Genomic DNA, 113,438 nt, shown 5'->3' with positions numbered 1-113,438 from the left:
CGGTCGAACGCGCCGCCGGACGCCTTGGCGAGCGCGGCGATCTTGGCCGCCGACTGCATGCCCGGCATGGGCTGATCACGCGGCAGCGGCTCCTCACCCCAGGCGTCGAGCCACCCCTTGAGCTCGCGGACCTGGGCGTCCCGGGTCTCGGCCAGGCGGCTCGCCAGGTCGCGGACCCACTGGTCGCCGGCGTTGGTCCGCGCGAGGGACGCCATGTCGAGGGCCTGCAGGTGATGGGGGATCATCTTCCGGGCGAAGGAGACGTCCGCGGCGTTGGGCCCGGCGGCGGCGTCCGCGGGGGCGGAGGCCGCCGGATCCGCCCCCGGCGAGCCCTGGCCGTCGGCGGTCGCCGTACCCACGGCGGCCGGTTCCGAAGGGGACGCGGCAGCCGACGCCGGGGCGGAGACAGGGGCGGATGCGGCCGCCGAGGCGGGGGCCGCGCCGTTCCGGTCAGCCGTCCCGCCGCACCCGGTGAGCAGGGCCATCGCGATCACGCCGGTTAACGTGCCCGTCACAACGGGCGAGGGGGTCCGGCGGAAGATGGTCGTCACTTTCTTTAACCTTTCGGTTCTCGGCTCGGTGCGGAAGACCGTCGGCACCGCCCGTTCCGGGGAACCGGGCGCGGCCGGACCGGCTCGCGGGGCGGGCGGACCCGGCCTGGGGCCACCTGCCATACGCGACGGGGACCCAGGTAGGAGGGGGTGAAGCCGGTGACGGGTCCGGAGGTCTCCGCGAGATCTCCTCCGCAGGACCCTACCCTCGCCGGGCCGCCGAGGGGGCGCGATCCAAACGTCAAACCACTGCATAAGCGCACAATCTCCCCTGGCCAATAATTTCGGACATAGGGGATTAATGTCGCCCATTTCCCTGCGGGAGTTCCGACCGTTCACTCAGTGCCCTAGCCTCACACCATGCGCTACCGCCATGGAACTCAACGAAAGGTTTCACACCGAGGAAACCTCTGTTGACACGAGCGAAACAGTGATACTTTCGCTTGGGAGCGCTCCCAAGCCGTGTGAACCTTCGGGCCGAGGAGACCGGATGGCCGATCTTCCCACCCTCGCAGAGGTAGCCGCCGCAGCCGGCGTCTCCCCGGCAACAGCGTCCCGGGTCCTGACCGGCTCGGTACGGGTGACGACGTCGACCCGCCAACAGGTCCATGACGCGATGTCGCGCCTGGGCTATGTCCGCAGGCGAGCCCCCAGGGGTTCGGCGGGCAGGCGGGCCGAGCAGATCATCGCCGCCGTTGTCTGCGAGCACAGTCCACGTCTGTTCAGTGAGCCCTTCTACGCCCGGCTGCTTTCGGCCTGCGAGGAGGTGCTCGCCAGTCACGGGGTCCCCCTGGTCCTGATGACAGCGACCCCCGCCACCGCCTCCATCGCCGCGCCACCCCTGGTCGCCGGCGCCGCGGACGCGGTCCTCCTGGTCGGGGCGCGCGCCCGGCATCCCCTCGCGGTCACGCTGGCGGCATCCGGTATCCCGGTCCGCTGCGCGGGCCGGCCGCCGGACGGCATCGACCTGCCGTTCGTCGACATGGACAACATCGACGGGGGACGCCAGGCGGCGGAGCACCTGCTGCTCACCAACCGCCGGGCGATCGCCACCATCGCGGGCCCGCCCACCCTGCCGGCCGCCCGCGACCGGTTGGAGGGCTTCCGCCAGACCCTGCGCGACGCCGGCGTCGTCGACATCCCGGTGGCGTACGGCGACTTCACGCACGCCTCCGGGGCCCACGCGATGCAGTGGCTGCTGCAGCGGGCGCCCCACCTCGACGCGGTCTTCGCGGCCTCCGACGTGATGGCCGCGGGGGCCATGCAGACCCTGCGGCGGGCCGGGCGCAAGGTGCCCGACGACGTCGCGGTCGTCGGCTACGACGACGCGCCGGTGGCCCGCCACACCTCACCGTCGCTTACCACGGTCCGCCAACCCGTGGAGGAGATGGCCACCCTCGCCGCCCGGCTCCTGCTCATGGCGCTGAGCTCGGAGGACAAACCCAAGGGCAATCCCGTGCTGCCCACGGAACTGGTGGTTCGTGAATCGGCCTGAGCTCAAGGAGGGCGACGTCCTGACCCGTCGCTATCAGCTCACCGAGCGGATCGCGACAGGCGGGATGGCCGTCATCTGGCGCGCCTTCGACCAGGCGCTCCAGCGGGTGGTCGCCATCAAGGTGCTGGACGGCACCCTTGACGGCGACCATCCCGGCCGCGAACTCATGCGCAGGGAGGCACGGGCGACGGCGCGGCTCATCCATCCCGACGCCACCGAGGTCTACGACTACGGAGAGACCGTCACGAACGGCGGCAGGCTTGCCGCCTACGTGGTGATGCGCCTGATGGAGGGCCGGCCGCTGTCGGACCGGATCGCCGAGGGGCCGCTGCCCTGGGCGGAGGCGGCCGCCGTCGCCTCCGCCGTGGCCCGCGTGCTCGCCGAGGCGCACGACCGGGGCATCGTCCACCGCGACGTGACCCCGGAGAACGTACTGCTCGCCCCCGACGGGCCGAAACTGCTCGATTTCGGGATCGCCGCCTTCATCGGCGAGTCGGACGACCAGCTGGTCGCGGACTTCGGCACCCCGCCGTACGTGGCCCCGGAACGGCTCCGCGGGGCCACGGCCGACCCGGCCGTCGACGTCTACGCCCTCGGTGTCCTGCTGTTCGAGATGCTCACCGGCCGGCCGCCCTATCCGGAGACCACCTGGGAGGCCGTCGAGGCGGCCTGCCGGGAGGGTCCGGCGCCTCGCCCGTCCGGAACCGGCCTGCCGCCTGAGGTCGCGGACGTCTGCCAGCGCTGCCTGTCGAGTTGCCCCGAAGACCGGCCCAGCGCGCGGGCGGTCGCCGACGCGCTGGACGCGGCGGTGAAGAAGCGGCCCGCCCCGCGTGGAGGCGGACCAGGGTGGGGCGCCGCCGTGGCCGGCGCCGCCGCCCTCGGCGTGGCCCTGGTGTTCTCCCAGATGCTCCCCCTGCGGGGCGGCGCCTCGACCGGGGCCCCGCTCACCCCGCCGGCCCCCCGGCAGACGCCGTCGGCCGCCGCGACGGTGGACGGGCCCACGATCGAGCAGGTCAACGTCCCGGTATCCACAACGGCGCCGCCGCAGCACCACGCCCTGCGGGTGTCCCCGACCTCAGGTCACCGGACCGCCGGGGATCCCGGCTCCCTGGCCGCGAATCAAGAGGTCTCCACCCTGCCGCTGGCCACCACGGCCGCTCCGCTCCGCGTGGCCGGCGCCGTACGGGCGTTCGGCGACCTCGTCGACGCCGCCGAGGCGAGCCACGAGATCGACCCCGACGTCGCGCTCGACCTCAAGCAGGTGCTGCGCAACGAGATCGACAGCGGCCACGGGACCGAGGTCGTCCAGGAGAAGCTGGCCGTCCGCGCCCGCGAGGGGCGGCTGCCCGACGAGGTCCGGCAGGATCTGGAAAGAGCCCTGGTGAAGATAGAAAGCGCTCGGGCGCAGGCGAGTGGCACCTAAAGTGGGAGCGCTCCCAACGGGTAAATGGAAACATTGTTACGCGTGACGTCCTGACCTTGGGTCCCGCTCCGCACCACGCCCGGGCGGCCTCCCCGCGACAAGATCGCGGAGGCCGCCCTCATTCATGTCAAGTGACTGCGACGCGGAAGCAAACATGGTAAGGCGTTGCCCCATGAGCGGATTCAAGAAATTCCTGATGCGCGGCAACCTGGTCGAGCTCGCCGTGGCGGTGGTCGTCGGCGCCCTGTTCAGCCAGCTGATCCAGGCGTTGGTCACCGACTTGGTCACACCTCTCGTCGCCGCCGTCACCGGGGGCCATCAGCCCGACTTCTCGGACTACTCCTTCACCCTGAACGGCGCGCACTTCCCGTACGGCGACTTCGTCAACCACCTGCTGTCGTTCCTGATCGTGGCGGCCGTGGTCTACTGGCTGGTCGTGCTCCCGATGGCCCGGTTCCTCAGCCTCTTCGAGACCAAGAAGAAGGCGTCCGAGAAGAAGTGCCCCGAGTGCCTGAGCGACATCCCGATCGCCGCCCGCCGTTGCGCCTTCTGCACGGCCGAGCTGCCCACCGTCCCCGTACAGGGGACTCCTCCGGCGTGATCTCCCCCACCCCGGTCAGGGACGGCCGCCGGACGACTGCTCGGGGCGCCGCACCGGCGGCTCCAGCAGGTTGACGCGGCCCGTCCCGTCGCACTCGCCGCACGGCTTCCCGGCGTTCCCGCGCCCGGTCGCCGTGCAGAGCCGGCAGGCGATCAGGGCGTTGAACCGCCGATCCCGATAGTTGTGGACGTACCACTGCCGGCTGATCTGCCACCGCTGGACCCAGGCGAAGGTGTCGACCTCCGCGAACGCCGCCTCGCCCAGCTTCCACATGAGAGTTATCGCGCGTGTCCGTAATCCGGCGGCGGGTAGATTACGGACACCGATGTCGTCGAACTGCATGAGTCATCCCTCACTGAGGAGCAGGTCGGATGGGGATTCGCCGACCGGGCAGGGCCGGAATTCCGGGCCGGTAACACATCGCCTCCTTTCGGAACCGGCCGGACAAGCCGCCACGTTGAGGCTTATGTCGCGTTCCTACCCCGGCCTTTGCCTCAGGCAACCTACATTTGGCAATTGCCATTGGACATTGCGTGCGATGGTGATCCACCCGGTGCTACGCTGCCCTTTCTGGAGCTCCATGTCGTGTACACCGAGGTGGTCACCCTGATGGCCGGGACGAACCTGACGCTCCGGCGACGCCAGCTGGCAGGCCGCCTCCGGCAGATGCGCCGTGCCAGCGGCATGACGGTCGAGCAGGTGGCCCAGCGACTGCTGTGCAGCCCGGCGAAGATCAGCCGGATGGAGACCGGCCAGCGCGGCGTCAGCCTGCGGGATGTACGCGATCTGTGCCAGATCTACGGCGTGCCGGACGAGAGAGTCGTCGCCGAGCTCATGACGCTGGCGCGCGAGTCACGGCAGCCGGGGCTGAAGCAGGAGTGGGGCGAGCTGAACGACGCCCTCTACACCTACGTCGACCTTGAGGCGGCGGCCGTCTCGGTCGTCGAGTTCCAGACGGCGTACGTGCCGGCCCTGCTGCAGACCGCCGACTACGCCCGGGCCCTCGTCCGCGGCATGCTTCCCCGGATCCGGCCCGAGGTCCTCGACCAGCGGGTGGACATCCGCATCCAACGGCAGCTCCGCCTCACCGAGCCCGAGCCCCTGCGCTACTGGGCCTTCATCGACGAGGCCGCCCTGCGCCGCCGGGTGGGCAGCGTGAAGATCATGAAAGCGCAGCTCGACCACCTCCTCGAGGTCGCCGACCTGCCCAACGTCACCGTGCAGGTCGTCCCCTTCGACGTGGGCGCCTACATGTCCTCGGACAACCCCTTCGTCTTCTTCACGATCGGCGATCCCACGATGCCCGAAGTGGTCTATCTGGAGTCGCTGGAGCGGGCCGAATATCTGGAGAAGGAGTCGGAACTGGCGAGCTATCGGGAGGCCGTGGACCGGATCCGGGCCGCCGCGCTGCATCCCGAGGCGTCGCTGGAACTCGTCCAGGAGGTCAACCAGGAATACGCGCTGTAACGGCGACCCGCAATAAATCAGGATCAACCAGACAGAAACCACGTGAAACACATCAGACCCGCAGAGCGCGCCACACGCACTGGTCGGAGTATTTCGCAACAGGACCAGGAGGCGCAATGGAATCACCGCAAGGCCTGACCACTTCGACGTTGAAGTGGCGCAGATCCTCCCGTTGCACGGGAGGCAACTGCGTACAGGTTGCCTTTGCGTCTGATGTCGTCGCCCTCCGGGACTCCAAGAATCCCGAGGCCGGGGTTCTGGTATACACCCGGGAGCAGTGGAGAGAGTTCGTCGAATCCGTGAAGGCGGGAGCTCACTCAGGCGGCGAATAGAAAGACGGGGGGCCGGACGCCGATGTCCCGCCCCCCGTTCTCCGCCGGAAGATTCCGCCGGAAAACGTCGTCCACTAAAATCGTTCCGGGCGATACACGCATCACCACGAGCTCATTCCCGGGAGAGCCGATGACGGATCGACCATTGTTCGCCGACGCTCACTGGCGAGCCGCGTGCAACGGCGGCGCCTGCGTCGAGGTCGCGTTCCACGGCGGCTGGGTCGGTCTCCGCGACGGCAAACAGGGAGACCTGGGGCCGGTGCTGACCTTCACCGCCGACGAGTGGGACGCCTTCGTCCGCGGGATCAAGGACGGCCGTTTCGAGACGCCCTGATCCCCGGCCCCGCGTTCGGGCCCCCGCTCGCGGCGAGGTCAGACGCGCGGGGCGAGCCAGACGGCGGTGTCGGAGGGGAGCCGCCCCTCCACGAGCGGACCGCTGGCCAGCAGGACGGCGTCATGCGCCGGCAGGACGACGGGCGCCGCGCCGAGGTTGACCACGCAGACGAGCCCGGAGTCGCGGGTGAAGGCCAGGACGTCGTCGCGGGAGGGCAGCCAGGACAGTGTGCCGTCCCCGAGCAGCTCGCGGCGGATCCGCAGCGCGTCCCGGTAGAGGCGGAGCATGGAGTCCGGGTCGCCGCGCTGCGCCTCCACGGTGAGGTCGCGCCACGCAGTGGGCTGGGGCAGCCAGGGAGTGCCGGCGCTGTAGCCGAACGGCGGCTGCGCACCCGACCAGGGCAGCGGCACCCGGCAGCCGTCCCGGCCGCGGACGGTGTGGGCCGACCGCTCCCACATGGGGTCGTCGAGCAGTTCCTCCGGGATGTCCTCCACCTCGTTCAGGCCGAGCTCCTCCCCCTGGTAGACGTACACGCTGCCGGGGAGCGCCATCGCGAGCAGCGCGGCGGCCCGGGCGCGACGGCGGCCGAGCTCCAGGTCGGAGGGAGCGCCGTCCCTGCGCTCGGCGTTGCTCCAGGAGGTGTCGGCCCGGCCGTAGCGGGTGACCGGACGGGCCACGTCGTGGTTGGACAGCACCCAGGTCGCGGGCGCGCCGAGCGGCACATGGGTGGCGAGGGTGAGGTCGATGCTCGCGCGCAGCGCGGCCGGCTCCCAGGCGCTGGACAGGAAGTCGAAGTTGAAGGCGGTGTGCAGCTCGTCGGGGCGCAGGTATTTCGCGAACCGCTCCTGGTCGGGCAGCCACACCTCGCCGATCAGGATCCGCCCGCCGTAGGAGTCGGCCACGCGCCGCCACTCGCGGTAGACGTCGTGGACGCCGTCGTGATCGGTGTACGACTCCTCGGCGCTGGCCAGGTCCTTCACGATCACGGCCGCCGAGTCGATGCGCACGCCGTCCACTCCGCGGTCGAACCAGAACCGCAGGACCTCCAGGAACTCCTCGCGGACGGCGGGGTCGTTCCAGTTGAAGTCGGGCTGCTCGGGGGCGAACAGGTGCAGGTACCACTCTCCGTCGGGGACCCGCGTCCAGGCGGGCCCACCGAAGATGGAGTGCCAGCCGTTCGGCGGCCCGTCGCCGTCGCCGGGACGGAACCAGAACCGCTCCCTGGCCTCCGAACCGGGACCGGCCGCCAGCGCCTCCCTGAACCAGGCGTGCTGGTCGGAGGCGTGGTTGGGGACGACGTCGATGATCGTGCGGATGCCGAGGTCGTGGGCCTCCTCGATCAGCTTCTCGGCCTCGGCCAGGGTGCCGAAGACCGGCTCGATGCTGCGGTAGTCGGCCACGTCGTAGCCGCCGTCGGCCATGGGCGAGGGATACCAGGGGTTCAGCCAGATGGCGTCGGCGCCGAGCTCGGCCAGGTACGGCAGGCGCGACCGCAGGCCCGCCAGGTCTCCCGTGCCGTCGCCGTTCCCGTCCGCGAAGCTGCGCAGGTAGACCTGGTAGATCGCGGCGCTTCGCCACCATGCTGGGTCCGGGGACGTCCCCGGGGGCGTGCTGCCGGGCATGCGGAATGCAACTCCTTACGAGGTGGAGGCGTCAGCCCTTGAGGCTTCCGGCGGTGAGTCCCGCCATGATGTGCCGCTGGAACAGGAAGAACACGATGATGGTCGGGAGGCTCGCGATCACCAGGGCCGCGGTGAGCGCGTTCTGCGGCATCGTCTGCGACAGGGAGTTGATGGCGACGCTCACCGTCATCTTCTCGGTGTCCGGCAGCACCAGCAGCGGCCAGACGAAGTCGCGCCAGACGTTGATCACCGTGAAGATGGAGACCACGCCCAGGATCGGCCGGGAGATCGGCAGGACGATCGACCACAGGACGCGCACCGGGGAGGCCCCGTCCATCTCCGCCGCCTCGAGCAGCTCCCGGGGGATGGAGTCGAAGAACCGCTTCAGCAGGAAGATGTTGAACCCGTTGGCGGCGGCGGGCAGCCAGATCGCCCACGGGGTGTTCAGCAGGTTCACGTGCAGGATCGGCAGGTCGAGCACGGTGACGTACGTCGGGAGCAGCAGCACCATCGGCGGGATCATCAGCGTGGCGAGCATCCCGCCGAGGATCGCCCCGCCGAACACCGGCCGCAGCTTCGACAGCGCGTACGCCGCCGTGACGTCGACGGCCATGGTGAACAGCCAGGCGCCCACGGCGTACAGGACGGTGTTCTTGAGCAGGGTGCCGAGGTCGAGCAGATCCCACGCCTCCGCGTACGCGTCCCAGTTGAACCCGCCGGTGGGGAAGGGCGTCGGCGGGATCTGGGACAGCTCCTCGGGGGACTTCAGTGCGCCCGTGACCATCCAGTACAGCGGGAACACGAAGACCAGGGTGAACGTGACCAGCATGAACACCAGGACCGACCAGTAGACGATCCGGCCGCGGCGGCTGTTCAGCCGGTGTGGCGACACCAGGGTGCGGACCCGGGGGGCGTTCTGCATCAGCGGGGGTCCTCCCTGGCGACGCGCAGGTACGCGACCGAGAACACCATCAGGACGATCATGAGCATCAGGCCGAGGGCCCCGCCGCCGCCGAAGTTCCCGAAGTTGAACGCGTACTGGTACATGAGGTAGGCCACGGTGACCGTGGCGTTCTCCGGCCCGCCGCCGGTCAGCATGAACGGCTCGATGAAGACCTGCATGGTCGCGATGATCTGCAGCAGCAGCATCACGAAGAGGATCAGCTTCGTCTGTGGGATCGTCACGTGCCGGAGCCGTTTGACGATCCCCGCTCCGTCCAGCTCGGCGGCCTCGTACAGCTCGCCCGGGATGGTCTGCAGGGCGGCGAGATAGATGAGCGTGCCGCTGCCCAGGTTCATCCAGGTCGAAACGATCACCAGCGAGACGAGCGCCGTGCTCCCACTGTCCAGCCAGCTCAGCGCGGGAAGGTGGAAGAACGCGAGGATCTGGTTGAACAGGCCCTGCCCCGGGTCGTAGAACCACTTGAAGAGCAGCACCGACACCGCCGGCGGCAGCATGACGGGCAGGTAGACGACGAACCGGAGATACGCCCTGGCGTGCCGCAACTCGTTCAGGACGACCGCCGAGGCGAACGGCACGACGTAACCGATGACCAGCGCCAGCAGGGTGAACTCGGCGGTGTTGATCCAGGCCGGCCAGAACGCCGAGTCGGCGAAGACGGCCCGGAAGTTGTCGAAACCCACCCACTTCGGAGCGCTGACGAAGTTGTTCTTCTGGAAGCTGAGGAAGACCTCGCGGATCATCGGGTACCACGAGAAGAACGCGAAGCAGATCAGCGCTCCGCACAGGAACCCGTAGGCGGTCAGGTTCCGCCGTACGAACCGCCCGCGGGCGGTCGGCGCCCGCCGCCGGCCCGCCCCGATGGCCACGACGTTCATCGCTTGTGTCTCTCCCGGTTCTGGTCTCGTCGGTTGGCCGAGGGCGCCGGAGCCGGCCGGCGGGTCACGCCGCCCGGCGTCCGTCCGGCGGGATCACCCCGACCTGGCGAGCAGGTCGTCGACCTTCTTCTCCGCGTCGGCGAGCAGGCTGTCGACATCGGCGTCCTGCCGGGTCAGCACCGCGGACATCGGGGTGTCGAGGATCTGGTAGAGCTGCTGGGTGTTCGGCGGCTCCAGCTTGAGCGGGAGCGCGGCCGACCCGTCCTCATACGCCTTGTAGTTCTGCGCGGGAAGCGTGGAGAACTGCGTCCGCAGCTGGACGAGCTTCTGCCCGGACGCGCTGCCGCCCCACGGGTTGTTGTCGGGCAGGCCGACCGCGCGGCCCTTGGCCTTCTGGCGCTCGTAGTTGAACTGCCCCTGGCCGGGGGTGAGGTTGTAGTAGCTCAGCCAGGCGATGCCGGCCCTGATCTGCTCCGGGGTGTCCTTGACGTTGAACAGGTAGCCGTCGCCGCCGCCCAGCGTCGCCGTCGCCTCGGGGAAGGCGCCGAGGCCGAAGTCCTCATACTTTGCGTGGCGGTTGTCGTGCAGCTCGGTGATGACGTCGGGCGCGCCGAGGATCATGCCCATCTTGCCGGCGCCCATCAGCCGCATGAGGTCGTCCCACTGGTAGAGCTGCTTGGTGCCCATGCTGTTGTCGGTCCAGCGCATGTCCTTGAGGTTCTGCAGGACCGCCTTGCCCTCGGCGCTGTTGAAGGTCGCCTTCTTGCCGTCGTCGGAGACGATCGAGCCGCCGCGGCCGTAGATCTCCTGGGTGAAGTGCCAGCCGCCGGTGTTGCCCGCGCTGTACTCGCCGTAACCGATGTAGCCGGGGCCGAGGCCGCTGATCTTCTTGGCGGCCTCGCGGAGCTCCGCCCATGTCTTCGGCGGGTTGTCGGGGTCGAGCCCAGCCTGGGTGAACAGCTTGCGGTTGTAGACCAGGCCGACCTTGTACGTCGTCCTGGGCAGGCCGTAGATCCTGCCGTTGACCGTGAAGGCGGCCATGACGCTGGGGTCGAGGTCGGCGAACGTCGCGACGTCCTTCACGTAGTCGGTGATGTCGGCGGCCTGACCAGCCTTGATCGCCGTCTGGACGTCACCCACGTAGCCGTAGAAGACGTTCTCCATCTGGCCGCCGGCCAGCTTCGCGTCGTACGTCTTGACGTCGTGACAGGGGAACCCGTCCTTGCTGTCGATCGTGATGTCCGGGTGAAGCTTCTGGAAGGCCGCGACGTCCTCGTTCCATTCGTCGCGCTGGACGGGATTGGTCTTCGGGGGCTGACAGCCCACCGTGATGGTCACCTTGGCCCCCGCGCCGGGGGCCGCCGCCTTGTCGCCGCCGCTACCGCCGTCCCCGGAACCGCACGCGGCCGCGGCCGTCAGCGCGAGCCCCGAGACCAGCAGTATCGAGAGGTTGTGGGGTTTCATCATCGTTCCCTTCTGGAACCGCGCACCACGACCCGTCTGGAGCACGCGTCCGGGGCCGGCTGGAGCGCCCCGATCCGCTCGGTTGCGAGAAACATACAGAGGCATGCAGGCCGTAGCAATACTCCGGCACGCACTCTGCAAAAAGGCGACAGTTACGAGTGTGTAACCGACATGGGGCTCAACCGCCCTGGGGAGCCGGCATCAGGCAGCCGTCCGGGCCACCGCCCAGGCCACGTTTACCCAGCCGCGCGGGGCGCGGGCGCGGTCAGGCCGCGGTCCTGGGCGCGGGCGCGGTGGAGGCCCGGACGACGAGCTCGGGCTCGAACAGCAGCTCGTCTCCCGGAACGGCGGCGGCCTCGATCTGCGCCACCAGCAGCTCGACCGCGGCCCGTCCCATGGCGTCGATCGGCTGGCGGACAGTCGTCAGCGGCGGGTCGGTGCAGTTCATCAGGGCGGAGTCGTCGTATCCGATGACCGAGACGTCCCCCGGCACCGACAGCCCGGCCCGGCGGGCCGCCCGGATCGCCCCGAGCGCGAGCACGTCGCTCGCGCAGATGATGCCCGTGATCCCGTGCCGGACCATCCGGGCGGCGGCGGCATGCCCTCCTTCCAGCGAGAACATCGTGTGCTCGACGTGCTCGGCGGGCAGTTCCACCCCGCGCGCGGCGGCGTGTGCGCGGAACGCGGCGAGCTTCCGGCGCGACGGCACGTGGTCGGGCGGCCCGAGCAGCATGGCGACCCGGGTGTGCCCGAGGGCGAGCAGGTGGGCCAGCGCTATCTCGGCCGCGGCCACGTCGTCGCACGACACCTGGGGGAAGCCGAGCCGCTCCACCGCAGCGTTGACGAGCACGATCGGCAGCTTGCGCTCACGCACCCGCTCGTAGTGGGCGTGCGAGGCGTCGGCCTGGGCGTACAGGCCGCCCGCGAAGACCATGCCGGAGACGTGCTGCTGCAGGAGCAGGTCGACGTAGTCGGCCTCGGAGACCCCTCCGACGGTGCGGGTGCAGAGCACGGAGGTGAACCCCTGCTGGGCCAGCGCGCCCCCGACGACCTCGGCGAACGCGGGGAAGATGGGATTTTGCAGCTCGGGCAGCACCAGGCCGACCAGCCGGCCGCGGTCGCCGCGCAGCTGGGTGGGCCGCTCGTATCCCAGCACGTCGAGCGCGGTCAGGACGGCCTCGCGGGTGGCGTCGGAGACGCCCGGCTTGCCGTTCAGGACGCGGCTCACCGTCGCCTCACTCACGCCCACTTTCCTGGCTACTTCCGCAAGCCGTCGTGTCATGGCCGCAACTATACGACAATTAATGCAAGAGATTTCGTTCGCTTGCACAAGTTCAGTCGGGGCGAGAGCGCGCGGCGCCGTCGGCGCGCACGCGCCGACGACCGTCCCAGTACGGGCATCATGGGGTCTGCCTTGGTTGCCGGCGTTCGCGGTTATCCGTGCGCGGCTATTCGTGCGCGGCGACCGCGTACGGGACCCCCGGACGGGCGGTGGACGACCGGACGACGAGCTCGGGCTCGAAGAGCAGCTCGTCCGTGGCGACGGCGGCGCCCTCCATCTGGCCGACCAGCACCTCGACCACGGCTCGGCCCATCGCCTCGATGGGCTGACGAACCGTGGTCAGCGGCGGGTCGACGCACGTCATCAGCGCGGAGTCGTCGTATCCCACCACCGACACGTCGTCGGGGACCCGCAGCCCGGCCCGCCGGGCGGCCCGGATCACGCCGAGCGCGAGCGGGTCGCTGCCGCAGACGATGCCGGTCACGTCCTGCCGGACGAGTCTCAGCGCCGCCGCGTGGCCGCCCTCCAGGGAGTGCATGGTGTGCTCGACCAGTTCGCCGCCGGCCGCCCGGAACGCCTCCAGCTTGCGGACGGACGGCATGTGATCCTGCGGGCCGACGATCAACCCGATCCGCCGGTGCCCGAGCGCCCGCAGGTGGCCGAGGGCCTGCTCCACCGCGATCTTGTCGTCGCAGGAGACCCGGGGGAAGTCCCAATGGCCGGCGGCGGCGTTCACCAGCACGGTCGGCAGGCGGCGCTCCACCAGTCTCAGGTAGTGCTCGTGGACGACCCCTGCCTGGGTGTACAGCCCGCCCGCGAACACCACGCCCGACACCTGCTGCTGCAGCAGCAGGTCGACGTAGTCGGCCTCCGAGATGCCGCCGACGGTCCGGGTGCAGAGCACCGGCGTGAACCCCTGCTGGGCCAGCGCGCCCCCGACGACCTCGGCGAACGCGGGGAAGATGGGGTTTTGCAGCTCGGGCAGCACGAGGCCCACCAGGCGGGCCCGCTCGCCCCGCAGCTGGGTGGGCCGCTCGTATCCCAGCACGTCGAGCGCGGTCAGGACGGCCTCGCGGGTCGCCTCGGAGACCCCCGCCTTGCCGTTCAGGACGCGACTGACAGTGGCCTCGCTGACCCCGACCTTCTTCGCAACCTCGGCGAGCCGTCGCGTCATGGCCGCAAGCATACGACGGCGCGCGGGCCGGACACCGGCGCTTGATCGACAGTGCTCGCGACCGGGCGCGTCATGCCGATGTGGGCCGTGTAAGCGCGATGTAAGTGATCCGCAAGCGAAGATCCCTAGTCTTGGCCCTGTCAGAAATCACCAGGAAGGCATCATGAACATCCTCAAGAACACCCTCGCCGTCGCCGCCGTGGCCGCCATTCTTCCCCTGACCGCGTGCGGAGGCTCCGACCAGGCGTCGGTGTGCCAGGAGGCGACCAAGGCGTTCACCGACTACAGCACCAAGGCGGGCGCCTCGGCGGGGAACATCGACGGCATCAACTCCGCGACCGCCGATCTCGCGGCCACGCTCAAGGACCTGTCGGGCAAGGCCGACGGCGACCTCAAGACCGCGCTGACCGGTATGGCCGACTCGTGGGCGGCCTTCAAGATCGATGTCTCGGACCCCGCCGCGGCCGGCAAGCTCACCGAGTTCGCCACGAAGGCGACCGAGGCCACCCGGCAGCTCGCCTCCGCCTGCTCGTAGCCTTCGTCGGCTTCCCCGGGTTCCTCAGCTTTCTTCCGCACCCCTCCACCCGGCCGGCCGCCTCTGCCCCTGAGGCGGCCGGCCGCGGCCGTCCCGGACCGCGTGCTCCCGCCCTCAGGCGTTGCGCAGCCTCGCCCCCTCACGCAGGCGACCCGGGTCGACCTGCCGGTCGGGGAAGCGCTTGAGATACTCCCCCTCAAGCTCCTGGGTCCGCGACGTGTGCCGCTCCAGCGCGTCGTCCGACCCGTGGAAGAGGGTCTCGGTCCGGGTGTCGTGCAGCCGGCGCAGCTCCCGGATCAGGTCCTCGTCGCCCAGCTCGGCAGGGTCGACTCCCATCGTCATCGCGTCCTCCTCACGCGTCGGTCGGGTTGTCCCATCGCTCGTCCGGGTTGCCGTCGTCCGGTCGCGCGTTCGGCGGATCCGTCGCCGAGGGAGCGTGCTCGTCGGCGAAATCCGGTTCGTCCTCGGTGTCGATATAACGACCGTCTTCTTCCCTCCGCATACGGTTCCCTCTGCCCGCTGACGGACCGGGCATTCATCGGCCCACGGGCGGAGGTACGGCCCGCACCCCGGTGTGCGGGCCGTACCGGCACGTGACGTCAGGTCAGGTCGAACTCACCGCCCTTGACGCCGTCGATGAAGGCCTCCCACTCCGTGGGAGTGAACAGCAGTCGCGGGCCTTCCGGGTCCTTCGAGTCGCGTACGGCGACACCCCCGTGGAGCAGGGCGACCTCGACGCACTGGTTGCCGACCGTGTTGGAGCGCGCCGCCTTGCGCCACACGGCTCCAGGCAGGGCGGCCGTCGTTCCGGTTCCCCTCATCGTCCTGACATCTCCTTCTCGACCGAATCGATCTTCTCCAGGGATTTCTCCGGGCCGAGCGCGGCGGCACGAAGGTGATCGAAGACCTGGACGTACGCGTTGACCTCGTCAGGGGCCTCCAGGTAGAGCTCGCCGCCCATGTTCTCCAGGAACACGACGTCCGGATCCCGCGCGTCGGGGAAGGCGAGGATGGCGAGCGGCGTGCCCATGCCCAGGTAGGCGCCGGAGTCGAACGGAAGCACCTGGAGGGTGACGTTCGGCTGGACGGCCGCCTCCCGCAGCCTGCGCAACTGCTCCGCCATGACGGGCGGGCCGCCGACGGGCCGCCGGAGCGCGGCCTCGTCGAGGACGACCCAGAGCTCAAGGGCGTCCGGGCCGGTGAGGCGGCGCTGCCGCTCCATCCGGACCGCGATCCGCCGCTCGACCTCCGCGGGGTCGTTGACCAGAGCGGCGCCGACGACGGCGCGGGCGTAGGACTCGGTCTCCAGGAGTCCCGGCACGAGCAACGGCTCGTAGTTCCGGACCGAGGCGGCCTCCGCCTCCAGTCCGACGTACGGCCCGGGGAGCACATCCCCGTAGGCGTGCCACCAGCCCCGTCTTCCGGCCTCGCGGGCGAGCCCCAGCAGGGCCTCCCGCTCCGACCCGTCCACTTCGTAGAGGTCCAGTAGGTCGCGCATGGTCCGGCCCTGTGGCCGGGCTTGTCCGGTCTCGATCCGATACACGGTGGAAGCCGCCATTCGCAGGCGCTGCGCAACGTCCTCCCGGGTATATCCGGCCTCACGTCGCAGGCGGGTCAACTCAGCGGAAAGCCGCCTGAGCCGGACGGTCGGTCCCCCACCCGTACGCATGAGACGATATCCCTCCTATCAAAAGGAACTACGCATTCGTGCATTCGCCGTATTGCGTGGCGGAATTCCAAAGTGCAGGATGAACGCAGTCTGGCACGGACCTCGACTCGGCATCTTCAGGCGGGTGCACAGGGAGTTATCGCAGGATGACAATTCTCAACCTCTCGGGGAGAATCGCGATCTCACGGCCCTTCTCCGGGGACCCGTCGCAGGCGCGCGCGGCCCGCCGGTTCGTGGCCGCCCACCTGGGCAAGGACCATCCCTGCCTCGACGACGCGGTCCAGCTCACCGGCGAGCTGGTGGCCGAGTCTCTGCGCCACGCGGCCACGTGCGGGAGCCGCCCCGACTACACCGTGGCCGTCACCTCCACCCCGGCCTCGGCCCGGGTGACCCTGTCCACGCGGGCCTGCGGATGCTGGACGTCACCCCAGCTCACCCCGGGCCGGGGGGTGCACCTGGTGCACCTGTTCACGCACCATTGGGGCGTGTCCGCCAGCAGGACCGGCGTCTGCGTGTGGTTCGAGCTGGGACTCGAGACGGCGCAGGCCGGCCCCGGCGAGGACGCCGTCGCCGGGCCGCTCCTGGAGAAGGAGTGCCAGGGCGATCCACACGACGCGGTGAACGCCCGATCGGGCGGCCCGCATTTTCCCGGCCAGACGGGGTAGTTCGGGCGGCATATCTTCCGAGAAGGGAACGATATGCCGCAAATCAGCACGGATATTCCCGCACGGCTGGACCGGCTTCCGTGGGCCCGCTGGCACTGGATGGTGCTCGTCGGCCTCGGCACCGTCTGGATCCTCGACGGTCTCGAGGTGACCATCGTGGGGGTCATCGGCCCCCGCATCACCGACAGCGGCAGCGGGCTCGGGCTGACGGACAGCGAGGTGGGGATCGCCGCCGGCGTCTACGTCGCCGGCGCGTGTCTCGGCGCCCTCTTCTTCGGTCACCTGACCGACAGATTCGGCCGCAAGAAGCTGTTCATCGCCACCCTCGCGCTCTATCTGGCCGCCACCGTGGCCACCGCGTTCTCGCACGACGCCTGGTACTTCTTCCTGTGCCGGTTCTTCACCGGCTCCGGCATCGGCGGTGAGTACGCGGCCATCAACTCCGCCATCGACGAGCTGATCCCGGCCCGGGTGCGGGGCACGGTCGACCTGGTCGTGAACGGCTCCTTCTGGCTCGGCACGGCGCTGGGCGCCCTGGTGGCGATCCCGGCGCTCAACACGGCCCTGTTCCCGGCCGACCTCGGGTGGCGGCTGCTGTTCGGCCTCGGCGCCGTGCTGGGCGTCGGCATCCTGCTGGTCAGACGACTGGTGCCGGAGAGTCCGCGCTGGCTGTTCATCCACGGCCGGGACCGCGAGGCCGAGGACATCGTCTCGGGCATCGAGCGCCTGGTCCGGGAGGAGAGCGGCCGCGACCTCGGCCCGGCCCGAGGATCGATCACGATCAAGCAGCGGGAGCACACCCCGCTCACCGAGGTGGCGGCGACCCTGCTGCGCCGCTACCCCAAGCGGACCACGGTCGGTCTCGCGCTGTTCGTGGGCCAGGCGTTCCTCTACAACTCGATCTTCTTCACGTACGCGCTGGTGCTGTCGACGTTCTTTAAGGTCCCCGACAGCGGCACGGCCTGGTACCTGATCCCGATCGCGGTCGGCAACTTCCTCGGCCCGGTGCTGCTCGGCAGGTTCTTCGACACGGTCGGGCGGCGCGTCATGATCGGCGGGACATACGTCCTGGCGGGCCTGCTGCTGATCGGCACCGCCCTGCTGTTCGACGCCCACGTCCTGAGCCCGGTGACGCTCACGGCCTGCTGGATGGCCGTCTTCTTCTTCGCGTCCGCGGGCGCCAGCTCCGCGTACCTGACGGTCTCCGAGATCTTCCCGATGGAGACGCGGGCGCTGGCCATCGCGCTGTTCTACGCGGTGGGCACGGGGCTGGGCGGCATCATCGGGCCGGTGTTGTTCGGCCGCCTGGTGGAGAGCCAGAACGTCGGCAACGTCGTATTGGGGTACGTGGTCGGCGCCGTGCTGATGATCGCCGCCGGGCTCGTCGAGTGGTTCATGGGGGTCGAGGCGGCGCGCCGTTCCCTGGAGGACATCGCGCAACCGCTGAGCGCGCAGGAACCGCAGCCGGCCTGAGGCGGGCGCCGGCATCCACCGGTGCGGAGTAGCGCCGACCGGCCCGCCCGTACCGGACAGTGATAACCAATACCACTGAACGGGTATCAACCCCCGCAGATGCGCACGTAGAGCGCATCTTCCTACAAACGGGGGAAATCATGGCTGAGGATCAGAAGAAGAAGCCGGTGAAATCCACCGGCAAGGCGAAGCGGACGGCCATCAAGGAAGCCAGGAGCGCCAAGCAGGCCAAGAAGGCCGGGCGCGATTCCGACCCGAGCGGCACCCCCGCCACACCCTGATCGACCTGGCCGTGCGCGGCGCGGGTGCGCCGCCGTGGCGGCCGTGATCTGACGGCCGGGCCCGCCTCGCCGCCCCGGGCCCGGCCCGCCGCCCGCCACCCGCCGTCCGGCAACTCCCCGCATCTGTATGACGAGTCATATGACATTCGTCCCACCAGAATCAGGATGGCCAACACTGCGACATATCAGCCTGGTCGGGCAGAGTTGAGATGTGGACAGCATGACCCTTCGCCCCCCGAGTCACCGCGTGAGCCGCGCCGCCATCCGCTACTGGGCGACGCGCGCCGCCGTCGGCTGGCTGATCATTCTCGCCGCCCAGATCGCCTGGATGTCGATGGCCGACGGTGACCGCCCCCTCCGGATCGCCGGCATCGTCGCGACCGTCGTCCTGGGCGCGGCGCATGCCACGATCATGCCGCAGTGGCGCTACCGGGTGCACCGATGGGAGATCTCCCCGGCGGCCGTCTACACCCAGTCGGGCTGGTTCAAACAGGAGTGGCGGATCGCCCCGATCTCCCGCATCCAGACGGTCGACAGCCAGCGGGGGCCGCTCGAACAGCTCTTCCGGCTGGCCAACGTCACCGTCACGACGGCCTCGGCGGCAGGTCCGATCAAGGTCGAGGGCCTCGACCGCGACACCGCCCGGCATCTGGTCGGCGAGCTGACCGCCTCGGCACAGGCCACCGCCGGAGACGCCACATGAGCGTCCCCGAAGAGGCGGGCTGGCGGCGGCTCAGCGCCCGCATGCTGGTGATCCACCCGTTCCAGGAGGTCGTGCGGGCCGCCCCCGCCCTGATCGGCCTGCTGTTCGCCGGGTCGAGCGGCGGCGGAGGGGGCCACTTGTGGAGCCTCGGCGCGGTCGCCGTCGTCGTGCTGCTGGGCATGCTGAGGTGGTTCACGACGACCTATCGCGTGACCCCGGAACACGTTCAGGTCCGCAAGGGGCTGCTCCACCGGAAGGTGGTGACCGTGCCTCGCGACCGGGTCCGCACGGTCGACGTCACCTCCAACATCCTCCACCGCGTGTTCGGCCTGGCCCGGGTCGAGGTGGGGACCGGCAGGTCCGACCGCAAGCGGGGCGGCGAGCTGCGGCTCGACGCGCTCACCGCGGCGGAGGCGGCCGGCCTGCGGGTCGAGCTGCTGCACCGGCGGGACGCCGGCGCCACCGCCTCGCCGGTCCTCTCCTCCGCGTCCCCCGGGGCCGCCGAGTTCCCCGGGGCCGCCGCCGCGGTCGGGACGGGCGGGGAGGAGACCGAGCTGGCCGTGCTGCGGCCCAGCTGGATCGCGTTCGGCCCGTTCACCCTGTCGGGGCTGGTGGCCGTCGGCGTCATCGCGGGCTTCGTCTCCCGCCTCGCGTCGGAGGGCAACGTCGACCTGCGGAAGCTGGGGCCGGTCCGCCACAGCTGGGACTGGCTCGGCGCGCAGTCTCCGGCGCTGGCCGTCGCGACGGTCGTCGTCGTGCTCGCGCTCTTCGTCGGCCTCGCCTCGACCATCGGCTATCTGCTCGCCTTCTGGGGCTTCCGGCTGACCCGGCACACCGGCGGCACCCTGCACGTGACCCGCGGGCTGGTCACCACGAGGGCGACCACCATCGAGGAACGGCGCATGCGCGGCGTCGAGCTGAGCGAGCCCCTGCTGCTGCGCGCGGTACGCGGCGCCCGGGTGATCGCGATAACCACCGGCCTGCGGGTCGGCCAGGGGGCCCAGCGCGGCGGATCGATGCTGCTGCCGCCGGCGCCCCGGGCCGCCGCGGAGGCGGTCGCCCGCACGGTGCTGCGCGGCGCCCCCGAGCCGTCGCCGGTGACCGCCCCGCTCCGGTCGCACGGGCGGGCGGCCCTGCGCCGGCGGTTCACCCGGGCGCTCGGCGTGCACGCCCTCATCGTCGCGATCTTCTTCATCCCGTGGGAGTGGTCCGATCTGGCGGCGTGGCCCTGGCTGACCGCCGTCGCCGTGCTGCCCCTGACCGCGGTGATCGCCGCCGACCGGTACCGAGGCCTCGGTCACGCGATCGCCTCCGGTCACCTGGTGTCCCGGTGGGGCTCCCTGGTCCGGCGGCGGGTGGCGCTGGAGTGCGACGGCGTCATCGGCTGGACGGTCGAGCGGTCGTTCTTCCAGCGGCGGGCGGGCCTGGTCACGCTCACCGCGACCACCGCCGCCGGCCGCCAGGGTTACGCCGTCCAGGACGTCGAGCTGCCCGAGGCGCTGCGGCTCGCCACGCAGGGCTCGCCGGGGCTCCTCGACCCCTTCCTCGTTCCCGCTCCCGGCACGGCTCCCGGCGCCGTCTCCGCCGGGCCGGCGCCTGCCGCCCCTCTGGGGCAGGGATGACGGATACGGACCACGGATACGAACCGGGGACCCACGGATAAAGCCGGATAGAGCCGGATCGGGGACGGATGGGGGACGGTCAGGCGGCGGGCACCGCGACGGGGCGGGTGGCGGAGATCCCGACCTGGGCGAACCACGCCCGCAGACCGGCCACCGCCGGCGGGTCGGCCACCAGCCGCGCCGTGTAGTCGCCGAGGTCGACCTCGGCACCGGTGGTGAGGTCGAGCAGCCGGGCGGGACCCGCCCAGGACAGCGTCCAGCGGGCCCTGCCCTGTGTGATCAGCACGCCCTGGATCGCGCGGGCGACGACACTGGGCAGCAGATCGGGCGCCGGCTGCCAGCCGAGCCGGAGCAGCTCGTCGTGGAGGGCCGGGGCCTGCCCGCGGGCGAGCGCCTCCAGTGCGGCGTCGACGCTCGGCCCGGGGCCGCCGACGACCCGGTGACCGGCGACCGCCAGGTCACACATGGCCTCCTCGTTGACGCTCGCGAAGAGTCCCCGGGCCACCAGCTCGTCCCAGGGCAGCGGACGCAGCCGGAGCGCGTCCTCCGTCCAGAAGCTCCGCTCGACCGCGCCGGCGGCGACCGCCGGGTCGCGCAGCAGCGCCAGTCCCGGCCTCGGGTCGTACCCGTGCGCGGCCTCCGGCAGGGCCGCGATCGCGGCCAGCCGCTCCCCCAGGCTCGGATGGGAGTCGTACGGCCCGGCCTCCTCGTCGCCGTCCGCCTGGACGATCTCGCCGCGGTGGACGCCGGCGAGCGCGTGGAAGCCGCCGAACAGATCGGCCGGGCGGCCGCCCGCCATGCCGGTCATGGCGACGTACCGGTCCAGGAAGAGCCGCCAGACCGTGGCGGTGCCGTGCACCTTCCGCAGGGCGGTCCCGGCGGCCTCGCGGCTCGTGATGGCCACCGCGAACCGGTCGGCCTCCAGTTCCTGCCTGCGGGAGACGGCCAGCGAGACGCGGAGGAAGAGCTTCGCGTAGTAGTAGAAGATCCGCTGCACGAAGGCGTGGTTGCCGAGGGAGCGGACCGCCGCGATCACCGCCACCCGCCCCCGGTAGACCGGCGCGCCGAGGCGCGTGTGCGCGCCGCTGTAGTGGCCGAGCTCGTGACCGAGCACCGCGCGCGTCTCGTCGACGGTCAGCGTCATCAGCAGCGGCATGCCGATGTACATCCGCCGGCGGCCGGCTCGCAGCCCCAGCCAGCTCGTGTCCTCGCCCACCGCCGCGTTCACCTCGGCGACCAGGCGGATCTCGTCCGGCGGGCGGGTGCCCACCCGGGCGGCCAGCTCCTCGACGGTCTGCCAGAGGAGAGGCTCGTGCTCGCGTCCCACCGCGACGCCCGTCTCCTCCTCCTCACGCCGCCGGTTGACCAGGACGAGCCCGCGCAGCAGCGCCAGCGCGGCCAGGGTGAGCACGACCGCGTCACGCAGGGGGCCGGCGCCGTGGTTCCGTACGGCGACGACGTCGACGAGCACGGTGGCCCCGAGCAACGCGGCCACCAGTACGTAAAACCCGGCCAGCAGGCCGAACGCCAGAGCCGCGCGGATCGCCGTGGTCATGCCAAGCTCCATCGAGGAGGGATCAGGACGGTTGAAATTAATGGATTTGACGGCCTATGTCATTAGATTTCGACAAACACGCAGAACGAGACGCGAGCGCCAGGTCCGGAGGCCGAAGCGCGCCTCGCCTGCACTTCTTCTGCACTTCTTCTGTGCTTCTTCCGCACTTCCCACTCGCCTCGTACGAGATGGGCACGTTCCAGGAAACATCCGATCCGGTTGATTTAGACCGAGCCGGTGCACCAAACTACTGGCGTGATCGGCCACCGGCTGATCACGGTGCCGCGCGTCCTCCAGCCCCCGGGCGCGTCCTTTCACGAACTCGGCGGCCACGCCGTGCTCTCCCTGTCTGAAAGCTAGGTCGGCGATGGGTTTCCCGTTTGGACTGCTCGGCCGGGACCTCGCGGTGGATCTCGGTACGGCGAACACGCTGGTCTACGCGCGCGGCAGGGGCGTCGTCCTGGACGAGCCGTCCGTGGTGGCGGTCAACATGCACACCGACCGCGTCATGGCGGTCGGGACGGCCGCCAAGGAGATGATCGGGCGGACACCGCCGCACATCGTCACGATGCGGCCGCTGAAGGACGGAGTGATCGCCGACCTCGACGCGGCCGAGCGGATGCTGCGGCACTTCATCCAGCGCGCCCACCCCAACCGCTTCCTCGCCCGGCCCCGCGTCGTCGTCGCCGTGCCGAGCGGCACCACGGGCGTCGAGCAGCGCGCGGTCCGCGAGGCGGCGTACGAGGCGGGCGCCCGGCGGGTGCACATCATCGAGGAGCCGATGGCGGCGGCGATCGGCGCGGGCCTGAACGTCGGCGACACCAGCGGCAACATGGTCGTCGACATCGGCGGCGGCACGACGGAGGTGGCGATCGTCTCCCTGGGCGGGGTCGTCGTGGCCAAGTCGGTCCGGGTCGGCGGCGACGAGCTCGACGAGGCCGTCGTCGCCTACGTGAAGAAGGAGCACGGGCTCCTCCTGGGCGAGCGCACCGCCGAGCACATCAAGATCACGCTAGGGGCCGCCCGGCCGGGCGGCGACGAGAGGGCGTCGACGCCGATCCGGGGACGCGACCTTGTGACGGGGCTGCCCAAGACCGCGACCATCACCCGCGGCGAGGTCAGGGAGGCGATCGAGGACCAGGTGCAGACCATCGTCGACGCCGTCCAGACCACGCTCGACCAGTGCCCCGCCGAGCTGGCGGGCGACCTGCTCGACAACGGCATCGTGCTCACCGGAGGCGGCGCGCTCCTCGACGGCCTGGCGGAACGGCTCGGCCGCGCGATCGGCATGCCGATCCACCTCGTGGACGAGCCCCTCCGGTCGGTCGTCCTCGGCGCGGGCCGGTGCGTGGAGCGCATCGACGAGATGCGGGACGTGTTCCTCCCGGACAACCGCCGATGAGGAGCGCCGGCCGCCGGGTTCCGGTGCTGCTGGTCCTGCTGTCCCTCCTGCTCGTCGCGGCCGACCGGTGGTGGCCGCTGACTCCGCTGCGGTCGTTCGGGTCGGTCGTGTACGGCCCGATCGAGGACGCGTCGTCGGCCGTCGCCCGCTGGGCCTCGGGCGGCGGCGCGCGGGAGCGCCTCGAAGCGGAGAACGCCCGGCTGAGGGGGGAGCTGCTGGCCGCCCGCCGGAACGCCGCAGCCCCAGTGACAGGCCCAGCGACAGGCACAGCGACGGGACCGGGGCCCACAGCGGGCCTGGCCGGCTACCGGGTGGTGGCGGCGCACGCGATCGGCTTCGGCTCCGACCAGACGGTCACCCTCGACGTGGGGACGGGTGCCGGGGTGGCCGGGGACATGACCGTCGTGGACCGCGACGGCCTGGTGGGCCGGGTGGTCCGCGCCGGGCCCACGACGTCGACGGTGCGGCTGCCCACCGCGGCGTCCGCCTCGGTCGGCGCCCGGCTGGAGGGGTCGCGCGAGGTCGGGCTGGTGACCGGTGTGCCCGAGAAGGGTCTGCTACGGCTCAGCCTGCTCAACTCCGACGCCGCCGTGCGGGCCGGCGACCGGGTCGTCACGCTGGGGTCGCAGGGGATGCGGCCCTACGTCCCGGACGTGCCCGTCGGCGTGGTGATCAAGGTCGAGGGCACGCCGGGCGCGCTGACGCGGACCGCCCTCGTCCGGCCGTTCGCTCGCTTCACCGCGCTCGACCTGGTCACGGTCGTGCTCTCCGGGCCCGATCCGCTCCCCGGCGGCGAGGAGGGGCCCGGGTGAGAGCCGCCCTGCTCACGGTGGCGGTCGTCGTCCTGGCGCCCGTGTTCCAGGTCATGGTGGTGAACGGCCTCGGCCTGCCCGGCGGCGGCCCCGACGTCGTGCTCGTCGCGGTGGTGGCCCTGGCGTCGCGACCGCGGCCGCCGGTGGCCGCCCTGCTCGGGTTCGCCGCCGGGCTCGCCGCCGACGTCGCTCCCCCGGCCGACCACACGATCGGGCGTACGGCCCTCGTCCTGTGCCTGGCCGCGTGGGCCTGCGCGCGGATTCCGGCTCGGTCCCCCAGCCGGTTGAACGGCCGGTTGGACGGCCGGTCCCCCGAGGAGACCACACGGCTGGCCGCGGGGACCGCGGCGGCGGTCGCGGCGGTCGCGACACCGCTGCAGGCCGCGCTCGCGCTCGTCCTGGGGGACGCCTCGTGGGACGCCGTCCTGCACCGGACGCCCGGCGTCCTCTGCTGGACCGTCCCCGCCGCCGCCCTGGTCGCGTACGCGGCCGCCCGCCTGCCCCGCGCGCGGGGACGCCGGCAGGGGTACGGACGAAGGTACGGCCGGGGCTACGACCGGACGCTACGGCGGCACCGGCCGTGGAGGTACGGTGCGTAGACGCCCGTCCCTGGGACGGATCGCGGTGCTGTACGTGACCGTGACGGCGCTGATGCTGACGCTGCTCGGCCGCCTGTGGTACCTGCAGGTGACGACCGGGCCCGACTACGCCAGGGCCGCCACCCAGTCGCGGGTGCGCACGGTCGCCCTGCCGCCGGTCCGCGGGCGGATCCTCGACGTGCACGGCGAGCCGCTGGTCGCCAACCAGACCCGGCCGCAGGTCTCGGTCGACTACATGGCCCTCATCCATCAGCCGGACGGCGGCCGTGCCGTGCTGGAACGGCTCGCCGGGGCGCTCGGCCGGCCGTACCGGGAGATCGCGGACCGGGCGCGGCTGTGCGCCGCGGACGTCCCCCGCCCGTGCTGGCCGGGCTCGCCGTACCAGCCGATCACGGTGGCCGACGACGTGGACGTGCGGACCGCCCTGTGGATCGCCGAGCGGCAGGACGAGTTCCCCGGGGTGAGCACGGCGCTGCGGCCGGTCAGGACCTACCCGCTCGGCGCGGCGGCGGCCCATCTGCTGGGGTATCTCCAGCCGCCGTCGCCGGACGACCCGCCGGGCGGTCCCGAGCTGGTGGGGCGCGACGGCCTCGAGTCGGAGTACGACCGGGAGCTGGCGGGACGCAGCGGCGTGCGGCAGATGGCGGTCGACAGCACGGGCAAGGTCACCGGGTTGATCCGCGAGGAGGATCCCCGGCCGGGCGACTCCCTGGTGACGAGCATCGACGCCCGGATCCAGCGGATCGCGCACAGGGCGCTGACCAGGGCCGTCGAGGGGGCCAGGAAGCGCGGCGAGCCCGCGGACGCCGGCGCCGCGGTCGTGCTGGAGGCGGCGACCGGCCGGGTCACGGCGCTGGCCGACTACCCGAGCTACGATCCCGAGGTGTGGACCGGCGGCGTCTCGCAGCACGACTACGAGACCCTGCCGCTGGTCTCCGGGGCCGTGCTGGGCCAGTGGGCCCCCGGCTCGACGTGGAAGGTGACGTCGGCGGCGGCCGCGGCGACGGCCGGGTACGCGCTGCGCGACACCTACGACTGCCCGGGGGCGTACACCGTCGGCGGCCGGGCGTTCCACAACTTCGACGGCATCGCGCTCGGCCGCATGGACATGCGCCGGGCGCTGGTCGTCTCCTGCGACACGATCTTCTACCGGCTGGCGGACAAGATGTGGCGGCACGACGGCGGGCTCAAGCCGGTCCGGCGGCCGAGGGACCCGATGCAGGCCATGGCCGGGCAGTTCGGCTTCGGCGTCCCGACCGGGGTGGACCTGCCCCACGAGGCGGCCGGCCGGGTGCCCGACCGGGCCTGGAAGAAGGCGAGCTGGGCGGCGACGCGCACCGCGAACTGCCGCCGGGCCCGCACGGGCTACCCGGACGTGCCCGACCGGGCGCGGGCCGCCTACCTCAAGAGACTCGCGGACGAGAACTGCCGGAGCGGCGGCGTCTGGCGGGCCGGCGACGCGGCCAACTTCGCCATCGGCCAGGGCGACGTCCTGGTGACCCCCCTCCAGCTCGCCCGGGGCTACGCCGCGCTCGCCAACGGCGGCACGGTCTTCAGCCCGCGGATCGGCAAGGCCGTCGTCGGGCCCGGCGGAAAGGTCGTCAGGACCGTCACGCCGCCCGTCGTGGGCCGGATCGACGTGCCCCGCAAGACCCTGCGGTACATCCGCGACTCGCTGAAGGGGGTGCCCCGCGAGGGCACGGCCGCCGCCGCGTTCAAGGGCTTCCCGTTCAAACGGCTCTCCGTCGCCGGGAAGACCGGTACGGCCGAGGCGTACGGCCGGCATGACACCTCCTGGTTCGCGTCCTTCGCCCCGGCCGCCCACCCCAAGTACGTGGTGGTCGTGGTGGTGTCGCAGGGCGGCACCGGCGCGACGGCGGCCGCGCCCGCGGCGCGCGAGATCTGGGAGGGCGTCTACGACCTCCACCCGGCCAAGAAGAAGAAGGACGCGGGGAAGAAAAAGACCGGGAAGAAGTCCGGCGAGAAGCACAAGAGGGCGCGATGACCGCGTTCCCGCCCGCGCGTCCGCCGGGAGCGCGGTCCACGTCGCGGTCCACGTCGCGGGCGGGGGCGCGAGCGGGCGGCTTCCCGTGGGGCGTGGCGCTGCCCGCCGCCGCCCTGTCGGGCATCGGGCTGCTGCTCGTGTGGTCGGCCACCCGCAACGACCCCGGCTCGACCCTGCCGGAACGGCAGACGCTGAGCGTGCTCGTCGGCTTCGCCCTGATGTGGCTGCTGTCGCGGTGCGACGCGCGGGTGCTGCGGGCGTACGTGCCGGTCGTCTATCTCGGCGGGCTGGCCGGGCTCGTGGCGGTGCTCACTCCGCTGGGCCGTACGGTGAACGGCTCGCACGCGTGGATCGTGCTCGGCCCCGGGCTGCAGTTCCAGCCGTCGGAGTTCGCCAAGGTGGGGACCGTCCTCGCGGTCGCGGCGGCGCTCGGCGAGCTCAGAGACGGGGAGCGCCGCCCGCCCGCGGGGGCGGTGCTGCTCGCGCTGGGGCTGGCCGCCGTCCCGATCGGGCTGATCATGCTGGAGCCCGACTACGGCACGATGCTCGTCTTCGCCACGATCGTGGCCGGGATGCTCCTGGCCGGCGGGGCGCCGAAGCGCTGGTTCGCCGGGCTCGCGGGGATCGCCGCGCTGGCGCTGCTGCTGGTGTGGCGGCTCGACCTGATCCGCCCCTACCAGCTTCAGCGGGTGATGGTGCTGGCCGACCCGGACGCCGACCCGCTGGGCGTCGGCTACAACGCGACCCAGGCGCGGATCGCCATCGGCTCCGGCGGGTTGCTGGGCAAGGGCCTCTTCCACGGGGAGCAGACGGCCGGTCACTTCGTGCCGGAACAGCACACCGACTTCATCTTCACCGTCGCCGGAGAGGAGCTGGGGTTCGCCGGCGCGGCCTGCGTGATCGTGCTCATGCTGGTGCTGCTCTGGCGGGGGCTGCGGATCGCGGCGACCGCACCCTCGCCGTTCGGGACGGTGCTGGCGGGCGGGGTCGTGTGCTGGCTGGCGTTCCAGACGTTCGTCAACGCGGGCATGACGATGGGCCTGCTGCCGATCGCCGGACTGCCGCTCCCCTTCGTCTCGTACGGCGGCTCGGCGACGATCTCCGTCTTCGCGGCCGTGGGGCTGCTCGCGGCGGCCGGGCGGCGGAGCACGCTCCGATAGGGCAGTCTTGGGGGAATGCACAGCAAGCTCGGCGGCCGGGTGGCCCAGTCGGCGGAGATCGCCCTGGCGGCCCGCGGATACGTGACCGCGATCGACGTCCTCACCGGCCTGCGGTGGCTGCACTCCCGTCACGTTGAGACCTGGCGGCAGGGTCGCGCCGACGCCCTGGAACGGCTGGCCGCCGTCGACGCCGCGCGGATGGCCGAGGCCGTCTGCCATCTCGGCGAGTGGGCCGCCGGGCGCGGCCTGCTGCCCAGCGAGACGGCGTACGCGGCGGCGAGCAGGGACCGCCGCCCGCTGCGCTTCACGGCGACCGGGGACGACGAGGTGGAGCGCCTGTTCCGGGTGCGCTGGGTCTCCCCCGACGTGGGTGAGGCGCGCAGGCAGCGGATCGCCGAGCGGCTCGACCGCGCCCCCGACCTCGTGGCCGTCGCCTCCGGCGACCCGTGGGCCTGCGCCGGCTGCGGCGGGACCGGGCCGTACCTGATCATGGAGGACGACCGGCCGCACTGCCTGACCTGCACCGACCTCGACCATCTGGTGTTGCTGCCGGCCGGCAACGCGGCCCTCAGCCGCCGCGCCAAGAAGGAGAGCGGCCTGTCGGCGGTGGTCGTCCGGTTCAACCGCAGGCGCAAGCGCTACGAACGGCTCGGCGTCCTCGTCGAGGAGGACGCGCTGGCGCGCGCCGAGGAGAGCTGCCTCGTCGACGAGGAGGTGCGGTTGCGCCGCCGCGAGCGCGACCGGGAGCGGCGGGCCGGGCAGGACGTCGTGTTCGAGGCGCGGCTGACGGAGGAGATCCTCCGGCTGTTCCCGCGCTGCCCCGGGGAGCGCGCCGCCGCGATCGCCGGGCACGCCGCCTCGCGCGGCAGCGGCCGGGTGGGCCGCACGGCCGCGGCGCGGGCCTTCGACGAGAACGCGGTCACCCTGGCCGTGGTGGCGAGCGTGCGGCATCTCGACACCGACTACGACGGCCTGCTGATGTCGGGCGTGCCACGCGGGACGGCCCGTGAGCGGATCCGTCCGCGCGTCGACGAGGTGCTGGCGTCCTGGCGCTGACCCGATCGCTCCGTCAGCGTGCCCGGCCGACCATGCGGGCGTACATGCGGCCGGGGCTCGGCACGGACGCCGGGTGGAGGAAGCCGGGAAGCATGGGCAGGTCGACGGCGAACGGCTGCAGCCGTTCGTACAGCTCGCAGGCGTCCGAGGGCCGGTCGGCCGGATCCTTCTCCAGCAGCTGGGCGATCAGGCCGTCGAGCTCGGCGGGCACCCCCGGCACGCGCGGGGGCCGCTCCTTGACCTGCTTGTCGAAGACGGCGTACTCCGTCGGCCCGGTGAACAGCTGCCGCCCGGTCAGCATCTCGTGCAGGACGCAGCCGAGCGAGTAGAGGTCGCTCTCCGGGCCGGCGACCCCGCGCTTGATCTGCTCGGGAGACATGTACGCCGGGGTGCCGAGGATCTGGCCGACCCTGGTGAACTGGACGACGTCGGCCTCGCGCAGCATGGCGAGCCCGAAGTCGAGCACCTTCACGCTGCCGTCCGGGCAGAGCATCAGGTTGGTGGGCTTGAGGTCGCGGTGGCAGATCGACAGCGCGTGCGCGGCCGTGAGCACGGCGCACGCCTGGGCGGTGATCGCGGCCGCCCACGGCACCGGCAGCGGCCCGTGCTCGCTGAGCAGGTCGGCCACGGTGACGCCCTCGATGAACTGCATGACCTGGAAGAGACGCTGCTCGTGGGTGCCGAAGTCGTAGAGGACGGGCGCGCCCGGGTGCTCGAGCCGGGCCAGGATCCGGGCCTCCCGGATGAACCGGCGCTCCAGTTCCTCGTCGGGCCCGTCGGGGAACCGGAGGAACTTCACCGCCACCTTGCGGTCGAGGCGCCGGTCGTGCCCGCCGTAGACCGCGCCCATGCCTCCCTGGCCCAGGGGCAGGTCGTCCAGCTCATACCGGTCGCCGATGACCAATGCACCCCTCCCGTCGACCATTCGCGCAAAAAGCTACACCTTCAACCTCGGGGGCGTAGACGTCCGTCGGCCAGCCCGGCCAGGCCGATCCGGGCCAGCTCGTCGCCCAGCGCGGCCGCCTCCCGCAGCCCGTCCTCCACCGCGAGCAGCCGCCGGAACGCCCCGCCGTACGTCCGCTGGCCGGGTAGGGGCAGCCGAGGGACGCGGGCCCGGCGCAGATCGGCCCGGCTCGACCCGAGGTGCGGCCGGGCCCCGCCGAGCGTGAACCGCAGGAAACCGGCCAGGAACTCGGGGTCGAGCCGCTCGGGGTCCGGCCGGAGCAGGCTGAGCTGCGGCCCGAGGACCGCTCCTCCGGTGTCCGCCACCCTGGCCGTGACGGGGGAGGCGACGACGTCACCGGCCCGCACGCGGACCAGCCCGGGGGCCGGGGCCGTCCAGCCGCTCGGCGGGCCCGCGGACAGCAGGTCGTCGACCGTGAGCACGGGCACGGCGTCGTCCCGGTCGCGCTCCCCCACCTCGCGCAGCGCCGAGTGGTGCACGGCCAGCAGGCCCGCCTTGGCGAGCTCCGCCACCGAGGTCTGCGACCCGTCCCAATCCGGCCCGCCGTCGGCGAGCACCTCCAGGTCGGGGATCGCCGCCAGCAGCGCCCCGGCCGCCTGTTCGAACCGGTCGCGGGCCGCGGGGTAGCGACGGGCGTCGCTGTGGGGCGTCAGGTGCCGCGCGGGGCTGAGGTCGACCTCGTCGTCCAGGAGGTCGATGATCGGCACGCTACGGCTGCCGCCCGGCTGGTCACGGCCGGACAGGGAGGCGTGCCAGGCCGCCTCGACCAGCTCCAGGCCCGCCTCCGCGTCGGAGGCGTCGGCGACGAGCAGCGTGCCCGGCCGGCGTCCGCCCTGCTCGGGGCGGCGGAGCAGCCACAGGTCGGGCCCGCCCGCCGAGAGCGTCGCGACGGCCCGCAACGCGCCCGCGCGCAGGAGGTTGGCCCGGATCCGCCGGCCCGGCCGGCGGCTCGCGGCGGCCGACGGCATCAGGACGGCCACCAGGCCACCAGGCCGCACATGGGCCAGGCAGTGCTGCACCCAGGCCAGCTCGGGCTCGCCCCGCGGCGGCATGCCGTACTGCCAGCGGGGGTCGCCGACCAGTTCCTCGTGACCCCAGGCGCGCTCGTTGAAGGGCGGGTCGCAGACGACCGCGTCGGCCTGCCCGCCGGGGAAGGCGTCGTGCCGCAGGGCGTCTCCTGCGGCGACCACGGCGTCCCGGCCGCGCAGCAGCAGCCGCAGGGCGGCGAGCACCGCCGGCACCTCACCCGCGTCCTGGCCGAGCAGGCGAGGGCCGCCACCGGCCTCGGCGGCGCTGATCAGCAGAGTGCCGAGCCCGCAGGCCGGGTCGAGCACCGAGGACGCTCCCGGGCAGACCAGCCGCGTCATGAGGGCCGCCACGTCCGGCCGGGTGAGGGAGAGCCTGCGGCTGTGCACCTCGACGTAGCGCTCGCAGAGGAACTCGAACGTCCCGGCGTCGCCGTACCGCTCGGTCATCGCGGCGACCTGGCGGAACAGCTCCGGGTCGGCGGGATCGTCACCGGGTGGCCGGGGCAGGCCCGTGGTCGCGGCGGCCACGGCGTCCGGCAGCCGTTCGGCGAGGTCGGGCGCCTGCGAGAGCCGCGCCCAGCCATCCGGGTCACGCCGCCGGTAGAGCAGGAACGCCCCCACGTGCCCGAGCACCTCGCCGAGCCGCAGGTCGTCCGCGATCTGCCGGAGCCGCTGCCACACCCGGTCGCCCGGCGACACCGCGTACGACTTGCCGTAGCGGCGGAGCCACGCCTCCACCTCGGGCAACGAGAAGAGCGGGCTGGACGCGGTGCCGCCGACCGGCTGGGGGAAGTCCTCGTATCTGCGGCGCCAGTTGCTGACCGCGGCCCGCCCGACCTCGGCCAGCCGGGCGATGTCCCCGGCGTTCACGGTGGCGTCCTGGCTCATGGACCCGAGGATACACGCCATGCTTGTGAAGTCACTCAACCAATGATTTACTCAAAACCATGACGCACAACCGCATTCGTCACGCCGCCGGAACGGACGTGGGGCGTTCACGCAGCAAGAACGAGGACTCGTTCCACGTCGGCGAGCGCCTGATCGCCATCGCCGACGGAATGGGCGGGCACGGCCACGGAGAGGTCGCCAGCGCGGCCGCGATCGCCTCCCTGGCCGCGCTGGAGTCGGGGCCGCTGCCGGACGACCCGGTCGCCGCGCTCGACGCGGCCGTCCTGGAGGCCGGCCGCCGGCTGAGCGACCTGGCCGACCAGGACCCCTCGCTTGAGCGCATGGGCACGACGATCACCGCCATGCTGTGGGACGGCGAGAGCCGGTTCGCGGTGGCGCACGTCGGCGACTCCCGGGCGTACATGCTCCGCGACGGCGCCCTCTACCAGATCACCCGGGACCACACGCTGGTCCAGTCGCTGGTGGACGACGGGCGGATGAGCCCCGACCAGGCGGCCCGGCACCCGAACCGGTCGCTGCTGCTCCGGGCCCTGGAGACCACCGGGCCGGCCATCCCCGACCTCTCCCTGCGGGACGCCTACCCCGGCGACCGCTACCTGCTGTGCTCGGACGGGCTGACCACGGTCGTGGAGCCGGAGACGCTCCACCAGGTGATGACCACCGTGAACGACCCGCAGGACGTGGTGCGGCAGCTCATCGACCTCGCCAACGAGGGCGGCGGCCCCGACAACATCACCTGCATCGTCGCCGACGTCGAGGCGGCCTGACCCGTGCCGGGCCGCCGGGGGCGCGGCGTACTCCCCGGGGAGTAGCGCCGGATGCGTATCGAGGGAGGATGTGCCGGGACGCGCGGGCGGTCTACGCTGCCCGCATGAGGGGTGATCGCGCCTGGCGGGCGCACCTGGCCCTGCCTGCCCTCGCGGCCGGGGTCGCCGTGCTGCTGGTCGCCGGCGCGCTGGCACCGGCCGTACGGGGGACGGTCGGCCTGCCGGGATATCTCGCCATGGCCGGCGGCTCCCTCGCCCTGCTCGCGACCCGGCGGACGCCCGTCGCCGCCCTGACCGTGGCCACCGCCTGCATGCTGGCCTACACGTTGTCGGTCCCCGCACAGACGTCCTCCGCGTTCCCCGTGCTGATCACGGTCTACGCCGTGGCCGTGACGGGCCGCACGGTGGTCGCCGCGGGGGGCAGCGGCGTCTTCCTGCTCGGCGCGCTGCTGATCCAGCTCGCCGACCCGGGTGTCCGGCCGCCGGGCGAGATCGTGGATCGGACCGGTCTGCTGGTCGGATGGTTCGTCGCGGCCAACATCGCGGGGACCGTCACCCGGCAGCGCCGGGCCCACCTGGAGCACGCCGAGCAGCGCGCCCTGGACGCCGAGCGCACCCGCGAGGAGACGGCGCTGCGCCGGGCGGGCGAGGAACGGCTGCGGATCGCGCGTGAGCTGCACGACTCCCTCACCCACACGATCTCGATCGTCAAGGTCCAGGCCGGTGTCGCCGTACATCTCTCGCGCAAGCGCGGAGAGGACGTGCCGCCGGCGCTGCTGGCCATCGAGGAGGCGAGCGGCGAGGCGATGCGCGAGCTGCGGGCGACCCTGGAGCTGCTCCGCGACCCCGGCGAGCAGCCCGAGACCCGCGTCGACCGGCTGGGCGAGCTGGTCGAGCGGGCCAGGTCTGTGGGGGTGCGGGCGACCCTGTCGACGGGCGGCGCCGTACGCCCGCTGCCGCCCGAGGTCGACTGGGCCGCCTACCGCATCGTGCAGGAGTCGCTCACCAACGTCGCCCGGCACGCCCCCGGCTCCCAGGCCACCGTCCGCGTCGCCTACGAGCCGGACGCGCTGGTCGTCCGGGTGGACGACGACGGACGTCGGGCGTCCGTCGTCTCCGAGTTCGCGACCGGGGGCTCGCACCGGCCCGGCGTGGGCCTGACGGGCATGCGGGAGCGGGTGAGCGCCCTCGGCGGGCAACTGCTCGCCGGTCCGCGGCCCGAAGGGGGTTTCGCCGTACGGGCCGAGCTGCCCCTGACGGCATCGGGACGGGCGGACGTCTCCGCGGGTGAAGACGCCAGGGGGGCCGCGTGATCAGGGTGCTGCTCGTCGACGACCAGGCGCTGATCCGCGCGGGATTCCGGGCGCTGCTCAACTCCGAGGACGGGATCGAGGTGGTCGGGGAGGCCGGGAACGGCGAAGACGGCGTGTCCCTCGCCCGGCGGCTGGTGCCCGACGTGGCGCTCGTGGACATCCAGATGCCGGACCTGGACGGGATCGAGGCCACCCGCCTCATCTGCGCCGACCCGCGGCTGGCCGCCGTCCACGTGGTGATCCTGACCAACTTCGGGCTGGACGAGTACGTGTTCAGCGCCCTGCGCGCGGGCGCGAGCGGCTTCCTGCTGAAGGACACCGAGCCCGCGGAGCTGCTCCAGGCGATCCGCGTCGCGGCGCGGGGCGACGCGCTGCTGTCGCCGGGCATCACCCGCAGACTGATCAGCGAGTATGTCTCCCGGCCGCCCGAGGGCGTGCCGGTGACCGCGCTCGGCGCGCTGACGCAGCGCGAGCGCGAGGTCGTCGCCCTGGTGGCGCGGGGCCTGTCCAACGCGGAGATCGCCCGGCACATGGTGATCAGCCCGCTGACCGCCAAGACGCACGTCAGCCGGGCGATGACGAAGCTGGGCGCGCGCGACCGGGCCCAGCTCGTCGTCTTCGCCTACGAGTCCGGGCTGGTCACCCCGCGTGAGACGGCCCGGTAGCCGTCACCCAGCGGCTTGCCGCCGGTGAGGTCGAGGAACAGCTCCTCCCACATCGGCATGACGGCCTCCGGCGCGTAACCGCGGGCGGTGACGGCCGCCGCGCCGCCCAGCCGCAGCCGCAGCTCCCGGTCCGACACGAGCCGGTCGAGCGCGGCGGCGAGGGCGTCGACGTCCCGCTGCGGCACGAGCAGGCCGTCGACCTCGTGGGTCAGCACGTCACCCGGGCCGGTCGGGCAGTCGAAGGCGGCCACCGGCAGCGCGTGGCTCATCGCCTCGATCATGACCATGGGGAGCCCCTCGAAGCGGGAGCTCAACGCGTACACGGAGGCGCGGGCGAGTTCCTCGGGCAGCCGGGAGGTGCGCCCCTTGAGCGACACCTGCGCGCTCAGCCCGTGCTCGCTGATCAGTCCGCGTAACTCGGCCGTCTTGGGCCCGGTGCCGAAGATGCGCAGCCGCCACTCCGGATGCCGCCGCACGACCTGGGCGAACGCCGGGATCAGCAGGTCGAACCCCTTCTGCGCGACGAGCCGCCCGGCGGCCACGATCACAGGGTTACGCTGCCGGGACGGCTCCCGCCCCACCGTCTCGACGGCATTGGGGATGCGGACGATCGGGGTGCGCGGCAGCAGCCGCTGATACTCCTCGCGGTCGGTCCCGGTCAGCACGGCGACCGCGTCGAAGGCGTCGTAGTGGCGGGCGATCTCCTGACGGATGGTCTCCGGATAGGCCGCCAGATTCATGTGCTCCTGCGCCACCCGCACCACGGACGGCCTGCCCCGCCGCGCCGCGATCAGGTTCAACGCGGGCCGGGTGGTCACCAGGATGCCCTCGTCCACGGAGGAGACGTAGTCGATCACGGCCTTCTCCACCCGCTCGGTGAAGTAGGACGCCGCGAACTCGCCGTGCGGGACGATCTTGCCGCGGAGCCGGCGCCACACCTTGCGCCCCACCCCGTCTGGCCGCACGCCCTCCCGCTGGTCGACCAGCGGCACGAGCGACACGGCGGGGTCGAGGGCGAACTGCGGCTCCTCCCGCCGCCGTACGACACTGACGATCTCCACGTCGTGGCCGATCGCCGCCATCGCGTTCGCCTGGTTGACCACCGTGCGAATGGTTCCGCCCATGCCGTAGGCGTGGAGGAGCACATAGCGGATCCTCACGAGGCGTCGCCCTCCTTTCCGGGCAGGTAGCCCCACGTGCGGCACATGGGTCTGAGGATCTCCGGTATCTCCTCCGCCGCGGGCAGCTCGCGGCCCGGCTGGACGGCGCCCGAGCGGATCTTGTCCTTCCAGTCGCCCAGGCCCTTCTGCACCACGTCCTGCGCGCCGTAGCCGAGCATGCCCGGCTCCCAGACCACGCCGAGGAAGTCGCAGACGGAACGGGTCACCCGCTCCGGATCCGCCGTCAGGTCCTCGTACCGCACGGTCAGGCCGTGCAGCGCCTTCCTGGCGCGCTGCACCGCCTTCATGTAGCGCAGCGCGTCGGCGGCGGCCTCCTCCCGCGTCCGCCGGTCCGGCGCGGCCTCGTACCAGGAGGCGGCGATGGACGCGGGGTGCCGCAGCAGGAACACGAACCGCGCGTCCGGCCAGCAGGTGGAAATGCGCTTGTACGCGAAGGCGTTCGCGGGGGTCTTGTCGACGATCGTCCGTTTGCCGCTCCGCACCAGCTCGCGGTGGAGCACCCGATCCCATAACAGGTGTTCGAGGTCGGCCTGGTTGTGCCCGAGGGCCCCCATCGCCTTCCTGGCCAGTGGAGTGCCGAATCCGACCGTCAGGCGGCGGACGTGCAGCTCGTGCGGGGCGTGTAATTCGGAATGGGCGTTGAGCACGGCGCGCAGCAGAGTGGAGCCCGATCTCACCGGGGAGAGGATGAAGACGGGGGCCTCCAGCAGCCGATCGGCCGCCGGATCCGCGGGCGGGCGGACCAGTTCCTCCGGCGCGGCGGCCGGGGAGGAATCGGCCGGCGAAGGTCCGCCGACCCGGGTGAGGCGCACGCCCGCGAACTTGACGAGCGCGCCGTTCATCTTGCGCTGCCAGGTCATGCCGCTCGACGCTACCCGTCGATTCGGGGAATTCTCTGAGACCGCGTGGTGACGACAGCGTGACGGGGCGGCGTTCCCCGGCGTTCCCCGGCGTCCCCCCACGTTTCCCGGCGTCCTGCCCGGCTTTCCGGAGGCCTGCCCGGCTTTCCGGAGGCCTGGCCGCCGCCCCGCCCGCCGCTCAGGACACGGTGCCCCTGAGCCGGGCCGCCGCCCGGACGACGTTGGCCAGCGCCGCCTCGACCTGCTCGTACGTCCTGGTCTTCAGGCCACAGTCGGGGTTGACCCAGACCCGCTCGACCGGCAGGACCCGCAGGATCTCCGCCAGCGACTCCGCCACCTCCTCCTCCGTGGGCACGCGCGGCGAGTGGATGTCGTAGACCCCCGGGCCCAGCCCCCGGGAGAACCCGCCCACGGCCGGCAGGATCCGCCCCCGCGACCGCGCCGACTCGATCGTGGTGACGTCGGCGTCGAGGCCGTCGATCGCGGCCAGGATCTGGTCGGCGTCCGAATAGCACAGGTGCGTGTGGATCTGGGTGTGATCGGCGGCGGCTGAGGTCGCCCGCCGATAGGCCTCCACCGCCCATTCCAGGTACGCGTCCTGGTCGCGCCGTCGTAGCGGCATCAGCTCACGCAGGGCCGGTTCGTCCACCTGGATGACCGGCACGCCGGCGGCCTCGAGGTCACCCACCTCCTCCCGTACGGCGTCCGCCACCTGGAACACCACGTCGCGCAGCGGCAGATCGTCGCGGACGAACGACCACGCGACGATGGTCACCGGACCCGTGAGCATGCCCTTGACCGGTTTGTCGGTGAGGGACCGCGCGTACCGGGCCCACCGGACCGTGATGGGCTCCGGCCGCTTGACGTCGGCGTACAGGATGGGCGGCCGGGTGCAGCGCGAGCCGTACGACTGGACCCAGCCGTGACGGGTGACGGCGAAGCCGTCGAGGTGCTCGGCGAAGTACTGCACCATGTCGTTGCGCTCCGGCTCGCCGTGGACGAGTACGTCCACCCCGAGCCGCTCCTGCAGCGCGACGACCCGCTCGATCTCCGCCCGCACCAGCGCCTCGTACGCCTCCTCGCTGAGCTCGCCCGCCGTCAGCGCCGCCCGGGCCCGGCGCAGCTCGCCGGTCTGCGGGAACGAGCCGATCGTGGTCACCGGGAGAGGCGGCAGCCGCAGATGCCCCGCCTGCGCCGCCGCCCGCACCGGGTAGGGGCTCCGCCGGGACGGCGCCGGCAGAGGCGGCGCGACCGGCGCCGGCTCGGGCGCCGGAGCCGGGACGTGGCCCTCGGGGGTGGCCGCGAGCAGCTCCGCGAGAGCGACCACCTCCCCCACCTTCTGGTCGGCGAAGGCCAGGCGCCGCCGCAGCTCCGGGTCGAGGTGCGTCTCCGCCCCCACGTCGTACGGCACATGCAGCAGTGAGCACGACGTGCTCACCACCACATGCTCCGCGTGCTCCCGCACGGTCAGCAGCGCGGCCAGCGCCCGCTCGCGGTCCACGCGCCAGACGTCCCGGCCGGACACGACTCCCGCGACCACCGTCGTGCCCGCGAGCACGTCCCACCGTGGGTCCCGCTCCCCTGGCCGCTGCCCCGGCTTGGGCCCGCGTCCCCGGACCAGGTCCAGGCCGACGGCCTCGACCGGCGTCGCCGCGAGAACGGGCAGGGCGTCTCCCAGATCACCGAAGTAGGAGGCCACGAACAGTCCCGGCCGCTCGGCCAGGCCGCCGAGCCGTCCGTACGCCGCAGCGACGGCGTCCAGCTCCGCCTCCGTGCGGTCGGCCACCAGGGCGGGCTCGTCGATCTGCACCCAGCGGGCGCCCTCGGCGGCCAGCTCCGCCAGCAGTTCGGAGTACACCTCGACGACCTCGTCCAGCCGGTCGATCGGGCGGAAACCGGGCGGGCTCCCCGGCGCCGCCTGCGCCAGCAGGAGGAACGTGACGGGCCCGACGAGCACCGGCCGGATCTCCAGCCCCAGCTCGCGCGCCTCCCGCAACTCGGCCACGGGCGCCCGGGAGTCGAGGGAGAACGCGGTGTCCGGCCCCACCTCGGGCACGATGTAGTGGTAGTTCGTGTCGAACCACTTCGTCATGCGCAGCGGGGCGACGCCATCCGCGCCACGCGCCATCGCGAAGTAGGTCGCCAGGTCGTCGTCCCGCCGATACCGCTCGGGCACCGCCCCCAGCAGCACCGCCGTGTCGAGCACGTGGTCGTAATAGGAGAAGGTGTTCGACGGCAGGCCCTTCAGTCCGAGCGCGGCGAGCCGCCGCCAGGTGTCCGCCCGCAACCGCCGTCCCGCGTCCTCCAGCTCCTCCCGGCTCGACCGGCCCTCCCAGTACGACTCCAGCGCCCGCTTCAACTCCCGGCGCGGCCCGATCCTCGGATACCCGAGCACGGTCGATGCGGGAAAGGACGATGTCATGCCGGCTCCTCGTTCGCCAGGTCAACAGGACGCCACGCATCCTCCCCGCGCCGAACCTGACAGAGCCGGATCCATTCACCCTCCTTATGGATCACTTCGTCCGGCTTCTCGCTGTACGCCGTCGTCATGGACTGGACACGCGGAGGGCTCAGGACGTGTCCATCCGGCGGGCAGGGGCCGGACGATGGTCAACCCGATCTTCCGGTCGCCTGCGGCCGGCGCGCCCACTCGGCGATCACGTCGCGTCCGTGGGTGATGGCGAGGTCAAGCAGGCCCGGGAAGCGAGCGTCTAGGTCGTCTCGGCGTAGCCGGTTCAGGCGCCGGGTTCCCTGGTCTCGCTGATGTATCACTCCGGCTTCTCGGAGGATCTTGAAATGAGCGCTCTGGGTGGACTTGCTCACCGGCGTGGTGATGGTCCCGCACGCCAGCTCGCCACCGGCCTCTGCCAGGCGAGCGACCACGCCGAGGCGCACCGGATCGCTCAGCGCCCCCATGACGCGAGCGAAGACCAGTTCCTCTCGATCAGGATGCACAAGATCGGTCGCTGTTCGGCTTGCCACACTGCCATGGTAGCCGCACATGTTCGCCCAGCCCGAACATGTGCTATGTTCCGGCCATCCGAACATGCGGCTAGGGGACTGCGGTTACTCAGCCGCCTGCACGCCGCCGGCGGCGGTCGCCTAGCCGGTGGCCGACGGGGCGGGTCACCGATCCCGATTCGCGGCGTGCCAGGCAGCGGCCGTAGCCGGCGACTAGCTGACGTTTTCCCGGGCTCCGACCAGAAGTGAAAACGGGCCCGCACAATGCCAAGGAGCGCACATGACCGAAACACCGCCGCCTATTGACATGACCGAGCGGTCTGGGGTGATTACCGGGGCGGGGAGCGGGATCGGCCGCGCGCTGGCCGAACAGTTCGGCCGGCGCGGAGCCCGGTTGCTGCTGGTGGGGCGCCGCGAGCAGGCGTTGCGGGAGACCGCCTCGGCGGTGGCGCGGGCCGGCGGCGCAGCCGAGGTGCTGGCCGCCGACATCACCGCCGAGGGGGCCGAGGAGAAGGTCGCCGACACTGCGCGCACGGTGCTGGGCAAGGTCGATTTATTGATCAACAATGCCGGCAACGTGCGCGCGGGGCGGCTGGAAGAGTGCGATGTAGCGGATGTGCGGGCGATGGTGGATCTCAACTTGACCGCGCCGATCCTGCTCACTCGCGCCTTGCTGCCCGATCTGCGCGCGGCCGCCCAATCCGAGCGCTCCGCCGACGTGGACGGCCTCGGCCGGCGACGCGACAGCGTCGTGCTGGGTATCGCCAGCGGCATGGCACTGCTCCCGCTGCCCTTCTACGCGACCTATGCGGCGACCAAGGCGGGCCTGGCCGCGTTTGGTCACGCGCTGCGCCGGGAGCTTCAGGGCACCGGCGTGCACGTCGCCACCTGGTATCCCGGGGCCACAGCCACGGCGATGATGGACAGTTCGGCCGCGGGGGAGGACCTGGGTTTCGGCCGCCGCCCGGTCGAAGAGGTGGTGACCGACCTGCTCGACGCGCTCGGCCGCGGCGAGCACGAGATCAACACCAGTCTGTCCACCCGGCGAGCCATGCAGCGGCTGCACGTCAGTGACCCGCTCGCCGTCGACGCCGCGCTCGGGCCCCAGCTGCCTCAGCTCGAATCCGCTGTGCGCAACCACCGCAGCATCTGACCCGCGAACAGACGCACAGCGCCGCCGGCACCAGCTGATTGGGCGGCTCGACAGGCCGGTCGTCGCCTCCTGCGATCGCATCACAACGAGTACATATATTCGGCGCTTATAAGACCCTTGGCGTTCCAGGCAGCCGGATAGCAGAACTTCTCGCCGCCGAACGGGTATCGCCGCCTGCCGGGCGGACGGGGCCGGCGGCCTGCGCATACTGGAACGTGGACCCGGGCCCTCCGCTGCGCGACGTCGGTTGTTTCGTCCTCGTCGCCCGCCATCTCAGCTTCTCGCGCGCCGCCGAGGAGATGGGCGTCTCCCAGCCTGCCGTGAGCCTCGCCGTCAAGCGACTGGAGCGCGGCCTGGGGATGCGACTGTTCGAACGCACGAGCCGGGAGGTCCTGCTCTCGACCGCGGGCAAGGCGCTGCTGCCGTACGCCGAGAGGCTCCTGGAGTCGGCCGCCGCCTTCTCGGCCGAGGCGGTGCGGATCACGACGGCGGCCGGGCCGGCCGTTCGGCTGCTCTATCCCCCGCTCGTCGGCCCGCTCGCCGCGCGTACGGCGCGCCGGCTGGCCCGGCGCGACCCCGCCATGGACGTGGAGCTGCGTACCTCCGGCCGCGCCGCCGCCGTGGCGGCTCTGACGGCGGGCGAGGGGACCGCCGCGATCATGGGTGCGCCGTTTCCCGTGGAGTTCGACACCGCCGCCCGGTTTCACGTTCCGGTGGCCCATCTGGCCGTGCCCGCGCACGACCCGCTCGCGTCCCTGCCGCGTATCCAGCCCGAACGGCTCGCCCGTCATCGCATCCTGCTGCCGGGTGACCGGCCGCCCGGCGGAGCGTGGGCGCGACTGGCCGCCCGGGTGCCCGGCGCGCACCGCCACCACATCGTCGGCGACGAGATCGACGACTTCACCCCGGCGCTCGACCTCGTCGCGGCGGGCGTCGGCCTGCTCCCCACCCCGCTGCTGCTCGTCGGCACGGTCAGACGAGACGATATCCGGTTCGTGCCTCTCGGGGTGGACGACCTGCGCCTGACCTTCGCGCTCGCCTGGCCCGCCGGCCGGATGGCGCCGGAACTGGTCGCCCTCGTCCAGGCCGTACAGGAATCGCTGTGGACCCGATAGACCGTCCCGCGGGACCCTGAACCGGCGACAGTTGCGGCATCACCACAATCCCTGACAGAAACTTTCACCCGTCATGTGGATACCGGATCAGGCGACGCACGCCCTCAGGGGTAGAAGCAGCAGGTGAAGATAGCGATGCGCCGCCGCCGGCGCAGGCATGCGGTGCGCGTTCACCGGCGAATGACAATCGTCCTTGACTGGGAATATCGCCGGGAGCACCCTTGGTGGGCGTCGGCGGATCCCCATTCGCCGACGATCGCCCGGGCGTTTCACCTGTACGGAAATCGGCACGGCAGCGACGACGCTTGCCACGACTCAACCCGCTCGGCGTGTGCAGGTCACGCGCCTTCGGCGGCATCGACCCGGCGCCCGCCGGGCCGAATCTGCAGGGCGAACAGCGATACGACGGGAACGACCATGGCGTTACCACGGGCCGCCTGAGATCCGGAACCAATCCGTTTCTCCTCATTTCATGCACAGCCGGACCGGAAGAGGTTTCCGCAGGTCCACCGCCTCGGTTTACCGCATCGCCCGCCCATTGTTCACCGGCAACGGCACCGTTCTGATTTCCGCCGTGCCTCACGCCGGACCCCGCACGCAGGCACCGCTGTGCGGGGCGTACGGCACCACACGAAAGCCCATGAGGTGATTCACATGAAATTCGACCAGGTCCGCGGACCCATCCTGTCGCTGTTCCGGATCGTGACCGGTCTACTGTTCGTCTGCCACGGCATGTCCTCGATCTTCGGCGTCTTCGGCGGCAATCGGGGCACCGGGCAGTCCATCCCCTTCGGCACCTGGCCCGGCTGGTGGGCCGCCCTCATCCAGCTGGTCTTCGGCGCGCTCGTGCTCATCGGTCTCCTCACCCGCGTCTCGGCGCTGATCGCATCAGGATCGATGGCGTACGCGTACTTCGTCGTGCACCTGCCCCACGGTTTCCTGCCCCTGCTCAACGGCGGTGAGCTGGCGGCGCTGTTCTGCTGGTCGTTCTTCCTCATCGCCGTGCTCGGCCCCGGCACCTGGGCGCTCGACACGGTGATCAGCCGCGCCCGGGGCGGAGGCGGAAGCGCCGGCGAGTACGACGCGGCCCCGGCCCAGCCGAAGCTGCAGAGCACCTGAGCGGCCCCCGGAGGCCGGATAGCCGATGACCGCCGTCCGGACGAGGCATGGAGGGTGCCTCGTCCGGACGGCTCGCACAGTGCGAACCCAGTGCGAAACCAGCGCGAAACCAGTGCGACGACCGGGGCGACGCCAGGACGGGCCGTCACCCGGAGCGGGACAGAAGGTAGGCGGGCCAGTTCGCGTAGGACGTGATGTCCCTCGCCCGCTCCGCCGCGTAGGCCTCGCACAGGAACCCGTGGACACGCCGTCCGTCCCGCAGCTCGACGGTCCCGAGGCCCAGCGGCTCGGGAATGGTCACGAGCAGTTCCCCCAGCGCGGCCGGAGCGAGCTCGTGCAGCTCGACCTCCACCGAGCCGCCGCCCGTCTCCCTCACCAGGCCGGGGCGATCGCCCAGGTCGTAGAGCCGGTAGGCGGCGGCCGTCCGGGCGATCCCGGCCGGCACCGCACCGAGCGCGATCAGGTGGTGATGGAGCGGCTGACCCGTGCGGTGCGCGCCCACCACGGCCAGGGTCACCCGGCCGGACGCTCCGGCGCCCGCCCCGCCCTCGCCGGTGCGGCCGACGCCAGTGGTTCCGATGCCGGCAGAGCCGCTGAAGGGATCGCCGGTGAAGCCGGCCGCGAGCGTCAGGAGCGCGCCGTCCGAGCCCGCCGGGGCCAGGAAGGTCACGCCGTGCGGCCTGCCCCTGGCGGTGAACCCGGCCGGTACGGCCACGGCGGCCAGGTCGAGCAGGTTGGCGAACGTCGTGTAGTGGCCGAGGACGGAGTTGCGGGCGATGGGATCCTCGGCCATCTCCCGCAGGGTGAACGTGGTGGGCACGGTGGGGACCACCAGCACGTCGACGCGTTCCCAGACGGGACGGGTCGACGCGCGCAGCTCCCGCAGCCGGTGCATGCCGGTGAAGACGTCGACACCGGTCACCGCGCGCCCGGTGGCCAGGACGTCGCGGGTGACGGGGTGGAGGTGCTCCGGATGCCGGTGGACGAAGTCTCCGACGCTCGCGAGCCGCTCGGCCACCCACGGCCCCTCGTACAGCAGGGACCCCGCGGCCAGGAACGGCTCAAGGTCGACCGGTACGAGGACGTGTCCGAGGGCGGCCAGCCGCTCGACGGCCGCCGCGAAGGCCGACTCGGCCGCCTCGTCGCCGAAGAAGCGGGCGGCGAGCGGGACGCCGATCCGGCGCGGGCCACTCCCCGCCGACGCCGACCCGGGCGAGCCGGAAGGCGGCCCCGAAGGCGGCGGCCCGGAAACCGGTGACCCGGAAGACAGCGGTAGAGGCGGCACGGGCGGCACGCGCGCCCAGGGGTCGCCGGGATGCGGCCCCGCGATCACCCGGAGCACCTCCACCGCGTCGCCGACCGTGGCGGCGAACACGCTCGGGCAGTCGAGCGAGGCGCACGCCGGCAGGATGCCGAGGCCCGGCACCAGCCCGCGCGACGGCTTGACGCCCACCGTCCCGGTCAGCGCGGCCGGGACACGTCCTGACCCGGCGGTGTCGGTGCCCAGCGCGAACGGCACGAGCCCCGCCGCCACGGCGACCGCGGAGCCGGAGGACGAGCCGCCCGAGATGAGGCCGGGGACCAGGGGCGACTCGCAGGACCCGTACGGGCTGCGCATCCCGGACAGGCCGGTGGCGAACTGGTCCAGGTTCGTCTTGCCGACGAGCACCGCGCCCGCCGCCAGCAGCCGCTCCACCACCGGAGCCGTCGCCGCCGGCCGGTAGGCGAACGCGGGGCAGGCGGCGGTGGTGGGCAGACCGGCCACGTCGATGTTGTCCTTGACCGCGAACGGCAGGCCGTAGAGCGGCAGCTCCGGGTCCAGCCCGTCGAGGTCCGCGAGGACCTCCGCCTCTTGCCTGAGGCTGATCCAGACGCCGTCGTCCCCACGCTCCTTGATCTTGCTGAAGACGTCGGCGACGACGTCGCGCGGGGTGAGGGCGCCGGTGCGGTATCCGGCCCGCAGCTCAGCGAACACCGGCGCCGGCCCCCAGCGACGTCAGCAGGGCGGCCGACGGCGCCACCGCCCCGAACACGCCGCCCTGCATCGTCACCATCTTGAGCGCCGCCTCGTAGTTGCCCGGGTCGGTCGCGCCGGTGCAGTCGGACAGCAGCAGGCACTCGTAGCCCCGGTCGTTGGCCTCCCGCATCGTCGTGTGGACGCAGACGTCGGTGGTGATGCCGGTGAGGATCAGATGGGTGATACCCCGGGTCCGCAGCAGCAGGTCGAGGTCGGTGGCGTAGAACGCCCCCTTGCCCGGCTTGTCGACGACGAGTTCGCCCGCGGCCGGCGCGACCTCGGGCACGATCTCCCATCCGGGTTCGCCGCGCACCAGAATGCGCCCGCAGGGGCCCGTGGTCCCGATGCCCGCGCCGATCCGTTCCGACCGCCACAGCTTGTTGGGCGGGCAGTCGGCGAGGTCGGGCCGGTGTCCCTCCCTGGTGTGGACGACGAGCATGCCGAGGTCGCGGCAGGCTCGCAGGACGCGGGTGGTCGGTTCGAGCCCGGCCCTCGTGAGAGACAGGTCGTAGCCCATCATGTCGACGTAGCCGCCGGGGCCGCAGAAGTCCACCTGCCAGTCGACGCAGATCAGCGCGGTCGTCGCCGGATCCAGCCCGCCGTCGTACGGCCAGCCGTACGGCTCGGCCTCGATAACCGGAAATCTCATGACAGCTCCTTAAGCAGGTCGGCACTCGAACCGACGGCGCCGAAGATGCCGCCGGACATCTCGATCGTGGACAGGGCGCCGGCGGCCAGGGACGGGTCGGCGGCGGCGCAGGCGTCGGCCAGCAGCAGGCATTCGTAGCCCCGGTCGTTGGCCGACCGCATGGTCGAGTGGACGCCGAGCTCCAGGCAGCATCCGGCGAGGACGAGCAGGTCACGGCCCGCCGCCCGGAGCAGTTCGTCGAGGGGGCTGCCGTGGAACCCGTCCCATCCCGGCGCGTGCACCTCGGCGTCCGCGGTGTCCTGCGGGGCCGCCTCCCGGCCGATCGTCGCGAGCGGGAACGCCGGGCTCCCGCCGCCCCACGCGTACGGCGGGAGCGGGGGGCCGGGCCGCAGCGGCGGCCTGACCCGCACGCGTACGACGAGGCCGCCCGCCTTCCGCGCCGCCCCCGCGACCCGCCCCGCCACGCGCGCCGCGCGGACCGCCTCGATCTCCGGCAGGGAACCCGGCAGCGCGACCGGCAGCGCGACCGGCGGGGAGCCGGGGAGCTCCTCGTACGGGGACGCGCAGCCGACCACGAGGACGGCCAGGCGCCGGGGATCGAGGCACCCGTGCCACGGCCAGGGGTAGGGGGTCGACATCATGACTTGGGCAGGCTTCCGACGACCCCCTGCACGAAGTAGTCGATCTTCTCGATCGTCTCGTAGTCGGGGATCGTGCCGTCGGGGACGCGGACCTTGCCCTCCTGGTCGCGGACCGGACCGGCGAACGGCGAGCCGGTCTTCAGCTTCTCCTTCGCCGCCTCGATGAGCGAGCGCGTCTCGGCGCCGACCGCCGGCCCGTACGCCGACTGGACGAACGGGTTGTCGCCGGTCTTGTAGCCGACGCGGAAGTTGCCGTTGTACTTGGACCCGGTGAATCCGCCGTCGAGGGCGGTGCGGACGATGTCGGAGTAGAGCGGTCCCCAGTTCCACTCCGAGCCGGTGAGCCAGCCCTTGGGCGCGATCGACGAGGCGTCCGCGTGATAGCCGACGGTCATCTTCCCTGCGGCCTCGGTGGCCTTGACGACGGTCGCCGTGCAGTCCTGGTGCTGGGTGATGACGTCGACGCCCTGCTCGAGGAGGTTCGCGGCGGCCTCGGCCTGCTTGGCCGGGTCGCACCAGCTCGACGTGCTCACGGCGAACGTCCTGACCGACGGGTTCACCGACTGGGCGCCCAGCTCGAACGCGTCGATGTTGTCGATCGTCTGGCTGATCGGGAAGGCGTAGACGTAGCCGAGCTTCCCGGTCTTGGTCGCCTTGCCCGCGGCGATGCCGGCGAGGTAGACGGGTTCGTAGACGGTGCCGAAGAACGTCCCGGCGTTGCGCGGGGTCGTGCCGGTGATGAGGTTGCCCTGCTGGACCACCACCACGTCAGGGTGCTCGGCCGCGACCTTGAGCGCGGCGTCGAGGTGGCCGTACGACGTGGCGAAGACGATCTTCGCACCCTTGGCGATCATGCTGTTCATCACCCGGGCGGCGTTGTCGTCCTCCGGCACGTTCTCCGCCGTGAGCACCTTGAGCTGCGGGAACGCCTTGGCAACCGCCTGGCTGCCCTGGTAGGCGGCCTGGTTGTAGCCGTAGTCGTCCTTGGGGCCGACGAAGATGAAGCCGACGGCCGCCGAACCCTTGCCCGGTACGGACGTCCCGCCCGAGGAGGAGGCGGCCGTCCCGCCGGTGTTCGCGGAGCAGGCGGTGGCCAGGGCGGCGAGCGCCGCGCCGGCGATGATCTTACGCATGGGGGGTCTCCAGGTTGTGCGGGCCCTAGCGGGCGAAGACGCGGCGCAGTTCCTCGGGGGCGGCGCGCAGCGTGCGCCGGCCGAGGACCGCGAGGAACACGAGCGTGATGACGAAGGGCAGCGCGTCGAGCGCGAACTGGTTGAGCGCGTGACCGCGGGCCTGCAGGGCGGGCGCGACCGCGAGCGCGGCGCCGAAGAGGTACGACCCGGCCATCACCCACAGCGGGCGCCAGGCGGCGAAGATGACGAGCGCGACGGCGATGAAGCCGCGGCCCGCGGTCATGCCCTCGAACCAGGCGTGGGCGTACGCCGTGGACAGCTGGGCCCCGCCGAGCCCGGCGAGCGCCGCCCCGGCGGTGACGGCGGCGGTCCGGACCAGATCGGCGGAGTGCCCGTGCACGTGGAGCACGTCGGCGCGCTCGCCGGCCGCCCGCACGAGTAGTCCGGCCTTCGTCCGGTTCAGCGTGAACCACAGCAGCGGGGCCACGACGAAGGTCAGGTACGTCACCGGGTCGTGCCGGAAGAGGATCTCCCCGGCGATCGGGATGTCGCCGAGGAGCGGCAGCGGGACGGGGTCGAAGCCGGGCGCGGCCTTTCCCACGTAGGCCGCCCCGAAGAGCGAGGTCAGCCCGAGACCGAGGAACATCAGGGTCAGGCCGGTGGCGAACTGGTCGGCCCGGCGCCACACGACCGCCACGGCGTGGACCAGCCCCAGTGCCGCGCCGGCGAGCGCCCCGGCGAGCAGGCCGAGCCAGGGGTTGCCGGTCTCGGCCGCCACCGCGTATCCGCCGAGGGCGCCGACGAGCATGCAGCCCTCGGTGCCGAGGTTCACGACGCCGGCGCGCTCGGCCAGCGTCTCCCCCAGCGCGGCGAACATGATGGCCGTCCCGCCGCGCACCCCTCCGGTGAGAATGTCAACGACGAGCACGGCGACTCCATCCGAGTACGGCGAGCAGGACGAGGCCCATCAGGATGTTGACGGTCGCCGCCGGCAGCCCGCTGTCGAGTTGCAGGCTGTCGCCGGCCACGGTCACGGCGGCGAGCAGCAGCGCCGCGCCCACGGTGGGCAGCGGCCGGTGGCGGGCGAGCCAGGCCGCGAGGAACGCGATGTAGCCGATGTTCGTGGTGAGGCCGGGCCGCAGCTTGAACTCGACGCCCGCCAGGTGGACGGCCCCGGCGAGACCCGCGAGGGCGCCGCCGAGCAGCATCGCCAGCAGGATCAGCCGGGCCACGGGGAGCCCGGCCCGCCGCGCCGCCTCCGGATTGCCGCCGACGACGGAGACGCGGAACCCGAACGACGTGCCGCGCAGCACGAGCCAGACGGCGACGGCCGCGACCAGCGCGACGACGATGCCCATGTGGATCGCGGTGCCGCTGAGCAGGGGCAATCGGGCGGCCAGGTCCAGCGGGCGGCTGGCCGGCTGGCCCGACCCGTGCGGGTCCTTCCACGGCTCGTAGATCAGGTAGAGCATGACGTCGAGCGCGACGTAGTTGAGCAGCAGCGTCGTGACCGCCTCGTTGACCCCGACGACCAGCCGGAGCGCGGCGGCGACGCCCGCCCACAGGGCCCCTCCCACGGCTCCGGCGAGCAGCGTCAGCGGCAGCGCCGCCGGTCCGGGGACGGCGAGCCCCACCCCGGCTCCGGCCACCGCGCCGATGACGACCTGTCCCTCGCCGCCGACGTTGGTGAGCCCGGCCCGGGCGGGCACCACGACGGCCATCGCCGCGAGGATCAACGGGGTCGCCTTGATGACGATCTGCTCAAGGCTCTCCGCGGTGAAGACGGAGGCGACCATGTCGCCAAGCGCCGTCACCGGATCGGCGCCCTTGGCCAGCAGGAGCACGCAGAAGATCGCGAGCGCCCCGGCGAGCGCGCCCAGCAGGCGGGCCGCCGTGCGCGCCGCGGTCCTGCGGGGCGCCGCGCTCTCGACGGGCGAGGCAAGCGTGGCGGTCATCTCGCACCGCCCAGCATCAGGCGGCCGATCTCCTGCCGGTCGGCGCCGCGCGCGTCGACGACCCCCGCCAGCTCGCCGCCCCGCATCACGGCGATCCGGTCGCTGATCGAGATCAGCTCGTCGAGGTCCTCCGAGACGACGAGCACCCCCGCTCCGGCGGCGGCGCGGGCGAGCAGCAGCTCCTGGGTGCGCCGCGTGGTGGCGACGTCGAGGCCGCGGCTCGGGTAGGCGGCCACCACCAGGGCCGTGTCGTCGCGGCCGAGCGCGCGGGTGAGCATGACCCGCTGGACGTTGCCGCCGGACAGTTCTGCCACCCGGCGGTGCCCCGGGGCCATCTCCAGCCCCACCGCGGCGTCCAGCTCGCGGGCGAGCCCGGCGACCCGGCGCCAGTCGACGTTGAACCGCCTGCGCGGCACACCGGGCAGGCCCAGCGCGATGTGCTCGACCACGGTCAGCCCCGGCACCACGGCGTCGGCCAGCGGATCCTCCGGCACCTCGGCGACCGCTCCGGCGGCCGTGACGACGCCGGCGGCCACCGGTCGAAGCCCGCAGACGACCTCGCAGAGCTCGCGCTGCCCGCTGCCCGCGACCCCGGCGACACCGACGATCTCGCCGGGCATGACGTCGAGGGTGACGTTCCGCAGGCGGAGCGCGCCGCCCTCGCCGTACGCGCCAACCCCGCGGAGCGACACGGCCGGGGCCCGGCCGGGCGGCGGGGCGGGACGGTCCGCGGGCAGCGGCGGGACGGCCCGGCCCACCATCGCCTCGACCAGTTCGGCGTCGCTGTGCGCCCGCGGGTCGGCCCCGCCGAGCACCACCCGGCCGCCGCGCAGCACGGTCACCCGATCGGCGATCGCACGCACCTCGTTCAGCTTGTGGGTGACGATGACGACGCCGTAGCCGAGGCCGCGCAGCCGCCGCAGGACGTCGAAGAGCGCGGCGACCTCCTGCGGCGCGAGCACGCTCGTCGGCTCGTCGAGGATGACGACCCGGGAGCCGCTGATCAGCACCTTGAGGATCTCCGCCCGCTGGCGTTCGCCGATGGACAGGTGGCCCACGCGGGTCAGCGGGTCGACGGCCAGGCCGTAGTCCTCGGCCGCCGCCGCGACGCGCCGGGCCATGGCGTCGAGGCGGAGCCTGCCGGGCAGGGCGAGGGCGACGTTCTCCGCCACGGTCAGGGCGGGAACGAGCCTCAGGTCCTGGAACACCATGCCGATCCCGAGAGACAGGGCGTCGGCGGGACCGGCGATGCTGACGGCCGCGCCGTCGACGGTGAGCCGGCCCGAGTCGGGCCGGTGCACGCCGTAGATGAGCTTGAGAAGGGTGCTCTTGCCCGCTCCGTTCTCCCCGACGAGGGCGTGCACCTCGCCGGGAAGGACGTCGAAGTCGACGCCGTCGTTGGCGACGACGTCGCCGAACGCCCGGGTCAGCCCGCGGGCGGCGAGCAGGGGATGTCTAGTGGGAGCCTCGGTCAACGTCATGGCGCCTGCCTCGGTTGAGGGCCATCTGAGTGATCGCGCGAGCGGCTCTGCGCTCGACGACGTCCATGGACTCCCCGACGTGCCGGCGCATCGCCCGGAGGGCGTCCTCCAGACGCCCCGCCAGGACCTCCTCGACGATCTCCATGTGCTGCAGGATCGTCAGGGTGATGCGGTCGGCGGTCAGGAAGTCGTACATGCGCACCGCCCGGATCCGCGCGTTCACGGAGGCGAGGGTGCCGGTCAGCGCCGCGTTCCCCGAGGCGCGGCTCATGGTGACGTGGAAGTCCTCGTCCATCAGCACGAACTGCGGGTCGGGCTCGGGCTGGTCGTCCCGCAGCGAGCGCCACTGGTCACGCAGCGGTTCGAGCAGGGCGGGGTCGTGCCCCCGCACCCCCGGCTCCAGGGCCCGGCTGATGCCCCGCAGCTCCAGCGTTATCCGCAGCTCGTACAGATCCCGCAGGTCCGTGAGGTCGGGCTGGGCGACGTAGTAGCCGCCGTCCTCCCCCCGCTCCACCAGGCCGTCGGCGAGGAGGCGGACGAGCGCCTCGCGCACCGGCGTCCTGGAGACCCGCAGCAACGTGGCGAGCCGCTCCTCGACCAGTCGTGACCTGAGCGCGAACTCGCCGAGCATCAGCCGCCGGCGGAGCTCGCCGTACACCTGGTCACGGCGGAGGCCGGTCCTCGTATCCGGTTTCGTATACAGCTCTGCATCCACGACGAGGACGCTAGGTTCGCCGGGTTTCGCCGGATGCCGGACGCTGTTAAACCCCGGTGCCGTACGGCTCACAGTCCGCCGGCGGCGGCTGAAACTTTCACCTCCCGGGCCGCCCCACCTGCGGGCACGGCCTGAGGGGCAGCGTCCCGATGGACCGGGCCGCCTGGGCCACCGCACGATCCCGGCGAGGCCTGCGGCGAGGCCCGAACCGAGGCGCCCCGGCCCCGGGGCGCCGATCCGTACCCTCGGCGGGAGCATCCGATGCGAATTTCCAGACGGCTGCCCAGAAGACTCCTGAACGTCGGCGCGGCGGCCGCCCTGGCCTGCGCGGCGCTGGCCACCGCGGCCCCCTCGGCCGCTCCGTCGCCCGTGCCGTCCCCCGTGCCATCCCCTGCGCCATCCTCCGTGCCGGACGACGCTCCGCCGAGCGTCCCGACCGGGCTGTGGGTGTGCGGGGCCGACTTCACCAACGCGGTGCCGATGTGCTGGACGGCCGCGACGGACGACGTCGGCGTCGCCGGTTATGACGTCTACATGCTGCAGGGCGACGCCTTCGCCAAGATCGGCTCGACGACCGGCACGTTGTACGTGGCGAACAACCTGGTCGCCGGCCACAGCTACACGTTCTACGTGGTGGCCAGGGACGCGGCCGGACACACCAGCGCCCCCTCCGCGCCCCTCACGGCCACCGCCCAGCAGGGCCTGCCCACGTGGAGTCCCTCTCCTTCGCCCTCACCTTCACCCCGCACCTCTCCCTCCGCCGGGTCGGCCTGCCGGGTCGGGTACGCGGTGAACGACTGGGGCGGCGGCTTCACCGCGACCGTGACCGTCACCAACACCGGCGCCACCGGGATCAGCGGATGGACGCTCGGCTTCGCCTTCCCCGGAGACCAGCGGATCTCCCCTCCCGGCTGGTCGGCGACCTGGGCGCAGTCCGGCGGCGCGGTCACCGCCACAAACCTCGACTGGAACCGGTCGATCGCCCCCGGGCAGTCGGTCCAGATCGGCTTCAACGGCGCCTACACGGGCGCCAACACCCGCCCAGCGGCCTTCACCCTGAACGGCACCACCTGCGCCACCGCATGACCCAGCCCCCGCATGACCCAGCCCCCGCATGACCCAGCCCCCGCATGACCTAGCCACCGCACCCAGCCACCGCACCCAGCCACCGCGTGCCTGAGGAACACGCGCCGCACTGCGCGTCACCCCCCGGCGACGTCCGGGGGGCGACCCGGAATAAGCTGTGAGGCCGAATGCGCTTGAAACTTCAACCAAGAAGGGCGAGTGAGCGCGATGCAGTTCGGCATCTTCACAGTTGGAGACGTCACCCCGGACCCGACCACGGGCAGGACCCCCACCGAGGGTGAGCGCATCAAGGCGATGGTGACGATCGCGTTGAAGGCGGAGGAGGTGGGCCTCGACGTCTTCGCGACCGGCGAGCACCACAACCCGCCGTTCGTCCCGTCGTCCCCGACCACGATGCTCGGTTACATCGCCGCGCGGACCGAGCGCCTGATCCTCTCGACGGCCACCACGCTCATCACCACGAACGACCCGGTGAAGATCGCCGAGGACTACGCGATGCTGCAGCACCTGTCCGGCGGGCGGGTGGACCTGATCATGGGCCGCGGCAACACCGGCCCGGTCTATCCCTGGTTCGGCCAGGACATCCGCATGGGCATCCCGCTGGCCGTCGAGAACTACGCCCTGCTGCACCGGCTGTGGCGGGAGGACGTCGTCGACTGGGAGGGCCGGTTCCGCACCCCGCTCCAGGGCTTCACCTCCACGCCCAGGCCGCTCGACGGCGTCCCGCCGTTCGTCTGGCACGGCTCCATCCGCTCCCCCGAGATCGCGGAGCAGGCGGCCTACTACGGCGACGGGTTCTTCGCCAACAACATCTTCTGGCCCAAGGAGCACTACCAGCGGCTGATCGCCCTTTATCGGCAGCGGTACGCGCACTACGGGCACGGCACGCCGGAACAGGCCATCGTGGGCCTCGGCGGCCAGGTGTTCATGCGGAAGAACTCGCAGGACGCCGTGCGGGAGTTCCGCCCCTACTTCGACAACGCCCCGGTGTACGGCCACGGCCCGTCGCTGGAGGACTTCATGGAGCAGACGCCGCTGACCGTGGGCAGCCCCCAGCAGGTCATCGACAGGACGCTGACCTTCCGTGAGCACTTCGGCGACTACCAGCGGCAGCTCTTCCTGATGGACCACGCGGGACTCCCGCTGAAGACCGTCCTGGAACAGCTCGACATCCTCGGCGAGGAGGTCGTGCCGGTGCTGCGCGCGGAGTTCGCCAAGGACAGGCCCGACACCGTGCCGGACGCCCCCACCCACGCCGCCCTCGTCGCCGCGCGCGACTGAACCGTTGGAACCGTTGGAACCGTTGGAAGGACCTGCCATGACCGCCCTGCGACTGGTCGCCGTCTCGGCCGGGCTCAGCCAGCCCTCCTCCACCCGCCTGCTCGCCGACCGCCTCGTCGAGGCCACCCGGCGCCACCTTCCCCCCGAGCGCGAGGTGGAGACCCTGGTGATCGAGCTGCGCGGGCTCGCGGTGGACATCGCCAACAACCTCGTCACCGGTTTCCCCAGCCCCGGCCTGAGCGCGGCGATCGACGCGGTGACCGGGGCGGACGGGCTCGTCGCCGTCACGCCGATCTTCACCGCGTCGTACAGCGGCCTGTTCAAGTCGTTCTTCGACGTCATCGACGCGACCGCGCTCACGGGCACGCCGGTGGTCGTCGCGGCGACCGGTGGCACGGCGCGGCACAGCCTGGCCCTGGAGCACGCGCTACGCCCGATGTTCGCCTACCTCCGGGCGATCGTCGCCCCGACCGCCGTCTACGCGGCCTCCGAGGACTGGGGCGGCGGCCGGGACGTCCGCGCCGACGGCTACACCGAAGGGCTCGCCGGCCGGATCGACCGCGCGGGCGCCGAGCTGGCCGCCCTGATGCCGTCCGCGGCGGAGCAGCCCGCCGCGGCGGGCACGGCGGGCACGGCGAGCACGGACGAGGTGGTCCCGTTCGAGCAGCAACTCGCCGCGCTGCGCCCCTGACGCGCGGAACATCACGATTGTCGATCATCTTCACGGATCACCAGCGCGGGCCGCGGCGTTTGTCAGGATTGCGGGGAACCGAACTTCTTCGTGGTGAGGAGTGGGCCCGTGCCAGACAGTTCCGTGCCAGACAGTTCCGCCTCCGACGGTCGTATGCCCGGCAGCGTGCCTGAGAGTCCCGTGCCCGGCACGCCACCGGGGGTCGACACGGAGGTGTCCCACTCACCCCGCATCTGGAATTACTGGCTGGGCGGCAAGGACAACTACGAGATCGATCGGTTCATCGGCGACCAGTTCCGCGGCATCTTCCCCGACATCGTCGACATCGCCCGCAGCTCCCGCGGGTTCCTGAAGCGGTCGGTGGAGTACATGGTCCACGAGGCGGGGATCCGCCAGTTCCTGGACATCGGCACCGGGCTGCCGACGGTCGACAACACCCACCAGGTCGCCCACCGTGCCGCCCCCGGCTCGCGGGTGGTCTACGTCGACAACGACCCGATGGTGCTGGCACACGCCCGCGCCCTGCTGGTCAGCGGTCCGGAGGGGACGACCGAGTACATCGACGCCGACCTGCGGGAGCCCGAGAAGATCCTCGACGCGGCCGGGCGGTCGACGCTCGACCTGACCCAGCCGGTCGGCCTCATGCTCCTGAACATCCTCGGCCACATCCCCGAACACGACGAGGCGCGCTCCATCGTGGCCAGGCTGCTCGACGGCCTGCCCTCCGGGAGCCATCTCGCGGTCGCCGACGGCACCAACGTCGTGCGCGGCGCGGAGTTCGACGAGGCTATCGCGGTGTGGAACGCGAGCGGCTCGCTGCCCTACACCCTGCGCAAGCCGGAGCAGATCGAACGCTACTTCGACGGCCTCGAACTGGTCGAGCCGGGCGTCGTCTCCTGCCCGCTGTGGCGTCCCGGCACACCGGAGGTCGGCTCGCTCCGCGAGGTCGACGAGTTCTGCGCCGTCGGCCGCAAGCCCTAACGGCGTCCGCCGGTAACGACCGGAGACAGCGGAGCCGGAGGCAACGGGAGGCGACGGGAGGCAACGGAAACACGCCGGGTCCGCGCCCTGATGGGCACGGACCCGGTGAGTGGCAGGTCGATCGCTCAGTGGCGGGAGACCGAGACCACCGCGCCGGAAGCGGGGTTGAGGATGACCTGGCCCGCCTTGGCCTTGTGGAAGTCGAACAGGCCCGCGAGGGAGCCCGCGCGCTCGTCGAACGAGGTGTCGCCGATCCGGCCGAGACCCCAGTTGTCCTCGATGAAGCGCAGGATCGAGGTCTGGTCGGTCAGGGTGTGGTCGACGTGGTTGACCCTGCTATAGGGGGAGATCACCAGGAGCGGGGTGCGCGGGCCGTACCCGCAGCGGTCCTGGTAGCCGCCGGCCTCGTGGGCCTTGCCGCACAGGGCCGCGCTGTCCTGGGCCGGGTCGGCGGAGCCGTTCACGATCGGCGACTTCTTGTGGTCGTACCAGCCGTCGGAGTCGTCGTACGCGACGACGATCGCGGTGTCGTCCCAGAACTTCGACTTCTGGATCTTGTTGATGGTGTTGACCGTGAAGGTCTGCTCGTCCAGCGGGTCGGAGTTGCCGGGGTGGCCGTCCTGGTAGGCGGGGGCCTTGAGGAAGCTCACCGAGGGCAGGTTGCCGGCTGCGAGAGCGGCGTCGAAGTCGCTCATGTCATAGTTGTGGTTGGCCTGGTCGGTGCGGCCGATCGCGGCGACCGACGACGGCGCCAGGTGCTTCGGGTTCGAGGTCGACTTGTAGTACTCGAACGGCGAGTGGTGCGGGCTGTAGTCGACGACCGAGTTGCCGCCGATGTTCTGGTGGGTGGAGCCGCAGACCGAGTAGTCGCCTGCCGTGCCGGTGGGCCGGAAACCGCCCTGGAACCAGCCCCAGTTCACGCCCTTCGCGTTCAGCAGGTCGCCGACGTTGCGGCCGGTCGCCATGGCGAGGTTGTTCTTCGAGGTGTGGTTGTTGTCCGAGCAGTCGTCGAACGCCGGGTCGGGGTCGTTGATGACCGTGCCGACGCCGTTGGCGTCGGGCGACGCGGCGACGCTGGTGTCGTTCACCTTCGCGTGGGTGACCGGGTCGACCGCGACGATGCCGTGGGTGTTGCCGGAGATGAGGTTGATCGCACCCGGCGTGGAGGGACCGAAGCCGGTGTTGTACGAGTTGTCGCTCATCGCGTAGTGCTGGGCGTAGTTCCACATCGCCGTGACGGTGTTGCCGTCGTAGTAGTCCATGACGATGCCGGGCTGGGTGAAGATCCCGTTGCCGCCGCAGGTGTTGTGCTCGGTGTGCTCGACGAACTGGTCCATCTTGCCGCCGTCGTAGGCGAGCTGCTCGTGACCGTACCCGTGGTCCTGGCTGCAGGTGAGCGCCTGCTCGTGGGACAGCCGCTTCGGGTTGTACTGGTTGGGGTTCTTCGTCAGCAGCTTCTTGGTCAGCCCATCGACCTTCGGCGTGCCCTTGGCCGCCTTGAAGGGGGTGCCGTCGGTGTTCGCCGCCTTCGGGTAGGTGCCGAAGTAGTGATCGAACGACACGTTCTCGTTGAAGATGACGACGAGGTGCTTGATGGGGGTCGAGGTGCGGACCGGCTGCTCGTGGCCGGGGTCGCCGTGGCCAGGGTTCCCTGGGTTGGGGTTCCCGTGACCGGCGCTCAGTGCGGCGGCCGAGCTCGGCGACACCGTGGTGACCGCCAGGACGCCGGCGGCCATCACGGCGGTCGCGGCGGCGCCCCAGCGCGCTGCTGTCTTGTTGATCGGGCCTACGCCCATGATGCCTCCTGTCGGAAAGCCGAGCTCGGAATCACTCGGGTCACACCGGAAGCAGGAGCCCCACGGTGCTTAGCCGAGCAAACCGTTTCCGTACGACGGCTTTCCTCCAGGAAGGTGACGGGGATTCAAACACCCCTCGAACAACATCAAACCTGCATAAAGCGGGCGTAAGAATCCGCGGCATCGCGTACGCCGGGAAGCACGAAGAAGTAGCCTCCGCCGAACGGCGTGATGTAGTCGACGAGGGGCTCGTCCTCGAGCCGGTGCTGGACGGTCTCGAACTGCCGCCGGACATCACGCTGGTAGCAGGTGAAGACGAGACCGACGTCGAGGTCGCCCACGGCGTCGGTGCCGCGGTCGTAGTTGTAGCCCCGGCGCAGGATGCGGCTGCCGTCCGCCTGGGGCGTGCGCGGGTTGGCCCTGCGGATGTGGCTGGTCAGCGGGATCACCGCCCCCTCGGGATCCAGCTCGTAGCGGGGGACGTCCTGCTCCCGGAGGCCGTCGAGCGGGGCGCCGGTGTCCTTGGCGCGGCCGAACATCTGCTCCTGCTCGCTCAGCGAGACCCGGTCCCAGAACTCCACCCGCATGCGGATGAGCCTTATGACGGCGTAACTGCCGCCCGTGGTCCAGGCGGTCTCCGGCGTCTCGCCGCGCACCCACACCAGCCGGTCCATCTCGGCCGCGTCGGCGGTGTCGGGGTTGGCGATGCCGTCCTTGAAGCCCATGAGGTTGCGCTGGGTCCCGGCCGGGCGCGGCGGGCTGGAGAACCCGTTCATCCGCCAGCGGAGCTGCATGGCTCCCCTGGTGTGCCGGGCGATGTCGCGCAACGCGTGCAGGACGGTGTCGTCGTCGTCCGCCGACAGTTGCAGGCTGAGGTCGCCGTGACACCAGTGGGGGTCGAGGTCGTCGTTGGGGAACGTCGGCATCGCCGTGAGCCCGGACGGCTTCCGCCCGGCCAGGCCGTACCGGTCGTCGAACAGCGACGCGCCCACGCCGAGCGTGACCCGCAGCGCCCCCGGCGGCACGTCCGGCCCGAGGATGCCGGAGTCCGCGGGCGGCGCGGTGATGCCCGGGTCGGGCGGCGGGCCGCCCGACGTCAGCGCCCGCGCCCGGTCGGTGAGGGCGCGGAGCAGGTCGCGCAGTTCGTCGCGCTTCCCGGCGACCACGTCGAAGGCGGCCACGGCGGTGCGCCGCGCGGGCGGCTCCAGGACGCCGGCCTGGTGCGGGCCGTGGAAGGCGGCGGGGAAGGCGGCGGGGGCACCCGGCGACGCCGCGTCGCGCGGAGCGACCACGCCGGGGGTGCCCGCCGCGACGGTCCCGGCGATGCCGGTGGCGAGGGCGCCGCGCAGGAACGCCCTCCGGTCGTAGCCGCTCACGACGTCCGCCTCGGGAAGCCGACGACCGCGATCGGGGCCAGCCGTTCGAGCAGCTCACCGACGGAGCCGTTCAGCGCCTCGCGTGCGCGCCGGTCGAGGTCCGCGACGGACGTCCACCGGTCGCCGTGCCGCTGGGCCTCCACCTGGTCGCGTACGCGGGCGAGCAGCCGGTCGGCCTCGGGCAGATCCGGGTATCGCGACCGCAGCAGCGGCCGCAGCACGTCCACCGCCTCGCGGGTGCCCTCCAGGTTGGCCGAGACGGTGGCGAGCGTGGTGCCGCTGCCCTCGTCCGCACGCCCGGTGAGCTCGAACTCCAAGGCGTCCTCCATGATCTCGTGGGCGCGCAGCGGCAGGTCCGCCGGGTCGAGCCGCTCATCGGGGAAGTCCCGGCGCAGCGCCCTGACGTCCCGGTCGAGCCGGTCGGCCGGCCCGCGCAGCGACGTCGCGGACTCTCCGTGCCACAGGCCATGCTCCAGCCGATGGAATCCGGTGAAGTCCTTGTCGCGCACGCCGCCGGGCAGCCCCGCCGGGCGTCCGTCGATGGCGTCGCCGAGGTCGCCGAAGGTGCCGTAGGCCGCGCCCAGCCGCTCGTACGCCAGGTGCGCGGGGAGCCAGGCGGCGCGGGCGGCGGCCAGATCGCCCCGGTCCACCGCGTCCCGCAGCGTCGCGGTCCGCTTCGCCAGCGTCTTCAGTCCGCGCGTCACGTACGCCGCGTACTTCTTCGCCGGGGCGTAGAGGTCGTTGTCGGTGACGGGAACGACGGCCGGGCCGGCCCCTGTCGCCGTCCCGGTTATCCGCACCCGCGGCCCGTCGACCGGGTCGGAGCCGTCGGCCAGGCAGCGGACGGCGTACGTGCCCGCGCCGAGGCTCACCCGGAGGGTGCGCGTCACGCCCGGCGCGAGCTCCTCCAGCTCGGCGTGGACGGCTCCGTCCGGCACCCCGACGATGTACGCCTCTGCGGGCACGTTGCCGGTGTTGGACAGCGACAGCGTCTGGTCGCCGGCCCGGGGACGGATCCAGCCCTCGCCGCAGTGGCTGGTGGACACCTGGATCGGCGCGGACGTGCCCGCGGGCGCCGAGGGCGCGGCGGGCCGGGGGCTCGCTCCGGCCCGCGCGTCCGAGGGTCCGGCGCATCCGGTCGCGAGCAGGACCGCCACGAGGACCACGGCGGGAACCACACTTCGAACCACGGCGGGAACCACCGGGAGGCGCACCGCGCCCGTCGTGACGTCCGCCCGCCGCGCCCCCACCGAAACCCCCCAAAGTTCACAACAGCGACTAGAGGCACCTTAGGCGGCTAAACCCGGTGGGCATGGTGGACGTCGGCGTCGTTCACGAACTGCTCACCGACCGTTCGCCTGCGGCGAGGGACCGACGAGGCAGGGACGCCGCCAGTCACCGCCGCCAGTCACCGCCGCCAGTCACCGCCGCAACGCCCACTCCACTCCGGGGCAGCGGTTCATGACGACGTCGAGACCCGCGTCCAGCGCGCGCTGCGCCGCGGCCTCGTCGACGACGCCCAGCGGCAGCCACACCGCGCCCATGCCGGCGGCGATCGCCTCGTCGACCACCGCTCCGGCGAACTCCGCCCTGCGGTAGATGCCGACCACGTCCACCGGGGACGGCACCTGCGCGAGCGAGGCGTAGCCGGGCTCACCCAGGACCGTCTCGCCCGCCGGGTTGACGGGCACGATCCGCTTTCCACGCGTCTGGAGCAGCCGCGCCTGGTCGTACGCGGTGCGCTCGGGGTTGTCGGTCAGCCCGACGAACGCCCAGGTGCGGGACTCACTCAACAGCCGTTTGATGACATTTTGATCCGCGAAACGGTCTCCCATGCCGAATGCAACATCGGCACGGCGTGATCGCATCCGCCGGAGCCGTGCCGCGTCGCACTGTCAGCCGCGTCGTCAGCCGCACAAGCCGGGGGGGTGAAGATCGTTGGCGACCGGCGTACTTCTACAATGTGTAGACCCGATGTGAAGGGCGACGGATGTCAGATATGGAACAGGCCCCGGCCGGCATCGATCCGACGGTTCCGAGCATGGCCCGTATCTACGACTACTTCCTCGGGGGCAAGGACAACTTCCCCTCCGACCGCGCCGCGGCGGAGGAGGTCATCCGGATCGGCCGCGAGTCGGGATACGACATCAGGGAACTGGCTCGGGCTAACCGGGCGTTCCTCGTCCGGGCGGTGCGCGAGCTCGCGGAGGCCGGCGTCCGGCAGTTCCTCGACATCGGGACAGGGTTGCCGACCCAGGAGAACGTCCACCAGGTCGTCAAGGAGATCGCCCCGGACGCGCGCGTCGCCTACGTGGACAACGACCCGATCGTGCTGGTCCACGCCCGCGCCCTGCTCGCCGACTCCCCCGAGACGATCGTGCTGGAGGGCGACCTGCGCCGGCCGAAGGAGATCCTGGACGATCCCCGGATCAGGGACCACTTCGACTTCACCCAGCCGATCGCGATCCTGGTGCTCGCCCTCCTCCACTTCTTCACCGACGAGGACTCCGTCCGCGGCATCACGGCGACGCTGCGGGACGCGCTGCCCTCCGGCGGCTACCTGGTCGTCTCGCACGCCTACTCCGCGACGATCGACGAGGACAAGGCCGACGAGGTCCGCTCCATCTACAGCAAGACCTCGGCGGACGGCATCGTGCACCGCGGGCCGGCGGCGCTCGCCCCCCACTTCGACGGCATGGAGCTGCTGGAGCCCGGAATCGTGCCGGTCGAGAGCTGGCGTCCCCGAGACGACCAGTATCCGGGCGACCCGAGCCGCAGCGGCTACGTGGGCGCGGTCGCCCGCAAGCCGTGACATCCGGCCCGCTCCGTCCCACGGCGTACTGACGCGTGCTGACGCGGACGAGCCGTCCGCGCACCGCCGTCGATCAGGCGGAAGTTTCCCGAAAGGCCATTGCGCAGCAACGCGTCATGTCACGGGAGTGCACTCCAGGCTCAGTAGTCTGCCGCCGATCTTCCCCCGTGAAACGGAGCTTCTGCCATGTGGAGCATCACGCGACGTGCGGCCATCGCGGCCGCCGCGACCGCGATCGCGGCCCTGACCGTCGGCGCGGGCAGCGCGAACGCCGCCAACGACCGGCACGGTGACGGGCCCGGCAACGCCAAGGGCCGGCCGTACACCGTCGGGCTCTTCGGCGACATGCCATACGGCCCGCAGGGCCGCGTGGAGTACCCGCGCCTGCTGGCCGACATGAACACGTCGGACATCGAGTTCTCCATCTTCGACGGCGACCTCAAGGCGGGCGGCGACGGCACCTGCGACGACGCGCTGTACAGCACCTCGCTCGCCTCGTTCAACACGCTCAAGCGCCCCGTGGTCGTCCTCCCCGGCGACAACGACTGGACGGACTGCTGGGGCCGGTACGGCGCGGGCACCGGCGGCTTCGACGCCCTGGAGCGGCTCGACCACGAGCGCCAGGTCTTCTACCCGACCGACCAGACCCTCGGCCGGCACACGATGACCGTGCAGCGGGAGAGCTCCGAGCCCGGTTACGAGAAGTACCGGGAGAACGTCCGCTGGGTGTACGGTCCCGTGATGTACATCGGCCTCAACGTCCAGGGCTCCAACGACAACCTGCCGCACGCCGGCGTCGACGGCGAGAACCGTCCCGACAGCGAGATCGCGCGCATGACGGCCGAGCACCAGGAGCGCGAGCGGGCCAACATCCACTGGCTGTCGGAGTCGTACGCGCTGGCCGCGAAGCAGGGACTGAAGGGCGTGATGGTCGCCTGGCAGGCCGACCCCAACTTCAACAACGAGCAGAAACTGCAGCCCGCGCAGTACGACGGCTACAACGAGATCCTTCCCGAGCTTCGCAAGCAGGTCCTCGCGTTCCCCGGCCAGTCGGCGCTGGTGCACGGCGACAGCCACTACTTCAAGCTCGACAAGCCGATGAAGTACGACAACGGCCAGGTCGTGGCGAAGTTCACGCGGGTCGAGACGTTCGGTGACGGCAACACCCACTGGGTGTCGGCCACCGTCGACCCGCATGACCCCAACCTCTTCGAGTTCACCCCGAAGATCGTCGCCGCCAACGTGGCCGACCGCTGACAGCCTCCCGGCAGTGACGGGGCCGGCTTCGGCACCACTCAGGTGTCGTCGTCGTCCCCGTCCTGCCGGCCGGTGCCCTCGCCCTCGCCCTCGCCCTCGCCGAGCCAGTCGTCGAAGGCCTTCCGGTCGTTCTCGTCCGTCAGCGGAGCGTCGTCGTCCCCGGTGTCCTGAGCGGTCGTCTGAGTGGTCGTGGTCGTGGTCGTGGTCTCGCTCGAGGCGTGTGGCACTTTCCAGGACGCGGTGGCCTTCCTGCCCGTCCTCGCGCTCTGGGCGTAGTTGTCGATGTCGTCCTGCCACGCCGCCAGCAGGGCGTCCGCGAGGTTCGGCTCCAGCTTCCGCGGGGCGAACATCAGCTCACGATGCCGTTCGTGGACGCCCTCGGCCAGCAGGCGGTGGTCCGGCAGGTCGACCGCGCTCTTCGCGGGAGGGAAGAGCTCGGTGTAGTACTTACGCATGGCCTCGAGTTTCGTCGTCTTGCGGATGTAGGACGCGAACGTCCAGCCCTTCTCCGCGTGGATGCCCCATTCGTGCGCGAGGCTCTCCAGGATCTCCGGGTACGTGAGGCCGCCATGCAGGCGGATGCGGACGACGACCTTCGCGTCCCAGACGCCGTCGACCAGCACCACGCTCGGGACCGTGTGGTCGATGTCCCGCCCGTCGATGATCAGGTAGGTCTCTCCCTGGCGTCCCGCGTCCTCCGTGACCAGGTCCAGAGTGGTCAGCCTGTCGGCGATGATCGCGTCGGTGTTCGAGATGGGCTGGAACGTCTTCCACGCCTTGGCGTAGTCGCTGTCCTCCACACCGAACTTGCCTCTGAGCGTGAGCACGCCACGTCCTTCCGCCGGGGGGGTGAGGGCCTCCCAAGCATGGGGGCGGCCCTCGAAGGCGACAAGACCCAGCCTCGGCTGATTCGCCCCCCGTGACGGTGATGTCACTCTTTCAGGGCACCCGGGGCACCCGGCAGAGGATCTCGCCGTGGAGCACGCTGAACCACCCGTCGTCGCGGGCGCCCCACTCCCGCCAGGCCCCGGCGATCCGCTCGAGGTCCGCCTGCGTGGCGTGCCCGCCGTCGACGGCGAGGCGCGCGTAGGAGGAGTGCAGAGTGCGGTCGGCCCACAGCCCGCTCCACCACGCGCGATCCTCGGGAGAGGCGTAGCACCAGGTGGAGGACGACGACCTGACGTCGGTGAAGCCCGCCTCCCTCGCCCAGGCGTGCAGGCGGCGGCCGGCGTCGGGGGCGCCGCCGTTGGCGCGGGCGACCCTGCGGTAGAGGTCCAGCCAGTCGTCCATGCCGGGGACGTCCGGATACCACACCATGCCGCCGAAGTCGGCGTCGCGCGCGGCGACGATCCCGCCCGGCTTGGTCACCCGCCGCATCTCCCGCAGCGCCCCCACGGGATCGCCCACGTGCTGCAGCACCTGATGGGCGTGCACGACGCAGAAGGACGCGTCGGGGTAGTCGAGAGCGTGCACGTCCGCCGTCGCGAACGCGACGTTGCGCAGACCGCGCCGCTCCGCCTCGCCGCGCGCCTGGTCGACGACGCCCGGCTCGCTGTCGACGCCGACCACCTCGCCCTGCGGCACGAGCTCCGCCAGGCCGGCGGTGATGGTGCCGGGGCCGCATCCGACGTCCAGGATCCGCATGTGCGGCAGCAGCTCGCCCACGAGGTACGCGGCGGAGTTGGCGGCCGTGCGCCAGCGGTGAGAGCGCAGGACGGATTCGTGGTGGCCGTGGGTGTACACGGCGGTCTCGTGCTTCATGTCGGCACCTTCCCATATTTCTCGATATGTGAGCAATTTTGTCTCATATATCGAGAGACCCTCATGCCACCCGATACCGCGCCGCGACGTCCGGCCTGAGGACCAGGCCGTGACCGGGGGCGCCGTCCGAGGGGTGGGCGACGCCGCCGACGGGCCGGGCCGCGCCGTCGAACAGCTCCGACTCGATGCGGACGTGGTCGTGGAACCACTCGATGTGGCGCAGCGCCGGGGTCGCGGCGGCGGCCGGCAGATGGAGGTTGGGGGCGCAGTGCGCCGAGACCTGGAGGTTGTGCCCCGCGGCGACGGCCGCGGCGCCGAACCACCCCGTGTAGCCGCCGCAGCGGGTGGCGTCCACCTGGAGGCAGTCGACGGCGCCCGCCCGGCACATCCGGGTGAAGTAGGCCAGGTCGGACCCGTACTCGCCGGCGGCCACGTCGGCGTCGCTCCGCTCGCGCACGAGGCGCAGCCCGGCCAGGTCGTCGGAGGAGACCGGCTCCTCGAACCAGCGCACGTCGTGGTCGCGCAGCCGGCGTTCCACCCGGACGGCCTGCTTGGCCGTGTAGCCCCCGTTGGCGTCGACGTACAGCTCGACGCCGGGCCCGACGACCTCGCGGGCCAGCGCGACCCGGTGCAGGTCACGCGGGACGGCCGAGCCGAAGGATTCGCCGATCTTGATTTTGACCCGGGGGATGCCCTGCTCGTGCGCCCAGTGCCGGAGCTGCGCGGCGGTGGTGTCGTCGTCGTACGTGGTGAAGCCCCCCGATCCGTAGACCGGCACGGCGGCGTGGGCGGTGCCGAACAGCCGCACCAGCGGGACCTCCATCAGCCGCGCCTTGAGGTCCCACAGGGCGACGTCGAGCGCGGAGATCGCGTATCCGGCGATCCCGGGCCGGCCCGCGTTCCGCGCCCGGCGGACCATGGCCGTCCACGTCGCCGGGATGTCCATCGGATCGGCGCCGGCGACCACCGCGGCGAGCGTCTCCGCGACGACCGACGCGGCGGCGGCCGGGGCGTACGTCCAGCCCGTTCCGGTCGTCCCGCCGGCGTCGGCCTCGGCCACCACCAGCGTCGTCGCGTCCCAGGCCAGGGTGCCGTCGGCCTCCGGCCGGTCGGTGAGAACCCGGTAGGCCGTCGCGCGCACCTCGCGGATCGCGGTCACGGTGCATCGTCCTACCCGTGAACGGGCGACCCAAGGGGAGATCGCGTAAAAAGTCGGCGGTTTCCCCTCGCCCAACGTTTACGTCGTCAGGATGGGGCACCCCGCAGGTATGTCTGACATCGCCTCGGAAGTACTCATCGAACGACTGGCCGCCTGGGGTGTCGACACCGTCTACGGACTGCCGGGCGACGGAATCAACGGGATCATGGAGGGCCTGCGCCGCCACTCGGACCGGGTGAAGTTCGTCCTGGTCCACCACGAGGAGGCGGCCGCGTTCATGGCCACCGCCCATGCCAAGGCCACCGGGCGGATCGGGGTCTGCCTGGCCACCTCCGGCCCCGGCGGCATCCACCTCCTCAACGGGCTCTACGACGCCAAGCTCGACCACCAGCCCGTGCTTGCCATCACCGGCATGCAGGAGACGAGCGTCCTCGGCACCGGATATCAGCAGGAAGTGCACCTGGACCGGCTCTACGCCGACGTCGCCGAGTACAACCTCGTCGTCGACAACCCCGCGCAGCTGCCGGGTGTCGTGGACATCGCGATCCGCACCGCCTACGCCCGGCGCGGTGTGGCCCACCTGTCTCTGCCCAACGACGTGCAGGTGGCCCCCGCCGACGCCGACCCCTACCAGCACGTCGCCCCGGCCCGGCCGCCGGCCACGGCGCCGATCTACCTGAGCGCGCCCGGCACGCCCCGGCAGGAGGACCTGCGGGCCGCCGCCGAGGTGCTCAACGCCGGACGCAGGATCGCGATCCTGGCCGGGGCGGGGGCGCTGCACGCCCGCGACGAGGTCCTGGCCGTGGCCGAGACTCTGGGCGCGCCGGTCATCAAGACCCTGCCCGGGAAGGCCGTCATCCCGGACGACTCCCCCTACGCCGTCGGCGGGATCGGCCTGCTCGGCACCCGGCCGGGCGAGGAACTCGTCGAGGACTGCGACACCCTGCTGATGGTGGGGACCAACTTCCCCTACACCAAGCACCTGCCGGAGCCGGGCAAGGTCAAGGTGGTGCAGATCGAGGCCGACCCGTCCCGGGCGGGGGTGCGCCTGCCGACCGAGGTGCCCATGATCGGCGACGCGAAGGAGGGCCTCGCCGCGCTGCTGCCGCTGCTCGTCCACAAGGACGACCGCTCCCATCTGAACAAATACCGCGACGCCATGCGCCGGTGGCGGGAGAAGATGGCGGCGCTCGAGTCGCCGAAGCGCAGCCCCATCGCTCCGCAGTACCTGATGGCCTGCGTCAACCGGGCCGCGGCCGGCGACGCGGTGCTGACCTGTGATTCCGGCACGATCGCGACCTGGGCGGCGCGGCACTGGACCATCTGCGGCGACCGGCGGTTCTACCTGTCGGGCAACCTGGCCACGATGGCGCCCGGCCTGCCGTACGCGATCGCGATCCAGCACGCCTTCCCCGGCCGTCAGGTGATCGCGTTCGTCGGCGACGGCGGGTTCGCGATGCTCATGGCCGAGTTCCTCACCGCCGCCCAGCATGGGCTCCCGATCAAGGTGGTGATCAACAACAACAACGCCCTCGGCCAGATTTTGTGGGAGCAGATGGTGCTCGGCTATCCCGAGCACGGGGTGCGCTTCCCCAGCCCGGCCTCGGACTTCTCCGCCTGGGCGCGCTCGTGCGGCGCGTACGGCCGCAAGGTGAACGACCCGGCCGACGTCGACGAGGCCGTGCGGCAGGCGCTCGCCCACGACGGGCCGGCCCTCGTGGACGTGGACGTCAACCCGGACGAGCCGCCGCTGCCCGGCAAGGTGGCCTACGAACAGGCGGTGAAGTTCGCCGAGGCGTTCCTCAGAGGACAGCCGCACCGGGCCGCCATCGCCTCCACCCTGTTCAAGGACAAGATCTCGCAATTGGGGTCGTGATCGCATGAGCCAGCGGGTCTTCGTTCCCGAGCCGGTGACCACGCGCCCGCGGCAGCCGTACGTCCGCGTGCGCGACCTCGAGCGCGACCTGGCCGAACGGGTGGACGGCGAGGTGCGGTTCGACCCCGGCACCCGGGGCGCCTACTCCACCGACGGATCCAACTACCGGCAGGTGCCGCTGGGCGTGGTCGTCCCGCGCACCGTGGACGCGGCCGTCGAGGCGGTCGCGGTCTGCCGGCGGCACGGGGCCCCGGTGACCTCGCGGGGCGGTGGCACCAGCCTCGCGGGGCAGACCTGCAACACCGCCGTGGTGATCGACTGGTCCGCGCACTGCGACCGGCTGGTCTCGGTCGACGTCGCGGCGCGGACCTGCGTCGTGGAGCCGGGGATCGTGCTCGACGTGCTCAACCGGAGGCTGGCCGAGACCGGGCTGATGTTCGGGCCGCGCCCGTCGACCCACTCCCAGTGCACGCTCGGCGGCATGATCGGCAACAACTCCTGCGGGTCCACCGCGCAGGCCTACGGCAAGACCGCCGACAACGTGTCCCGGCTGGAGATCCTCACCTACGACGGCCTGCGGATGTGGGTGGGCCCCACGACCGAGGAGGAGTACGCCGAGATCCTGGCCGAGGGCGGCCCGCGCGCCCGGATCTACCGCGAGCTGCGGCTGATCGCCGACGACCACGCGGGCGCGATCCGCGACCGCTTCCCCGACATCCCGCGGCGGGTGTCGGGCTACAACCTCGACCAGCTTGTGCCCGGCGGCCCGTTCGACCTGGCCAGGGCGCTGGTCGGTTCCGAGGGCACGCTGGTCGTCGTGCTGCGGGCCGAGTTGCACCTCGTGCCCTCGCCCGCGGCCGAGAGCCTCGTCCTGCTCGGCTATCACGACATCGCCGCGGCCGCCGACGCCGTGCCGCGCATCGCCCGGCACCGCCCGCTCCAGCTCGAAGGCGTGGACGACCGGCTCGTCGGCTTCGAGCGGGCCAAGGGGATGCACCCGGACGCCCTCAAGAGGCTCCCCGAGGGCGGCGGATGGCTGATGGTCTCGTTCGGCGGAGACTCCCAGCGGGAGGCCGACGAACGGGCGCGGACGCTGACCGACGACCTCCGCCGTACGGAGCACGCCCCGCACATCGCCTTCTTCGACGACGAGCAGATCGAAAAGCACCTGTGGGAGGTCCGCGAGTCGGGCCTGGGGGCCACGGCCCGCGTCCCCGGCCTGCCCGAGACGTGGGAAGGCTGGGAGGACTCCGCCGTGCCGCCGGACCGGCTCGGCGACTACCTGCGCGACCTGCGCGCCCTGCTCCGCGAGTTCGGGTACGGCCAGGCGTCGCTCTACGGGCACTTCGGTCAGGGCTGCGTGCACACCCGGATCCCGTTCGACCTCGTCACCGCCGACGGCGTCGCCGCCTACCTCGCGTTCCTCGACCGGGCCGCCGACCTGGTCGTCTCGTACGGCGGGTCGCTGTCGGGGGAACACGGCGACGGGCAGGCCCGCGGCGGCCTGCTGCCCAAGATGTTCGGGCCCGACGTCATTAAGGCGTTCGAGCAGGTCAAGGCCGTCTTCGACCCCGACGACCGGATGAACCCCGGCAAGGTCGTCGCGCCGTACGGCATGGCGGAGAACCTGCGCCTCGGCCCGGCCTGGACGCCCGGCTCGCCGTCGACCCACTTCGGCTACCCGGAGGACGACGGCAGCTTCCAGCGCGCCGTCATGCGCTGCGTCGGCGTCGGCCAGTGCCGCAGGCACACCGGAGGCGTCATGTGCCCCTCCTACCGCGCCACGCGCGACGAGGAGCACTCCACCCGCGGACGCGCCCGGCTGCTGTTCGAGATGCTCGGCGGCCACTCCGACTCCCCGATCGGCGACGGCTGGCGCTCGACGGCCGTCCGGGACGCCCTCGACCTGTGCCTCGCGTGCAAGGGCTGCAAGCACGACTGCCCGATGCAGGTCGACATGGCGACCTACAAGTCCGAGTTCCTGTCCCACCACTACGCCCACAGGCTCCGGCCCGCCGCGCACTACTCGATGGGATGGCTCCCGCTGTGGGCGCGGCTCGCGGCGCTCGCGCCCGGCACGGTCGACGCGCTCGCGCACGCCCCCGGGCTGTCCGCCGCGCTCAAGCGGCTGGGCGGGATCGATCCGGCCCGGTCACTGCCGTACTTCGCCGCGACCCGCTTCACCGACTGGTACCGGGCCCGCGGCCCGCGCGGCGACGGCCGGCGCGGCCCGGTTGTGCTCTGGCCCGACACGTTCACGAACAACCTCAGCCCGCGCGTCGGGCGGGCCGCGGTCGAGGTCCTGGAGGAGGCCGGCTACCGCGTGATCATCCCGCCCGGCACCCTGTGCTGCGGGCTGACCTGGATCTCCACCGGGCAGCCCGGAATGGCCAAGCGGGTGCTGAGCCGCACGCTGCGGACCCTCGGGCCGGTCCTGCGCCGCGGCATTCCCATCGTCGGACTGGAGCCCAGCTGCACCGCCGTGTTCCGGGACGACGCGCCCAACCTGTTCCCGCGCGACAAGGACGTGGCCCGGCTGAGCGAGCAGACGCGCACGCTGGCCGAGCTGCTGTCGGACACCGACGGGTGGCGGCCGCCGCGGATCGACCGCGCCGCCGTCTCGCAGCCGCACTGCCACCACCACGCCGTGCTCGGCTACGACACCGACCGCGAGCTGCTGTCCCGCGCCGGGGTGCGCCTCGACGCGGTGGGCGGCTGCTGCGGGCTGGCCGGTGACTTCGGCTTCACCGCGGGCCACCACGACGTCTCGATGGCCTGCGCCGAGCAGGAGCTCCTGCCCGCCGTACGGGCCGCCGGCCCCGGCACCCTGGTCCTGGCCGACGGGTTCAGCTGCCGTACCCAGATCGAACAGTCCGGGGTCGGCCGCCGGGCGCTGCACCTGGCCGAGGTGCTGGCCGCCGCCCGGCGCGGGGACGACATCGGCGCCTTCCCCGAAGACCAGGCCGGCCGGCGTAATGACCGGGCCGGTCGGCGTGATGGTCAGGGTGACGGCCGGCGGAACGGCCGCCGGCCGGGCCGGGAGAAGCGATGATCGCGATGCTCGCCGGAGAGGTGATGACGACCCCCGTGCTGACCGTGCCCCGCGACTGGACCGTGCGGCAGGCCGTCCGCCTCCTCTACGAGCGGGACGTCAGCGCCGCGCCGGTCGTCGACGAGGCGGGCCGGATCGTGGGCATCGTCAGCGAGATGGACCTGCTGCGAGGCGAGTTCGAGGCCGACCCGCGCGCCCACCTCCGCCTCGCCACCCCGCCGGACGAGCGGCCCGATGTGGGACCGGACGCGGGGCCGGACATGGGGGTCGAGGAGGTCATGACGCCGAACGTCAGGACCGTCGGAGAGGACGCCGAGATCGAGGAGCTCGTCGACCTGATGATCAGCCTGGGCGTGAAGAGCGTCCCCGTCGTCCGCGACGACACCCTGGTGGGCATCGTCAGCCGCCGCGACCTCATGGGGGTGCTGGCCTACGGCGGCGACGAGGGCGAGAGCGGCGGATGACCCCGAGCCACGTCAGTCGCTGGGCGTGATGAGCCCGTAGTGGCCGTCGTAGCGGTGATAGACGACGGCTCCCCGACCGGTGCGGGCGTCGGCGAAGAACACGAAGGGCAGATCGCTGGTCTCCAGCCGTTCTGTCGCCTCGGCCACCGTGTGGGCGGGCGCGGGCACGGGGCTGACCGTGAGGGGCACGCTCACCGGCCCCAGGCGGTCGGGCCGAGGGGTGACCTGCGCGAGCCGATAACCGTCCCCGGCACGGTAGATGACGCTGTCCTCCCCGGTGCCGACCTCCCTGAACAGGTGGAAGTCGTAGTCGAGCTGCTCCATGTCGAAGGCCGCCTCGTCCGGGGTGGCCCACCCCAGTTCGTACGCCTTGTGCCGGACGATCTGCCGTTCACCGGCGGGACGGGGAAAGCAGGGCAGCGGGCGGCGCGGGGGGCTGGCCCCCCGCCACTCCTGCTCGACCTGCGCGGGAAGCCGCCCGCGCAGCGCCTCCCAGTCACGCGACGAACGGCGCAGCCGCACCCGGAGCCGGTCCACGAGCAGGTGCACGGCCTGGCTCATGTGCTCGCCGACCGCCTGGCCCCGGATGATCCGGCCGTTCACGTCGATGTTGGCCTGCGCGGTGCACCGGAGGGCGACCGCCGGGTCGGCGGAGACGTTGAGCTTCACCCGGGCGTAGAGCACGGGCACGTGCGCGAACGACGTGACGGCGGCCACCCGCTCGCGCGCCTCGTCGGCCGCGTCGGACGGCACCGGCCCGCGGATCTCCACCTGGACGTCGGCGGGATCGAGCGCGTTGGCCGTATGAGGGCTCATGCCACCTCCCGGATCGGTCTTCTGCCTGGTTGTACCCACTCCGGCCGGGACGTTGGTCCGCCGCCCGGCGGGACGAAGTTCCCTACCGGCCGCGTGTCGCCCGGCGCGATGGTGGCGGCAGGAGGCTCACCGTGGCGGACGGGCGACCCCCGTCTACAGTGAGAGTAGGGATAACGGGGGGTGATCCCAGTGATCACGCTGAGTATCATCAAGGCCGACACCGGCGGATATGTCGGTCACTCCGCGGTCCACCCGGCGATGATGGCCGAGGCCCGGCGCGAGATCGAGCGGGCCAAGGGATCGAGCCTGATCATCGATGGACGGGTGGCCTCCTGCGGAGACGACGTGTCGCTCATCATGACCCACGTCTACGGCCCCGACGCGGGGCTCATCCACTCCTTCGCCTGGGACACGTTCCAGGCCACCACCAGGATCGCCAGGGAGCTCGGGCTGTACGGCGCGGGGCAGGACCTGCTGTCGGACGCCTTCTCCGGCAATCTGCGGGGCATGGGGCCGGGCTACGCGGAGCTGGAGTTCGAGGAACGGCCGTCCGAGCCGGTCATCTGCTTCCTGGCCGACAAGACCGAGCCTGGGGCGTGGAACCTGCCGCTGTACAAGATCTTCGCCGATCCCTTCAACACGGCGGGGCTGGTGATCGACGAGAAGATGCACGCGGGGTTCGCGTTCGAGGTCTACGACCTGTTCGAGGACAAGCGGATCGTCTTCGACTGCCCGGCCGACCTCTACGACATGCTGATGTACATCGGGGCTCCGGCCCGTTACGTGGTGCACGGCGTCCATTCCAAGACCCTGGGTCATCCGGCGGCCGCCACGAGCACCCAGCGGCTGTCGCTCATCGCCGGGAAATACGTGGGCAAGGACGATCCGGTGATGATCGTCCGCTGCCAGTCGGGGCTGCCGGCCGTCGGCGAGGTGCTCGAACCGTTCGCCTTCCCGCACACGGTGGCCGGGGCCATGCGCGGCTCGCACCATATGCCGCTGCTGCCGGTGGCGGTCGCGGACGCGCACACCACCCGGTTCGACGGGCCGCCGAGGGTCGTCGCCCTGGGATTCCAGGTGCACGAGGGCCGGCTCGTCGGCCCGCGCGACCTGTTCGACGACCCGGCCTTCGACCGGGCCCGCGCGCAGGCGAACGAGATGGCGGACTACTTCCGCCGCCACGGGCCGTTCGAACCGCACCGGCTGCCGCTCGAAGACCTGGAGTACACCACGATGTCCGAACTGACCCGGCGCCTCGGCCACCGCTGGACGCCGATAACCACGGAAGTCGCGACACCGGCGTAAATCGGGTGGGGGTGACCTGCGAAGATGCCTGATCACGTGTTTCTCGACGAGATGCGGCAGGTCCTGGACGAGGTGTACCGGGATCGGGAGACGGCGGCGGTCCGGGACGTCTACTCCAGCGCGTCGGCGCGCCTGCGGCTGACCGCCGATATGCTCGCGCACCTCAACGAGATCCCGGAGGGCGGCTACACCCGGCGGCAGATGATCAAGTTGATCAATCAGGTGATCGAACGCCGGCATGAGCAGGACACCCTCGGCCTGATCGAGGAATTCCACACGCCTGGATCGCCCTGACACGCCCTGACACGTCACGACGCGTCCTGGCTGGTGCCGTTCACGCGGGCCGCGCGCGTCCTGTGTGCCCTGTGTGGATGTGTGCCCTGTGTGCCCCGTGTGTCACGTGTATTCCGGCGATTTCCGCGCAAAGGGGGGCGAATGAGCGACCACGAGCAGGCCCTTGACCAGGGGCGCGATCAAGTCCGCCCGGTCCTGGTGGGATACGACGGATCACCCGCCGGCGAGGCCGCGCTGCGCTGGGCGGTGGAGGAGGCCCGCCTGCGCGGCGCGCCCCTCACCGTCTGCCACGCCTGGTGCTGGTCCTATCCCTTCCGGCCGCCGGACGAGAAGACGCTCGAGGTGCTGCGGTGCCTCGGCGCGATGGTGGCCGACGAGGGCGTGCGCAAGGCGCACTCCTTCGCCGAGGGCTTGGAGGTCCGCTGGCACCTCAAGCGGGGATGGCCCGCCGCCGTGCTCCTCGAAGCGTCCCGGGACGCCGATCTCGTGGTGCTCGGCTCACGGGGGCACGCCGGGTTCGACGACGTCATGGTGGGTTCGACCGCCGTGCAGGTGCCCGCCCGCGGCGACCGCCCGGTGGTCGTCGTCCGGTCCGCCGAGCGACAGCCGGTCGAGACCCGCGGAAGCCGGGGCGAGGGCCCGAGTGAGGGTCAGGGTGAGCGGCGCGGCGCGCGGGTCGTCGTCGGTGTGGACGGGTCACCGGCGAGTGAGGCGGCGCTCGGGTTCGCCCTCGCGGAGGCCGAGCTGCGCGACGGACGGGTGGAGGCCGTGTGCGGCTGGTGGGACCCCGGTGTCCTGCCCGGTCCGGAACGGCTGCCGTTCGTCCGGCCGGAGACGCTGCGGGCGGAGGCGATCGAGCGCTTCGAACACGCCGTGGCCGGATGGAAGGCTGAGCATCCCAAGGTGCCGATCGAGACCAGGTTCGTCGTCGAGACGCCCCGGCGGGCCCTGCTGGACGCCGCGAAGGACGCGGACCTGCTGGTGGTCGGCAGCCGGGGCATCGGCTCGTCCCCCAAGCTGCTGCTGGGGCCCGTGACCCAGACCGCGCTGCACGAGGCGCCCTGTCCCGTGGCCGTGGTGCCGCCGGCGCGGCCCTGACGGGAGGGGAGACCCATGTCGGTGAAGAACAGCGCGGGGAGCGGCTCGCACCGGGAGCTGCTGCGCCAGATGCTGCGCATCCGGCGATTCGAGGAACGCTGCGTCGAGCTGTACAGCGGCGAGAAGATCCGCGGCTTCATGCACCTCTACATCGGCGAGGAGGCCGTGGCCGTCGGCGTCTGTGACGCGCTGACCCCGGACGACGTGGTCGTCTCCACCTACCGCGAGCACGGCCACGCCCTCATCCGCGGCGTGCCCGCCACGTCGATCATGGCGGAGATGTACGGCAGGGCCGCCGGATGCAGCCGCGGCCGGGGCGGCTCCATGCACATCTTCGACGCCGCGCACCGCTTCTACGGCGGCAACGCGATCGTCGGCGGCGGGCTCCCCGTGGCGGCCGGGCTCGCCCTCGCCGACCGGATGCGAGGCCGGAACCGGATGACGGTGTGCTTCTTCGGGGACGGCGCGATGGCCGAGGGCGAGTTCCACGAATGCCTCAACCTCGCCGCGCTCTGGCGGCTGCCGGTGCTGTTCGCCTGCGAGAACAACCTGTACGCGATGGGCACGGCGCTGGCCAGATCTCACGCCCAGACCGACCTGGCCCTCCGCGCCGCGTCCTACGGCGTCGCCGCGTGGCCGGTGGACGGGATGGACGTCCTCGCGGTCGCCGACGCCGCGGGCCGGGCGGCCGGGGCGATCCGCGCCGGGGCCGGCCCGCACTTCCTGGAGCTGCGCACCTACCGCTTCCGCGCTCACTCGATGTACGACCCGGACCGCTACCGCAGCAAGGCGGAGATCGAGCAGTGGAGGAAACGCGACCCGATCGACGCCCTCGTCGCCACGATGAAGGCGGAGCGGGAGATCACGGACGCCGATCTCGCCGTACTGGAGAAGGAGATATCGGCGGAGATCGAGCAGGCCGTGGCCTTCGCCGAGCAGGCGCCCGTCGAGCCGGTGGAAGACCTCACCCGGTTCGTCTGCAGTGAGCCCGGGCCGGGCGGCAAGCCGGCGCGGCGCGTGGAGGCGATCTTGTGAGCGCGGGGACGGCGGCGTCGAGGGCCGCGTCGAAGGCCGCTCCCGGGGACGCCTCGACGGCTGCCGGGAAGGTCGCCCCTGAGCACGTGACCCATGAGCACGTGACCCATGAGCACGCGGCCCATGAGCACGCGGCCCCTGAAAACGCTGCCCCCGGAAACGCTGCCACGGCGACCTATCGCGAGGCGATGCGGGAGGCGATCCGCGAGGCGCTGCGCCGTGACGACCGGGTCTTCCTGATGGGTGAGGACGTCGGCGCGTACGGGGGCTGCTTCGCGGTGAGCCTGGGGCTGCTGGAGGAGTTCGGCCCCGAACGCGTCCGCGACACGCCGCTGTCGGAGGCGGGGTTCGTCGGCGCGGGCATCGGCGCCGCGCTGGGCGGCATGCGGCCCATCGTCGAGATCATGACGGTCAACTTCAGCCTGCTGGCCCTCGACCAGATCGTCAACAACGCCGCGACGCTGCTGCACATGTCGGGCGGGCAGTTCAACGTCCCGTTGGTGATCCGGATGACCACGGGGGCCGGGCGGCAGCTCGCCGCGCAGCATTCGCACAGCTTCGAGGGCTGGTACGCGCACATTCCGGGCCTGCGGATCCTCGCACCGGCGACGACCGAGGACGCCCGAGGCATGCTGTGGCCCGCCCTGGAGGATCCCGACCCCGTCCTGATCTTCGAGCACGGCTCGCTGTACGGCGTGCCCGGCCCGCTCGGCTCCGGGCCGGTGGACATCACCTCCGCCGCGCTCCGGCGTTCCGGCGCGGACGTCACGCTGATCGCCTACGGCGGGACGACCCCGAAGGCCCTGGCGGCGGCCGACGCTTTGGCCGCCGAGGGCGTCGAGGCGGACGTGATCGACCTGCGGGTGCTCCGCCCGCTCGACGACGCCACGATCATGGAATCGGTCGGCCGTACCCATCGGGCTGTGATCGTGGACGAGGGGTGGCGGTCGGGCGGCCTGTCCGCCGAGATCGGCGCCCGGATCGCGGAGCACGCGTTCTACGAGCTCGACGCGCCGATCCAGCGCGTCTGCGCGGCCGAGGTGCCCATCCCCTACGCCCGGCATCTGGAGGAGGCCGCCCTCCCCCAGGTGCCGTCGATCGTCGCGGCCGCGCGCGAGACGGTCACCTCGTGAAGGGCACCGAGCGCGGCGAGTTCCTGATGCCCTCGCTCGGCGCGGACATGGAGTCGGGCACCGTCGCGGAATGGCTGGTCAAGCCCGGTGATCAGATCCGCAGAGGCGACGCCATCGCCGTGATCGACACGGACAAGGCGATGATCGAGGCGGAGTCGTTCCATACCGGCACGGTCGAGAGCCTGTTGGTGGAAACCGGCCACCGGGTGCCCGTCGGCACCCCGCTCGCCGTCATCGCCGCCGTACCGCCGCACGCCGCGGGGCCACGCGCCCGGGTCGCCTCTCCCCTGGCGCGCACGCTCGCCGCGCGGCTCGGCGTCGACCTCTCCGCCGTCCACGGCACGGGCCGGGCCGGCACGATCCGGGCCGAAGACGTGCGGGAGGCGGCCGAGCGCGAAACGACAACACGGGAGACGGCGGCACGGGGAGTAGAGCCACGACCACGCGAAAGGCCGAGGCGGACGGCCCCCGGGCCTGCGGAGGCACGCCCCCAACCAGACCACGATTGGGAACGCCGCCAGGAGACGATGCGGCAGGCGATCGCGCGGGCGATGGCCCGATCGAAGCGGGAGATCCCGCACTACTACCTGAGCACCACCGTGGACATGAGCGCCGCCCTTTCCTGGCTGCGCGAGCGCAACCGGGACCTGCCCGTGTCGGGCCGGCTGCTTCCCGCGGCCGTGCTGCTCAAGGCGGCCGCCCGCGCGGCGACCGAGGTGCCGCGGCTGAACGGGTTCTGGGTCGACGACGCCTTCGTGCCCGGTGAGGCGGTGCATCTGGGGGTGGCCGTCTCGCTCAAGGACGGAGGTCTGATCGCGCCCGCCCTGCACGACGCCGCGTGCCGCGAGCTCGACGATCTCATGGCCGCCCTGAAAGACCTGGTCTCCCGGGCGCGTACGGGACGACTGCGCAGCGCCGAGATGACCGAGGCGACCATCACCGTCACAAACCTCGGCGACCAGGGGGTCGAGTCGGTGCACGGGGTCATCTACCCGCCGCAGGTGGCCCTGGTGGGCTTCGGGAAGATCCTCGACCGGCCGTGGGCCGTCGACGGGCTCCTGGGCGTCCGTCCGGTGGTGACCGTCACCCTTGCCGCCGACCATCGGGCGACCGACGGCTACACGGGCGCCCGGTTCCTGTGCACGGTCGACCGGCTGCTCAACCACCCGGAGACGCTATGACGCCGCAGCGAGCCAGAGAACTCGTCGAGGCCGCGCTGACCCGGGTGGCACCGGACGCCGATTTGGCGGCGCTGGCCCCGGACGCCGACATCCGCGAGGCGCTGGAACTGGACTCGCTCGACTTCCTGACCTACGTGGAGACCCTGAGCGAGTCCAGTGGATGCCGGATCGAGGAAGACGACTACCCGGCCTTCACCACCGTCGCCGGCGGAGCGGACTTCCTCGTCGCCCACGCCTCGGCGCCGTAATCAGGCCCCGCGATCCGGCCCCGCGAGCTGGCTCTGTGATCCGGCCCTGTGATCCGGCCCTGGGGACCAGCACCGTGATCCGGCCCTGTGATCCGGCCCTGGGGGCCAGCACCGTGATCTGGCCCAGAGAGCTGCGCTGCGATCCGGCGCTGACCGGCGAGCCCTTCTGATGGCGGGAGGGCGTGGCTTCGTGTCGGCGGGTTCGCGGCTTGTGGCGCCATTGGTTCCAGTGACGTTGATGCCGTTATTCAGTTCTCCACAGTTTTTCGAACAGGCTAGCGGTTTGTCGGTGACTTTCTGTAGCATTGCAGTTACGTGAGCGAGCCGTGTGGGAGGAGGTGCCTTGGTGCCAGCGTTCAATGATCCTGCTGTCGACGACCGCGGTGATCGCCCGGCCTCGGGCCAGTCGGTCATCGGCCAGGCCTTCCCTCGACCCGTGGTCCTGCCCGAAGGCTCACGCCCTGGCGCTGTCCCTCCCGGTTCCGCCGGAGACGTTTCAGCGCGGTCGGTGCCCCCGGTGCTTGAGGGCACGTGCCTGGACCCGCACCTGGACTCCCGCGCGGACTCCCGCGCCGATTCTCGTGCGAGGCCTGGTGGAGCTTCTCGTGCCGCCCCGCCGATGCGGCCCGTCGGCGACGGACCCGCGAATGAGGGGCGCGCGGGCGAGGGGCGCGCTGACGACCGGCACGGCGATGGGGAGCGCGAAGCATCGGGCTCGGGTACCGCTGAGCCATGGGAGGCCGGTGCTGTCGACGGTGGTGCTGTCGACGGTGGTGCTGTCGACGGCGCCGCTCCAGGCCCAGAACCGTGCTTGTCGGAAGCGGAGTTGCTGCGGGTGGCGGCCAGGTGGGCGGCCGCGGAGGTGCCGGACAGTTCGGCGGTGTGCCTGCAGCGGGCCGAGACGCTGATTCAGGCGGTGGATCTGCTGAATTCGGCGATGGTGATGCTGCTGCACCGGGTGAGCGTCACCGGTGAGGCCAAAGCGTATGGGCAGCCTCCACCGCTTCATGGCTCCGCTCGGACAGACCAAGCACCCCCGATCCGAGTGCTCCGGCACCGGGCGCGTCTGCCCCGGGCGCGTCTGCCTCGGGCGCGTCTGCGTCGGGGGCGGCGGAGAGCGGCGCGGAGGCGCCCGGAACGCCTGGCGCGCAGGAGGCGCCGGTTGTGGCGCGGCGTGGTCCGGGGATGACGGGTGCGCAGGCGTCGCGGTGGTTGCGGATCTCCGGTGAGGTGGCCCGCCTGCCGGAGGTGAAGGCCCGCTACCGGGCCGGGTCCCTGTCCGGCGGAGCGGTGGACGCCATCACCACGGTGACGACCAAACTGACCGACAAGCAGGCGGAAGAGGCCGAGCCGATCCTGCTGCAGCTGTCCGACAGCGCGTCCTGCGCGGAGGTGGCAAAAGCCGGCCGCTACATCCGGGAGATCCTCGACCCCGGCGCGCTGGTCGAGGAGTGCGAGGACGACTACGCGTCCCGGTTCCTGCTGGTCCGCCCGTCCAGCACCGGCGGCGTGGAAGGCGAGTTCCGCCTGCCACGGGAGGCCGCGGCTCGGCTACGGGCGTTTTTGACTTCCTATGCCCGCCCGAAGGACAAGGACGACGACCGGCCGCTACGCGTGCGCCAGGCCGACGCGTTCTCGGCCCTGCTGAGTGAGAAGGTCTCCACCGAACTCATCGTCATGGTCCGCGCCGAATCCATCCCCGACGACATCCTCGCCCCCACCGGCACACAGAATCCCAGTCCGGACACGTCACCGGATGCGAGCGGCATGCCCGGCGCGGCAGGTGGGCGCGCCGGCGAGGCGGGTGGCATGGCCGACGTGGGCAGAGACGGTCCGGGGCGAGACGGTCCGGGGCGAGACGGTCCGGGCGACGAGGTCGGTCCTGACGAAGCCGCAGAGCGCGGCCACGCCGCGCGCTCGGAGCAGGCCGCGGACTCTCACGACGCAGGCCGTCAGGACGGCGTCAACGGTGAGGGCGACGGCGTGCGTATGGACGCGTGCCGGACGTGTGGGCATGCCCCCGACCGGCTGGCCCCCGGGCTGCTGGTCGCCACCGGGCACCTGCTGCCCGTCAGCGACGTCCACCGCCTGGCGCGGACCTCACGCCTGACCCGGATGGTGATGGACGCCAAGGGCCAGGTTCTGGACATGGGGCGTTCGGTGCGGCTGGCCACCCCAGCCCAGCGCAAAGCCCTGCTCGCGCAGTACGCCACCTGCTACTGCCAGGGCTGCCCCATCCCCGCCGACATGGCCGAAGTCGACCACGTCCACGGCTGGATCGACGACGGCGTCACCAACCTCGACCTGCTCGCCCCCGCCTGCACCTTCCACAACCGCGACAAATTCACCCACCCCCACCGCTACACCACCCACCGCAACCCCAACGGCACCTGGACCCTCACCCACCACCCCAACCGCCGAAGATACGAACGCAGCAGCCACGAACCCGGCACCCGCCAACGCCCGGGATAGACATCCGGGGATGAAAGCCCCCGGGACAAGGCCCCCGGGGTAGACGCCCAGCGATAGGAACCTGGGATAGGGCAGCCCCGAGGGTAGGAGCCGGGAACAAGACACCCGGGATAGACGGCCGCCCGGCACAAGTCAGGCGCGATGCCAGGTGTGCAGGCAGGGCGCGACGCCGGGCCGCGAAGAATGCCTACCTCGCGGTCCCCTGACCATGCCCGCCGACCCATGCCCGCCGACCCATGCCCGCCGACCCATGCCCGCCGACCTCGTCAGCCCGCTGAAGCACGCTCGCCGACCTCGTCAGCCCGCTGAAAGGCGCCTTGCTGAGACGCGCCTTGCTTAACGTGCCCGGGTGGCGGGCACCCCGCATGCCGCCGGGGCCGCGTCACCTACGCCGCCGGGCCGCCATGCCGCTATCGGTATGGCGGAGCGTCTCTCGGCGACACGTGAAAACTGGTTTTGGGCCCGATTCCCGGGTCAGTCGAGATCCTCGATGAGGAAGCCGAGGTCCGCCGCGACCGCTTGGGCGAGGCCGGTCAGCCGCACCCGGTCGGCGGCCAGGCCGGTGATGCGGCCGTCAACCAGATGCGTGCCTGATAAGGACAACTCGCGCAGGCGGGTGCCGCCGTAGACGAACCCCGTGACATTTTCGCCGTCGAGTGAGCCGATCTCTGTCAGGTCGTCCTCGTGGATGGTGGGCAGCAGGACGGTCGTCTGCCGCAGGGTCCGTACGTCCATGCGTCCTTGCCTAGCAGCACAGGGTGGGGCCGCGCCCGGAAGACGGTGCGCCGTCAGGGCGCGGCGCCGGGCCGAGGTTCCAGAGTGGAGAGGTCCCCTTCGGGGAGACCGAGCTCTCTGGCCTTGAGGAGGCGGCGCATGACCTTTCCGCTGCGGGTGTGCGGCAGGTTCTGGTCGAAGACCACTTCCCTCGGCGCTACCGCGCCCAGACGGCGTCTGCCGAAGGCAATCAGTTCCAGGCGGAGCCGCTCCGTCGGCTCGAAACCGGTGTTGAGCGTGACGAACGCCTTCACCAGCTCCCCGGCCACCGGATCGGGCTTGCCGATCACACCGGCCTCGGCCACGGCGGGGTGCTCCATCAGGACGCTCTCCACCTCGAACGGCCCGACGAGATGTCCGGCCGATTTGATCACGTCGTCCGACCTGCCGACGAACCAGAAGTACCCGTCCCGGTCCCGGCGGACGACGTCACCGCTCAGGTACCAGTCCCCTGCGAACGCCTGGCGGTACCGGTCAGGGTCACCCACGTAGGCGCGGAACATCGAGGGCCATCCGGGACGGAGCGCGAGCTCGCCCTCGACGTCGGGTTCCTCGATCACCCGCACCGCCCCGCCGGCGACGCGGGCCCGGCCGTCGGCGCCCCGCTCCAGTACCGCCGCCTCGACGCCGGGCAGTGGACGGCCCATCGATCCCGGCTTGACGTCCATCGCCGCCAAGTTGCCGATCATGATGGCGCCGGTCTCGGTCTGCCACCAGTTGTCGTGGATCGGCAGTCCGAGGGCGCGTGATCCCCACACCACCACCTCGGCGTTCAGCGGCTCCCCCACGCTTGCCACGAAACGCAGGCGTGACAGGTCGTACTCGCGCGGAAGGGCGTCGCCGTGCCGCATGAGCATGCGCAGCGCCGTCGGCGCCGTGTACCAGACGGTGACCCGCTGGTCCTGGAGCACCCGGCACCAGCGCCGCGCGTCGAACTCTCCCGCGTCGGTCACGAGGGTGGCGCCCAGGGTGAGCGGCGCGACGACGCCGTACGACATGCCGGTGACCCAGCCAGGGTCGGCGGTGCACCAGAAGACGTCGGACGGACGCAGGTCGAGGGCCTGGACGGCGGTGGCGTGGTGCGCGACCACGGCCTCATGGACGTGCACGGCGCCCTTCGGGGTGCCCGTGGTCCCGCTGGTGAAGTGGAGCAGCGCCATGTCCCCGGGGTCGGTGGCGGGGATCTCGAACTCCGCCGGCGCGCCGGCCATGAGCCGCCGCAGGGGCAGGGTACCCGGAGGCGGTGGGCCGTCCCCGCTGACCAGCACGTGCGTCAGCCCCGGCAGCGAGTCGCGGATCGCCGCGACCTTGCGGGTGTAGAGCTCGGGGGTGGTCACCAGGACCCGGCCGCCGCCGAGGCGCAGCCGCTCGCGGACGGGCTCGGGGCCGAAGGCGGAGAACAGCGGGCACAGCACGCTCAGGTTTTTCAGGGTGCCGAGGACGGCCACGTAGAGGTCGGGCACCCGTCCGAGCAGTGTGAACACCCGCTCGCCCTTGCCCACGCCCATTCCGCGCAGGACATTGGCGAAGCGGTTGGAGGCCGCCCGGAGATCCGCGTAGGTCATCTCGGTGACGCTGTCGTCCCTGCCGACGCACCGCAGCGCCACGTGTCCACCCCGCGGGGAGTCCGCGTGGCGGTCCACGGCCTCGTGGGCGATGTTCAGCCCCCGGCCCTCCGGCAGGCCGGACAGCGCTCGCCGCGCCGCCGTCCAGGAGAACTCGCGGCGCGCCCGCGCGTAGTCCGTCAGGTTCGCCCGGGCGATCTCCTCTTCGGTCTTGCGGATGACCGGGTAGGCCGTCGCAGCCTCCCCGTCGCCCGGGCCTGTCATGCGGCCTGGGGCGCGAAGTGGTCGGCGAACCAGTCGCAGGCGAGGGCGGCCACCGTCTCCAGTGCCCCGGGTTCCTCGAACAGGTGAGTGGCGCCGGGGACGATCTCCAGCGCGTTCTCGCAGCGCAGCCGCTCCCGCGCCGCCCGGTTGAGGTCGAGCACGATGTCGTCGCGGCCCCCCACGATCAGCAGGGTGGGCGCGCGTACCTCGCCCAGGCGCGGCGCGGCGAGATCGGGCCGGCCGCCGCGCGACACGACGGCCGCGATCCCACCGCCCGGCAGGGCGAACGGCGCGGCGAACGGCGCGGCGAACGGCACAGCAGACGGCGCAACAGACGGCGCAGCAGACGGCTCAGTACCCGGCGCGGCACGGTGCGGGGCACCTGGTGCGGCGGCCGACTCGGCGGCGGCCCACAGCGCGGCGGCGGCCCCGGTGCTCGCGCCGAAGTAGCCGATCGGCAGCCCCGCGACCCCCGGCTGACGCGCCAGCCAGCCTGTCACCTGGACGAGCCTCCTGGCCAGCAGCCCGATGTCGAACACGTTCCCACGGTCGATCTCCTCCTCGGCGGTGAGCAGGTCGAACAGCAGCGTGCCGAGCCCCGCGTGGTTGAGCGCCGCCGCGACGTACCGGTTGCGCGGGCTGTGCCTGCTGCTGCCGCTGCCGTGGACGAACACCACCACACCGGCCGCCCCCTCGGGTACGACCAGCCGGCCGGGCAGCCGGACCGGGGCGGCGTCCACGTCGACGTCCTCGTCGATTCCCGGTGGGTCCGCCCGGGTGGTGTCCCGCTCCCACCGGGACGCGGCGCGGCGCAGCAGCTCGACGACCTGCCCGTCCGTGGTCTGGGAGAAGTCGTGATACCAGAAGCCGATCGCGTAGAGCTGCTCCGGCATATCCAGGCAGATCACCTCGTCGGCGTCCTCGCGCAGGCTCTCCACGATGTCGGGCGCCGCGACGGGCACCGCCAGCACCACCCGTGCGGCGCCGCGCGCCCTGGCCACCTGGCAGGCGGCGCGGGCCGTGCCCCCGGTGGCGATCCCGTCGTCGACCACGATCACCGTGCGGCCGGCGAGATCAACCGGCGGGCGCGGTCCCCGGAACCGGCGCGCCCGCAGCTCGACCTCGGCCGTCTCGCGCTCCTCCACGGCCGCCATCTCGTCCGGGGTGAGTCTCGCCAGCGCTACGACGTCGGGGTTGACGACGCGCACCCCGCCCTCTCCGACGGCGCCGAACCCCAGCTCCGGCTGGTACGGCACGCCGAGCTTGCGCACCACGATCACGTCAAGCGGCGCGCCGAGCACCTGTGCCACCTCGAAGGCCACTGGAACGCCGCCCCTGGGCAGGCCCAGGACGACCGCGTCCCCGGCTGGGACACGCCGGCTCACCTCCTCCGCGAGCCGCACCCCGGCATCATGACGATCAAGGAACATGACGTCCACCCCCCGGAACGCCCTCGGGCCCGCCGCCGCGTCCGCGGCCCCGGGCCCGTCGCCCGTCCTGCGTCATCCGTACCCAGATTCCCGCCCTGAGCAGCGCGGCGACCCGGGAAGCCGTACGAGGCCGGGGCGGGCGTGTCCGCTCGACCCGCCGCGCCCGCACCGGTAGGAATGGGGAGGCTCTCCCCAATCACGATCGCGAGAGCGAGTACGGATGATTCCGGGAACGGGGCCGGGGACAGGGCCGGGGCCGGGGGCGCGGACAGGGACAGGGACAGGGACAGGGACGGGGACGCACCGGGGCCTGCTCGTCTCCAGGCGGTGGATCCAGGCGGCGCTGCTGGTGGCCGTGTTCGGTTTCTTCGTCATGGGGCTGCTCGCGGTCCGCACCTACACGGCCCATCCGCCGGTGCCGCGCCTGGTGGCCGACGACGCCGGACGGCCGCTCTTCACCGGCCGCGACGTCGCGGAAGGGCAGCGGGTCTTCCTGGCCGCCGGCCTGATGCAGTACGGATCGGTGCTCGGGCACGGCGGCTACCTGGGGCCGGACTACACGGCCGACTACCTGCGCCGGGCCGCGGCCTTCGCCCTCCGGGCCCACGGCGGCGGCGACGGGGCACGCGAGCAGGTCAGGCAGGAGTTCCGGGCCAATCGCTACGACCCGCGCTCGGGCGTGCTCACCTACACCCGCGCCCAGGCGGACGCCTTCGCCGCCCTCACCGAGCACTACCGCGCCTATTTCGCCGATCCCCGTACGGACCGGGGGCTGCGCCCGCGCGCGATCACGGACCCGGCGCGGATCCACCGGCTGACCGCGTTCCTGTCGTGGACGGCCTGGATCGCCTCGGCCGAACGCCCCGGCGAGACCTACTCGTACACGAACGACTGGCCGGCCGAGCCGCTCGTCGGTAACACCCCCACCGCGGACACGGTGGTGTGGAGCGTGGTGTCGCTGATCGCGCTGCTGGCCGGCATCGGGGCCCTGTTCGGGGCGGTCGGCCGATGGGGCGGCCACCTGGGCTGGCGGGGCCGCCAGGCGGCGTCGGTCGACTTCCGCTCCCCCGACGAGGTGGCGCTCACCCCGGCGCAGCGCGCCACCGCGTACTTCTTCCTGGTCGTCGTGCTGCTCTTCCTCGCCCAGACGCTCCTCGGCGGCGCGACCGAGCACTACCGGGCCGATCTCGCGAGCTTCTTCGGTCTCAACCTGGCCGAGTTGCTCCCGTTCAATCTGGCCCGCACCTGGCATCTGCAGCTGTCGCTGTTCTGGGTGGTGGCGGCCTTCCTCGGGGCCGGCGTCTTCCTCGCCCCCCTCATGGCCGGGCGCGAGCCGCGCGGCCAGAAGGCGCTCGCCTGGACGCTGCTGGCCGCCCTGGCCGTCGTGGCGTGCGGCTCTCTCATCGCCGAGGGGCTGAGCATCCACGGGCTCGTCGCGCCGGGAAACTTCTGGGGCAGCCAGCAGTTCGAGTGGCTCGATCTGCCCCGCGTCTGGCAGATCCTGCTGACCGGCGGCATGACGTTGTGGGCCGTGATGATGTGGCGGGTGCTGCGCACGACCCTGCGGAGCGACAGCCGCGGCAACCTGCCCTCGATGTTCTTCCTCTCCGGCCTGGCGATCCCCGGGGTCTACGCGGTCGGCCTGCTGGCCCGTCCGGGAGACGTGTTCACCGTCACCGACTTCTGGCGGTTCTGGGTGGTTCACCTGTGGGTGGAGGACTTCCTTGAGCTGTTCACGACCGTCATGGTCGCCTACATGTTCGTCCAGCTCGGCGTGGTGCGGGAGCGGGTCGCCCTGGTGGTCGTCTACCTGGACGTGATCCTCTACTCCGCGGGCGGCGTGATCGGCACCATGCACCACGTGTACTTCAGCGGCGAGCCCGTCGAGCACCTGGCGCTGGGGGCGTTCTTCTCCGCGATGGAGGTCGTGCCGCTGACCTTCCTGACCGTGGAGGCCTGGTCGTTCGTACGGCTCGGGGCGCGGCAGCAGGCGGAGTCGCGCACCCCGTTCCCGCACCGGTGGGCGGTGATGTTCCTGGTCGCCGTCGGCTTCTGGAACTTCCTGGGCGCGGGCGTCTTCGGCTTCCTGATCAACCTGCCGGTCGTGTCGTACTACGAGATCGGCACCGGCCTGACCGCCAACCACGCCCACGCCTCGATGATGGGCGTGTACGGCATGCTCGCGGTCGCGTTCTGCCTGTTCGCGCTGCGGTACCTCATCCCTTCGTCGCGCTGGCCGGACAAATGGGCGAAGGTCTCGTTCTGGTCGCTGAACGTCGGCCTGGCCTGGATGTGCTTCGCCACCCTGCTGCCGCTCGGCCTGATGCAGCTCTACGAAGCGGTGTCCGCGGGCTACTTCGAGGCGCGCTCGCTGGCCTACCTCACCGGCCGCGCCGTCACCATGCTCGAATGGCTTCGGCTGCCCGGCGACCTGCTCTTCATCGTGGGCGGCGTCCTGCCACTCTGCTGGATCGCCTGGCTCGGCGTACGCCACCGGGGACGCGAGGCCGCGCCGGATCCGGTCACCGGCGCCACCCCCGCGCCCCGGCTGTCGGACGTTCGCGAGCCGGTGGACGCGTCGTGATCGGCCCCTTCACCGCGGAGGCGGTCCTGGTGGACGGCTACGCCGCCGGGCTGCTCGTCGTCGCCCGCGCGCTGGACCGCCTGGCCGGCCGCGTCGCGCGGCCGCCCGGCTCGGGCGAGGAGTCCCGCCTCGAAACGCCGCCCTGGCCGCACTCCGAGGCGGGGCGCTTCCATCGCGGGATCGCCCTCGCCCTGGTCGTCATGGCCGCGACGCTCGTGATCGCCGAGGTCGTACGGCGGCCCGACCGGACCGGCATCGCCCTGGCCGCCGCCACGCTCGCCGCCGCGGCCGTCACCGGGCGGCGACTGGCCGGCAGGCTGCGCGCCACACCCGCCGGTTTCCCCGAGCCGGAGTGTCAGGACAAGTGATCGGCCCCGCCGGCCGGGCCCAGCGCCACGGGCCTGGGGCGCGCGCAGGTGCTGGTGACGGTCACCGCCGCACCTGAGCCCGCCGAGGACAGCAGCGACTCCATGACGTCGAGCACGTGGAAGGCCACGGTCCCGCTCGTCCGGGGTTCCTCGCCGTCCGGGGTCGACAGGAAGTCGGCGAGGCCCACTCCGCGGGCCGCCTCGACGTAGCCGGCCGAGGCGGGCAGGGCACGCCAGCCGTCCTCCCCCACCCGCGAGAGCCGTACGGGCCCGTCGAAGTGGTTGGGGTCGGGGACGACCAGCGAGCCCTCCTCGCCGTGCACCTCCATGTTGGGCGCGGTGGTCGCCGCGCCGTCGAAGCTCATGACGAGCGTGGACATCGCTCCGGAGGCGTGCACGAGCACCCCCGTGACGTGGGTGTCGACGGCGACGGGGATCTCCTCGCCCCGGCGCGGGCCCGAGCCGATCGTGCGCTTGGCCCTCGTGCGGCCGGCCGCGCCGACGACCGACGTCACCGGCCCGAGCAACGTCACCAGGCTGGTGATGTAGTAGGGGCCCATGTCCATCAGCGGGCCGCCACCGGGGAGGTAGTAGAAATCCGGGTTGGGGTGCCAGCGTTCGTGGCCGGGCGTCATCATCGTGGCGGTCGCCGCGACCGGCCTGCCGATCAGGCCGTCGTCGATCGCCTTGCGCGCCGTCTGCGTACCGGTGCCCAGCACCGTGTCCGGCGCGCAGCCCACCCGGACCCCCGCGGCGCCGGCCGCCCGCAGCATCCGTTCGGCGTCGGCCGCCGTCACGGCGAGGGGCTTCTCGCAGTAGACGTCCTTGCCCGCCGCCATGGCCTGCAGCGCGATCTCGGCGTGCGCGGCCGGGACGGTGAGGTTGAGCACGACGTCGACCCGCGGATCGGCCATCAGTTCCGGCACAGTCATCACGTCGACCCCCGGGTACGGCCGCACCGCCTCCCGTGCCCGGTCGAGGTCCAGATCGGCCACGGCCACCAGCCGCAGCCGCGGCAGCCGGTCGATGGTGGGGAGATACTGCGCGGAGATGGCCCCGCAGCCGACGACTCCGACGTTCACCGGCTCGCCCACAGCATTCCTCTCTCAATGATCGTCCGCACGTTGTCGTTGCGCAGGACGTCGAGGTTGTGACCCGGAGTGGTGACGAAGATCTTCCCGGTCCCCCATCTCCGGGTCCATATCGCGGGCGAGGTGACCTCCCGCTGCCAGGGATCCCACGGCCGGACCCGCTGGGTCGTGGTCGCCAGCACGTCGACGTAGTCGTCGGTCAGGACCCAGTACTGCTCGGTCACGAGGCTGAAGTCCCCGATGCCCGCCGTGATGGGGTGCGCGCTCGCCTCGGGGAGCATGTTCACCGTGTACGGCACGAAGTAGTGGCCTTCGGATCCGTCGGGCTCCTCGGCCTTGCCGGGATGGCAGGCGAACTGCCCGCCGATGAGGTGCAGATACTCCGACGAGCTCCGGAAGGAGTCGGCGATGCCGCCGTGCCACCCCGCCATTCCGGTGCCCGCGCGGATCGCGGCCTCCAGCCCCCTGACCTCCGCCGGTTCGATCGTGCCCATCGTGTAGCACTGCACCACGAGGTCGACCCCCGACATGAACGCGGAGTCCGCGTACGGCGCCGGGGAGTCGGCCCGGACCACATCGAAGCCCTGCTTTTCCAGGAAGGGGATGAAGAGTTCCGTCGCCGGAACCGGGACGTGCCCTTCCCAGCCGCCCCGCACCACAAGGGCGCGGCGGTTCTGCTGACCTGTCTCGTTACCGGCTGTCACTGGGGATCAGCGGCTCCAATCTTGACTTTCCATGACCTGTGGAGAGGCGCTGGACGTGTTCGAACAGCCGACCGGCGTGATCACCTGTGTGGCCCTTCGGCGCGCGCTCACCGCGAATTCGAGCGGCCGCGCGGCACCGGCCGTACATGTGGGAGACCCATACGTTCCATTCACGGGGAGAATTCGACAATTCACTGAGCGGGCGCAGCCATCAGCGCCGAGGAGAGAAGTTATTAGAGGGCTCGTTGGAGAAGTCGTCGGAGAAGCCACCAAGGCAAACGGCGCGCACGCCATCGGGAACTCCGGCGCCGCGTAACCGTCGGTTACCCGGCTCTGGCTCTTCGACGACACGGCACGTGTGTCGCGACTTACGGACGGGACAGAAAGTTTCGGTACCAATTCGATAATTTTAGTTCTGGATCGTAGGCGCGTCGCTAACAGCAGTCAAGAGCCGGGAGTGCGCCCACGACGACCGCCCAAACCGGCGGCGCGCCCACACCCGGCGACCCGAACCGCCCTGAGCTGCGACTATGACCCCCGGGAGCGTCGACTCCAGCAGCCGCGGACGGCCGTCCGGAGGCGCACGGCGAGGGAGACCTCTCCGCGCCGGCCGCCGGGCACGCCGGGACACCCACGACCGAAGGCCGCCCGCACTTCCCCACACCGAACGAATGAGTCGAAATTTTCGGTAATTCGATCTGGCATATTGAGTCGGACAGCCCGGCGTGCTACCACTATGGGTGTCCAGATCACGTATCGTTCGTGCGCCGCACCGGACGTGCCGGACCGCCACGATTCCAGGCATGCCCCGATTTCCATTCGCGCGGCTCCCGACATGAATTGTTAGCGCTATCAGCCCGACCACGAAGAACCATTCCCCGATCCTGGTGAAAAAGCTCCTGAGACGCCTGTTCAGGCACGGGTAACCCCCCGACATCCGAACACCGGAGTAGCCATGCGCAAACACGTTCTCGCGGCCGCACTGCTCGTCGTCCCGCTGGTCGGGCAGGCACAGCCGGCGGCCGCCTCGACGGTCACCATCACCGTCGACAACAGCGCCAAATACCAGAAGATCGACGGATTCGGCGTCTCCACGGCGTTCCGGCGGAACGAACTGATCAAGGCCCTGCCGGAGGACGAACAGCGGGAGATCCTCGATCTGTGGTTCAGCCGCACGAAGGGGGCCGGGCTCAGCATGCTCCGCCTCGGCATCGGAGCGCGGCCGACCGGCAGCCCGTACGACCAGATGGAGTCGATCCAGCCGGAGGACCCGGGCGGCCCGACCGCGCCGCCCAAGTATGTCTGGAACGGTGACGACAACAGCCAGGTCTGGATGGTCAAGGAGGCCAAGAAGTACGGGGTGACGCGCTTCTACGCCGACGCCTGGAGCGCCCCCGGCTACATGAAGGACAACGGCGACGCCAGGAACGGCGGCAAGCTCCTGCCGGAGTGGCAGCAGGCCTACGCGAACTACCTCGTGCAGTACGCGAAGTTCTACAAGCAGGAGGGCATCAAGATAACGGACCTGGGCTTCACCAACGAGCCCGACTGGACGGCCGGGTACGAGTCCATGCGCTTCACGCCCGAGGAGGCCGCCCAGTTCGTCAAGGTGCTCGGCCCGGTGGCCACGGCCGCCGGGGTGAACGTGGTGTGCTGCGACTCCTTCGGCTGGGACCAGGCCAAGGCGTACACCCAGGCGATCGAGGCCGACCCCGAGGCGCGCCGCTGGGTGACGGTCCACACCGGGCACTCCTACGCCAGCCCCCCGACCTCCCCGCTGCCCACCGACCGGAACACCTGGATGTCGGAGTGGGGCCCCGGCGGCAACACGTGGGACGGGAACTGGGACGACGGCAGCGGCCAGGACGGCATGACGGTCGCGCAGGCCGTCAACGACGCCCTCACCCTCGGCGACGCCTCCGCCTACATCTTCTGGCTGGGCGCTTCCAGCGGCTCAACCAGGGCGCTCATCAGCATCGACACCACGGCCAAGACGTACCGGGTGTCGAAGCGGCTCTGGGCGATGGCCGCGTACAGCAGGTTCATCCGGCCCGGCGCGGTGCGGCTCGGGGCGACCGCCTCGGATCCCAACCTGAAGGTCTCCGCGTTCCGCAACTCCGACGGCTCCCGCGTCATCGAGATCCTCAACACCGGCACCAGCTCCGCCACATGGGACAAGATCAAGGGCCACGGCCGGGCCGAGGCCTACGTGACCGACGAGAACAACGCGGTGGCCTCCATCCCCCTGCACGGCAAGAGCGTGACGATCGCGCCGCGCGCCGTGACGACGATCGTCCTGCGCTGAGAGAGCGTCCCTGAGACGGTGAGACGGTGGGACGGCCGGGCCGGACGATGCCGGCCCGGCCTCTCGCCGATCAGTCGAGGCAGAACTCGTTGCCCTCGGGGTCGGCCATCGTGATGTGGCCGGCGCCGAGCGGAGGTGCGGGCTCATAACGGTGGAGCCGGGTGGCGCCGTGGGCGGCGAGCCGCTCGGCCTCCGCCTCCAGGGCCGCCATCCGCGCGTCGCCCGTGAGCCCCGGGGCCGCTCGCACATCGACGTGCACACGGTTCTTGACCTGTTTGTGCTCGGGCACCCGCTGGAAGAAGATCCGTGGCCCGGAGCCACCGGGGTCGACCACCGCGGAGGCGTCGTTACGGCGCTCGGGCGGCACGCCCATCGCCTCCAGGGCCTGCTCCCACGACTCGAAGCCGGCGGGCGGGTCCTGCGTCCGATAGCCGAGTACCTCGGCCCAGAACACCGCCAATCCTGCCGGGTCCGCGCAATCGATGGTGATCTGGACGTCGCGCGCCATTTCCGCTCGCCTTCCGTTCGCCTGCCGATCCGGGTTCGGTCGGCTGTGCTCCACGCTCCCGCATATAGCGGACAGCATCGTTCCGCGATCAACGATGACCATTGAGCGATGAGCATGGAGCGATGAGCATGGAGCGATGACCATGGAGCGATGAGCATGGAGCGATGAGCATGGAGCGATGAGCGGTGGAACGATGAGCGGGTGACCGTCGAGGCGACGACCGAGCGGGTGCTGCGGCTGCTGATGCTGCTGCAGCGCCGTCCGTCCTGGACCGCGGCCGAGCTCGCCGCCGAGTTGGGCGTCACCGACCGCTCGGTGCGCCGCGACGTGGCGCGGCTGCGCGCGCTCGGCTATCCGGTGCACGCGACGGCCGGCCTCGGCGGCGGCTATCACCTCGGCGCGGGCGCCCGGCTTCCGCCGCTGCTCTTCGACGACGACGAGGCGATCGCGACGGCGGTGTCCCTGCGGCTGGCGGCGGGAGGCACGGTCGCCGGGGCGGGCGAGGCGGCGCTGCGCGCGCTCGCGAAGCTCGACCAGGTGATGCCGCCTCGGCTGCGTGCCGAGGTGCGCGCGGTACACGACGCCACCGAGACACTCGTCGGCCCGGGGGTCGAAATCGATCCCGAGCTGCTGGTGACGCTCGCACGGGCATGCCGCGACGCCGTACGGGTGCGGTTCCGGTACGCCGGCCGCGACGGCGGGGAACCGGAGCGCACGGTGGAGCCGGCGCGGATGGTCGCCACCGGCCGCCGCTGGTATCTGATGGCCTGGGACGTCGACCGCGACGGCTGGCGCACCTTCCGGCTGGACCGCATGCGGGATGCCGTGGCGACGACCTGGCGCTTCCGGGCGCGGGAGCATCCTGATCCGGTGGCCTACGTGCGGCGGTCCGTGGCCGAGGCGCCGTACCGACATCTCGCCCGGGTGCGGCTGCACGCGCCTCCCGGCCGGGTGCGCGAGCTGGTGCCGCCCCAGGTGGGACGGGTCGAGGACGACCGCGACGGATGGTGCGTGCTCGTCGTCGGCGGCGACGACCTGGACTGGCTCGCCGTACGCGTGGCCGGGCTGGGCTTCGAGGCGGAGGTGCTGGAGCCCCCGGAATTACGGGAGGCCGCCGCCCGGCTCGTCCGCCGCCTCGCGTCGATGGTCGCGACCGGCTGAATGGCGAGATTCCCGACGAATCGTCGTGCCCGGGTAAGGTCGCACCATGCGCTCCGGCGGCGACGCATCCGCGGCATCGGCATATGACGCGGGTGAGGACTCCGGGCGACCCTGGGGCCTGCGGACGGTACTCGTCCGCCACGCCGACTTCCGCCGCCTCTTCGCCGGCAGCACCGTCTCGCTGTTCGGATCGAGCGTCACGACGGTGGCGCTGCCGCTGACCAGTGTGGTCTGTCTCCACGCGTCGGCCACGGAGATGGGCGTGCTGAGCGCGGTGATGTGGTTGCCCCATCTGGTGCTCGGCCTGCCCGCTGGGGTGTGGGTCGGCAGGATGCCGTACCGGCGCGTTCTGATAATCGGCGACGTTTCACAGATGCTGCTGATCGGGGCGATTCCCGCGTTGGCCGCCCTGGGCCTGCTGCGAATGTGGCACCTGTATGTGGTGATGCTTCTCGCGGGTGTCGCCAATCTCTTCGCCACGGTGGCGGCGCAATCCCTCACGCCGCAACTGGTTCCGCGCGACCAGCTCCTTCCGGCGAACAGCGCGCTGATGCTCAGCAACGCCACCGTCAACACCACCGGCTCCGCGCTGGGCGGTCTGCTGGTCGCCGCGCTCACGGCGCCGATCGCCATGGTCGTCGACGCGGTCTCGTTCCTCGTCTCCTCCTTGTTCAAGATGCGCATCCAGGCTTCAGGACGGGTGGACACGCCCGCGGCAGAGACCGCGGCGGCGGAGGAGCGGCAGCCCACGCACCTGCGCGCCGGCATCGTCGAGGGATGGCGCGCGGTGTTCGCCCACCCCGTCATGCGCGCGGTCGTGACGGCCGCCACGGTCGGCGCGTTCGCCGGTCAGACGCAGGCCGTCGTGCTGATGCTCTACCTGGTGCGCGATATCGGTCTGCCGGCCGGCCAGGTGGGGGCGCTCGTCGCGCTCAGCGGTGTCGCCGGCGTCGTGGGCGCGCTGACAGCGCCTCGGATCACCCGCCGTCTGGGCCCGGGCCCGGCCTTCATCGCGGGGATGTCCTTCGCCTCGGTCTCGGGCCTGGTGCTGGCCGCCGCGACCGGACCCTTTGTCGCGGTCTTCGCAGTTCTGGCCGTCGCGCAGCTCCTGCGTGGCGCCGGGCCCTCGCTCTACGGCATCAACCAGCAGACGTTCCGCCAGGCGTTGATCCCCGCGGAGTTGTTGTCCCGCGTCAACGCCACCTGGCGGTTCCTCGCGTTCGGCGGGCAGTCGATCGGGGCCCTCGCCGGAGGCGCGGCCGGGACGGCTCTCGGGTCGCGGGCGACCCTGGTGGCGGGTTCCTGTCTGATGCTCGCCGGGACGGTCGTGGCCCTGCTCTCCCCGGTACGCCGTCTGCGTGAGCTGACGGACGTCCCTCGGCCCTGACCGTCGATGCGGGTCTGGCGACGCGCGTCTCCCGCCGCCGGTACCGATCAGGGGTGCCGGCGGCGGGAGACGCGCTCAAATCAGGCCGTACTCAGATCAAGCCGTACTTACATCAACGGCCCGGTCTTCGGACTAGCGGGCGGTGAGGGTCCAGAGGTGGTCGGCGGTGCCGTTGTCGTCCCACTGGAGGACCTGAGCGCCGGAGGAGGTGCTCATGTTCGTGACGCCGAGCACCTTGCCGCTGTTGTTGTTGCGGAGCTTGTAGTGGCCGCTCCCGTCGGAGATGACCTGCCACAGGTGGTCGGCGGTGCCGTTGTCGCCCCAGATCAGGGCGGTCCCGCCGTTGCTGGTGCTCATGTTGGTGATGCCGAGGAGCAGTCCGCTGGCCTTGTTGACGATCTTGAAGAGGCCGGAGCCGGCGTCGGTCAGCGTCCAGGTCTGGGTGTTGCTGGACGAGGGCGTGGCCTGGTCGACCAGGGTGCCCTGGGCGGTGCCGGAGTTGGTGGTGTCCAGGGCGAGGCCGCTGTTCACGTTCTTGATCTGGTAGGTGCCGGCCAGCGAGGTCCCGCCGCCGCTGCCCGGGGTGACGACCAGGTGGTACCCGTAGGTGGAGTTCATCCCCGAGACGGGCACGGTGATGGAGCCGTTGGACACGGTGTAGTTCGACTCGCTCAGCGTGGACGGCCCGGAGACGGCCACCGTACGGCCGGGCGAGGGGGTGTACTCGAGCTTCACGTGGACGGTGCCGCCGAACGAGCCGAGCCCGTTGACGGTGACGGCGCTGTCGCCGGAGCCGCCGCCGAAGATGACGCTGAGCTGGTTGCCCGCGCTGTTCATCGCCGCGGCGCCGTCGATGCCGGTCTGCGCGGGCGGGGTGGTCGTCACCATGGTGCCGCTCATGTCGCCGTACCACTTGTAGAGCCAGTAGGCGCCGTTGGGCGAGCCGCCCCGGCTGGTGAGCAGGTCGCCGAGCGTGCCGGACTGGTTCCAGAACGCCAGCTCGGCGTCGTGGATGCCCAACCGCTCGAACTTGGCGATGTAACTCACGAGGGCGCCCGGAACGCCGACCTCGGACGGGGCGGCGTACTCCTCGATGGCGATCGGACGCGGGCTGATGCCGTACTTCTGCTCGAGGCCGACGACCGTGGCGACGTCACCGGCGATCTTGGAGGCCCTGGTCAGCTCGTGCCAGGCGATGATGTCGGGGACGGTGTTGGTCGCGACCGCGTTCCGCAGGAAGTTGTCCATGTCGCTGATGTTGTCCGAGAAGCTCGGACCCTGGATCGGGGTCGTCGGGTCCTTGGCCCGCACCTCCCGGTAGGTCCTGGTCCAGAAGTCCTCGTATGTTCCGTTGGACGACTTCCAGGTGTTGTCCGACTCGTTCCACAGCTCCCAGGCGGCCAGGTTGGTGATCCCCGACGACTTGGTCTGCGCGATCTGCTGGTCGACCAGGGTGAACCAGTCGTTCCAGCTGAACTGGTACGGCCAGCCCGCGTAGACGTCGGACAGCCGGTTCACGACCTTCGCGCCGACCCTGGCCGCCTTGGGGGCCACGGTCAGGATGTCGCCGGTCCCCTGCTGCTTGCCGCCCTGGGGCTTCTGGACGAAGGTGTTCGGCTTGATTGCCTGGGCCAGGCTGTCCGACGGGTTCGTCGCGTCCGCCAGGCCGTACAGCGAGCCGGAGGCCACGTGCGTCACCGGACGGAACGACTGGTTCGCGCTGACCACCAGGGTGGTGGAGGGGGTGGCGGCGGCCTGGGCGGGAGCCTCGGCGAGTCCGGTGCCGACCGCTGCGAGTGCGAGCGATGTGACCAGGGCAGCGGCCTGCCCTGCTCTGGATTTGACTGTCTTCACTGCGAGCTCTCCTGATGGGTTGGGGGGTGGAGGTGTGCGGAGCGAAACCGCGGACGTCGGCGGCAGGAGATGAAAGTTTCAGGGCCTCGACGTGTGCTCGGCTGGGGGACCACGCCCACGGCATGACGCCGGCCGCGTGGCCACGGGTCTCAGCCCTCGACCGCGCCGGCGGCGACGCCGGCGGCCGTATGACGCGGGGCCGGCAGCGCGGCCGTGGGCCGCTGAGCGGCTCGTGGATACGCGCCGAGCCGCACCGGGCCGGTCGCGGAGAGGGCGGAAGACTCGCGGGACATGGAGTTCCCCATATCAGTGCCTGTACGGCGGTCACGACGACGCAGTGCGCAACACACGTTGAGCAACTGCGCAAAAGTTTTCAAGCCGGAAACGTATGGTGAACCCGCCCGTGCGTCAAGACTGCTAGCGCTGCCAGTTTTCGCTTGCGCACAACTGACCAAGAGTGGGAAACGTTTGCGCACAACTGGCCAAGACGGGAAAGCGGTGGGACCATGACCGCAGCGGTGGTGAGAGCAAAGGATTGTGTGTGTCGGAGTCGGGTCGTACGGTCACAAAGGCGAGGGCCACGCTCAGCGACGTCGCCGCACTGGCCGGCGTCAGTGTGGGAACGGCGTCGAGGGCTCTCAGCGGAACCGGGCGCATGCGACCCGAGACCCGCCAGCGCGTCATCGACGCCGTCCAGGCCCTGGACTTCCGCCCCAACCAGCAGGCGCAGAGCCTGTACGCCGGCCGCAGCTGGACGGTGGGCCTGATGACCACGGACGGCATCGGCCGGTTCAGCACCCCGGTCCTCCTCGGCGCCGAGGACGCGCTGGGCGCCGGCAAGATCTCCGTTCTCCTGTGCGACACCCGTGGCGACGTGATCCGCGAGCAGCACCACCTGCGGAACCTGATGGACCGCCGCGTCGACGGCATCATCGTGACCGGCCGTCGCACCGACCCTCGTCCCCCGCTCGACGGCGTCCACGGCGGCGTACCCGTGGTCTACGCGCTCTCTCCCTCGACCGACCCCGCCGACATCTCGGTGGTGTCGGATGACGCGCAGGGTTGCCGGCTGGCCGTCGACCACCTGCTGACGGCGGGGCACACCCGTATCGCGCACGTCACGGGACCGGCCCACCACGCCGCCGCCGTCGATCGCGCCCGCCACACCGAACGGTTCCTCGCGGACGCCTCCCTTCAACTGGTCACCGGCAAGCCGCACTTCGGCGACTGGAGCGAGGCCTGGGGGCGGCGCGCCGCGGAGATGGTGCTGCGCACGGCGCCGGACACCGACGCCTTCTTCTGCGGCAACGACCAGATCGCCCGCGGCGTGACCGACACGCTTCGCGAACGCGGCATCCCGGTCCCGGGGGCGGTCGCCGTCGTCGGCTACGACAACTGGGAGACCATGACGCTCGCCGCCCGTCCCCCGCTCACCACGATCGACGTCAATCTGACCGAGATCGGCCGCATCGCCGCCCTGCGCCTCCTGGACGCCATCGACAACAACCCCGCACCGGGAGTCCACATGATCCCGAGCAGGCTGGTCGTCCGCGACTCCGCCTGAGCCACGTGGCCGTCCCCGTGCCCGTCCTCCTGATGCGGGTGGTCGGCGCTATCGGACGGAACGCTCTCCTCGCAGCCGTCATGCGGATGCGGGTGGACTTTACCTTCAGCGCTCGCCGTTCGCCCCGCCCCCTCCCGTCTTATGCCGCCGAGCATGAACGGTGCAAAGTTTCATCGGGCTCACGGCGGACCAACACCCTCTGAGCTGTGGCGTTGCCGCGGGATGTCATTCATGGCATTCATGCCCCTCATCGCCTGATTGACGGACAAACTGCCGTTTCCTACCGTCTGAACCCCTGCAGGCAACCGACTCGGATGGGGTTGGACATGCGACGTTCGATCGGATGGACGGCACGAGTGGGGGCCATCGCCGGCGTTCTCGCGTCGGCGATCGCAGGGACGATGACCGCTCAGGCGCCGGCCATGGCCGAGGTCTCCTGTCGCGTCGAGTACGCGGTCACCAACCAGTGGCAAGGCGGCTTCGGCGCCAACGTGGCGATACACAACCTCGGCGACGCGGTCACCGGCTGGCGGCTGACCTGGTCGTTCGGAGCCGGACAACAGGTGACCCAGGCGTGGAACGCCACCGTGACCCAGGCCGGTGGCAGTGTGACCGCCGTCGACGCGGGGTACAACGCCGCGATCCCCTCCGGAGGCACCACTTCATTCGGGTTCAACGGTTCCTGGAACGGCACCAACCCCGACCCGGCCTCTTTCTCACTGAACGGCGTACCGTGCACGGGCGCTCCCGGCTCACCGAGCGCGAGTCCCAGCCCCTCGCCTCCGCCTTCACCGACGGTCTCGCCGAGCCCCTCGGCATCATCGGGCGGTCCTACGACCCCGCCGGCGTCCTACCCCAACCCCGGCCGCGTGACCGGCGACATCGGGGTCCACGACCCCAGCGTGGTGAAGCGCCCCGACGGGGGCTACCTCCTGGCCCACACCGGCGACGACATCGTCCTCAAGACGTCCTCCGACCGAGTGGCCTGGCGCAATGCCGGAGCGGTCTTCCCTGGCGGCGCTCCGTGGACCACCTCCTACACCGGTGGCAGCAGGAGCTTGTGGGCGCCGGACATCTCCTATCACAACGGCAAGTACTACCTGTATTACTCGGCCTCGTCCTTCGGGTCGAGCAACTCCGCCATTTTCCTGGCCACCAGCTCCAGCGGGGCCTCGGGCTCGTGGACGAACCAAGGAATGATCATTTCGACGAACTCGTCCAGCGGCTACAACGCGATCGACCCCAACCTCGTCATCGACGACCAGGGTAGATGGTGGCTGACCTTCGGCTCGTTCTGGAGCGGCATCAAGCTCGTCCAGCTCGACCCGGGCACCGGCAAGCGGCTCGACAGCACCCTCCGGAGCATCGCGCAGCGTCCGGGCAGTACCGCGATCGAAGCACCCTTCATCGTCAAACGCGGCAACTACTACTACCTGTGGGCCTCCTTCGACCTGTGCTGCCGGGGCGCTTCCAGCACCTACCGGATCATGGTCGGCCGCTCGGCGAGCGTCACCGGCCCGTACGTGGACCGCGACGGCGTGGCGATGACATCCGGCGGAGGCACCCAGGTGCTCGCCGGTCATGGCTCCATCCACGGCCCCGGCCATCAGGCGGTCATCAACGACAGCGACGGTGACGTGCTCTTCTATCACTACTACGCCGACAACGGTGCGTCCCTGCTGGGGATCAACAAGATCGGCTACGACTCGGCCGGCTGGCCGTTCGTCTACTGAGAGGGACCGATCACGAGCGACTTCCATGTCGAGGATTGGGACGGGCAGGCTAAGGGAGACGGCGAATGAGGCCGTCCTCCACATAACCGTCCTCCAAATAGGCGGTCCGGCCTGCGTCCACCGCCGAGATCGCCGCGTTCATCCGCCGTGCCAGGCCCGGCGGCAAGAGCTCGCCGAGCTCCGCGGGCTCGGCGAACACATATTCGTCGAGCTCCTCGGGCTGGAGACGTAGCGCCGCGATTTGGGAATCAGCGAGCACGCCCGCATTGAAGACGAACATCAGCCCTGCGTCCCACGGCGGCGCGGGTGGCACCCAGTCGACGCAGGCGAGCCGACCCACCGGCGGCGCGATGCCCAGCTCCTCCTGCAGTTCCCGTAGCAGAGCACTGACGGGGGACTCCCCCGCCTCCACGATCCCGCCGGGGATCTCCCAGTCGTCCTTGTAGACCGGGTGCACGACAAGCACCCGCCCCTCGTTGTCTCGGAGCAATGCGCCCGCCCCGGCACGAAGGCGCGGTACGGAGGCGACGTAGGCCAGGTATGACGCGGAGTCCCTCATGACGGCTCCGACACTACGAGCCGCGCCCTTCCTGGCGCCGGTGTATCCCCGAATCCGCAGACGGCCCCTACACCGCTGGGCGGGATCCGCGGTCTCCCGCCGACGGCGCAGCCTCATCAGCTCCCACCGCCAGCCGGCGGAGCCGTCCCGCTCTCCCTCTGAAGACCGGACGACCGCACGGGTCGTGACAGCGTCCGCCTCTCGATCCGTGGTGTCACAGATCCGCAGGCTCGCCCGGTCCAAATTGGCGAGTCGAGCCACCGACCGGATCAGCGGGGTTCGCGAGGTCCGGGCGGAGAAACGAGATTCGGAGGAATGATGAGCGGTCCCATCAGTGAGAACGACTTTCTCCACGAGCTCAAGGCCGTGGTCACGGTCGAACTGACCATGGCCGAGGTGAGTCAGTCGCAGGACGATCGTGACGTGCCGGTCAGCGATTGGTTGCTCGATCCCGTCGAGACCGAGCGCGCGCGGGTGGGGGCACTCGGCATTCTCGCCGCGATCACGGAATTGCAGAACGGCTCTCCGTTCCGGCCCTCCATCGGCCGGGGCCTGATGCGGGAGCAGCCGTGACGCCGCACCTGTCCGCCGCCCCGCCCGAACTGGAAGGCAAGATCGTCACTCCTGTGGACCCGCGGTATCTCCTGCTGCGCTCCACGCACACGGGAGTGGCCGAACCCGCGCTCGTCCTGCTTCCCGAGAGCACCACCGAGGTGGTCGCCGCGCTGCGCTTCGCCCGCGACAGGGACCTGCCCGTGACCGTGCGCAGCGGGGGGCACGGCGTGTCCGGGCACGCCACCCATGACGGCGGCGTGGTCATCGACCTGTCGGCGCTGAACCGGGTCGAGGTGCTCGACCGACGCAAAAGGCTGGTCCGGGTGCAGGCCGGCGCCCGCTGGGCGGCCGTCGGGCAGTCCCTCGCCCCGTACGGACTTGCGATCGGCTCCGATGACCACGGCGATCTCGGCGTCGGCGGCCTGGCCACGGGCGGCGGGATCGGCTGGCTGGTACGCGACTACGGACTGACCATCGACCGCATCCGCGCCGCCGACGTCGTCCTGGCCGATGGAACGATCGCCCGCGCCGACGCCGAACACGACCCTGACATGCTGTGGGCCGTACGAGGCGCCGGAGCCGGGGTGGGCATCGTGGTGGAGTTCGAGATCGAGGCGATGGAGGTGTGCGACGTCGGATATGTGCAGATCGCCGTGGAGATCAAGCGGGACGGCCGCGCGCTGCGGCAGTGGGCCGACCACATGGCCTCCGCCACACGTGGGCTGACCACCACCGTCAGCGTGCAGTCCTGCGGCTCCGCGCTGGTCGCCTCCATCACCGCCGTGGTCGCCGGCACAGACAGGCATCACCTGCGGGCCGCGGTCGAACCGCTGCTCCTTATCGGCACCAGGCTGCTCGACCTGAACGTGCGGCTCACCCCGTACCACGCCCTGCTCGCCACTCCTCACCTGTACCCCGGCTCCGGGCAGCAGGCCGGCGCCACCACCAACGGCCTGCTCCGGGCCATGACCGACGACGACGCGACGGCGATCATGGCGGCCGCGACCATGCCTCAACAGCCCTCGATCCAGCTTCGTTCGGTGGGCGGGGCGGTCAACGACGTGCCCGCCGGCGCGACCGCGTACCCGCATCGGCATCAGGACACGCTGGTCATCGCCTCGGTGTTCCCTCCGCGGCGCGGCGCGGAACTGGACGCGGTCTGGCAGCCGCTGGCCGGACGGTCCGACGGAGCCTACGGCGGCTTCGAGAGCCGGCCCGGCCCGGACGCCTTCGCGCGAATCTACCCCGGCGCGACCGGCCAGCGGGTCACCCGCCTGTGGAACCGCTACGACCCGGACGGCGTCTTCCGTCGGAAAGAGCCTGGTCGCGGTCGGGGGTGAGATCGACCTCGTCACCGGCGGTCAACTGGCCCGCTACCTCTCCCGCATCCGTCGGCCCGGGGACCACGTGGTCCTCGACCTGGCCGGCCTGTCCTTAACAAGGTGAACATCATGACCGTTCAGCAGATTCACCAGCACCATAAGCCCCGCCGCCCTCTGGACTGGGCCGCCCGCGCCGCCTGCCTGGACGCGGACCCCGGCCTGTTCTTCCCGATCACATGGGATGAGCATCCCGATCATCCCGAAGAGCGGGCACGGCGCATCTGCACGACCTGCCCCGTGCAGGCGGCCTGTCTCGACTGGGCCCTGCGCACCGGCGAAGCGGACGGCATGTGGGGTGGAACCACCCCGGACGAGCGCCGCCGGTTACGCGCCCGCCAAGGGCCGGCCGCGTCCGATGCGGGGAGCTGATTGAGGCCTGTCTTGCTGATGCACCGCTCTGACCTGCGGGTATCCCATCCGCTCCGGTCTCCATGTCACGTCATCGGCCTCTTGCCGCCGTTGCCGGTCAGGGCCTGCGGAAGTTGGCGGCGAGAGGTGATGTCGAGCTTGGCGAACACCTTGCTCAGGTGGTACTCGACGGTACGCGGGCTGAGGAACAGCTGGGCCGCGATCTCCGGGTTCGACAGGCCCGCCCGGGCCAGACCGGCGATCTGGCTCTCTTGGGGCGTGAGCTGGTCGCGCGTGACGGCGGTGCGCCTGCGGACGCTCTCTCCGGTGGCCAGCAGCTCGCGACGGGCCCGTCCGGCGAACGCCTGCATGCCGATCGCGGTGAAGATGTCGTGGGCGGTGCGCAGTTGCGTTCGCGCGTCTGCCCGCCGCCCCTCATGGCGTAGCCACTCGCCGTAAAGCAGATGCGCGCGGCCGAGTTCGGGCCGGAAGCCGGTCCGGCCCAGCCGGTTGACCGCCTCGCGATACCAGCGCTCGGCGTCCTCGCCCTCGCTGAGCAGCGCTCGGGAACGCGCGTAGATTCCCTGCCCCCAGTCGGTCTGGCCGATGCCGGTCGCCTCGGCCAGCCGGCCGAGAGCGTCGGCGGCCAGCACGGTCTGCCCGGTTCTGTGGGCCGCCTCGATCAGATCAGGAAGCGCCCACATGGATATGTGCAGGGGTGCCTCCTGGGCGGCTTGCGCCTCGGCGAGGGCCTTCTCGTAATGGCCGAGTCCGTTATAGAGGATGGCGGCCACCCACTGCGGGAACTGCACGCCGACCCCCTGATTGGCGGCTCGGGCATCCGCGATCACGGCCTCGATCATCGGGACGGCCTCGGCTTCCACTCCCCGGAACCCCGCGAGCATCACGGCTCCGGTTGGGGCGTGACGGGTTCCTGTCGCCGCCGCGATCGCCTCCCCCTCGGCGACCAGTGAAGCGGCCTCCGCGAAGTCACCGCGCCAGGCCGAGAAGACGGCCATCGACTGCACCCAGATCACCAGCGTGCCGAGCAGGCCCGACTCGCGGCAGGACTGGATCTCGCGAGTCTGGATCGCGTACCAGCACTCCTCGTCCCACACTCTCGCCGCGGCGACCACTGCCACCGGGCTCCATCGCAGGCGCTCCGCCATGGGGATGTCGTCTTCGGCGAAAGACCGAGCCGATCGTCTCAGCAACGGTGCCGCCTGGGCGCTTCCCTCAGTGATCAGGGCCGACAGGCCGTCCAGCAGGAGATCCGACGGCCGGGGCCTGCCAGTGGGCGGTGGGGCTGACCTGGCGGCCTGGGAGACTTCGTACAGGGCATCGGCTCCCGCGAACTGCCCGGCGAACAACGCGGCGTACCATGCCTCCAGGTATGTCTGCCGCGCTAGGTCGGCGTCCAGCGGCTCCAGTCGTTTGGCCGCCCCTGCCAGCAGCGCGGGAGCGTCGCCGCCCAAGTTGGAGGCGAACGCGATCTGTCCGCGTATGAGCTCGACGCGGACCTGCTGGAGTTCGTCCAGCGGGCCCGCCGCCGCCATAGCGAGCAGTTCGGCCGCCATGTCGAAAGCGCCTGCCCAGACATTCGCCTGCGCGGCCGCCAGGGCCCGCTCGGACCGCGATCGGGATTCGCCCGTCAACTCGGCCGCGCGTTGCATGAACGCCGCGGCCGCGGCCATGCCCCCGCGGGCCTGCGCCCGCTCCGCGGACCGCTCCAGTTCCGCGGCCACTTCGTCGTCGGGTCCCGATGTCGCCGAGGCCAGATGCCATGCCCGCCGATCCGGGTCACGGTCGCGATCGGTCGCCTCGGCCAGCGCATGATGCGCCGCCCGCCGCTCGGACGGCGACGCCGCCGAGTACACCGCCGACCGCACAAGCGGATGCCGGAACCGCACCCGCGTCCCAGGCTCCAGCAGCCCGTTGGCCTGAGCGGCTCCCGCCGCGGAGGCGGGAATCCCGAGCCGCCCGGCCGCCCGCCAGATCAGCGCCGGGTCGACGGTCGGCTCGGCTGCCGCGACCAGCATCAGCGACCGTGTCTCGGCCGGCAGAGCCTCCAGCCGGCGCCGGAAGCCCTCCTCGATACGCGTAGGGACCGCCTGCGCCTCGACCAGCCCGAACCCGCCCGCCAGCTGCGTGGGGCTCAGTCCGCGTGGCAACTCCAGGAGTGCCAGGGGGTTGCCGTTGGTCTCGTCCAGAATCCGGTCCCTGACCCGTTCGTCCAGCGGAAACCGGACCACCGAGCGCAACAGGGTATGGGCGTCCTGCTTCGGCAGGCCACGCACCTCGAGATCGGCCAGCCCACGGAACTGCTCCCCCGGCTCACGGGCCGCGAAGATCAGCCCGACCGGCTCGGCGAACAACCGCCGCGCCACGAAGGTGAGCACCTGCGCCGACGACTGGTCCAGCCATTGCGCGTCATCAACCACACATAAGAGCGCGCGTTCCTCGGCTGTCTCCGACAGCAAGGTCAGCACCGCCAGCCCGACCAGGAAGCGGTCCGGCGCGTCCCCCTTGCGCAACCCGAATGCGACGCCCAGCGCGTCACGCTGCGGACCGGGCAGGGCCTCGAGCCGATCCAACAGCGGCGCGCAGAGCAGATGCAGGCCGGCGAACGCCAGCTCCATCTCCGATTCCACGCCTGCCGCCCGGACCACTCGCATGTCCGCGGCGGCCTCCACCACATGCTGCAGCAGCGCGGACTTGCCCACCCCGGCCTCACCCCGCAGCACCAGCGCTCGCCCGCGTCCGGACCGCAGATCCCCCAGCAAGCCGTCAAGCGCCGCACGCTCTCGCTGTCGGTTCAACAGTGGCGGCGTCGGCTCTGCTAACGTCCGCATGCCCGTCTCCGTCCCCCGTTCAGCGCCGGCTTCCGTTCAGCGGCGACTTCGCCGACGCGGCTGAGTCAGTGACGTCAGGCGTTCGCCAGAATGCCACCCCCGGATGGTAACGATCAAGGCGACCCCTCGGCATGGTCGCCGGAGCTGATCACGTCCGCGGCGAGGAGATCTTCCAGGGCTCTCATGTTCCCCTCCCGAGCGGCGTCGAGGAAGATCGTCAGAAGGCGCCGGTGCTCATGACTGTCGATCGACTGGCGCCGGCCGGAGCTCAGGTGCTTACGGGCCCGGCTCACCAGCTGGCGGACGTTGGCCGGGCTGAGCCCGATGATCTCGGCGATCCGCTCGTAGGGGTAGACGAAGGCTTCACGGAGGACGTAGGCGGCCCGCTGGGCCGGGGTGAGCTTCTCGAGTAGCAGCCGCAAAGCTACTGCGAGTGCCTCACGCCGCTCGACCCCGACGGCGGGATCGGTGCTGGTATCGATGGGCTCGGGCAGACACGGGCCTACGTAGATCTCACGGCGGACCCGGGCGGACTGCGTGGCGTTGATGGACAGCCGCGTCGTGACCAGGGTCAGGAACGCCGTCGGTTTGGCGATGGCCGAGCGTTCGGTCTTCTGCCAGCGGAGCCAGGCCTCCTGGACGATGTCCTCGGCTTCCGCCGAGCGGGCGAGCACGCCGCAAGCGATGCGGTAGAGGCTCGGACGTACTTTGACGAAGGTGGCGGCGGCCTGTTCCAGGGAAGTCGTCTGGCTTTGCGTTTCGGGATCCATGCTCACTCACACCTTCGATGGACGCTGTCGAGTCACAGTCCGAACCGGTGATCCGGCGGCCTTCGCCGCGGTGGGTAAACGGGTTTCTCGCGGTGCCCGCCAGCGACACGGAGTCGCGCGGCCACCATGGACTCTGGCCGGGCACATGCCATGGCCGCACCAGGGAGATACCTGGCGCGGGTCCCTAGCGGGAGCCGGGTCCGGGGGTCACCGGCCGACCGCGACCCCCGGGGCACCGGGCCACACACGGGGGCAAGCGACAGGCGTCACGCGGCGTCCTGGTGTCCGGTCTTACAGACGAGTCGGCGATCACGCGCTCGACTCCGGCTCCGGCTATGACAGACGGCTATGACGCCGACGGCGACGTCTTCGGCGCGCGAACCGTCTCGGGTCCGCCGGCCCCCCGGAGCCGCCATCCCACGCGGAACAGGACAGAGCCATGACCAGTCCCCCAGCCAACGCATCCCTCCACGCCAAAAGAGGACCCTTCGCCGTGGTGCCCCTCCTCACGGCGGTCGTCTTCATCCTGGCGGCACTCAACCCGGCGCACAGCGCCGCCGCGCAGGACAGCCGATCACGGACGGCGAAGCCCGTCATCGTGCTTGTACACGGAGCCTGGGCGGACGCCTCGAGCTGGAGCCGTGTCGTCGCCAGGCTCCAGGACGACGGCTACACGGTGAGGGCGATCGCAAATCCGCTGCGATCGCTGTCGGGCGACGCCGCGTCCGTGAAGGCCTTCCTCAAAACGCTGACGGGACCGATCGTTCTCGTCGGCCACTCCTACGGCGGAGCTGTGATCACCAACGCGGCCACCGGAAACCCCAATATCAAGGCACTTGTCTATGTCAACGCCTTCGCGCCCGACGCCGGCGAGTCGGCGACATCACTCGCGGGGCCGGACTCCGCTCTCTCAGCCCCGGACCCGACGACCGTGTTCGACCTCGTTCCCGACACCCTTCCGCCCACCGCGGACACCGAGCTGTATCTCAAGGACTCGACCGTCTTCACGTCGTTCGCGAACGGGCTGAGCGCGGATGAGAAGGCAATCGTGGCGGCTTCACAGCGATCGGCCACGGTCGGGGCGCTCAACGAGCCGTCCGGAACTCCCGCCTGGCGGACGATCCCGTCCTGGAACCTCATCGGCACCAAGGACCGGATCATCCCGCAGAGCGCCCAACGGGCCATGGCCGAGCGTGCCGGTTCCACCATCATCGAGTACGACGCGGGACACGTCGGTCTGATGACGGATCCCACAACCGTCACGCGCGTGATCGAGCGGGCGGCGAGGGCGACCGTTCACTAACGGGCCGTGTTGAAGAGATCCGGCCGGGGCGTCGAGCCATCACGGCTTGATGCCCCGGCTCGGGGTCGTGTGCTGACTTCCGCCCATGAACTCCGAACACGGAGCATCAGGCGGTGACCGCCGTGCCTCCGAGGAGTGTGGCGCTGATCTGGGTACGGGAGACGATGCCGAGCTTCTGGAAGACCTTGCGCAAGTGCCATTCGACGGTATGCGGGCTGATGAGGAGCTGCGCGCCGATCTCAGGGTTCGTCAGCCCGTCACAGGCCAGGCGTGCGATCTGCGCCTCCTGAGGGGTGAGGATGGCGCGTCCCTTGGGGCGCCTGCGTACCGTCTCGCCGGCGGCTTGCAGCTCGCGCCGCGCACGTTCGGCGAACGCCTCGGCCCCCATCTGGGTGAGCATTTCGTAGGCGATGCCCAGGTGCTCGCGCGCGTCGACGCCGCGGTCCTCCCGGCGCAGCCACTCGCCGTAGAGCAGCCGGGCGCGAGCGAGCGTCACCCGGACACCGGTGCGGCTGAGCCGCTCGATCGCCTCACGGTATGAAGCCTCGGCGGCTTCACCGTCGCTCACCTGGGCACGAGCGCTCGCTGAGGTGCCGAGAGCCCAGTCGGTGCCACTGGCCTGAGCGAGCTGTTCGAGCTTCCGGGCGGCTTCGGCGGCGCGGGCCGGTCGTCCGCTGCGGACGGCGGCCTCGACGAGCTCGATCAGGGACCTGATGAACGCTCCGCCGAACTCCGGCGGATGCTCAGAGCCTCGCGCGGCCGCGAGGTATGCCGCTTCGTAGCGTCCCAGGCCGTTGTAGAGCACCGCCTTCGCCCAGTGGGTGGCGGTCACCACCTTGCCTTCCCCCTGAAGGGCCGCCTCACGTGTGACCGCACTGATCACCTGCTGCGTCGCGGCTTCCCGGCCTCGCCACGGCTCGAGCACCAAAGCGGCGTATCGGGCGAAGAAGCGGCTGCCCGTCACCTCACCGATGTCGACCGCCTCGGCGAGCAACTCTTCGGCGATGGCGAGTTCGCCGGCAAGGGCCCGATTGGACACGAGCATGTGGAGAGCCGACGGCAGCACCGACAGGGCACCCGTCTCACGAGCCAGGTCGACCAGCCTCGTCGAGAGCACCGACCAGCTGTCGAAGTCCAGGACGTTATGAGCGACGCGGCACGCGAACGGGAGCCAGCCCAGCCCCTCCTCCCTGGAGACCCCGTCGTCGCGGAAGGACTCCAGGGCCCGCAGCACCATCGGCGTGCCCGCCGTATAGCCCTCAACGGCCATCACTGCCACGCCGTTCAGGAACAGATTGGTGCGCTCGGAGGCCGGCCCCGGCGGTGCGGCAAGTATCGCCCTCGCGACGTCCGCCAGGCGAGCGCCGTTAGGCAGATGGCCGGCTGTGATGACCGCGAACATCGCGTCACGATAGGCCTCGCGGGCGAGCCCGGCGTCCAGCGACTCGAGCCGTGCCGCGGCCTTGAGCAGCAGCGGCAGGCCGGCGCCGGCACTGGTTGAGGAGAAGACGACCTGGCCACGCAGCAGGTCGGCCTCAGCGGAGCCGCGTTCGTCCAGCGGGCTGAGCTCGGCCGCGTCCAGCAGTTCCAGCGCGGCGTCGTACCCGCCGGCCAGGTACTTGGCCCGGGCCGCGGCCAACGCTCTGGCGGCGCGGCGGGCGGCGTCGGGGCTCAGCTCGGCCGCACGCTCCAGAAACGCGGCCGCCGCGGCGACCCCGCCGCGCAGCCGCGCCCGATCCGCCGAACGCTCCAGCTCGGCAGCCACCGTCTCATCGGGACCGGCCGTCGCGTTGGCCAGATGCCACACTCGTCGTTCTGGATCGGCGTGCGGATCGGTGGCTTCGGCGAGTGCGCGGTGCACCCGCTGCCGGTCCTGCGGGGTCACCACCTGGTAGGCCGCCGAACGCACCAGGGGATGACGAAACCGCGCCCGGGTGCCGATGCTGATCAGTCCCGCCGCTTCGGCTGGCGTCGCGGCGGCCGCGTCGATGCCCAGCCGCTCTGCCGCGCGGGTCAGCACGGTCACATCGCCCATCGGCTCGGCCGCCGCGATGAGCAGAAGCTGTTGTGTCTGGGCCGGGAGCGCCCGGACCCGATGGAGGAAGCTCCGCTCGTTCTGGCCGGACGGCGGCCCCGCGTCAGGCCTTCCGAACCCTCCGGCCAGTTCGGCAGGCGTCAGTCCCAAAGGCAGCTCGAGCAGGGCCAGCGGATTGCCGTGGGCCTCGGCGACGATCCGGTCCCGGACCCGCTCATCCAGCCGGCCGGGAGTCACGGACTCCAGCAGGGCGCGGGCGTCGTCGTCGTTCAAGCGCCCCACCTCGAGCTGCCGCAGCCCTGTCAGGTCGGGTTCGAAATGGTGTTCGCGCACCGCGAGCACCAGTCCGATCGGCTCGGCGGACAGGCGCCGCGCGACGAAGGAGATGGTCTGCGCGGAGACCTGGTCCAGCCACTGGGCGTCGTCGACGAGGCAGAGCACCGGCTCTTCACCGGCCGCGTCGCCGAGCAGGCCGAGCGCCGCGAGCCCGACCAGGAAGCGGTCCGGCGGAGTTCCCGCGGTCAGCCCGAACGCGGTCCCGAGCGCGTCACGCTGCGGGTCCGGCAGGCGGCAGAGGTTATCCAGGAACGGGACGCACAGTTGATGCAGTCCCCCGAAGGCGAGCTCCGTCTCCGGCTCTATACCCGAGGCCCGGACGATCCGGCAGCCGGACGCGCCGCGTCGCGCGTATTCCAACAGCGCCGTCTTGCCGATGCCGGCCTCGCCACGCAGGACCAGGACCGAACTGTGGCCGGCCTGCACCGTCGCCACGAGTTGATCCAGTCTCTCGCGCTCCACCTGCCGGCCGTGCAGCCGCAACCGGGGTTCGCCGCCGGCCATCAGCACCACCCGGCGGGCGCGCCGGAGTCGATGTCACGGCCGGCGCGGGGCCACGCGCTGATCCGCGCCGCGCCGTCTCCGCACGACCGCGACACGCTCATGATCACGATTTCCCCTCCTTCACCAGCGGTTTGGTGGTGCCACTGTGATCACGATGCTGATCGGCAGGCGCGACTACCACGTCTGGTCGCCGGCGCGGACCAGCATCTCGTTGACGGCGACCCGCCGGTCTCGGGTGACGATGTAGCTGATCGCGTCCGCGACGTCCTCCGGCCGCAGCGCTTCGATTCCGGCGATCCGCCGGCGGGCCGCGTCGCGGACGGTGTCGCTGAGGTGGTTCATCAGCTCGGTGTCCACGACGCCGGGCTCCACCACGCCGACCCGGACCCGTTCGCCGAGCAACTCCTGGCGGAGTGATTCGGTGAACCCGTTCAGGCCGAACTTGGTGAGGCTGTAGACGCTGCTCCCCGGCTGGGCGACTCGCCCGGCCGTCGAGCCGACGTTCACCACATCGGCGACCTGCCGCGGCGACGTCGACGCCGCGTAGATCAGGTGCGGGACGGCGGCGTGCGTGACGTGCAACAGCGCGGCCACGTTGAGCGAGATCATCCGATCCCACTCCGCGACGGTGCTGTGCAGTGCCGGGTTGAGCAGCATGATCCCGGCGTTGTTGACCAGGATGTCGAGGCGCCCGAGCTGGTCCAGCGTGTCCTGCACGGCGTCCTCGGCGCGTTCCGGCTCGGTGATGTCCGCCGCGATCACGGCCGCCTGCCCGCCCAGCCCGGCGATGTCGCGCGCGACCTGCTCCAGGCGGTCGCCGCGACGGGCGACCAGGGCCACGGCCGCGCCCTCACGGGCGAGACGGCGCGCGGTCGCGGCGCCGATTCCGCTGCTGGCGCCGGTGACGAGCGCGACGGCTCCGTCCAGCGGCTGTTCGGACATGGCTGCCTCATTCTCTTGTGGCCCACGATGACGCGACGTCGTCGTGGAAAGCGAAATGCCGACACGACCAGCCTCGGCGGCCGGTCACCGGATCGCACCAGGGTGTCTCACTGGTCTACACGGGCCAGGGATGGCCGGTGGGCGGGCGTGCGCGCGAAACAGGTCGCGCTCGCCTGCGCGACCTGCGATGTCAGAGCGGCCGGCAGCCGGCCGCTCACCTCTACTGCGGGGCGGACTCGCTTTCGTCGCGGGACAGGACACCGCGAAGCTGCGTCCGGGAGCTGATCCCGAGCTTGATGAAGATCTTGCGGAGGTGCCATTCGACGGTGCGCGGGCTCACGAAGAGACGGGCCGCGACCTCCGGGTTGGACAGGCCGTCCCGCACGAGCAGGGCGATCTGTCGCTCCTGCACCGTCAACTCCTCGCTCGACGACGCCTCGTCCCTGCGCTTGCGGCGGACGCTCTCTCCCGTGGCGAGAAGCTCGCGCCGGGCACGCTCGGCGAACGCCTCCATCCCGATCGAGACGAACATCTCGTACGCGGTCCGCAAGTGGACCCGCGCCTCGGCCCGCCGGCGGTTCCGGCGTAACCACTCGCCGTACAGCAGGCGAGCACGCGCCAGTTCGGGCCGCAGCAGCGTCCGGCCCAGCCGCTCGATCGCCTCCCGGTACAGGTCGTCCGCGGCGGCGGCGTCGATCAGCAGCGCCCGGCAGCGAGCCAGAATGCCCTGGGCCCAGTCCGTGTCGCACGACTCCGCCAAATCCACCAGGTCCCCGAGCGCCCCGTGGGCGGCCGCGTCGTTCCCGACGCGCGCCGCCGCCTCCACGAGCTCGGGGAGTGCGAATTGGTAGACAAGCAGGTTGGCGCTTCCGATGGTGGCCTGCGCCGCCGGCAGCGCGAGCTCGTAGCGGGCGAGGCCGTTGTAGAGCACCGAGGCCGCCCAGTGGGCGGACACCACGCCCCCCAACTGGCCACTGGCACCGGCCTCCTGGACCGTCGCGGCGATCAGCGCCGAAGCCTCGTCCTCCTTGCCCTGCATCGCCCTCAGCAGAAGCCGGGTGTGCTGCGTCATGGGCACCCCCGTCGCCTCCGCGACGGCCCCCGCTTGGGCGACGAGCGTGGCTCCGGTGGCGAAATCACCGCTCAGCAAGACCGGCACGCCCAACGCGTGGAGGTAGATGGGCAGCTCGGACAGGGCGCCGGCCGAACGCACCTCCTCGAGCACCCTGGCAGGCGTCTCGAACATGAGGCGGTCCTCCCAGATGTACGAACCCACGGCACAGGCCGCCCATCCCACCTTCAGGAGGTCTCGTACGGGATAGTCCGTGAGCGCGTCCTGCGTTCTTCGCAATGCGGGAAGCGCGGCCCTGCGGCCGTCAGTGACGAGCAGCGCATAGCTTTCGAGCACGAGATCGAGGACATCCGCGCCTGCTTCTGGAGAGGGAAGCCGCCGCATCGCCTGGGAGACGGCCAGGAGGCTCTCGCGGTTGCCGGCGCCGAAGGAGGCCGCACCCCAGGCGATGAGATACGTCTCCCGGGCGAGGTCCATGTCGAACGGCTCCAGCCGCTGCGCGGCCGTCAGCAGCATCAGCGGCGCCTCGTTGTTGAAGCCGGCCGCGAACGTGATGTGACCGCGAAC

101 protein-coding genes (1 of these 101 running past the window's edge) are annotated in these 113,438 nt (G+C 71.5%); 52 read left to right on the top strand and 49 right to left on the bottom strand.

Features of this window, described 5'->3' with window-relative positions:
• Positions 1 to 485, bottom strand: the 5' portion of a protein-coding gene (locus JOL79_RS15170; protein ID WP_230984848.1) for a DUF305 domain-containing protein. The gene continues 169 nt to the left of window position 1, outside the view; the window shows 485 of its 654 coding nt (coding positions 1-485); it begins with the start codon at positions 483 to 485; its stop codon lies beyond the left edge, outside the window.
• A gap of 556 nt (positions 486 to 1,041) precedes the next feature.
• Here JOL79_RS15170 and JOL79_RS15165 point away from each other — a divergent pair.
• The 3 genes from JOL79_RS15165 to mscL all read left to right on the top strand — a co-directional run bounded on the left by JOL79_RS15165 (position 1,042) and on the right by mscL (position 4,070).
• Positions 1,042 to 2,046 carry a LacI family DNA-binding transcriptional regulator gene (locus JOL79_RS15165; RefSeq protein WP_210156450.1) on the top strand — a complete coding sequence of 335 codons (1,005 nt, stop codon included), beginning with the start codon at positions 1,042 to 1,044 and terminating at the stop codon, positions 2,044 to 2,046.
• Positions 2,033 to 3,469: a serine/threonine-protein kinase gene (locus JOL79_RS15160; protein WP_210156449.1), complete on the top strand. Its 1,437-nt coding sequence runs from the start codon at positions 2,033 to 2,035 to the stop codon at positions 3,467 to 3,469. Before JOL79_RS15165 ends, JOL79_RS15160 begins: the two co-directional genes overlap by 14 nt.
• Positions 3,470 to 3,641: 172 nt before the next feature.
• The gene (gene mscL, locus JOL79_RS15155) at positions 3,642 to 4,070 is read left to right on the top strand and encodes a large conductance mechanosensitive channel protein MscL (RefSeq protein ID WP_210156448.1); all 429 of its coding nucleotides are present in this window, start codon (positions 3,642 to 3,644) and stop codon (positions 4,068 to 4,070) included.
• Positions 4,071 to 4,085: 15 nt separating this feature from the next.
• Here mscL and JOL79_RS15150 read toward each other — a convergent pair whose 3' ends face one another.
• Positions 4,086 to 4,412 (bottom strand): hypothetical protein, encoded by a 327-nt coding sequence (locus JOL79_RS15150; protein ID WP_210156447.1) that lies wholly within the window; start codon positions 4,410 to 4,412, stop codon positions 4,086 to 4,088.
• Positions 4,413 to 4,655: 243 nt separating this feature from the next.
• Here JOL79_RS15150 and JOL79_RS15145 point away from each other — a divergent pair, with 243 nt between their 5' ends.
• The 3 genes from JOL79_RS15145 (at position 4,656) to JOL79_RS15135 (ending at position 6,203) form a co-directional block, all read left to right on the top strand.
• Entirely contained in the window at positions 4,656 to 5,537 is an 882-nt protein-coding gene (locus JOL79_RS15145; RefSeq protein ID WP_210156446.1) for a helix-turn-helix domain-containing protein, read from the top strand.
• 116 nt (positions 5,538 to 5,653) lie between these two features.
• Complete coding sequence (locus JOL79_RS15140) at positions 5,654 to 5,869, top strand: DUF397 domain-containing protein (RefSeq protein WP_210156445.1); 216 nt, start codon at positions 5,654 to 5,656, stop codon at positions 5,867 to 5,869.
• 130 nt (positions 5,870 to 5,999) lie between these two features.
• Entirely contained in the window at positions 6,000 to 6,203 is a 204-nt protein-coding gene (locus tag JOL79_RS15135) for a DUF397 domain-containing protein (protein ID WP_210156444.1), read from the top strand.
• A 38-nt stretch (positions 6,204 to 6,241) separates the two neighbouring features.
• Here the strand turns inward: JOL79_RS15135 and JOL79_RS15130 are convergent, their stop codons facing one another.
• From JOL79_RS15130 to JOL79_RS15105, 6 genes are all read right to left on the bottom strand, one after another.
• Positions 6,242 to 7,825, bottom strand: coding sequence for a glycoside hydrolase family 13 protein (locus tag JOL79_RS15130; protein ID WP_210156443.1), 1,584 nt, complete (start codon positions 7,823 to 7,825; stop codon positions 6,242 to 6,244).
• A 31-nt stretch (positions 7,826 to 7,856) separates the two neighbouring features.
• Entirely contained in the window at positions 7,857 to 8,747 is an 891-nt protein-coding gene (locus JOL79_RS15125; RefSeq protein WP_210156442.1) for a carbohydrate ABC transporter permease, read from the bottom strand.
• Positions 8,747 to 9,664: a carbohydrate ABC transporter permease gene (locus tag JOL79_RS15120; protein ID WP_210156441.1), complete on the bottom strand. Its 918-nt coding sequence runs from the start codon at positions 9,662 to 9,664 to the stop codon at positions 8,747 to 8,749. The genes JOL79_RS15125 and JOL79_RS15120 overlap by 1 nt, the downstream gene beginning before the upstream one ends.
• 93 nt (positions 9,665 to 9,757) lie before the next feature.
• A complete protein-coding gene (locus JOL79_RS15115; RefSeq protein ID WP_230984818.1) occupies positions 9,758 to 11,131 on the bottom strand; it encodes an ABC transporter substrate-binding protein in 1,374 nt (457 codons plus the stop codon).
• Positions 11,132 to 11,393: 262 nt separating this feature from the next.
• Positions 11,394 to 12,410: a LacI family DNA-binding transcriptional regulator gene (locus JOL79_RS15110; RefSeq protein ID WP_210156440.1), complete on the bottom strand. Its 1,017-nt coding sequence runs from the start codon at positions 12,408 to 12,410 to the stop codon at positions 11,394 to 11,396.
• A 166-nt stretch (positions 12,411 to 12,576) separates the two neighbouring features.
• On the bottom strand, positions 12,577 to 13,584 hold the full coding sequence (locus tag JOL79_RS15105) for a LacI family DNA-binding transcriptional regulator (RefSeq protein WP_230984817.1): 1,008 nt from the start codon (positions 13,582 to 13,584) through the stop codon (positions 12,577 to 12,579).
• Positions 13,585 to 13,747: 163 nt separating this feature from the next.
• Here JOL79_RS15105 and JOL79_RS15100 point away from each other — a divergent pair, with 163 nt between their 5' ends.
• Positions 13,748 to 14,119 (top strand): DUF8711 family protein, encoded by a 372-nt coding sequence (locus tag JOL79_RS15100; protein ID WP_210156438.1) that lies wholly within the window; start codon positions 13,748 to 13,750, stop codon positions 14,117 to 14,119.
• 114 nt (positions 14,120 to 14,233) lie between these two features.
• Here JOL79_RS15100 and JOL79_RS15095 read toward each other — a convergent pair whose 3' ends face one another.
• The 4 genes from JOL79_RS15095 to JOL79_RS15080 all read right to left on the bottom strand — a co-directional run bounded on the left by JOL79_RS15095 (position 14,234) and on the right by JOL79_RS15080 (position 15,788).
• A complete protein-coding gene (locus JOL79_RS15095) occupies positions 14,234 to 14,461 on the bottom strand; it encodes a DUF6158 family protein (RefSeq protein ID WP_210156437.1) in 228 nt (75 codons plus the stop codon).
• Between the two features lie 10 nt (positions 14,462 to 14,471).
• Positions 14,472 to 14,621: a hypothetical protein gene (locus JOL79_RS15090; protein WP_230984816.1), complete on the bottom strand. Its 150-nt coding sequence runs from the start codon at positions 14,619 to 14,621 to the stop codon at positions 14,472 to 14,474.
• Positions 14,622 to 14,718: 97 nt separating this feature from the next.
• A complete protein-coding gene (locus tag JOL79_RS15085) occupies positions 14,719 to 14,940 on the bottom strand; it encodes a DUF397 domain-containing protein (RefSeq protein WP_210156435.1) in 222 nt (73 codons plus the stop codon).
• A complete protein-coding gene (locus JOL79_RS15080) occupies positions 14,937 to 15,788 on the bottom strand; it encodes a helix-turn-helix domain-containing protein (protein WP_210156434.1) in 852 nt (283 codons plus the stop codon). Before JOL79_RS15080 ends, JOL79_RS15085 begins: the two co-directional genes overlap by 4 nt.
• Before the next feature lie 146 nt (positions 15,789 to 15,934).
• Between JOL79_RS15080 and JOL79_RS15075 the strand changes: the two genes are divergently transcribed.
• The 5 genes from JOL79_RS15075 to JOL79_RS15055 all read left to right on the top strand — a co-directional run bounded on the left by JOL79_RS15075 (position 15,935) and on the right by JOL79_RS15055 (position 20,532).
• The gene (locus JOL79_RS15075) at positions 15,935 to 16,453 is read left to right on the top strand and encodes an ATP-binding protein (protein ID WP_210156433.1); all 519 of its coding nucleotides are present in this window, start codon (positions 15,935 to 15,937) and stop codon (positions 16,451 to 16,453) included.
• A gap of 33 nt (positions 16,454 to 16,486) precedes the next feature.
• Positions 16,487 to 17,926 carry an MFS transporter gene (locus tag JOL79_RS15070; protein ID WP_210156432.1) on the top strand — a complete coding sequence of 480 codons (1,440 nt, stop codon included), beginning with the start codon at positions 16,487 to 16,489 and terminating at the stop codon, positions 17,924 to 17,926.
• A 140-nt stretch (positions 17,927 to 18,066) separates the two neighbouring features.
• A complete protein-coding gene (locus tag JOL79_RS15065) occupies positions 18,067 to 18,207 on the top strand; it encodes a hypothetical protein (RefSeq protein ID WP_210156431.1) in 141 nt (46 codons plus the stop codon).
• A 220-nt stretch (positions 18,208 to 18,427) separates the two neighbouring features.
• Positions 18,428 to 18,910, top strand: coding sequence for a PH domain-containing protein (locus tag JOL79_RS15060; protein ID WP_210156430.1), 483 nt, complete (start codon positions 18,428 to 18,430; stop codon positions 18,908 to 18,910).
• Positions 18,907 to 20,532, top strand: a complete 1,626-nt coding sequence (locus tag JOL79_RS15055; protein WP_210156429.1) for a PH domain-containing protein — start codon at positions 18,907 to 18,909, stop codon at positions 20,530 to 20,532. The genes JOL79_RS15060 and JOL79_RS15055 overlap by 4 nt, the downstream gene beginning before the upstream one ends.
• 79 nt (positions 20,533 to 20,611) lie before the next feature.
• On the opposite strand, the gene JOL79_RS15050 is transcribed toward JOL79_RS15055, so the two are convergent.
• Positions 20,612 to 22,087, bottom strand: coding sequence for a M48 family metallopeptidase (locus JOL79_RS15050; RefSeq protein ID WP_210156428.1), 1,476 nt, complete (start codon positions 22,085 to 22,087; stop codon positions 20,612 to 20,614).
• A 367-nt stretch (positions 22,088 to 22,454) separates the two neighbouring features.
• Here JOL79_RS15050 and JOL79_RS15045 point away from each other — a divergent pair, with 367 nt between their 5' ends.
• Genes JOL79_RS15045 through JOL79_RS15020 form a run of 6 tightly spaced genes read left to right on the top strand, consistent with a single transcriptional unit; the run spans position 22,455 to position 29,121 of the window.
• Positions 22,455 to 23,489, top strand: a complete 1,035-nt coding sequence (locus tag JOL79_RS15045; protein WP_210156427.1) for a rod shape-determining protein — start codon at positions 22,455 to 22,457, stop codon at positions 23,487 to 23,489.
• Positions 23,486 to 24,301 carry a rod shape-determining protein MreC gene (gene mreC, locus JOL79_RS15040; RefSeq protein ID WP_210156426.1) on the top strand — a complete coding sequence of 272 codons (816 nt, stop codon included), beginning with the start codon at positions 23,486 to 23,488 and terminating at the stop codon, positions 24,299 to 24,301. Before JOL79_RS15045 ends, mreC begins: the two co-directional genes overlap by 4 nt.
• Entirely contained in the window at positions 24,298 to 24,900 is a 603-nt protein-coding gene (gene mreD / locus JOL79_RS34010) for a rod shape-determining protein MreD (protein WP_307848530.1), read from the top strand. Before mreC ends, mreD begins: the two co-directional genes overlap by 4 nt.
• Positions 24,893 to 26,905, top strand: a complete 2,013-nt coding sequence (gene mrdA / locus JOL79_RS15030) for a penicillin-binding protein 2 (RefSeq protein WP_307848529.1) — start codon at positions 24,893 to 24,895, stop codon at positions 26,903 to 26,905. Before mreD ends, mrdA begins: the two co-directional genes overlap by 8 nt.
• Complete coding sequence (rodA, locus tag JOL79_RS15025) at positions 26,902 to 28,065, top strand: rod shape-determining protein RodA (protein ID WP_210156425.1); 1,164 nt, start codon at positions 26,902 to 26,904, stop codon at positions 28,063 to 28,065. The genes mrdA and rodA overlap by 4 nt, the downstream gene beginning before the upstream one ends.
• Positions 28,066 to 28,080: 15 nt before the next feature.
• On the top strand, positions 28,081 to 29,121 hold the full coding sequence (locus JOL79_RS15020; protein WP_210156424.1) for a DUF2293 domain-containing protein: 1,041 nt from the start codon (positions 28,081 to 28,083) through the stop codon (positions 29,119 to 29,121).
• Between the two features lie 13 nt (positions 29,122 to 29,134).
• Here JOL79_RS15020 and JOL79_RS15015 read toward each other — a convergent pair whose 3' ends face one another.
• Both JOL79_RS15015 and JOL79_RS15010 read right to left on the bottom strand, forming a co-directional pair.
• The gene (locus JOL79_RS15015) at positions 29,135 to 30,025 is read right to left on the bottom strand and encodes a serine/threonine-protein kinase (protein ID WP_210156423.1); all 891 of its coding nucleotides are present in this window, start codon (positions 30,023 to 30,025) and stop codon (positions 29,135 to 29,137) included.
• 41 nt (positions 30,026 to 30,066) lie between these two features.
• Positions 30,067 to 32,001, bottom strand: a complete 1,935-nt coding sequence (locus JOL79_RS15010) for an N-6 DNA methylase (protein ID WP_210156422.1) — start codon at positions 31,999 to 32,001, stop codon at positions 30,067 to 30,069.
• Between the two features lie 59 nt (positions 32,002 to 32,060).
• Here JOL79_RS15010 and JOL79_RS15005 point away from each other — a divergent pair, with 59 nt between their 5' ends.
• The 3 genes from JOL79_RS15005 (at position 32,061) to JOL79_RS14995 (ending at position 34,767) form a co-directional block, all read left to right on the top strand.
• The gene (locus tag JOL79_RS15005) at positions 32,061 to 32,789 is read left to right on the top strand and encodes a PP2C family protein-serine/threonine phosphatase (protein WP_210156421.1); all 729 of its coding nucleotides are present in this window, start codon (positions 32,061 to 32,063) and stop codon (positions 32,787 to 32,789) included.
• 104 nt (positions 32,790 to 32,893) lie between these two features.
• A complete protein-coding gene (locus tag JOL79_RS15000) occupies positions 32,894 to 34,102 on the top strand; it encodes a sensor histidine kinase (protein ID WP_210156420.1) in 1,209 nt (402 codons plus the stop codon).
• On the top strand, positions 34,099 to 34,767 hold the full coding sequence (locus JOL79_RS14995; RefSeq protein WP_210156419.1) for a response regulator: 669 nt from the start codon (positions 34,099 to 34,101) through the stop codon (positions 34,765 to 34,767). Before JOL79_RS15000 ends, JOL79_RS14995 begins: the two co-directional genes overlap by 4 nt.
• On the opposite strand, the gene JOL79_RS14990 is transcribed toward JOL79_RS14995, so the two are convergent.
• The 4 genes from JOL79_RS14990 to JOL79_RS14975 form a co-directional block, all read right to left on the bottom strand.
• The gene (locus tag JOL79_RS14990; RefSeq protein ID WP_210156418.1) at positions 34,725 to 35,927 is read right to left on the bottom strand and encodes a glycosyltransferase family 4 protein; all 1,203 of its coding nucleotides are present in this window, start codon (positions 35,925 to 35,927) and stop codon (positions 34,725 to 34,727) included. The two genes, JOL79_RS14995 and JOL79_RS14990, sit on opposite strands and share 43 nt — an antisense overlap.
• Positions 35,924 to 36,808, bottom strand: a complete 885-nt coding sequence (locus tag JOL79_RS14985) for a sulfotransferase family protein (protein ID WP_210156417.1) — start codon at positions 36,806 to 36,808, stop codon at positions 35,924 to 35,926. Before JOL79_RS14985 ends, JOL79_RS14990 begins: the two co-directional genes overlap by 4 nt.
• A 178-nt stretch (positions 36,809 to 36,986) precedes the next feature.
• The gene (metE, locus tag JOL79_RS14980) at positions 36,987 to 39,230 is read right to left on the bottom strand and encodes a 5-methyltetrahydropteroyltriglutamate--homocysteine S-methyltransferase (RefSeq protein ID WP_210156416.1); all 2,244 of its coding nucleotides are present in this window, start codon (positions 39,228 to 39,230) and stop codon (positions 36,987 to 36,989) included.
• Between the two features lie 188 nt (positions 39,231 to 39,418).
• On the bottom strand, positions 39,419 to 39,856 hold the full coding sequence (locus tag JOL79_RS14975) for an ArsR/SmtB family transcription factor (protein WP_230984815.1): 438 nt from the start codon (positions 39,854 to 39,856) through the stop codon (positions 39,419 to 39,421).
• Between the two features lie 193 nt (positions 39,857 to 40,049).
• Between JOL79_RS14975 and JOL79_RS14970 the strand changes: the two genes are divergently transcribed.
• The 3 genes from JOL79_RS14970 (at position 40,050) to JOL79_RS14960 (ending at position 43,156) form a co-directional block, all read left to right on the top strand.
• Positions 40,050 to 40,922 carry an SDR family NAD(P)-dependent oxidoreductase gene (locus JOL79_RS14970; RefSeq protein WP_210156415.1) on the top strand — a complete coding sequence of 291 codons (873 nt, stop codon included), beginning with the start codon at positions 40,050 to 40,052 and terminating at the stop codon, positions 40,920 to 40,922.
• Positions 40,923 to 41,137: 215 nt separating this feature from the next.
• On the top strand, positions 41,138 to 42,037 hold the full coding sequence (locus JOL79_RS14965) for a LysR family transcriptional regulator (RefSeq protein ID WP_210156414.1): 900 nt from the start codon (positions 41,138 to 41,140) through the stop codon (positions 42,035 to 42,037).
• Positions 42,038 to 42,691: 654 nt separating this feature from the next.
• Positions 42,692 to 43,156 carry a DoxX family protein gene (locus JOL79_RS14960; RefSeq protein ID WP_210156413.1) on the top strand — a complete coding sequence of 155 codons (465 nt, stop codon included), beginning with the start codon at positions 42,692 to 42,694 and terminating at the stop codon, positions 43,154 to 43,156.
• A 145-nt stretch (positions 43,157 to 43,301) separates the two neighbouring features.
• On the opposite strand, the gene JOL79_RS14955 is transcribed toward JOL79_RS14960, so the two are convergent.
• Genes JOL79_RS14955 through JOL79_RS14920 form a run of 8 tightly spaced genes read right to left on the bottom strand, consistent with a single transcriptional unit; the run spans position 43,302 to position 51,747 of the window.
• Positions 43,302 to 45,131, bottom strand: coding sequence for an allophanate hydrolase (locus JOL79_RS14955; RefSeq protein ID WP_210156412.1), 1,830 nt, complete (start codon positions 45,129 to 45,131; stop codon positions 43,302 to 43,304).
• Complete coding sequence (gene biuH / locus JOL79_RS14950) at positions 45,121 to 45,822, bottom strand: biuret amidohydrolase (protein WP_210156411.1); 702 nt, start codon at positions 45,820 to 45,822, stop codon at positions 45,121 to 45,123. The genes JOL79_RS14955 and biuH overlap by 11 nt, the downstream gene beginning before the upstream one ends.
• Positions 45,819 to 46,463, bottom strand: coding sequence for a cysteine hydrolase family protein (locus JOL79_RS14945; RefSeq protein WP_210156410.1), 645 nt, complete (start codon positions 46,461 to 46,463; stop codon positions 45,819 to 45,821). Before JOL79_RS14945 ends, biuH begins: the two co-directional genes overlap by 4 nt.
• Entirely contained in the window at positions 46,460 to 47,596 is a 1,137-nt protein-coding gene (locus JOL79_RS14940) for a BMP family ABC transporter substrate-binding protein (RefSeq protein WP_210156409.1), read from the bottom strand. The genes JOL79_RS14945 and JOL79_RS14940 overlap by 4 nt, the downstream gene beginning before the upstream one ends.
• Before the next feature lie 25 nt (positions 47,597 to 47,621).
• Positions 47,622 to 48,524: an ABC transporter permease gene (locus JOL79_RS14935; RefSeq protein ID WP_210156408.1), complete on the bottom strand. Its 903-nt coding sequence runs from the start codon at positions 48,522 to 48,524 to the stop codon at positions 47,622 to 47,624.
• A complete protein-coding gene (locus tag JOL79_RS14930) occupies positions 48,511 to 49,551 on the bottom strand; it encodes an ABC transporter permease (RefSeq protein WP_210156407.1) in 1,041 nt (346 codons plus the stop codon). Before JOL79_RS14930 ends, JOL79_RS14935 begins: the two co-directional genes overlap by 14 nt.
• On the bottom strand, positions 49,548 to 51,032 hold the full coding sequence (locus tag JOL79_RS14925) for an ABC transporter ATP-binding protein (protein WP_210156406.1): 1,485 nt from the start codon (positions 51,030 to 51,032) through the stop codon (positions 49,548 to 49,550). Before JOL79_RS14925 ends, JOL79_RS14930 begins: the two co-directional genes overlap by 4 nt.
• Positions 51,007 to 51,747: a GntR family transcriptional regulator gene (locus JOL79_RS14920; protein ID WP_307848528.1), complete on the bottom strand. Its 741-nt coding sequence runs from the start codon at positions 51,745 to 51,747 to the stop codon at positions 51,007 to 51,009. Before JOL79_RS14920 ends, JOL79_RS14925 begins: the two co-directional genes overlap by 26 nt.
• 261 nt (positions 51,748 to 52,008) lie before the next feature.
• Here JOL79_RS14920 and JOL79_RS14915 point away from each other — a divergent pair, with 261 nt between their 5' ends.
• From JOL79_RS14915 to JOL79_RS14900, 4 genes are all read left to right on the top strand, one after another.
• Positions 52,009 to 52,833 carry a cellulose binding domain-containing protein gene (locus JOL79_RS14915; RefSeq protein ID WP_230984813.1) on the top strand — a complete coding sequence of 275 codons (825 nt, stop codon included), beginning with the start codon at positions 52,009 to 52,011 and terminating at the stop codon, positions 52,831 to 52,833.
• A 207-nt stretch (positions 52,834 to 53,040) separates the two neighbouring features.
• On the top strand, positions 53,041 to 54,114 hold the full coding sequence (locus JOL79_RS14910; RefSeq protein ID WP_210156628.1) for an LLM class flavin-dependent oxidoreductase: 1,074 nt from the start codon (positions 53,041 to 53,043) through the stop codon (positions 54,112 to 54,114).
• Between the two features lie 37 nt (positions 54,115 to 54,151).
• A complete protein-coding gene (locus JOL79_RS14905; protein ID WP_210156404.1) occupies positions 54,152 to 54,805 on the top strand; it encodes an FMN reductase in 654 nt (217 codons plus the stop codon).
• Positions 54,806 to 54,958: 153 nt separating this feature from the next.
• Positions 54,959 to 55,786: an SAM-dependent methyltransferase gene (locus tag JOL79_RS14900; protein ID WP_210156627.1), complete on the top strand. Its 828-nt coding sequence runs from the start codon at positions 54,959 to 54,961 to the stop codon at positions 55,784 to 55,786.
• A 125-nt stretch (positions 55,787 to 55,911) separates the two neighbouring features.
• On the opposite strand, the gene JOL79_RS14895 is transcribed toward JOL79_RS14900, so the two are convergent.
• The 4 genes from JOL79_RS14895 to JOL79_RS14880 form a co-directional block, all read right to left on the bottom strand.
• On the bottom strand, positions 55,912 to 57,582 hold the full coding sequence (locus tag JOL79_RS14895) for a phospholipase C (RefSeq protein WP_210156403.1): 1,671 nt from the start codon (positions 57,580 to 57,582) through the stop codon (positions 55,912 to 55,914).
• A 146-nt stretch (positions 57,583 to 57,728) separates the two neighbouring features.
• Positions 57,729 to 58,958, bottom strand: a complete 1,230-nt coding sequence (gene efeB / locus JOL79_RS14890) for an iron uptake transporter deferrochelatase/peroxidase subunit (protein WP_210156402.1) — start codon at positions 58,956 to 58,958, stop codon at positions 57,729 to 57,731.
• A complete protein-coding gene (locus JOL79_RS34005) occupies positions 58,955 to 60,148 on the bottom strand; it encodes an EfeM/EfeO family lipoprotein (protein ID WP_210156401.1) in 1,194 nt (397 codons plus the stop codon). The genes efeB and JOL79_RS34005 overlap by 4 nt, the downstream gene beginning before the upstream one ends.
• Before the next feature lie 231 nt (positions 60,149 to 60,379).
• On the bottom strand, positions 60,380 to 60,751 hold the full coding sequence (locus tag JOL79_RS14880) for a CoA-binding protein (protein WP_307848527.1): 372 nt from the start codon (positions 60,749 to 60,751) through the stop codon (positions 60,380 to 60,382).
• Between the two features lie 197 nt (positions 60,752 to 60,948).
• On the opposite strand from JOL79_RS14880, the gene JOL79_RS14875 reads away from it, so the two are divergent.
• Complete coding sequence (locus JOL79_RS14875) at positions 60,949 to 61,770, top strand: SAM-dependent methyltransferase (protein ID WP_307848526.1); 822 nt, start codon at positions 60,949 to 60,951, stop codon at positions 61,768 to 61,770.
• A gap of 186 nt (positions 61,771 to 61,956) precedes the next feature.
• The gene (locus JOL79_RS14870; protein ID WP_210156398.1) at positions 61,957 to 63,027 is read left to right on the top strand and encodes a hypothetical protein; all 1,071 of its coding nucleotides are present in this window, start codon (positions 61,957 to 61,959) and stop codon (positions 63,025 to 63,027) included.
• Positions 63,028 to 63,065: 38 nt separating this feature from the next.
• Here JOL79_RS14870 and JOL79_RS14865 read toward each other — a convergent pair whose 3' ends face one another.
• The 3 genes from JOL79_RS14865 to JOL79_RS14855 all read right to left on the bottom strand — a co-directional run bounded on the left by JOL79_RS14865 (position 63,066) and on the right by JOL79_RS14855 (position 65,947).
• Positions 63,066 to 63,854 (bottom strand): hypothetical protein, encoded by a 789-nt coding sequence (locus tag JOL79_RS14865; protein ID WP_210156397.1) that lies wholly within the window; start codon positions 63,852 to 63,854, stop codon positions 63,066 to 63,068.
• A gap of 112 nt (positions 63,855 to 63,966) precedes the next feature.
• Entirely contained in the window at positions 63,967 to 64,788 is an 822-nt protein-coding gene (locus tag JOL79_RS14860; protein ID WP_210156396.1) for a methyltransferase domain-containing protein, read from the bottom strand.
• Positions 64,789 to 64,849: 61 nt separating this feature from the next.
• Positions 64,850 to 65,947: an enolase C-terminal domain-like protein gene (locus tag JOL79_RS14855; protein WP_210156395.1), complete on the bottom strand. Its 1,098-nt coding sequence runs from the start codon at positions 65,945 to 65,947 to the stop codon at positions 64,850 to 64,852.
• 109 nt (positions 65,948 to 66,056) lie between these two features.
• Here JOL79_RS14855 and JOL79_RS14850 point away from each other — a divergent pair, with 109 nt between their 5' ends.
• Genes JOL79_RS14850 through JOL79_RS14840 form a run of 3 tightly spaced genes read left to right on the top strand, consistent with a single transcriptional unit; the run spans position 66,057 to position 71,339 of the window.
• Positions 66,057 to 67,823 carry a thiamine pyrophosphate-dependent enzyme gene (locus JOL79_RS14850; RefSeq protein ID WP_210156394.1) on the top strand — a complete coding sequence of 589 codons (1,767 nt, stop codon included), beginning with the start codon at positions 66,057 to 66,059 and terminating at the stop codon, positions 67,821 to 67,823.
• A 4-nt stretch (positions 67,824 to 67,827) separates the two neighbouring features.
• Positions 67,828 to 70,875: an FAD-binding and (Fe-S)-binding domain-containing protein gene (locus JOL79_RS14845; protein WP_210156393.1), complete on the top strand. Its 3,048-nt coding sequence runs from the start codon at positions 67,828 to 67,830 to the stop codon at positions 70,873 to 70,875.
• Positions 70,872 to 71,339, top strand: a complete 468-nt coding sequence (locus JOL79_RS14840) for a CBS domain-containing protein (RefSeq protein ID WP_210156392.1) — start codon at positions 70,872 to 70,874, stop codon at positions 71,337 to 71,339. Before JOL79_RS14845 ends, JOL79_RS14840 begins: the two co-directional genes overlap by 4 nt.
• Before the next feature lie 12 nt (positions 71,340 to 71,351).
• Here the strand turns inward: JOL79_RS14840 and JOL79_RS14835 are convergent, their stop codons facing one another.
• Positions 71,352 to 72,155 carry a sigma 54 modulation/S30EA ribosomal C-terminal domain-containing protein gene (locus JOL79_RS14835; RefSeq protein ID WP_210156391.1) on the bottom strand — a complete coding sequence of 268 codons (804 nt, stop codon included), beginning with the start codon at positions 72,153 to 72,155 and terminating at the stop codon, positions 71,352 to 71,354.
• Between the two features lie 189 nt (positions 72,156 to 72,344).
• Here JOL79_RS14835 and fbp point away from each other — a divergent pair, with 189 nt between their 5' ends.
• The 8 genes from fbp to JOL79_RS14795 all read left to right on the top strand — a co-directional run bounded on the left by fbp (position 72,345) and on the right by JOL79_RS14795 (position 80,921).
• Positions 72,345 to 73,460, top strand: coding sequence for a fructose-1,6-bisphosphate aldolase/phosphatase (gene fbp, locus JOL79_RS14830; protein ID WP_210156390.1), 1,116 nt, complete (start codon positions 72,345 to 72,347; stop codon positions 73,458 to 73,460).
• Between the two features lie 24 nt (positions 73,461 to 73,484).
• A complete protein-coding gene (locus JOL79_RS14825) occupies positions 73,485 to 73,754 on the top strand; it encodes a hypothetical protein (protein ID WP_210156389.1) in 270 nt (89 codons plus the stop codon).
• 141 nt (positions 73,755 to 73,895) lie between these two features.
• Positions 73,896 to 74,852, top strand: a complete 957-nt coding sequence (locus JOL79_RS14820; protein WP_210156388.1) for a universal stress protein — start codon at positions 73,896 to 73,898, stop codon at positions 74,850 to 74,852.
• A 15-nt stretch (positions 74,853 to 74,867) separates the two neighbouring features.
• On the top strand, positions 74,868 to 75,887 hold the full coding sequence (pdhA, locus tag JOL79_RS14815) for a pyruvate dehydrogenase (acetyl-transferring) E1 component subunit alpha (protein ID WP_210156387.1): 1,020 nt from the start codon (positions 74,868 to 74,870) through the stop codon (positions 75,885 to 75,887).
• Entirely contained in the window at positions 75,884 to 77,020 is a 1,137-nt protein-coding gene (locus JOL79_RS14810) for an alpha-ketoacid dehydrogenase subunit beta (RefSeq protein WP_210156386.1), read from the top strand. Before pdhA ends, JOL79_RS14810 begins: the two co-directional genes overlap by 4 nt.
• Entirely contained in the window at positions 77,017 to 78,201 is a 1,185-nt protein-coding gene (locus JOL79_RS14805; RefSeq protein ID WP_210156385.1) for a dihydrolipoamide acetyltransferase family protein, read from the top strand. The genes JOL79_RS14810 and JOL79_RS14805 overlap by 4 nt, the downstream gene beginning before the upstream one ends.
• Positions 78,198 to 78,449, top strand: a complete 252-nt coding sequence (locus JOL79_RS14800) for a phosphopantetheine-binding protein (protein ID WP_210156384.1) — start codon at positions 78,198 to 78,200, stop codon at positions 78,447 to 78,449. Before JOL79_RS14805 ends, JOL79_RS14800 begins: the two co-directional genes overlap by 4 nt.
• Before the next feature lie 1,185 nt (positions 78,450 to 79,634).
• On the top strand, positions 79,635 to 80,921 hold the full coding sequence (locus JOL79_RS14795) for an HNH endonuclease signature motif containing protein (protein WP_210156383.1): 1,287 nt from the start codon (positions 79,635 to 79,637) through the stop codon (positions 80,919 to 80,921).
• Between the two features lie 474 nt (positions 80,922 to 81,395).
• On the opposite strand, the gene JOL79_RS14790 is transcribed toward JOL79_RS14795, so the two are convergent.
• The 3 genes from JOL79_RS14790 to JOL79_RS14780 are packed head-to-tail and all read right to left on the bottom strand — an operon-like array spanning position 81,396 to position 84,954.
• Positions 81,396 to 81,656: a hypothetical protein gene (locus tag JOL79_RS14790; RefSeq protein ID WP_210156382.1), complete on the bottom strand. Its 261-nt coding sequence runs from the start codon at positions 81,654 to 81,656 to the stop codon at positions 81,396 to 81,398.
• 53 nt (positions 81,657 to 81,709) lie between these two features.
• On the bottom strand, positions 81,710 to 83,524 hold the full coding sequence (gene acsA, locus JOL79_RS14785) for an acetate--CoA ligase (protein WP_210156381.1): 1,815 nt from the start codon (positions 83,522 to 83,524) through the stop codon (positions 81,710 to 81,712).
• Positions 83,521 to 84,954 (bottom strand): phosphoribosyltransferase family protein, encoded by a 1,434-nt coding sequence (locus JOL79_RS14780; protein WP_210156380.1) that lies wholly within the window; start codon positions 84,952 to 84,954, stop codon positions 83,521 to 83,523. The genes acsA and JOL79_RS14780 overlap by 4 nt, the downstream gene beginning before the upstream one ends.
• 349 nt (positions 84,955 to 85,303) lie before the next feature.
• Here JOL79_RS14780 and JOL79_RS14775 point away from each other — a divergent pair, with 349 nt between their 5' ends.
• Together JOL79_RS14775 and JOL79_RS14770 are read left to right on the top strand one after the other, a co-directional pair.
• Entirely contained in the window at positions 85,304 to 87,538 is a 2,235-nt protein-coding gene (locus tag JOL79_RS14775) for a nitric-oxide reductase large subunit (RefSeq protein WP_210156379.1), read from the top strand.
• Positions 87,535 to 87,906, top strand: a complete 372-nt coding sequence (locus JOL79_RS14770) for a hypothetical protein (protein ID WP_210156378.1) — start codon at positions 87,535 to 87,537, stop codon at positions 87,904 to 87,906. Before JOL79_RS14775 ends, JOL79_RS14770 begins: the two co-directional genes overlap by 4 nt.
• On the opposite strand, the gene JOL79_RS34000 is transcribed toward JOL79_RS14770, so the two are convergent.
• Positions 87,894 to 89,000, bottom strand: a complete 1,107-nt coding sequence (locus JOL79_RS34000) for a Gfo/Idh/MocA family protein (protein WP_210156377.1) — start codon at positions 88,998 to 89,000, stop codon at positions 87,894 to 87,896. The genes JOL79_RS14770 and JOL79_RS34000 overlap by 13 nt on opposite strands.
• On the bottom strand, positions 88,985 to 89,701 hold the full coding sequence (locus JOL79_RS14760; protein WP_307848525.1) for a ThuA domain-containing protein: 717 nt from the start codon (positions 89,699 to 89,701) through the stop codon (positions 88,985 to 88,987). Before JOL79_RS14760 ends, JOL79_RS34000 begins: the two co-directional genes overlap by 16 nt.
• A gap of 955 nt (positions 89,702 to 90,656) precedes the next feature.
• Between JOL79_RS14760 and JOL79_RS14755 the strand changes: the two genes are divergently transcribed.
• Positions 90,657 to 92,006, top strand: coding sequence for a glycoside hydrolase family 30 protein (locus tag JOL79_RS14755; RefSeq protein ID WP_210156376.1), 1,350 nt, complete (start codon positions 90,657 to 90,659; stop codon positions 92,004 to 92,006).
• 70 nt (positions 92,007 to 92,076) lie between these two features.
• On the opposite strand, the gene JOL79_RS14750 is transcribed toward JOL79_RS14755, so the two are convergent.
• Positions 92,077 to 92,514, bottom strand: a complete 438-nt coding sequence (locus tag JOL79_RS14750; RefSeq protein WP_210156375.1) for a VOC family protein — start codon at positions 92,512 to 92,514, stop codon at positions 92,077 to 92,079.
• A 201-nt stretch (positions 92,515 to 92,715) separates the two neighbouring features.
• On the opposite strand from JOL79_RS14750, the gene JOL79_RS14745 reads away from it, so the two are divergent.
• Together JOL79_RS14745 and JOL79_RS14740 are read left to right on the top strand one after the other, a co-directional pair.
• A complete protein-coding gene (locus JOL79_RS14745; protein WP_210156374.1) occupies positions 92,716 to 93,675 on the top strand; it encodes a helix-turn-helix transcriptional regulator in 960 nt (319 codons plus the stop codon).
• 46 nt (positions 93,676 to 93,721) lie between these two features.
• Positions 93,722 to 95,062 (top strand): MFS transporter, encoded by a 1,341-nt coding sequence (locus JOL79_RS14740; protein ID WP_210156373.1) that lies wholly within the window; start codon positions 93,722 to 93,724, stop codon positions 95,060 to 95,062.
• A 132-nt stretch (positions 95,063 to 95,194) separates the two neighbouring features.
• On the opposite strand, the gene JOL79_RS35425 is transcribed toward JOL79_RS14740, so the two are convergent.
• Together JOL79_RS35425 and JOL79_RS14730 are read right to left on the bottom strand one after the other, a co-directional pair.
• Complete coding sequence (locus JOL79_RS35425; protein WP_210156372.1) at positions 95,195 to 96,916, bottom strand: RICIN domain-containing protein; 1,722 nt, start codon at positions 96,914 to 96,916, stop codon at positions 95,195 to 95,197.
• A gap of 149 nt (positions 96,917 to 97,065) precedes the next feature.
• Positions 97,066 to 97,209 carry a hypothetical protein gene (locus tag JOL79_RS14730; RefSeq protein ID WP_210156371.1) on the bottom strand — a complete coding sequence of 48 codons (144 nt, stop codon included), beginning with the start codon at positions 97,207 to 97,209 and terminating at the stop codon, positions 97,066 to 97,068.
• A gap of 248 nt (positions 97,210 to 97,457) precedes the next feature.
• On the opposite strand from JOL79_RS14730, the gene JOL79_RS14725 reads away from it, so the two are divergent.
• Positions 97,458 to 98,480 carry a LacI family DNA-binding transcriptional regulator gene (locus JOL79_RS14725; protein ID WP_307848524.1) on the top strand — a complete coding sequence of 341 codons (1,023 nt, stop codon included), beginning with the start codon at positions 97,458 to 97,460 and terminating at the stop codon, positions 98,478 to 98,480.
• A 326-nt stretch (positions 98,481 to 98,806) separates the two neighbouring features.
• On the top strand, positions 98,807 to 100,213 hold the full coding sequence (locus JOL79_RS14720; protein ID WP_210156370.1) for a family 43 glycosylhydrolase: 1,407 nt from the start codon (positions 98,807 to 98,809) through the stop codon (positions 100,211 to 100,213).
• A gap of 49 nt (positions 100,214 to 100,262) precedes the next feature.
• Here the strand turns inward: JOL79_RS14720 and JOL79_RS14715 are convergent, their stop codons facing one another.
• On the bottom strand, positions 100,263 to 100,772 hold the full coding sequence (locus tag JOL79_RS14715; RefSeq protein ID WP_210156369.1) for an NUDIX domain-containing protein: 510 nt from the start codon (positions 100,770 to 100,772) through the stop codon (positions 100,263 to 100,265).
• A gap of 318 nt (positions 100,773 to 101,090) precedes the next feature.
• Between JOL79_RS14715 and JOL79_RS14710 the strand changes: the two genes are divergently transcribed.
• From JOL79_RS14710 to JOL79_RS14700, 3 genes are all read left to right on the top strand, one after another.
• Positions 101,091 to 101,345, top strand: a complete 255-nt coding sequence (locus tag JOL79_RS14710) for a hypothetical protein (protein WP_210156368.1) — start codon at positions 101,091 to 101,093, stop codon at positions 101,343 to 101,345.
• Positions 101,342 to 102,667 (top strand): FAD-binding oxidoreductase, encoded by a 1,326-nt coding sequence (locus tag JOL79_RS14705; RefSeq protein WP_210156367.1) that lies wholly within the window; start codon positions 101,342 to 101,344, stop codon positions 102,665 to 102,667. The genes JOL79_RS14710 and JOL79_RS14705 overlap by 4 nt, the downstream gene beginning before the upstream one ends.
• Before the next feature lie 111 nt (positions 102,668 to 102,778).
• A complete protein-coding gene (locus tag JOL79_RS14700; RefSeq protein WP_230984809.1) occupies positions 102,779 to 103,078 on the top strand; it encodes a WhiB family transcriptional regulator in 300 nt (99 codons plus the stop codon).
• Between the two features lie 65 nt (positions 103,079 to 103,143).
• Here JOL79_RS14700 and JOL79_RS14695 read toward each other — a convergent pair whose 3' ends face one another.
• Both JOL79_RS14695 and JOL79_RS14690 read right to left on the bottom strand, forming a co-directional pair.
• Positions 103,144 to 105,876, bottom strand: coding sequence for a helix-turn-helix transcriptional regulator (locus JOL79_RS14695; protein ID WP_210156366.1), 2,733 nt, complete (start codon positions 105,874 to 105,876; stop codon positions 103,144 to 103,146).
• 146 nt (positions 105,877 to 106,022) lie between these two features.
• Positions 106,023 to 106,679: a sigma-70 family RNA polymerase sigma factor gene (locus JOL79_RS14690; RefSeq protein WP_210156365.1), complete on the bottom strand. Its 657-nt coding sequence runs from the start codon at positions 106,677 to 106,679 to the stop codon at positions 106,023 to 106,025.
• A 439-nt stretch (positions 106,680 to 107,118) separates the two neighbouring features.
• Here JOL79_RS14690 and JOL79_RS14685 point away from each other — a divergent pair, with 439 nt between their 5' ends.
• Positions 107,119 to 107,982: an alpha/beta fold hydrolase gene (locus tag JOL79_RS14685; RefSeq protein WP_210156364.1), complete on the top strand. Its 864-nt coding sequence runs from the start codon at positions 107,119 to 107,121 to the stop codon at positions 107,980 to 107,982.
• A 106-nt stretch (positions 107,983 to 108,088) separates the two neighbouring features.
• Here JOL79_RS14685 and JOL79_RS14680 read toward each other — a convergent pair whose 3' ends face one another.
• The 3 genes from JOL79_RS14680 to JOL79_RS14670 all read right to left on the bottom strand — a co-directional run.
• On the bottom strand, positions 108,089 to 110,857 hold the full coding sequence (locus JOL79_RS14680; protein ID WP_210156363.1) for a helix-turn-helix transcriptional regulator: 2,769 nt from the start codon (positions 110,855 to 110,857) through the stop codon (positions 108,089 to 108,091).
• A gap of 174 nt (positions 110,858 to 111,031) precedes the next feature.
• Positions 111,032 to 111,799: an SDR family NAD(P)-dependent oxidoreductase gene (locus JOL79_RS14675; protein ID WP_210156362.1), complete on the bottom strand. Its 768-nt coding sequence runs from the start codon at positions 111,797 to 111,799 to the stop codon at positions 111,032 to 111,034.
• Between the two features lie 220 nt (positions 111,800 to 112,019).
• Positions 112,020 to 113,438, bottom strand: a 1,419-nt coding sequence (locus JOL79_RS14670) for a helix-turn-helix transcriptional regulator (RefSeq protein ID WP_210156361.1), incomplete at its 5' end; no start/stop codon positions are given.

The sequence above is a fragment of the Microbispora oryzae genome (assembly GCF_017896165.1).
GTDB classification, from domain to species: Bacteria; Actinomycetota; Actinomycetes; order Streptosporangiales; family Streptosporangiaceae; genus Microbispora; species Microbispora oryzae.
The sequence above is the reverse complement of the archived record's forward strand: the minus strand, read 5'-3'. Positions and strand labels throughout refer to the sequence as shown.

Excerpts from the sequence above, each read along its gene's own strand:
- JOL79_RS14895 (WP_210156403.1), bottom strand. The coding sequence starts at position 57,582 with ATGGGCGTAGGCCCGATCAACAAGACAGCAGCGCGCTGGGGCGCCGCC.
- JOL79_RS14875 (WP_307848526.1), top strand. The coding sequence starts at position 60,949 with ATGTCAGATATGGAACAGGCCCCGGCCGGCATCGATCCGACGGTTCCG.
- JOL79_RS14715 (WP_210156369.1), bottom strand. The coding sequence starts at position 100,772 with ATGAGGGACTCCGCGTCATACCTGGCCTACGTCGCCTCCGTACCGCGC.
- JOL79_RS14835 (WP_210156391.1), bottom strand. The coding sequence starts at position 72,155 with ATGAGCCCTCATACGGCCAACGCGCTCGATCCCGCCGACGTCCAGGTG.
- JOL79_RS14680 (WP_210156363.1), bottom strand. The coding sequence starts at position 110,857 with ATGGCCGGCGGCGAACCCCGGTTGCGGCTGCACGGCCGGCAGGTGGAG.
- JOL79_RS14820 (WP_210156388.1), top strand. The coding sequence starts at position 73,896 with ATGAGCGACCACGAGCAGGCCCTTGACCAGGGGCGCGATCAAGTCCGC.
- JOL79_RS14730 (WP_210156371.1), bottom strand. The coding sequence starts at position 97,209 with ATGTCCCGCGAGTCTTCCGCCCTCTCCGCGACCGGCCCGGTGCGGCTC.
- JOL79_RS14750 (WP_210156375.1), bottom strand. The coding sequence starts at position 92,514 with ATGGCGCGCGACGTCCAGATCACCATCGATTGCGCGGACCCGGCAGGA.
- acsA (WP_210156381.1), bottom strand. The coding sequence starts at position 83,524 with ATGACAGGCCCGGGCGACGGGGAGGCTGCGACGGCCTACCCGGTCATC.
- JOL79_RS14675 (WP_210156362.1), bottom strand. The coding sequence starts at position 111,799 with ATGTCCGAACAGCCGCTGGACGGAGCCGTCGCGCTCGTCACCGGCGCC.
- JOL79_RS15020 (WP_210156424.1), top strand. The coding sequence starts at position 28,081 with ATGCACAGCAAGCTCGGCGGCCGGGTGGCCCAGTCGGCGGAGATCGCC.
- JOL79_RS14800 (WP_210156384.1), top strand. The coding sequence starts at position 78,198 with ATGACGCCGCAGCGAGCCAGAGAACTCGTCGAGGCCGCGCTGACCCGG.
- JOL79_RS14700 (WP_230984809.1), top strand. The coding sequence starts at position 102,779 with ATGACCGTTCAGCAGATTCACCAGCACCATAAGCCCCGCCGCCCTCTG.
- JOL79_RS14905 (WP_210156404.1), top strand. The coding sequence starts at position 54,152 with ATGACCGCCCTGCGACTGGTCGCCGTCTCGGCCGGGCTCAGCCAGCCC.
- JOL79_RS15010 (WP_210156422.1), bottom strand. The coding sequence starts at position 32,001 with ATGAGCCAGGACGCCACCGTGAACGCCGGGGACATCGCCCGGCTGGCC.
- JOL79_RS14825 (WP_210156389.1), top strand. The coding sequence starts at position 73,485 with ATGCCTGATCACGTGTTTCTCGACGAGATGCGGCAGGTCCTGGACGAG.
- JOL79_RS14685 (WP_210156364.1), top strand. The coding sequence starts at position 107,119 with ATGACCAGTCCCCCAGCCAACGCATCCCTCCACGCCAAAAGAGGACCC.
- JOL79_RS14690 (WP_210156365.1), bottom strand. The coding sequence starts at position 106,679 with ATGGATCCCGAAACGCAAAGCCAGACGACTTCCCTGGAACAGGCCGCC.
- JOL79_RS14915 (WP_230984813.1), top strand. The coding sequence starts at position 52,009 with ATGCGAATTTCCAGACGGCTGCCCAGAAGACTCCTGAACGTCGGCGCG.
- JOL79_RS14720 (WP_210156370.1), top strand. The coding sequence starts at position 98,807 with ATGCGACGTTCGATCGGATGGACGGCACGAGTGGGGGCCATCGCCGGC.
- JOL79_RS15130 (WP_210156443.1), bottom strand. The coding sequence starts at position 7,825 with ATGCCCGGCAGCACGCCCCCGGGGACGTCCCCGGACCCAGCATGGTGG.
- JOL79_RS14845 (WP_210156393.1), top strand. The coding sequence starts at position 67,828 with ATGAGCCAGCGGGTCTTCGTTCCCGAGCCGGTGACCACGCGCCCGCGG.
- biuH (WP_210156411.1), bottom strand. The coding sequence starts at position 45,822 with ATGAGATTTCCGGTTATCGAGGCCGAGCCGTACGGCTGGCCGTACGAC.
- JOL79_RS15105 (WP_230984817.1), bottom strand. The coding sequence starts at position 13,584 with ATGACGCGACGGCTCGCCGAGGTTGCGAAGAAGGTCGGGGTCAGCGAG.
- JOL79_RS15150 (WP_210156447.1), bottom strand. The coding sequence starts at position 4,412 with ATGCAGTTCGACGACATCGGTGTCCGTAATCTACCCGCCGCCGGATTA.
- JOL79_RS15045 (WP_210156427.1), top strand. The coding sequence starts at position 22,455 with ATGGGTTTCCCGTTTGGACTGCTCGGCCGGGACCTCGCGGTGGATCTC.
- JOL79_RS14985 (WP_210156417.1), bottom strand. The coding sequence starts at position 36,808 with ATGACCTGGCAGCGCAAGATGAACGGCGCGCTCGTCAAGTTCGCGGGC.
- metE (WP_210156416.1), bottom strand. The coding sequence starts at position 39,230 with ATGACATCGTCCTTTCCCGCATCGACCGTGCTCGGGTATCCGAGGATC.
- rodA (WP_210156425.1), top strand. The coding sequence starts at position 26,902 with ATGACCGCGTTCCCGCCCGCGCGTCCGCCGGGAGCGCGGTCCACGTCG.
- JOL79_RS15135 (WP_210156444.1), top strand. The coding sequence starts at position 6,000 with ATGACGGATCGACCATTGTTCGCCGACGCTCACTGGCGAGCCGCGTGC.
- JOL79_RS15095 (WP_210156437.1), bottom strand. The coding sequence starts at position 14,461 with ATGACGATGGGAGTCGACCCTGCCGAGCTGGGCGACGAGGACCTGATC.
- JOL79_RS15165 (WP_210156450.1), top strand. The coding sequence starts at position 1,042 with ATGGCCGATCTTCCCACCCTCGCAGAGGTAGCCGCCGCAGCCGGCGTC.
- JOL79_RS14790 (WP_210156382.1), bottom strand. The coding sequence starts at position 81,656 with ATGGACGTACGGACCCTGCGGCAGACGACCGTCCTGCTGCCCACCATC.
- JOL79_RS14930 (WP_210156407.1), bottom strand. The coding sequence starts at position 49,551 with ATGACCGCCACGCTTGCCTCGCCCGTCGAGAGCGCGGCGCCCCGCAGG.
- JOL79_RS15140 (WP_210156445.1), top strand. The coding sequence starts at position 5,654 with ATGGAATCACCGCAAGGCCTGACCACTTCGACGTTGAAGTGGCGCAGA.
- JOL79_RS14710 (WP_210156368.1), top strand. The coding sequence starts at position 101,091 with ATGAGCGGTCCCATCAGTGAGAACGACTTTCTCCACGAGCTCAAGGCC.
- JOL79_RS15080 (WP_210156434.1), bottom strand. The coding sequence starts at position 15,788 with ATGCGTACGGGTGGGGGACCGACCGTCCGGCTCAGGCGGCTTTCCGCT.
- JOL79_RS14740 (WP_210156373.1), top strand. The coding sequence starts at position 93,722 with ATGCGCTCCGGCGGCGACGCATCCGCGGCATCGGCATATGACGCGGGT.
- JOL79_RS14970 (WP_210156415.1), top strand. The coding sequence starts at position 40,050 with ATGACCGAAACACCGCCGCCTATTGACATGACCGAGCGGTCTGGGGTG.
- JOL79_RS15120 (WP_210156441.1), bottom strand. The coding sequence starts at position 9,664 with ATGAACGTCGTGGCCATCGGGGCGGGCCGGCGGCGGGCGCCGACCGCC.
- JOL79_RS15000 (WP_210156420.1), top strand. The coding sequence starts at position 32,894 with ATGAGGGGTGATCGCGCCTGGCGGGCGCACCTGGCCCTGCCTGCCCTC.
- JOL79_RS15125 (WP_210156442.1), bottom strand. The coding sequence starts at position 8,747 with ATGCAGAACGCCCCCCGGGTCCGCACCCTGGTGTCGCCACACCGGCTG.
- JOL79_RS15075 (WP_210156433.1), top strand. The coding sequence starts at position 15,935 with ATGACAATTCTCAACCTCTCGGGGAGAATCGCGATCTCACGGCCCTTC.
- JOL79_RS14780 (WP_210156380.1), bottom strand. The coding sequence starts at position 84,954 with ATGTTCCTTGATCGTCATGATGCCGGGGTGCGGCTCGCGGAGGAGGTG.
- JOL79_RS15055 (WP_210156429.1), top strand. The coding sequence starts at position 18,907 with ATGAGCGTCCCCGAAGAGGCGGGCTGGCGGCGGCTCAGCGCCCGCATG.
- mreC (WP_210156426.1), top strand. The coding sequence starts at position 23,486 with ATGAGGAGCGCCGGCCGCCGGGTTCCGGTGCTGCTGGTCCTGCTGTCC.
- JOL79_RS15050 (WP_210156428.1), bottom strand. The coding sequence starts at position 22,087 with ATGACCACGGCGATCCGCGCGGCTCTGGCGTTCGGCCTGCTGGCCGGG.
- JOL79_RS15100 (WP_210156438.1), top strand. The coding sequence starts at position 13,748 with ATGAACATCCTCAAGAACACCCTCGCCGTCGCCGCCGTGGCCGCCATT.
- JOL79_RS15110 (WP_210156440.1), bottom strand. The coding sequence starts at position 12,410 with ATGACACGACGGCTTGCGGAAGTAGCCAGGAAAGTGGGCGTGAGTGAG.
- JOL79_RS14870 (WP_210156398.1), top strand. The coding sequence starts at position 61,957 with ATGTGGAGCATCACGCGACGTGCGGCCATCGCGGCCGCCGCGACCGCG.
- JOL79_RS15090 (WP_230984816.1), bottom strand. The coding sequence starts at position 14,621 with ATGCGGAGGGAAGAAGACGGTCGTTATATCGACACCGAGGACGAACCG.
- JOL79_RS14860 (WP_210156396.1), bottom strand. The coding sequence starts at position 64,788 with ATGAAGCACGAGACCGCCGTGTACACCCACGGCCACCACGAATCCGTC.
- JOL79_RS15060 (WP_210156430.1), top strand. The coding sequence starts at position 18,428 with ATGACCCTTCGCCCCCCGAGTCACCGCGTGAGCCGCGCCGCCATCCGC.
- JOL79_RS15070 (WP_210156432.1), top strand. The coding sequence starts at position 16,487 with ATGCCGCAAATCAGCACGGATATTCCCGCACGGCTGGACCGGCTTCCG.
- JOL79_RS14900 (WP_210156627.1), top strand. The coding sequence starts at position 54,959 with ATGCCCGGCAGCGTGCCTGAGAGTCCCGTGCCCGGCACGCCACCGGGG.
- JOL79_RS15065 (WP_210156431.1), top strand. The coding sequence starts at position 18,067 with ATGGCTGAGGATCAGAAGAAGAAGCCGGTGAAATCCACCGGCAAGGCG.
- JOL79_RS14910 (WP_210156628.1), top strand. The coding sequence starts at position 53,041 with ATGCAGTTCGGCATCTTCACAGTTGGAGACGTCACCCCGGACCCGACC.
- JOL79_RS14940 (WP_210156409.1), bottom strand. The coding sequence starts at position 47,596 with ATGCGTAAGATCATCGCCGGCGCGGCGCTCGCCGCCCTGGCCACCGCC.
- JOL79_RS15005 (WP_210156421.1), top strand. The coding sequence starts at position 32,061 with ATGACGCACAACCGCATTCGTCACGCCGCCGGAACGGACGTGGGGCGT.
- JOL79_RS14945 (WP_210156410.1), bottom strand. The coding sequence starts at position 46,463 with ATGATGTCGACCCCCTACCCCTGGCCGTGGCACGGGTGCCTCGATCCC.
- JOL79_RS14795 (WP_210156383.1), top strand. The coding sequence starts at position 79,635 with ATGACGGGTGCGCAGGCGTCGCGGTGGTTGCGGATCTCCGGTGAGGTG.
- JOL79_RS15115 (WP_230984818.1), bottom strand. The coding sequence starts at position 11,131 with ATGATGAAACCCCACAACCTCTCGATACTGCTGGTCTCGGGGCTCGCG.
- JOL79_RS14850 (WP_210156394.1), top strand. The coding sequence starts at position 66,057 with ATGTCTGACATCGCCTCGGAAGTACTCATCGAACGACTGGCCGCCTGG.
- JOL79_RS15085 (WP_210156435.1), bottom strand. The coding sequence starts at position 14,940 with ATGAGGGGAACCGGAACGACGGCCGCCCTGCCTGGAGCCGTGTGGCGC.
- mscL (WP_210156448.1), top strand. The coding sequence starts at position 3,642 with ATGAGCGGATTCAAGAAATTCCTGATGCGCGGCAACCTGGTCGAGCTC.
- JOL79_RS14975 (WP_230984815.1), bottom strand. The coding sequence starts at position 39,856 with ATGTTCGGATGGCCGGAACATAGCACATGTTCGGGCTGGGCGAACATG.
- JOL79_RS14960 (WP_210156413.1), top strand. The coding sequence starts at position 42,692 with ATGAAATTCGACCAGGTCCGCGGACCCATCCTGTCGCTGTTCCGGATC.
- JOL79_RS14925 (WP_210156406.1), bottom strand. The coding sequence starts at position 51,032 with ATGACGTTGACCGAGGCTCCCACTAGACATCCCCTGCTCGCCGCCCGC.
- JOL79_RS14755 (WP_210156376.1), top strand. The coding sequence starts at position 90,657 with ATGCGCAAACACGTTCTCGCGGCCGCACTGCTCGTCGTCCCGCTGGTC.
- pdhA (WP_210156387.1), top strand. The coding sequence starts at position 74,868 with ATGTCGGTGAAGAACAGCGCGGGGAGCGGCTCGCACCGGGAGCTGCTG.
- JOL79_RS14840 (WP_210156392.1), top strand. The coding sequence starts at position 70,872 with ATGATCGCGATGCTCGCCGGAGAGGTGATGACGACCCCCGTGCTGACC.